Below are 113,465 nucleotides of genomic sequence, written 5' to 3' on the forward strand. Positions count from 1 at the left end.
GTCCCAAAGCGATTCATGATCCACCGCGAACTGCACGGCTTGCTGCAAATGGTCTTGCATGGATTAGGTCCTGTCGGTTCAACGAAGCCCGTGAGGCAGAGACTCAGCGTGCGTGCAGCCGCACGCGTGCCCACGTCACGGTGAAAAGGCTGAGCACGGCCGCGAGCATCAGATAGAGGCCGGGTGCGAGGTTATTGCCGGTCGCCGCGATCAGCGCGGCGACGGCGAGCGGTGTAAAGCCGCCGAACACGGTGGTGCCGATGTTGTAGCCGAACGCCATGCCGGTCGTGCGCGTGCGGGTCGGGAACAGCTCGGACATCAAGGCCGGAATCGGTGCGAAGTAGGTGGCCTTCAGTATCGCGACCCACGTGACCGCGGCCAGCAACGAGCCGAGCGACGGATGCGCGTTCATCAGCATGAAGGCCGGATAGACGGTCGCGAAGAACAGCACGCCGGCGCAGAGCATGATGCGCACGCGGCCCACCTTGTCGGACAGATGCCCGACGATCGGTGTGAGCACCATCATGATCAGACCGGCCGCGAGCGTCGCGATGAAGCCCGACGACGGCGCCAGCCCGAGCTGCCGCGCCGCATAGGTCGGCATGTAGAGCAGCATGTAGTTGGCCGTGGTGGTCAGCACGAGTGCGCCGATCGACACGAGCACCCGTTCCTTTTGCATCGCGAGCAGTTCGCGCACCGGCGCGGCGGATTTTTCCGCGCGCTCGAACTCGGGCGTTTCGTCGATGCGGCGGCGAATGTACAGCCCGACCGGACCGATCAGCAGGCCGAACAGGAACGGAATGCGCCAGCCCCAGCTTTCGAGTTGCGCGGTGCTCAGCGTGCTCGTCAACACCGCGCCGAACAGCGAAGCCAGCAGCGTGCTTGCGCCTTGGCTCGAGAACTGCCAGCTCGCCATGAAGCCCTTGCGCTGCGGCGCATGTTCGATCAGAAACGCGGTCGAACTGCCGAACTCGCCGCCCGCCGAGAATCCCTGCAACAGCCGCGACGCGAATACGCCGATCGGCGCGAGCACGCCGATCGCCGCATACGACGGCATCAGCGCGATCATGCCGGTGCCGAGCGTCATCAATGCAATCGACAGCGTCAGCGATGCCTTGCGGCCTTTGCGGTCGCTGAACGAGCCGAGCGCGAGCGCGCCGATCGGCCGCGCGAGATACGACAGCGCGAAGGTGCCGAGCGTGAGCAGCAGCGACACGGTGCGGTCGTGCACCGGAAAAAAAGTACGCGACAGCACGGCCGCGAAGTAGCCGTATACGACCAGATCGTAGAACTCCAGCGCGTTGCCGATCGAGGTCGCGAGGATCAGCCGCGATACGCTCGAGCGCGAGGTGTGCCGCGCGAGCGCGTCGGCGGTGGTGGCGGAGTCCATGCTCATGTCGAAGTCCTCTGGCGGCATTTGGCGGCGCGCCGGCAGTGTCGCGTTAGCGGCGCGGGCGCGGGATCGAAGCGTGTGACCCGATGTTGGGGTGGACGATATTTATAGACAATTACAATATTTGGCAGATATCGTTGCCGAAACGGCAAAGCGCGGGCTTGCGTCGAATTGCTGACGGGCGCGATCGAGAATCCGGCGTTGCTCGACTGATTTCGCGCCGCAAAAGAAAAAGCGCCCCGTAGGGCGCTTCCCATCGATTCAGCCAGGCAGGGAACACAGATGTTCCCCACCGCGAACCGTCTGCTTAGAACTTGTGACGCATACCGACGCGGAACGCAAGCTGGTTGTCGGCGCCGACGCCCGACGTGTTGAAGTAGCTCGTGCTCGAACCGATCTGTGCCTGCAGGTCGCCACTTGCGGCGTTGTGACCCGACGCGATCTGATAGATGCCCAGCACGTACACGTCCGTGCGCTTCGACAGCGCGTAGTCGCCGCTCAGATTCACCTGGTTCCAGTGACCGACGTTCGCGCCGCTCAGGTGCATGTACGTGTAGCCCGCGCCTGCCGTGATAGCCGGCGTGACCGCGTACTTCGCGCCTGCTTCGTAGGCTGCGAACGTGGTCGAGCCGCCCGAGATCGGCGCGAGGCGCGTGTTCGTGTACAGGGCCCACAGCGTCGCCGGGCCGAAAGCGTAGCGGCCGCCAACGCCGAATGAGCGCAGATCCTGGATCTGGCCGGTGCCGAGCGACGGGAAGCTCACGTTAGCCAGCGAAGTCGAGAAGGCCGGCGATGCCTGGCCCGGGTAACGGATGTCCGTGTACGCTGCGCCGATACCGAACGGGCCGTTCGCGTAGTTCGCGCCGAAGCTGTATGCGCGCGACGAACCCGCAACCGGTGCAGCCGACGTGCCCGTAGCCGGCGTGCCGGCAAAGCCGCCTGCCGTGTTCGAGAAGCCGTACATCGCGCCGAAGGTCAGGCCCGAGAAGTTCGCGCTGCTGAACTTGACCGAGTTGTTGATACGGCTCGACGTGAGCTGGTCGACGTCGTTGATGTGGTAAGCGTAGTTACCCGCGACGGTCAGACCGCCGGTCGAGTAGTTCGAGCCGAGGTAGTCGGTCGAGAACGAGTACTGGCGGCCGAACGTCAGCGAACCGATGTTGTTCTGCGACACACCGACATAGGCCTGGCGGCCGAACATCGCGCCGCCCTGGCCGGCGGTGCCGTTACCGCTGTTGAAGCCGTTTTCCAACACGAACAGCGCCTTCAGGCCGTTGCCGAGGTCTTCCGTGCCGCGCAGGCCCCAACGGCTGCCTTGTGCGACGCCGTCGTCGTACTTGGTCAGGCTGCTATTGCCGGTGGACGTTTTCGAGTTGTTCACGTAGCTGATACCCGCGTCGATCACGCCGTACAGCGTGACGCTGCTTTGTGCGTGAGCGGCGGAGGCGAAGACGGCAAACGTAGCGGCGGTCAGGATCTTCTTGTTCAAAATACTTCTCCGAGTTAGCGAATTTTGGCGATCGCGACGCGCTGCTCTGCGGCAACGTCGCGCGATGGCCGGCAATTTAAGGGAACGCTGAGTAAGGTATGTGACAGTGAAAAATTTTTTCCACGCTGTCGTGTCGGCGCGACAGTTTGCGTGTGCACCGGGGGCGGGTGTAGCGGGGGCGGGGCGGGTCGATCGACCCTGGAGCGAGGCGGGGCGTGTGGCAGCGAATCGCCCGCCGGGCGGCGGGCGATCGGTTACTTCAACTGTTGCGTGAAAATTCAGTTACATCGTCGGCTGCGGCGGCATCGGCGGTCGCAGCGGCGTTGGCGTCAGTTGTCAGTTGCTCAGCAACGAGCCGCTGCGGAACGGCGTTGCGCCGGCGATGCGCGCGAACTCGAGGCCGGCCGTCGCGAAACGCGCCAGATGCCGCGCGTAAAGCACGCCGGCCACGGTGTTTTTGATCGTGACGACGCGGTCCGTCAACGGATCGACGATGTCGGCGATTTCCTGGCCCACGTCCACCCACGTGCCGACCGGGCAGCGATACACGAGCACGCCGCTGATCGGCGCGACGAGCGGCTCGGCGCCCGCGAGCGGCGTGGCCGCGAATTCGAGCGGCGGCAGCGGCGCCGGCTCGCCGTCGACCACGCCGCGCAAGGTCAGATACTCGATGATCGCCTGCGCGTCCTTTTCCGCGTACTCGTGCGACACGTCGCGCTGGCCGCGCAGTTCGATCGTGACCGAGATGCCGCCGTTCGGGATCGGGAAGCGCTCGCCGAAACGGCCGCGCAAATCCGACCAGCAGAAGCTGTGGATCTCGTCGAACGGATTGCCGACCGAGTTCAGCGCGAGCAGCGACGCCTTCGCATCGATGTAGCGCGCGAGCGGCTCCACCTCGGGCCACAGGTCCGGATTCGTATACAGGTGCATCGCGGCTTCCCAGTCGCAATGCAGATCGAGCACCACGTCGGCGTCGTACGAGAGTTTTTGCAGCGCGAGGCGTTGCGAGCCGAGTTCGGTGGTCGGCTGCTGCGCGTCGAGCGCTTCGCGCATCGCCGTGCGGATGGCGGCGCGGTTCTCATCGATGTCGCCGGTCAGACGCGACTCGATGATCGGCAGCACGAGTTCCGCGAGGTCGTAGAAGTTGCGGTTGAAGTTCTGCGCGCTGCCGGTTTCGAAGCGCCCGAGCATCTGGCCGAGCAGATGCTGGTTCAGGCCGATCGGATTCGGCACCGGCACGACCACGACTTCGCCGCGCAGCTTGCCCGCGCCTTCGAGCGCGGCCAGCTTGCGGCGCAGCGACCACGACACCAGCATGCCGGGCAGTTCGTCCGCGTGCAGCGACGACTGAATATAGATTTTCTGGCCGCCGCCGGGACCGTAGTGGAAACTCGTCAGTTCACGGGCGGTGCCAAGCGACGGGGCAATCAGCGGATGGGTCTGGGTTTGCATGGTTTTGGCTTCGCGGCCCGCTTGGAGCGGCCGCGCTAGGTAATTGATTGCAAGGGGGAAAATGCGCGCTGGCTGCGCGCGAGGTCCGCGTGCGCGGACCGCGGCCACCTGTCTCCCAGCGACCGCGTGTTGCACGATCTTAGCCGATATGCCGCACCATGTGGCTTCATGTGGATAGATGTGGAGCCGCAAAACAAAACGGGCTCCGCGTCGCGGAGCCCGTTTCGGACAAGCTGCCGGCGCGCCGTGCGGCGCGCGTGGGCGATTTAGCTGCCGTACACGTCGAAGTCGAAGTACTTCTTCTCGATCTTCTTGTAGGTGCCGTCCTTGATCATGTCGGCGATCGCCTTGTCGACCTTCGCCTTCAGATCGGTGTCTTCCTTGCGCATGCCGATGCCGGCGCCGTTGCCGAGGATCTTCGGATCGTCGAGGTTCTGGCCGACGAACGCGAAGCCTGCACCGCGCGGCGTCTTCAGGAAGCCCTGCTCAGCCTGCACCGCATCTTGCAGCGCTGCGTCGAGACGGCCCGAGATCAGGTCGGCGTAGACCTGGTCCTGGTTCTGATACGGCACGACTTTCGCGCCCTTCGGCTCCCAGTAGGTCTTCGCGTAGGTTTCCTGGATCGTGCCCTGTTCGACGCCAACCGACTTGCCCTTCAGTGATTCAGCGGTCGGCAGGATGCCCGAACCCTGTTTCGCAACGAGGCGCGTCGGCGTGTTGAACAGCTTCGACGAGAAGGCGACCTGTTCGGCGCGTTGCGGCGTCATCGACATCGACGACAGCACGCCGTCGAACTTCTTCGCCTTCAGTGCCGGGATCATGCCGTCGAAGTCGTTTTCCACCCACACGCACTTCGCACCGACGCGCTTGCAAATTTCGTTGCCGAGGTCGATATCGAAGCCAACGAGCTTGCCGTCCGCGCCTTTCGACTCGAACGGGGGATAGCTGGCATCAACGCCAAAACGGATCGTCGACCAATCTTTAGCGTGTGCGCCAATGGAGACGGTGGCGATCAAAGCAACCGTCAAAGCCGCTAGCAGTTTCTTCACTATTTTTACTCCTCGGTGTAGTTCAATTTCGCCCTCGGCGGTTGTGCCGCCTTGGGACGCCCGGCGCGACTCGCAAACGGGCTTCCGGTCAGGATGCAAGCCGGGGTGGCCTGCAACGCGCGCCAAGCTTATCAGTTCAAAAATATTGGGAAGCTAGTAAAACACCGGATGGCGCAGAAGGAGGCCCTCTAGAGCGACGCTTTCGCCCCAAGCCGATGTGACCGGATCGTACACCGTTGGTGGGGTTTGCGGAACGCGGGTCCAATACGCGAGCGGTAATACGGTGGGCCGGTGAGCGTATTCGACTGGTTTTTACGACGGTTTTCTCGCGAGTTCACCGACAAGCAGTTTGAAACGCGGGTTTGAAACGTGGACGGATCGTTAAAGCTCGCAGCTGAATTTGCCGTTATTTAACAGCGGTCTCGAGACCATTGGCTTACACGTTATTACCAGCGTCGATATTTTTGCGCGGCTCGTTTCGAGCCTGTGCAAAAACCAAGGCTTTTGGCGCTATCATCGATGCTCCCTGCGTAGGACGCCGACCGCCCGCGCAGGCGCGGATCGCACCGAAGGAAATCGTCGGACAGCCGTCAAGATTCAAATGCCGCGCGTTTGCGCAAGATCAAAAGGCCTTTCTGCACAACGGTGTTATTCATGCGCACGATGTCGTTCACGGCGAATCAAACAGGCTGTTGTAAACAGACTTTTAAGCGACAAATCGCGAGCGTCGGTGCGCCGGTTCGCGCGGCATTATTGCAGCGCCGTTTTTTTGTTGGCTTTTTGTCGGGAATTACATCGGGATTTACATCGATTGGCGTATCGGGATTTTGGTGCGACGTTTTGCCCCGCACGTTGCGCGTTCTGACCGGCGCACTGCTGTGCGCGGGTTTCGCCGCGGCCACGCCCGCCGCGGCCGCCGACAAACTGCTGCACGTACTCGCATGGCCCGGCTACGCGGACCCGGATGTCGTGAAGGCGTTCGAAGCGCGCTACGGCGTGAAGGTCGAGGTCACGCTCGTCGATTCCGACGAAGCACTGTGGGCGCAGATGCACAGCAAGGGCGCGCCGCCGTTCGACGTACTCGCCGCCAACACCGCCGAAATCCGCCGCTATACGCAGGCTAATCTGCTTGCGCCGCTCGATCTCGCGAGTCTGCCCAATACGAAGAAGCAGTTGCCGCGTTTCCAGGCGCTCGGCTCGATCGGCGGCCTGACGTCGGCGGGCAAGGTGTACGCGATTCCGTTCACCTATTCGTCGATGGGCCTCATCTACGATCGCAAGCAGATTCCGGTGGCGCCGCATTCGATGCTCGAACTGTGGAACCCGCGCTATCGTGGCAAGGTGCTCGACTTCAATAGCGCGCAGCACAATTTCTCGTTTACCGCGCTCGCGCTCGGGTATCCGCATCCGTTTCAGCTCGACCCCGCGCAGATGCGCAGGATCGCGCACAAGCTCGTCGATCTGCGCCGCAATCTGCTGACCTACTACACGCTGCCCGAGGAGGCGACCGCTTTCTTCATCCAGCACAAGGTCGCGCTGATGTTCGGCAACTACGGCACGCAGCAGGTGCAGTTGCTGCGGCGCGCGGGCGCCGACGTCGGCTATGTGATTCCGGACGAAGGCGCGCTCGCGTGGCTCGACTGCTGGTCGATGACGCGCGCGGCGAGCGACCAGCCGCTCGCGCTCGCGTGGATCAACTACATGCTCGAGCCGAGCGTGAGCGCGTTGCTGACACAGCGCCAGGGCCTCGCGAATACGCTGACCGAGCCGGCCGAAGGCAACCCCAACGCGCACATCGTCTGGATCAGTCCGGTCGAGGATATCGACCGCCGTGAGCAGTTGTGGACGCGCATCGTGTCGGGCGACCGTTCGGAGCGCTTCTGATGCTGCATCGCGGCCTGACCTTCAAGCTATCCGTGCTGCTCGCGTGCATCGGCGTGCTGGCGTCGGGCGCGACCGGCTATTACGCGTATCGCGCGAATCGCACGATGCTGGTCAACGAAGCCGAGCACAGCCTGCAGACTTCGACGGAGCTGCTCGGCCAGCGCATTGCCGTATCGATCGACGACGTCGCGGCGGACGCGCTGGTGCTCGCGACGATGCCGTCGTCGGTGAGCGTCGCGCAGACCGACGACGGCATCGGCCCGAACCTCGGCCGCGAGCGGCTCGCGCAGGTGTATTCGAGCTTCATGCTGCACCACGCGGAGTATCTGCAGGTGCGGCTGATCACGCGGCAGCATCACGGGCTCGAGCTGATCCGATTCGATCGCGACAGCGACGGTCTCGTGCGCGTACAGGGCGACGATCTGCAGGAGAAAGCTCAGTTTCCCTACGTATTCGAAACGCTCGCGTTTTCGCCGGGCCGCATCTACACATCGCCGATTTCGGTCAATCACGAATACGGCACGCATGCGGCGCAAGGCAGGCCGACGCTGCGTCTCGGCACGCCGATCGCGGATGCGCGCGGCACGGTGGTCGGCGTCGTCGTCATCGACATCGATCTGGCCGGCATGCTGCGGCGTTTGCAGAGCGATCTGCCGAGCGACTATCAGGTCTATCTGGCGAACGAGTGGGGCGACTTCCTGGTTCATCCCGACGCGTCGAAGACCTTCGGTTTCGACCGCGGCCGGCGCGTGCTGATGCAGGACAGCTTTCCGGTCACGAGGCAGCTGTTCGAGCAACGGCAGAGCGAAGTGCTCGTCAACGGTCTCGCGAGGCCCGATGAGGCGGAAGGGCACGTGCTCGCGTTCGTGCGGCGGCCGTTCGGCGGTTCGGAGGGCAATCGCTTCATCGTGCTCGGTCTCGCGAAGCCGCTCGAGGACGTGCTGAGCGGCGCCAATCAGCTCGGCACGCGGATCATCCGCATGGTGCTGGTCTTCAGCGCTTTGTCGCTACTGCTGGCAATTCTGTTCGCGCGGGCGCTGACCAAGCCGCTTCATCTGCTCGCGTATGCGGCGACGCATCTGTTCGCCGAGCACGCGATGCACACGTTGCCGCTCAAACGCACCGACGAAATCGGCGTGCTCGCGCGCTGCTTCGAGCGTTTGCGTCGTGAAATCCGCGCGCAGATGGATGCGCTGCACAGCAAGCAGAGCGAGCTCGTGCATCTGGCCTCGCACGACGTGCTGACCGGCTTGCCGAACCGCATGCTATTCATGCAGAAGCTCGAGAACGCGATCGAGGAGGCAAGGTTCCGCCGCGAAGGCCTCGCGGTGCTGTTCGTCGACCTCGACCGCTTCAAGCAGATCAACGATCAGTTCGGTCACTCCGTTGGCGACAAGGTGCTGGTCGCGGTCGCGCGCCGTCTGAAGGACGTGCTGTATGCCGGGGACGTGGTCGCCAGGCTCGGCGGCGACGAATTCATCGTGCTGATCGAAGGGCGGCGCGCGGCCGAGGTCACGCCCGAAATCGCCGAGCGCATCATGGATGCGCTGAACAAAACGCTGAGCGTCGACGGCAATAGCATGACGGTCGGCGCGAGCATCGGCATCAGCGAGTTCCCGCACGACAGCGGCAATGCCGAGGAACTGCTGCTGAACGCCGATGCCGCGATGTATGCGGCGAAATCGGGTGGCCGTTGCGGGTATCTGCGCTATCAGGATCTGCTTGCCATGCGGCTCCACGAACAGGCCGAGCAGGCCCGGCTCGCCCAGGCGCACGCCGCGCGCGATGCGACCGAGGGGCGCGAGGCGGAGCCCACCGCGTGATGCGGTGTTATCCGCGCCGCTGAGCGTTTTCTATTGCCACGCCGCGATTGCGCCGCGTGCGCCTTTTTGCTGCAACCTGCCAGCCCACTCAGACGATCCGCACCCCGCCGCGATAAGTCGCGCGCGGCACCGGCAGCCTGTCGAGCATCGTCACGCGCACGAGATCCGCACGCAAGCCCGGCTCGATCGCGCCGCGGTCCGTGAGACCTGCGGTGCGCGCCGGTTCGGCCGAGACCGTTGCCATCGCGCGCGGCAGCGACCAGCCCGCTTTTTCGACGAGATCGAACACCGCGGTCAGCAAGCTCGACGGCACGTAATCCGACGACAGAATATCGAGCAGATCGGCGCGCGCGAGTTCGAGCGCCGACACGTTGCCCGAATGCGAGCCGCCCCTCACGATGTTCGGTGCGCCCATGATGGTCGCGATGCCGTGCTCGCGCGCGGCCTGCGCGGCGATGCGCGTGGTTGGGAATTCAGCCAGCACGATGCCCTCGGCCTTCGCCTGTTCGACGTGCTCGATCAACGTGTCGTCGTGGCTCGCGACCGGAATGCCGAGGCGCCGGCACCGCGCGACGATCTCGCGGCGATGCTCGTCCGCGTAACGCTCCTGTTCGACCGCGAGTTCGGCGAGCGTGCTCGCGACACGCTCGTCGCTCATCTTGCCGTTGCGCTCCTGGAAGCGGCGCCATTGCTCGCGGTCGTGCCATTGGCGCTGCCCCGGCGTATGGTCCATCACCGACGCGAGCCGCAACAGCGGATGCGCGCACAGCGAATCGAATACCTCGAGCACGTCGGCGGTCGCGATCTCGCAGCGCAGATGCAGAAAGTGTTCGGCGCGCAGCAATCGACGCGTGGACAGCCGCAGCAGCGACTCGGCGCATTGCGTTTGCACGTGGCGGTTACGCAGCCCAACGCTGGAGCGCGAGCCGATCGCGAGCGCGTCGAATACCGTCGTGATGCCGGCGGCGGCCACCTGCGCGTCGTGGATTACGAAGGCCGCGTCGGTATTCCATTCGACGCCGGGACGCGGCACGAGGTGCTTCTCGAGATTATCCGTATGCAGTTCGATCAGACCGGGCAGCAGATAATCGCCGTCCCAGTCCTCGGCGTTGCGCGCCGAACCCGCACCGCGTTCGACGTCGCGAATCACGCCGTCTTCCACGCGCACGGTGCCAATGAATTCTTCGTCTCGCGTCACGATGCGAGCGTTGCTGATCAACATCGACTTGCTCCGTAGTCAGTCGGGACTGGTGTCAATTTAGTGGCGCAGCGGCGGCCGCAGTTCCAGGCGGCGCGTCGCGACCTTGTTGCGAGTCTCTTCGTCGTGAAAGATACCAACGATCGCCGCGCCGCGCTCGCGCGCCTCGACGATCAGATCGGCCACAACGTCGCGATTTTCGGCATCGAGAGAAGCGGTCGGTTCGTCGAGCAGCAACAGCGGATGTTCGGCGATCAAACCTCGCGCGATGTTCACGCGCTGCTGCTCGCCGCCCGAAAACGTCGCGGGCGCGAGCGACCACAGACGTTCCGGCACGTTGAGCCGCGCGAGCAATTCAGCGGCGCGCGCATTTGCCTCGGGTTCCGCGATGCCGTGCAGCACCAGCGGCTCGGCGACGAGCGCAAGCGTCGGCACGCGCGGAATCACGCGCAAAAACTGGCTCACATAGCCGACTACGCTTCGGCGCAGACGCAGCACGTCACGCGGTTCGGCGCCCGTGATCGTGACGGGCCGGCCCTGATCGCTGGTGTCGCGAATCGCGATCGAGCCGGTGCTCGCCAGATAGTTGCCGTACAGACAGCGCAGCAGCGTGCTTTTGCCCGCGCCCGACGGTCCGACCAGCACCACGCACTCACCGCGCTCGACTTCGAGCGATACGTTCGCGAGCGCGTCGATCCGCGCACCGCCCTGGCCGTGCAGCGTGAAAGTCTTGCCGATGCCGGTGGCGCGCAGCATCAGCGCCGCGTTGTCGGCGAAAGCGCGCTCGCCGTGACGTGCAGCGCTGCCCGCATCAGTTACTACTGCAGTGGATTGCATTGTGAGCCTCAAACCGGCAGAACCGAGGAAACCAGCGTTTGCGTATAAGGGTGCTGCGGATCGTCGAGCACCTGGTCGGTCAGACCCGCTTCGACGACTTCGCCCGCCTGCATCACCATCAGCCGATGCGCGAGCAGACGCGCGACGCCGATGTCGTGCGTGACGATCAGCACCGACAGATGCAGCGTCGAGGTCAGCGTGCGCAACAGATCGAGCAGACGCGCCTGCACGGACACGTCGAGACCGGCGGTCGGTTCGTCCATGAACACCAGACGCGGACCGGTGACGAGATTGCGCGCAATCTGTAGACGTTGCTGCATGCCGCCCGAAAACGCGGCGGGAAATTCGTCGATGCGCATTGGATCGAGTTCGACGCGCTCCATCCATTGCGTGGCCGTGCGGCGAATCTCGCCGTAGTGGCGCGCGCCGACCGCCATCAATGGCTCGCCGATATTGGCGCCGGCCGATACGCCGCTGCGCAGGCCGTCGCGCGGATTCTGCTGCACGAAGCCCCATTCGGTGCGCATCAGCAGACGGCGGCGCGGCTCCGACAGCGCGCGGAGATCGAGTGAATCGCCGTGCGACGCGGTGTAGTGCAGCGAGCCGCTATCGGCCTCGGTCTTCAGCGCCAGCGTGCTGAGCAGCGTGGTCTTGCCCGAGCCCGATTCGCCGACGATGCACAGCACCTCGCCCGGATACAGATCGAAGCTCACGTTGCGGCAACCGTTGCGGCCGCCATATTGTTTGGTCAGCGCGCGGGCGCTCAGAAGCGGCGTCATGCGGATTCTCCTTCGCGCGTGGCGTGGGGCAGCGCTGCTTGCGGTTCGATCTCGCCGTCGCCGCGCCGCTCGTGACAGTAGTCGCTATCCGAACAAACGAACATGCGCGTGCCGGCGTCGTCGACGATCATCTCGTCGAGAAAGCTTTCCTTCGATCCGCACAACGCGCACGCGTGCTGCCACTTCTGCACTTCGAACGGATGATCGTCGAAGTCGAGGCTGCGCACCGGCGTATAGGGTGGAATCGCGTGGATGCGGCGCTCGCGGCCCGCGCCGAACAGTTGCAGCGCGGCGTTCATATGCATCTTCGGATTGTCGAATTTCGGGATCGGCGACGGCGATGTCAGATAGCGATGATTGACGATCACCGGATAGTCGTACGTGGTCGCGATGCTGGCGTGATGCACGATGTCCTCGTACAGCTTCACGCTGATCAGCCCGTAATCGGCGAGCGCATGCAGCTTCTTGCATTCGGCGACGCGCGGTTCGAGCCGGAACAGCGGCTCGGGCATCGGCACCTGATAGACGAGGATCTGCTGCTCGGTCAGCGGCGTTTCGGGAATCCGGTGCCGCGTCTGGATGATCGTCGCCTCGCTCGTGTGCCGGGTGGTCGCCACGCCGGTGGTGCGCGCGAAGAAGCGGCGGATATTGACGGCATTGGTGGTTTCGTCGGAGCCCTGATCGATGACCTTCAGCGTGTCCGTCTTGCCGATGATCGCGGCCGTCACCTGGATGCCGCCGGTACCCCAGCCGTACGGCAAGGGCATTTCGCGCGATGCGAACGGCACCTGGTAGCCCGGCACGGCGACTGCCTTCAGCAGCGCGCGGCGCAGCATGCGCTTGGTCTGCTCGTCGAGATACGCGAAGTTGTAGCCGTGTGCGGCGCTGTCGTATGAGGTGTTTGCAACGGCGGTGTCGGGCGCGTTCATGCTGCTAGCTCCTTGTCGGTAGTGTTGCCTGCTTCATCGTTGCTGTGGTGCTGCGCGCGCAAGCGCCGCACCAGTTCCAGCTCCGCCTGGAAGTCGACGTAATGCGGCAGCTTCAGATGCTGCACGAAGCCCGACGCCTCGACGTTATCGCTGTGCGACAACATGAATTCGATGTCCTGCGTCGGCGACGCGAGCGTCTCGCCGAGTTCTTCGGCACGCAATGCGCGATCGACCAGCGCCATCGCCATCGCCTTGCGCTCCGAGTGGCCGAACGCGAGACCGTAGCCCTGCGTGAAGGTGGGCGGCACCGCGCTGCTGCCCGCGAACTGGTTGATCATCTGGCATTCGGTGACATCGATATCGCCGATGTCGACCGCTTCGCCGAGTTCGTCGAGGTCCATTTCGACCGCGATCGTGCCGAAGCGGATCTCGCCCGCGAACGGATGCGAGTGCGCGTAGCCGCGTTGCGTCGCATAGCCCATTGCGAGCAGAAAGCCTTCGTCGCCACGCGCGAGGTTCTGCAGACGCGTCGCGCGGCTCGCCGGAAACGCCAGCGGTTCGCGCGACAGATCGCCGGGTTCCGCGCCATTCGGTGTTGGACGCTCCTGTTCGATCAGCCCTTCCTTGTCGAGCAGCGACACGACGCGCGGCATCGCTTCCTGCGCGGTCGGTTCTTGCGAAACCGGCGCATTGGCTTGCGTCACGTACTGCCGCGTGTCGTCGCCATCGGCGAGCAACGCGAAATCGAGCAGACGCTGCGTGTAGTCGTAGGTCGCGCCGAGCAGCTGGCCGCCGGGCACGTCCTTGAAGGTTGCCGAGATGCGCCGCTCGACCTGCATCGTTTCGGTATCGATGGCGCGCGTATAGCCGAAGCGCGGCAACGTGGTGCGATACGCGCGCAGCAGGAAGATCGCCTCGACCAGATCGCCGGCCGCCTGCTTGATTGCGAGCGCGGCAAGCTCCTCGTCGTAGACCGAGCCTTCGGTCATCACACGCGCGACCGCGAGCCGCAACTGCTCCCGAATCTGCGCGACGCTCAGTTCGGCGATCTGCTTATCGCCGCGGCGCGCTTTGTCGAGCAGGCGCCACGACGCTTCGATCGCGCGCTCTCCACCTTTGACGGCAACGTACATCAGTTCACCTTCGCTTCAGTTGTGCGCGGCAGGCCGATCACGCGCGGGCCGCAAACCAGATAACAGTCGATGCCGCATGGAAACAGCGGCGCGAGCATCGCGCGTTCTTGCCAGAACCGCGCGGGAAGACCGACCGGCGAAATCGTTTGAGTGTCCAGAATGCCGGGGCCGCTCAGCGTGACCGGTGCGCCGCCCGTCAGCGCGTCGACGCGGATCAGCAGCGTGGCCGATTGCTCGGGCGACTCGGCGCTGCCGGGCGCGAAGTTTTCGAGCGACGGCAATGCGTCGGCATCGTGCACATAGACGAATGCGGCGTCGCCGGGCGCATCGACGAGCGGCGCGCCGGTATGAAAACGCACCGCCGACGCGAGCGCGGTATCAGGCTGCGCGAGCCAGACCGGTGTCGCGTAGTCGCAGAGCGTCAGCAGCGCAGCGAAGGCGGCGGGTTCGACCGGCGTGTTGCGCAACTCGGGCAGCACATCACGAATCACGCCGATCGTGCCGGGGCGCGACAACGCGTCGAGCAGCGTGCGAAACACGGCCTGGGTGTCGTGGACCGGGTCCGCGAAACCCGGTGTCAGCGTGGACAACGCAATCGGTGAACGTTCCATCAGTCGCCTCGCACCATCGTGAAGAATTCGACGCGCGTCGCCGCGGCGTCCTGCTGCTGTTGCTCGCGCCGCGCCTTCTGTTGCGCGGCGAACGGCGCGATCAATTGACGATGCAGGCTGTCGTGATGCTCGGGCATCTGTAGCAAGGCATCGGCGAGCGCCGCAAGTTCGGCGCGACGGCGGTCGCGTCCCAGATGACAGGCGACGCCGACGGTGGCCTCGGCGTCGCCGCTGGCATGCAGACGCAGCGTGGCGCGCGTGACCGTCGCTTCGCCGAGATTGAAAGGATCGCCGCTGCCGCCGATGCGCCCCCGCACCATCGCGAGGCCGATTTCAGGAGGGCGGAGCCAGTCATAGGCAGGGGTAGGTTGACCGTGCAACGCGCGCTGCAGCGCGGCTTCGAGGTCGGCGCGCGGCGTGCGGGCCAGCACGGCCATCCAGGCGCGCCGCGCCGCCGAAGACACGGCGGGCAACGGCGCAGAAGGCGGAACGGAACTCGGGCTCATCGGATTTCCTGTCGATCCATCGAGTGGACATTGGAGCATCTATTCATCTAAACGTCTAGACGTTTACAGGCATAGTTGTCTGGACTGTGGTGCGCGGCGGACGTTTCATATTTCCATCACGGCTTGGGCACTACAATGCACGTCATGGCGATCATTTGAACCGAAGGGAATGACAGCACCATGACATCGAACGACAGCGCGGCGCCAGCCACGATGCTCGAACGCGGCGCGGGCGTGGCCGTCTGGAGACAGATCGAACAGATTCTCGCCGCCGAGATTGCGGCGAGCGGATTCGGGGAAGAAGGGCGGCTGCCGAGCGAGGGTGAGTTGGCGAAGCGTTTCGACGTCAACCGTCACACGGTGCGTCGCGCGATGCTCGGCCTCGCAGCGCTCGGCCTCGTCAGTGTCGAGCAGGGGCGCGGCACATTCGTGCAGCCCGGCGCGATCGACTATTCGATCGGCCGTCGTACGCGTTTCACCGAAAACCTGCGTCAACAACATCACTCGCCCGGCGGCACGATGCTGTCGGGCGCGCGTGTGAAAGCCGAGCCGAGCGTCGCGAAGGCACTGGGTCTGCGCGCGGGCGCGGCAGTCTATCGGATCGAATCGCTGAACGAGTCAGACGGCGTGCCGCTTACGTTCGCGCGCAGCTGGTTTCCGGCCGCGCGTTTTCCGGAGCTGCCGGAGGTCGTGGAACGCCTCGGCGGTACGACGAAGGCGCTGGCCGAATTCGGCGTGGACGATTATCTGCGCAAGTGGAGCCGCATCGGCAGCGTACTGCCCGAGCCTGAGGTCGCGCGGCGGCTCAACATCAACCGTCAGCAGCCGGTGCTATGGGTCGAGAACGTCGACGTCGATCTGCAAGGCACGCCGGTCAAATACGGCTTCACGCATTTCGCGGCCGACCGCGTGCAACTGCTCGTGGAGCATGACCTGTGAGCGGCCCGGCATGGAGTGACGACGCGCGCTTTGCGCTGTACTACGCGCCGTCGTGTGAATCGGCGTGGTGGCGGGCCGGCTCGACATGGCTCGGCCGCGATGCGCGAAGCGGCGAGCGCTGCGCGCAGCCGCAGCCGCCTGGCCTGACGCGCCCGCTTGCCGCGTTGACCGACTCGCCGCGCCGCTATGGCTGGCATGGCACGCTGATCGCCCCGTTCCGGCGCGGCGCCGGCGTCACGCAGCACGACGTACTTGCGGCCGCGCGCGCGTGGGCGCTCGCGCAGCAGCCGTTCGCGTTGCCGGTGGAAGCGGCCACGCTGGGAGACTTCGTCGCATTGCGACCGGCCGATGCCGATGGCGAGACGCGCATTTGCGAGCTCGCGTCGAACGCGCTGGAGTCGCTAGACGGGCTGCGCGCGCGACCGTCTGCGGCCGATCTCGAGCGCCGGCTCGCCGCGCCGCTCAGCGAACGGCAACGTGCGTTGCTGCTGCAATGGGGCTATCCGTACGTGTTCGAAGAGTTCCGTTTTCATATGACGCTGTCCAGTTCGCTCGCCGATGCCGACGAGCGCGCGACGCTGCTCGCATGGTGGCGTGAGCGCACGCCCGCGCTCGGGCCGCTGGCTGTCGATCAGGCCGCGCTGTTCGTCGAGCCGGCGCCAGGCGAGCCGTTCGTGCTGTGGCAGCCACTGCCGTTTAGCGACGGCGCGCAACACGGCGATCGCAGCGACGAGCAGCAAGACGAGGTAAGCAGCCAATGAATGGGCGTTTGATCTATGTGATGGGGCCGTCTGGCGCAGGCAAGGATTCGTTGCTGCAGTTCGCGCGCACACGGCTCGCCGGCGAGCCGGTCGTGTTCGCGCATCGTTACATCACGCGGCCGAGCGGCCATGGCGAAGTGCATGTCGCACTGAGCGTCGAGGAGTTCGCCGCGCGCTCGGTGCTGGGCCTGTTCGCGCTCGAATGGTCGAGCCATTCGCTGCACTATGGCATCGGCATCGAACTCGATGCGTGGCTGGCGCGCGGCTGCACGGTGGTCGTCAACGGCTCGCGGCAGTACCTGCAGCATGCGCTCGCGCGCTATCCACGCGCGGAAGTGGTGCACGTGAGCGCCGCGCCGCATATTCTCGAAGCGCGGCTCGGCGCGCGGGCGCGCGAATCGTCGGAGCAGGTCGCGGCACGGCTCGCGCGGCGCGCGCCGTTTGCGTTGCCGGCCGGCGTGCGCTGCACGACGATCGATAACTCCGGCACGCTCGAAGAAGCGGGGCACGCGTTGATCACGGTGCTCAAGGAGCAGGTGAGCGTGTAACGCAGCCACGCGGCCTTTACTGCACGTCTCCCATCCGCTCCCGCGTGACCTGCCGCAAACATGCGACGAACTGCTGAACGGCCGGCGTCGGCAGCAGATCGCGTCGTGAGATGATGCTCAGATCGTAGTTCGGCAGCGCGTCTTCGATCTGCGCGACGCGAATGCCGAGCGGCGCGACCCGCTGCGCGAGCGGCCGCGTGAAGCAGCTGATCACGTCGGTCTGCGATACGAGGCGGAGCGTCACCGCAAACGACGACGGCGCGCGCAGCAGCCGCTTCGGCAGCGGCAGACCATGCGTGCTGAACATCGCCATCATCACGCTGTGCGGGAAGTGATCGGCGCCGACCGTGACGATCCACTCGGCGTCGAGCAGCTCGGACAGACGCGTTACGTTCGCGAGCGGATGCCCGGCGCGCATCGTGACGACGAACTGCGTCGAGTACAGCGGCACCTGCACCAGATCGTTATCCAATGCCAGAACGTGATGGATCGCCGCGAGATCGAGTGTGCCGTTGCGCAGACGCGCGAGCGCATCGGGCACCGTCACTTCCTCCAGATGCAGACTCACGAGCGGCATCTTCTCGCGAAAGCTCGATACCGCGTGCGGCAGCACCGTCAGCGCGAGCGATGGCATCGTGCCGACGCTGACCTTGCCGGCCAGCTCGCCCTTCACCTGCTCGACGGCCTCGACGGTGCGGCGCATGTCGCCTAGCAACTGCTCGGCTCGCGGCAACAGCGCGAGCCCGCACGCGGTCAGCTCGATGCCGCGCACGCTGCGCACCATCAGTTCCGCATTGAGCGCGCTTTCCAGCTCGCGAATCGTATGCGTGACGGCCGGCTGCGTGACGCCGAGCTCACGCGCGGCGGCGCGCAGACTGCGGTGATGCGCGGCGGCGACGAAAGCCTGCAACTGCTGCGGTTTCATCAGGGCAATCCCGTATATAAGAGCTGTTAATCAGGGTGAAAAAAATAGCATCTTATTCGAACAAAACGACATGGATATAGTGCGAGGCTACTCACTGGAGCCATGCAAACTATGAACGAGACCCCGCGTTTGACCGAAGTGTCCGATCTGGAACCTGCCGCCGCGAGCCTGCGCGAGATTCGCCATCACATTCACCACCATCCCGAGCTCGCATACGAGGAAGTGCGAACCGCGGCGCTCGTCGCGGAAAAACTCGAACAGTGGGGCTGGCAGGTCACGCGTGGGGTCGGCAAGACCGGCGTGGTCGGCACGCTGAAAGTGGGCGACGGTAAGAGCAGCATCGGCATTCGCGCGGACATGGACGCGCTGCCGATCCTCGAACAGACCGGCTTACCGTACGCGAGCGGCACCCACGGCAAGATGCACGCGTGCGGCCATGATGGTCACACGACGATCCTGCTCGGCGCCGCGCAACGTCTCGCGGCCACGCGCAATTTCTCGGGCACCGTGCATCTGTATTTCCAGCCGGCCGAAGAAAGCGGCATCGACAGCGGCGCGCTGAAGATGATCAACGACGGCCTGTTCGAGCGCTTCCCGTGCGACGCCGTGTTCGGCCTGCACAACCATCCGGGCGCGGAGCCCGGCATGCTGCTGTTTCGCAAGGGGCCGTTCATGTCGGCGGGGGACAAGGCGACCATCACGGTCGAAGGCGTCGGCGGCCATGCGGCGCGTCCGCATCTGACCGTCGATCCGGTCGTGGTCGCCGCGAGCATCGTGATGGCGCTGCAGACGATCGTCGCGCGCAATGTCGATCCGTCGCAGCCGGCGGTGGTGACGGTGGGCTCGATGCATGCGGGCACCGCGAACAACGTGATTTCGAGCAGTGCGCGGCTCGAACTGAGCGTGCGCTCGTTCAGCCCGGAAGTGCGTGAGTTGCTGAAGCAGCGCATCACGGAGCTGGCCGAGTCGCAGGCCGCGAGCTATGGCGGCAAGGCGCACGTCGAGTACATCGAAGGTTATCCGGTCGTCATCAACACGGACGCCGAAACGGATTTCGCGGTGCAGGTCGCGCGCGAGCTGGTCGGCGACGACAAGGTGGTCGAGCAGACCGACATCCTGATGGGCAGCGAGGACTTCGCATTCATGCTGCAGAAGCGGCCGGGCACGTTTCTGCGCATTGGCAACGGCGTCGGCGAGGACGGCTGCATGGTGCACAACCCGCACTACGACTTCAACGACCGCAGCCTGCCGATCGGCGCGGCGTTCTGGGCACGGCTGGTGGAGCGCTATCTCGCGCAGTGAGCGATAAGAGTAAATGCCGCCGCGCGCAGCAAACGCGCGCGCTCGGCGGCTGATCCCCGCACGGCCAGAACCGCGACGCCGCTCGGCCAGGTAGCCGAATGCGTCAGCCGCGCCGCGCGACCATCTCCGAGACCGTCTGCGCGGCTTGCTGTAGCGGTTCCAGAAACGCCTTCACCATCTGTTTGGCGGAATTGCGCTGCGCGTTGCCGCTGATGTTCATCGCCGCAATCACGCGGCCCTGGCGATTGCGAATCGGCGCGGACAGCGAGATCAAACCGCCTTCGAGCTCCTGATCGACGATCGCCCACCCCTGGCGACGCACCTGCTCGATCACCTTCTTCAACTCTTCCTTGTCGGTGATGGTGCGCGGCGTGTGCGCGTAGAGCGGCGACGAGTTCAGCGTCGCGTCGAGCGTTTCCTCGTCGAGCGAGGCGAGCAGCACGCGGCCCATCGACGTGCAGTACGCAGGCAGGCGGCTGCCGATCGACAGGTTGATCGTCATGATCTTGTGAGTCGGCACGCGCAGCACGTAGACGATCTCGGTGCGATCGAGCACGGCCGCCGAGCAGCTTTCGTGCACCTGTGCCGACAGGCTCTCCATCACCGGTTCGGCGAGATTCCAGAACGGCATCGAGGTCAGATACGCGAAGCCGAGGTCGAGAATCTTCGGCGTCAGACGGAACAGGCGTCCCTCGGCTTCCACGTAGCCCAGCGTTTGCAGCGTCAGCAGAATCCGGCGTGCGCCGGCGCGCGTGAGGCCGGTCGCCGCGGCGACGTCGGTGAGCGTCTGTTCGGGGCGCGTCGCGTCGAACGCGCGGATAACCGCGAGGCCCCGCGCGAAAGACTGCACGTACGAGTCGCCCGGTTTCTCCGGAGCCGGTTCGACGTTGGCGGGCGCGACGGAAGACGGCGGCAGGGCTTTGCTCATGGACCTTGATCGTGGTTGCAAAAGAGTGCGCGCGCAGGACGCGCGACGCCCGTTCGTTTCGATGCGGCGCCGCGCTTAGTTTGCGGCGCAAAGGCGAGACGATAGCTTAAGCCTTCTATTTCGCCAAATAACGCCGATTCGTGCAAAAAACCCAGGGTTTGCGTGGATGCGATTCGCGTCTCAAAATTTGTATGATGACCACATAACATGACCAGTTAGCGGCACCCGATTCCATCGATCCAATCGATCCACCATGTTCGACAAGATTCCCTCGCGCGCTTTGAGCGACACCGTCGCGCAGCAACTGCTGAAGCAGATCGACAAGGGCACCTTCGCGCGCGGCGCCAAGCTGCCGACCGAGGCCGTGCTCGCGCAACAGTTCGGCGTGAGCCGCACCGTGATTCGCGAGGCGCTGTCGCGGCTAAAGAACGAGGGGGTGGTCGAGCCGCGCCAGGGCAGTGGGGTGTTCGTCGCTGGGCACGGCACGATCCGCCCGCTGCGGATCGACTACGCGGAAGCCGTCGAGCCGGGCTCGGTCGTGCAGATTCTCGCGCTGCGCCGCGCGATCGAGGCCGAGGTCGCGTCGGAAGCCGCAATGCGTCGTAGCGATGCCGACATGGCCGCGATCGACGCCGCGCTCGCTCAGATTGAGCGCGCGGTCGCCAATGGCGAAGACGGCGTCGCCGAAGACGTCGCGTTTCATCGCGCGATCGCGGCTGCGACGGGCAATCCGTATTTCCTGAAGACGTTGACGTTCCTCAACCAGTATCTCGAAGCGGGCACGGTCGTCACGCGCCGCAACGAGGCGCTGCGCGAGGACTTCTCGCGGCAGGTGCGCGAGGAGCACGCGGCGATCGCCGCGGCGATTCGCGCCGGCGATCCGATGGCGGCGCGCAATGCCGCGCAGACGCATCTGTACAACGCGGCGCGGCGGCTTGCCGAGGCGGGCATCGCCTGACGCGCAGAAGGCGCGCGGTGATTCCTCCGCGCGCGAACGCACCAACGCAGCACCAATCCATAGAGGTCACGCATGTCGAGAAATGTCGGTGTCATCGGTCTAGGGGCCATGGGGCTCGGCGTCGCGCGCTCGCTGTTGCGAGCGGGCTTCAAGGTCCACGCGTGCGACTTGCGGCGCGACGTGCTGCAGGCGTTCGTCGCTGAAGGCGGTGTCGGCTGTGCGACGCCCGCGGAGCTCGGCGCGCAGTGCGAGGTCGTGATCACGCTGGTCGTCAATGCTGCGCAAACCGAGGCCGTGCTGTTCGGTGAGCACGGCGCGCTCGCGGCGATGAAGCCGGGCGGCGTCGTGATCGCGAGTGCCACGGTGGCGCCGGAGTTCGCAAGCGATCTCGCCAGGCGCGTCGAGGCGGCCGGTCTGCAGATGCTCGATGCGCCGGTATCGGGCGGCGCGGCGCGCGCGGCCTCGGGCGAGATGACGATGATGACGTCCGGTCCGGCAGCCGCCTACGCCGCATGCGAAGACGTGCTCGCCGCGATCGCCGGCAACGTGTATCGGCTCGGCGTCGCGCATGGCGCGGGCTCGAAGGTGAAGATCATCAACCAATTGCTGGCCGGCGTGCATATCGCGGTGGCCGCCGAGGCAATGGCGCTCGGCCTGCGCGAAGGCGTCGACCCTGACGCGCTGTACGACGTGATCACGCACAGTGCGGGCAATTCGTGGATGTTCGAGAACCGCGTGCCGCATATTCTCGCGGGCGATTACACGCCGCTGTCTGCGGTCGATATTTTCGTGAAGGACCTGGGTCTCGTGCTCGATACCGCGCGTCGCACGAAGTTTCCGCTGCCGCTGTCGGCGGCCGCGCATCAGATGTTCATGATGGCGTCGACGGCGGGCCACGGCGGGGAGGACGACTCGGCTGTCGTGAAGATATTCCCCGGCATCGAATTGCCGGCGAAGCAATAACGAGAGGGCGTGCTCATGACGGCTCAAACGAAACCCGCACTGCTCGGCTGCATCGCCGACGATTTCACCGGCGCCACCGATCTCGCCAACATGCTGGTGCGCGGCGGCATGCGCACGGTGCAGACGATCGGCGTGCCCACCTCCAACGAAGCGCCGGGCGCCGATGCGCTCGACGCCGACGCACTCGTCGTCGCGCTGAAGTCGCGCACGATCCCCGCCGCCGACGCGGTCGCGCAATCGCTGGCCGCGCTCGCCTGGCTGCGCGCGCAAGGCTGCCGGCAATTCTTCTTCAAGTACTGCTCGACCTTCGATTCGACCGATGCGGGCAACATCGGCCCGGTAACCGATGCGTTGCTGAACGCGCTGTCCGCCGAGTTCGCTGAGCGCGCGTCGTTCACGATCGCGTGTCCCGCGTTTCCCGAGAACGGCCGCACGATTTTCCGCGGCCATTTGTTCGTCGGCGATGCGTTGCTCGACGAGTCGGGCATGGAGAATCATCCGCTGACGCCGATGCGCGACGCGAACCTCGTGCGCGTGTTACAGCGGCAAACGCAGTCGAAGGTCGGGCTCGTGCGTTACGACCAGGTCGCGCAAGGCGACGCGGCCGTGCGCGCCGCATTCGAAGCGCTGCGCGCCGACGGCGTGCGCATCGCGATTGCCGATGCGGTGTCCGACGCCGATCTGCACACGCTCGGCGCGGCCTGCGCGGACCTCGCGCTGATCACCGGCGGCTCCGGTGTCGCGCTCGGCTTGCCGGCCAACTTCCGGCGCGCGGGTCTGCTCGGCGAGCAAACCCATGCCGCGCAATTGCCGCGCGTGGAAGGTTTGTCGGCGGTGCTCGCGGGCAGTGCGTCGAAGGCGACCAACGCGCAGGTCGCCGCCTGGTGCGCGACGCGGCCCGCGTTCCGCATCGATCCGCTCGCGGCGGCGCGCGGCGAGGACGTCGTCGCCGAAGCGCTCGAGTTTGCGCAACAGCGCTTCGTGCACGCGGAGCCGGTGCTGATCTACGCGACTGCATCGCCCGACGAAGTGCAGGCCGTGCAGCGCGAACTCGGCGTCAACGAGGCCGGGCATCTGGTCGAGAAGACGTTGGCATCGATTGCGCGCGGCCTGCGCGAGCTAGGCGTGCGCAAGTTCGTCGTCGCGGGCGGGGAGACCTCGGGCGCGGTCGTGCAGGCGCTCGACGTGCATATGCTGCGCATCGGCGCGCAGATCGATCCGGGCGTGCCGGCCACGGCAACGACCGAAGCGGAACCGCTCGCACTCGCCCTGAAATCCGGCAATTTCGGCACCACGGACTTTTTCGACAAGGCGCTGCGCCATCTCGACGGAGCCGCGCAATGAGCGGCGCACCGGCACTTCACAGCTCCGCCGAAGCGCGCGTGCGCGAGGAAATCTGCGCAGTCGGCGCGAGTCTGTATCAGCGCGGCTATACGGTCGGCAGCGCCGGCAACATCAGCGCGCGGCTCGACGATGGCTGGCTGATCACACCGACCGACGCCTGTCTCGGTCGCCTCGATCCGGCCGATATCGCGAAGGTCGACGCAAACGGTCACGCGATGTCGGGCGGCAAGCCGTCGAAAACGCTCGCGCTGCATCGCGGTATCTACGCGCGCAACGGCGAGGCGCGCGGCATCGTCCATACCCATTCGACGCATCTGGTCGCATTGACGCTCGCGGGCGTATGGAGCGAAGCCGACGTGTTGCCGCCGATCACGCCGTACTACGTGATGAAAGTGGGCCACGTACCGCTGATTCGCTATCAACGTCCCGGCGATCCGCAAGTGGCAGCGCAGATCGCACAGCTGGCCGATCGCGTGCGCGCGGTGCTGCTCGAACGTCTGGGGCCGGTGGTGTGGGAGCGCTCCGTCGCGCACGCATCGTATGCGCTCGAAGAACTCGAGGAGACCGCGCGCCTGTGGCTGATGACGAATCCGCGGCCCGCGCCGCTCGACGCCGCCGCGATCGAAGAACTCCGTGCCGCGTTCGGCGCGCGCTGGTAGCAGCGCGCATTACTGATCAACGCAACGCATCGTATCGCACCGTCTTAAAGGAGCTGTCGCCATGCCTCGCTTCGCCGCCAATCTGTCGATGATGTACAACGAGCACGCGTTCCTCGACCGCTTCGCCGCCGCCTCGCGCGACGGTTTCAACGCGGTCGAATTCCTGTTTCCCTACGAGTTCCGCGCCGGCGAGCTGAAGTCGCGGCTCGACGCGCACGGTTTGACTCAGGCGCTGTTCAATGCGCCACCGGGCGACTGGAGCGTCGGCGAGCGCGGTCTTGCGTCGCTGCCGGGGCGCGAGGATGAATTCCGCCGCAGCATCGATACGGCACTCGAGTACGCGCGCGTGCTTGGCAATCGCAAGCTGCATGTGATGGCTGGGTTGATCGCCGGCGATCGAGCGGGCGAAACGCAGCGCAAAACGCAACGCGACGTGTATCTGAACAACCTCGTCTATTCCGCACGAGTCGCACAGGCCGAACAGATCACGGTCGTCATCGAACCGATCAATACGCGCGACATGCCCGGCTATTTCCTCAATCGACAGGACGACGCGCAAGCGATCTGCGCCGAAGTCGGCGCGCCGAATCTGAAGGTGCAGTTCGATTGCTATCACTGCCAGATCGTCGAGGGCGATCTCGCGATGAAGCTCAAGCGCGATATGGCCGGCATTGGTCACATCCAGGTTGCGGGCGTACCCGAGCGGCATGAGCCGGACATCGGTGAGCTGAACTATCCGTACCTGTTCGATCTGATCGATGCGCTCGGCTACGACGGCTACATCGGCTGCGAATACCGGCCGCGCGCGGGTACCTCGGCAGGACTTGGATGGCTGAAGCCTTATCTCGATGCGCCGCGCTGACTCTTTCCGACAACCATTGACGGACACGTAACCATGAAAGTACTGATCACCGGCGGCGCCGGTTTTCTCGGCCAGCGTCTCGCGCGCGAACTGCTCGCACGCGGCGTGCTGAAGGATGCGCACGGCGCACCGCAAACGATCACCGGGCTGGTGCTGCTCGACGTCGTGCGCGCCCACGATTTCGGCGATGCGCGCGTGCGCACCGAAGTCGGCGATATCGCGGAACGCAGCGTGCTCGAACGCGTGATCGACGATCAAACCTCGGCGATCTTTCATCTCGCTGCGATCGTCAGCGGCCAGGCCGAGGCGGACTTCGATCTCGGCATGCGCATCAATCTCGATGCGTCGAGGCTGCTGCTCGAAGTCTGCCGACAGCGCGGGCATCAACCGCGCGTCGTGTTCACCAGTTCGGTCGCGGTTTACGGTGGCGATCTGCCCGCGGTCGTACAGGACGACACCGCGCTGAATCCGCAGTCGTCGTATGGCGCGCAGAAGGCGATCGCGGAACTGCTGCTCAACGATTATTCGCGGCGCGGTTTCGTCGATGGCCGCGTGCTGCGGCTGCCGACCATCAGCGTGCGGCCGGGGCGGCCAAATGCGGCGGCCTCGTCGTTTGCGAGCGGCATCATCCGCGAGCCGCTCAATGGCGAGGAGGCCGTGTGTCCGGTCGCCGGCTCGACGCGGCTGTGGCTGCTGTCGCCGCGCAAGGCAATCGACAGCCTGATCGCCGGTCTCGAACTCGATGGCGCCGCGCTCGGCAAGCAGCGCGCGGTGAATCTGCCGGGCCTGTCGGTCAGCGTCGACGAAATGATCGCGGCACTGCGCGAGGTCGCGGGCGAGAAGGTCGCGGGCCGCATCGTGCGGCAGCCGGACGAGCGCATCGAGAAGATCGTCGGCAGCTGGCCCGGTGCGTGGGATACGTCGCGCGCCGAGCGGCTCGGGCTTGCCGCCGAGCGCGATTTCGCGGACGTGATCCGCGGTTACATCGCCGATGAAGGCATCGAAGTTCGCTGAAGATCACCCCTCCGCGTATTCCCTGGTGTCGCCTGGCACGGCCTTCGGCCGTGCTTGACACGCTTTGACGCCCACGCCTATTATCGAGCCTGTTTTGTTCGATATATGACCTTGTGTTCGTATATAGAACATAAGGGCGGGCAAGGAAGGCGCAACAGCTATAACGGTCGTCACTCCCAAGCCCATCGTTCACGATCCTGCGCTAAGCTGCCTTGACGTATCGGCCGCCACGCCGCTGCCGTTTTGCAGCTTCCCGCGCGCGGCCATTGCCCCCCGGCCGATGCCTCGGCGCATCGAACCGGCGTCACCGGTGCAAGGCCAGCCGCGACGCGGCGCAGCGCACGCAGCATCTCAACTGGAGACATCTCATGACCGAAGCATTCCTGTGCGATGCGATTCGCACCCCCATTGGCCGCTATGCGGGTTCGCTGTCGTCGGTGCGTGCCGACGACCTGGGCGCAGTGCCGCTCAAGGCGCTGATGGAGCGTAACAAGAACGTCGACTGGAGCGCGATCGACGACGTGATCTACGGCTGCGCGAACCAGGCCGGTGAAGACAACCGCAACGTCGCGCGCATGTCGCTGCTGCTCGCGGGCCTGCCGAAGGACGTGCCGGGCTCGACGGTCAACCGGCTGTGCGGCTCGGGCATGGATGCGGTCGGCATCGCCGCGCGCGCGATCAAGTCGGGCGAAGCCGCGCTGATGATCGCCGGCGGCGTCGAAAGCATGAGCCGTGCGCCGTTCGTGATGCCCAAGGCGACCAGCGCGTTCACGCGTCAGAACGAGGTCTACGACACGACAATCGGCTGGCGTTTCGTAAACCCGCTGATGAAGAAGCTGTACGGCGTCGACTCGATGCCGGAAACCGGCGAAAACGTCGCGACCGACTACAACATCAGCCGCGCCGATCAGGACGCGTTCGCGCTGCGTAGCCAGCAGAAGGCCGCGCGCGCGCAACGCGACGGCACGCTTGCGCAGGAAATCGTCGGCGTGACGATCGCGCAGAAGAAGGGCGATCCGATCACGGTCACGCAGGACGAGCATCCGCGCGAAACGAGCCTCGAAGCGCTCGCGAAGCTGAAGGGCGTCGTGCGTCCGGACGGCACGGTGACGGCCGGCAACGCGTCGGGCGTGAACGACGGCGCGGCCGCGTTGCTGCTCGCCAACGAAGAAACTGCGAAGCGCTTCGGCCTGACGCCGCGCGCCCGCGTGCTCGGCGTGGCGACGGCAGGCGTCGAGCCGCGCGTGATGGGTATCGGCCCGGCACCGGCCACGCAGAAACTGCTCGCGCGTCTGGGCATGACGATCGACCAGTTCGACGTGATCGAGCTGAACGAAGCGTTCGCCTCGCAAGGTATCGCCGTGCTGCGCGCGCTCGGCGTCGCCGACGACGATCCCCGCGTGAACCCGAACGGCGGCGCGATCGCGCTCGGCCACCCGCTCGGCATGAGCGGCGCGCGTCTGGTGACGACCGCGACGTATCAACTGCAACGCACGCAGGGCCGCTTCGCGCTGTGCACGATGTGTATCGGCGTCGGCCAGGGCATCGCGATCGCGATCGAGCGCGTGTGACGTGTAAGCGGGTTTAGCGCGAGGTTCGGTTCTCGCGCTGCGCGGGTCTCCGCGCAAGCTGGATAGTAAAAGGCAGAAGGGCCGGCGTGTCATCGAGACACGCCGGCCCTTTGTTTTGCTTGCGCCGTGTTGCGTCGGGCGAAACCGTTATGACGCCGCTTCGACGGTCAGATGCATGACCTCATGCACCGGCGCGAGCCGCGCGCGGATCGTATCGGCCGTAACGCCGCCATGCGTGCGCACGCTGACGATCGCCGCTCGCGCTTCCGGACCGATCTGCCAGACGTGCAGGTCGGCGATCTCGGCGTCGCCGTGCGAATTGAGGATTTCGCGGATTTCGCCGGCAACGTGCTCATCGGTTTTGTCCAGCAGCACGCCGGCCGTGTCGCGCATCAGCGTCCATGCCCAGCGCGCGATGACGATCGATCCGACGATTCCCATCAGCGGGTCCAGCCAGACCCACCCGAGATAGCGGCCGGCCAGCAGGGCCACGATCGCCAGCACCGAGGTTAGCGCATCGGCGAGCACGTGAACGTAGGCGGAACGCAGGTTGTTGTCGGACCCGTGCGCGTGGCCGTGATGGTGGTGATGATGGTCGTGATCGTGAGACCCATGGTGCGCATGGCCGCCCGATAGCAGCAACGCGCTGACGATGTTCACGACCAGTCCGATCGCCGCAATCACCGCGGCCTGTCCGAACGCGACGCCGGTGGGATGAACGAGCCGGACCGCCGATTCGATACCGATGCCAAGCGACACCAGCGCGAGAATCAACGCCGAAGCGAAGCCGGCAAGCTCGCCCACTTTTCCGGTCCCGAAACTGAAAGCGCGGTTGGCCGAGTTGCGTCTCGCGAACGCGTACGCGAGCGCCGCGATGCCGAGTGCGCCGGCGTGCGTCGCCATGTGGAAGCCATCGGCGAGCAGCGCCATCGAGCCGGTCATGTAACCGGCGGCGATCTCGCCGATCATCATGACAACGGTAAGCGCGACGACGGAGCGGGTCCGGCGTGCGTTTTCGTCGTGCGAGCTGCCGAGAAACGAGTGCTCGTGCTTGCGGATCAGATTGTCAGTCATACGAAACCTACTTCGAATATCGGCGGATCGCTCCAACCAATGCATCCACTCCCTTCTTGCGCTGGTTGGCCGTCAGGTCCGGATGTGCGACATGCTCGCGCGCGTGCGCCTCGACGATTTCGTCGAGCAGGCCGTTCATTGCGCCGCGGGTTGCGGCCACCAGATGCAGGACCTTTTCGCAATCGGCGTCCGACTCCAGCGAACGCTCGATAGCCTGAACCTGGCCCGCGATGCGGCGAACGCGCTTCAATAAGCCATCCTTGTGTGTGCTCAGATGTGACATAGCTATACCCCCTAGGGGTATGGATGATAGCACGGTACTGAGATCGCGTTTTCGGTGGGTGACGGCGGCCATGCCGGTGCAACATCGGCAAATCGTTCGCGCCATACTGTCTGTGGACGCGGAGTTCATAACGCCGGGCACGAATGCTGCGTAGCACGAGGCGATCTCGCGCGACGCGCATTACCGACCGTCGAGCCATCTTGATACCTTTAACGAGGAGAACGCGGATGAAAACAGCGACGAAAGCTGCAGCACTGATCATCGCGGCGGCCGCGGCCTCGCTGGCATGCGCGCAGGACGACATGGCGAGCGCCGCCCAGGCGGTGCTCAGCGCGGCGCAGCCGGTGCATATGACGGCGGAGATCGTGGGCATCGATGCGGGCAACCGCTCGCTGACGCTGAAGGGATCGGGCGGCAACGTCGCGATCGTGCTCGTGAGTCAGCAGGTCGCTGGCTTCGATCAACTGAAGATCGGCGATCGCGTCGACGTGCTCTACAAGAATGCGCTGCTCACGAAGGCGGAAAAGGTCAGCGGCGCGGGCAAGGGGATTCGCGAGCGGGCCGACAAGCAGAGCTATGCGCCGGCGTCGGGCGGTTACGAATCGGCGCGACAGACCGAGGTGCTCGCGACCGTACTGAAGATCGATCACAAACAGCGCCTCGTGACGCTGCGCGGCGCCTATCAGACACAGACGTTTCGGGCGGCGCCCGACGTCGACCTGAGCGACGTGAAGGTCGGCGATACCTTGCATGCGGTGTTCGTGTCGGCCGCCGCGGTGCAGGTGATGCCAGTGGGCCGGTGAGCGGCTGAGATCGCGGCCGGTTCCAGCGGCAGAGAATGTTTCGCAAACTATGTCGAGATATGTCGCGGCTCCCGCCGAATGCCCGCAAAGCCTTGCCTGGCGGCCCGGCGTACGGTGAAACAGCGCGACATATCTTCCCTGATGATTTCCATGGGGTGTCCTTCTATAGTCCGTTCGTCGCCACACGGCAGTGACGCAAGTGGCCCGAATCCAGCAAGGACATATCGTGAAAATTCGTTCATTCGCAGGTTCCGACAAGGTCTGCGCCAGCATGGCTCGAGGCGCGCTGCGCAAGGCGGTGTTGGGTGCGGCCGCCGCCGTGTTAGCGCTCGGCAGCGCATCGGCGTTCGCCTGGTCGGGTCATGGCACCGCGTACACGTCGCGCGGCGTCTATAACGGCGCGCACTACGGCTCCTGCGGCGGCGGTAGCTGTTCGCATGCGGGCAGCGTGGCTGGCCCCTATGGCGGCTTCGCGAGCAACACAGGCACGGTCACGCGCACGGCGCCCGGCCAGTTCTCGAACTCGGGTACCGCGACGGGCCGCTACGGCAACACCGTGCAGCACTCGGGCGACACCAGTTGCGCGGGCGGTACCTGCTCGCATACCGGCACGATGACAGGCCCCGACGGCAAAACGGCGACGACGTCCGGCGACGTGACGCGCACCGCGCCCGGCCAGTATTCGTCGTCGGGCTCGATCACCGGGTCGAACGGTAATACGGTCAATCATTCGGCGTCGACCAGTTGCGCGGGTTCGACCTGCGCGCGCTCGGGCACGGTGACGGGTCCGGACAACAACAGCGTCTATCACTCGGGCACCGCGACGCGGGTCGCGCCCGGCGTCGTGACGACCTCGACGAGCGTGACCGGCACGCAGGGCCACACGGTGACGTCGAGCGGTACGGTGGTCACAGACGGAGTGGTGGTCGCGGGCGGGACCACGACGACGACCGGTACGACCGTGGTCGTCGCGCCGAAGCCGGTGGTGGTCGCGCCGCCGCCTCCGCCGCCGCCGGTGGTCATTCCGCCGCCGGTCGTGTACGTGCCACCGAAGCCCGTCGTGGTGACGCCGCCGCCGGCCTATGTTCCGCCGCCTCCGGTGGTGTACGTGCCGCCGCCCGCCGTCTACGTGGCGCCGCGTCCCGTGTATGTCGCGCCGCGGGCTGCCGTCTGGGTGCCGGGCCATTGGGTCGGACGCGTGTGGGTGCCGGCGCATTGGGTCTGACGATGGGCGCGGCGATGCGAATCAGAACCTGCGTCGAATCGTGGCGCTCAAATCGCGCCGCGCGGTGCGACGCGATGTGCGAAATGGCAGATTCGCGATCAGCACCTGTGGAGGAGGCGGCGCGCCATTCGCGAGCGGAACGGTCCGCGTGGCGCGCGCTCCGCAAAACGGCCGCACTCGCGACGATCGTCGTGGTGACCTTGCTGGAGATCCGCGCAGTCATCGACGCCAGCAACCCCAACGATGACCCTCGCTTGATTCCCACTACCAGCGCGACTAGAGACTGTTCCGCGCGCTACGCCGCGATGCTCGATCTGGCCGAACTCGCGCGGCGTGACGGCAAATCGTCCGAGGTGGTCGTGCGTGGATTGAGCGAAAAGAACGGCGCGATGAGCGAGTGCCTGCCCGCAGGTCGGGTCAGGCCTGCATCGCAATTACGTTGAATGCGGCCGCGTCAGATCGCATTCCAGAAAAATCGCGCCGGAGATCGGATTGAACACGTACAGCCTCGATCTGCTCGGGGAACCGCGCAGTATGCAGATGGATCATGCGATGGGTCGGGTTATTGAACGTGCAGCGGAAACCGGATCTCGAACGTGGTCCCCACGCCCTCGCGCGACGCAAACTCGATCTGCCCATCGAGCACTCGGCATAGCTCGCGGACGATCGCGAGCCCGAGCCCCGTGCCGGGGGTTTCCTCGCCGGCCGCGCGCTCGAACTCGTCGAACACGCGCTCCGCGTCGGCGGGCGCAATGCCGACACCGGTGTCTGACACGCGAATCGTCCAGTGTTCGGCGCCATGCATCGCGAACCGGAATTCGACTTGCCCCGTCTTCGTGTACTTGATCGCATTGTTCAATAGATTGACCGCGATCTGCTTCAGCTTCAGCCGGTTCGACGTGACAACCGGCAGCGCCGGATCGAACGCGCTGTGCAACGCCAGTCCCTTCGCGTCGATCGACGGCTGCGTGGATGCGACGAGTTCGTCGAAGAGTTCACGCAAATCGACGTCTTCGAGCACGAGTGTCGCCGAGTCGCCGAGCACGACCGAGTACTCCACCATCTGGTCGACCAGCTGCTTCATGTCGGCGGCCTGACGGTTCGCGAGTGTCAGCGCGGCTTCGGCTTGTGACGGCGCTCGCTCGATCAGTTGCAGCGCCACCGAGAACGCGTTGAGGAAATTGCGCAGATCGTGCACGACGCTGCGCGTGATGTGCATGCGCGAATCATACAGATCGCCGACCAGCCGTTGCTTGCGCGTCAATTCGAAATTCGCGCGTTCGAGCCGGCTTGTGTATTCATCGATCTTGCGATCGCGCTCGCCGACCACTTCCTTGATCGACGCATACGTGACCACGCTGAACGCTTCGGCGATCAGACGCCGCGCGCGGCTCTCGTGACGGCGCGTGCACGTCCGGTCGCGTTCGACGAATTCTTCGAGCGCTTCGACGAGCACCTGCTCAAAGAGGTCCAGTTCGCGCACCAGCTCTTCGATCCGGTAGCCCTGCTGCCAACGGACATTGCCGTGTTTCTTCGCGTCGCGCTCGATCGATGGTTCGGCGCGTTCGAGATCTTCGGCATCGAGCGCCCCGCACAACTGGTCGAGGATTTCCGGCAGATGGTCGGCCAGCTGTTGATAGGTGAGCTTGTCCGCTTCGACGAGATCGACGTCGTTGGCGACGGCGTGCATCCATTGCCGCGTCAGACGGCCGCGTTCCGCACGGATGAAGTTGGCCAAATTGCGCAGCGGGCTCACGCGTCGGTCGGTCATGATGGATACCGGAGTGGAGTTTTCTACAACATACAAACACGCGAACGGCTCCGAACGCCTCGATTTGGCGCGGGCACCGCAGGCCTGTTCTCGCCGGCAATCGGCCAGGCATCCGATGCGCGCCGGCAACCCGCGTCATTATCCGCGCAATTGCCGCCTGTGGAACACCTCTTGCGAGACTCTGCTCAGACAAAGAAGCAAGTTTCGTCAGCAAACCATGATGTATTCGATATTGCTGGTGGACGACGAACCGGAAATTCTAGCCGCATGGCGGCTGATACTGGAAAGCGAAGGGTATGAGGTGAGTTGCGCGAGCAACGGCGCCGAAGCGCTCGCTTGTGTCGTCGCTCACGTTCCCGACCTGATTGTTACGGACTGGATGATGCCGATCATGGACGGCGCGGAGTTGTGCCGCCGTTTGAAATCGATGCCGCTATCGGTCGACGTGCCGATTCTGGTCCACACCGCCGTGCCGCCCCCGGACAGCGATGCGCAGTACTGCAGCGCATGTTTGCTGAAGCCGATCGGCGCGGATCTGTTTCTGACCACGATCGCGCAACTCTGCGCGCCACGGTGCTGATACGGCACGATCACCGTCGTGTGATCGAGTCAACTGCGTGTTGAGTCGGCCTTCAGGAAATCGACGAACGCGCGCAGCGGCGCGGGCACATGGCGATGGCCGGGATAGTACAGAAAAGGCCCTGAAAACCGCTGCCACCACGGTTCGAGAATCGCTTCGAGCGCGCCGCTGTCAAGCTGCGGGCGCAGCATGTCTTCGAACAGGTGAATGACGCCGAGACCCGCGACTGCGCCGCTGACCGCGAGGTCGATCGCGGCGCCCGGCCGCACCAGCAGCGGTCCGGTCGGATTCAATTGCAGCAGTTCGCCATCGCGCTCGAAGTACCAGGTCGGCATCGCGCCGCTCGCGAACTGGCCGCGCAGGCAGGCATGCGCGAGCAGTTCGCTGGGATGCTCCGGACGGCCGTGCGCGTCGAGATACGCGGGCGACGCGGCGGTCGCGAAGCGCTGCACGCGTGCGCCGATCGGCACGGCGATCATGTCCTGTTCGAGGCGTTCGTCGTAGCGAATACCCGCATCGCAACCGATCGACAGCACATCGACGAAACCATCCTCGACCACCACTTCGACGCGAATATCCGGGTACTGCTTCAGAAAGCGCGCGAGCACGTCGGGCAGCACGATGCGCGCGACGCTCGACGGCACGTTGAGCTTCAGCGTGCCGGTCGGCTTGTCGCGAAAGCCGTTCAGCACGTCGAGCGCCGCTTCCATTTCGCCGAACAGCGGCGTCAGCTTCTCGATCAGACGCAGCCCGGCCTCGGTCGGCGCGACACTGCGCGTGGTGCGGTTCAACAGGCGCAGCCCGAGTTTCGTTTCCAGGCGCCGCACCGCGACGCTCAGACTCGACGCCGACACACCGCTCACACGCGCCGCGTCGCGAAAGCCGCCGGCGCGGGAGACCGAAACGAAGGCGGCCAGATCATTCAGTTCCATGACGATTGATTGTGCAGAATTTTGAACAACCCGTACACGTTAGACCGGTTTATTGAACAACGCAATTCCGGCGATACTGCCGCTCATCACTTCACAAGGAGATCGTGATGCCGAACTTCAGCTCCATCGACACTTTCGTGCTCGCCGGCCGCGCAGTGCGGCGCATGGGCTATGGCGCGATGCAGCTGGCCGGCCCCGGCGTGTTCGGGCCGCCGAAAGACCGCGCCGCGGCGCTCGCGGTGCTGCGCGAGGCGGTCGCGTCGGGCGTCGACCACATCGATACCAGCGATTTTTACGGGCCGCACGTGACCAATCAGGTGATCCGCGAGGCGCTGCACCCGTATCCGCGCGATCTGACGATCGTCACGAAGGTCGGCGCGGTGCGCGACAGCGCCGGTGGCTGGCTGCCGGCGCAGGAGCCCGCCGATCTCGAGCGCGCGGTGCACGACAATCTGCGCAACCTCGGGCTCGACGCACTCGACGTGGTCAACCTGCGCGTGATGGGCAACGTGCACGCGCCGAGCGAGGGCTCGATCGAAAAGCAGGTCACGGCGCTCGCCGAGCTGCAGCAGCGCGGGCTCGTGCGTCATGTCGGCCTGAGCAACGTGACGGCCGCGCAGATTGCCGAAGCGCAGCGCATCACGAAGGTCGTGTGCGTGCAGAACCACTATAACCTCGTGCATCGCGACGACGATGCGTTGATCGATGCGCTCGCGGAGCAGGGCATTGCCTACGTGCCGTTTTTTCCGCTGGGCGGCTTCACGCCGATTCAATCGTCGGAGCTGTCGGAGCTTGCGCGCACGCTCGAGGCCACACCGATGCAGGTCGCGCTCGCCTGGCTGTTGCATCGGGCGCCTAACATTCTGCTGATTCCTGGCACGTCTTCGGTGGCCCATCTGCGCGAAAACCTGCAGTCGGCGCAGTTGAAGCTCAGCGACGAGGTGCTCGATCAACTGGATGCGATCGGCGCTGAAAAGGGCTGATCACACCGACGCCGCAATAAAGTCCCGCAACCATTGATGCGCGGGATCGCGATGCACGCGCTCGTGCCATAGCATCGCCATCGCGTAGCCCGGCACCTCGACCGGCGGCTCGACCATCCGCAATGTGTCCGAGCCGCGCACGAGACGCGCGGGCAGCATCCCCACGAGATCCGTGCTCGCGAGCACCGACTGCATGAACAGAAAGTGCGGCACCGACAGCACGACCTTGCGCGCCAGCCCCGCCTTTGCGAGCGTCTCGTCGGTGACGCCGAAAAAGCCGCCGCCATCGGGCGACACGATCACGTGTTCGAGCTTGCAGAACTGCGCGAGGGTGGGCCGGCGCTTGAGCTTCGGATGACCCGCGCGGCCGACCAGCACGTAGCGCTCGGCAAACAGAACGCGACGGCGCAAGCCTTCGGGCGCGCCTTCGCTCGTATGAAAGCCGAGATCGATATCGCCCTGTTCGGCCTGCCGAGCGAGCCGCGGCGGCACCGCCTCGACGATCGCCAGGCGCGTGCCGGGCGCAACCGCGCGCAAGCCCGCGAGCATCGGCAGGATGATCGTCGACTCCGCGTAGTCCGTTGCGGCGATGCGCCAGGTTTGTGTCGCCGCGGCCGGATCGAACGGGCTGGTTGGCGCAACGGCGCGCTGTAGTGCGTCGAGCGCTTCGCGCAATGGCTCGCGCAGTTCTTGCGCTTTCGCGGTGGGCCGCATGCCACGCGGTCCCGGCAGTAACAGCGGATCGCCGAATACGTCGCGCAGTTTTGCCAGATGCACGCTGACCGACGGCTGCGAGAAGTTCAGCCGTTCGGCGGCGCGGGTCACGTTGTGCTCCTCGAGCAGCACATCGAGCGTGACGAGCAGGTTCAGGTCGAGTCTTCTGAGATTAACCACGGCAATACCTGACATATTGGGAATTCATTTCCAATATACCGCGGCGATGCCTATCGTGACTGTTTTCAGCCACCAAGGTCCCATCATGAACGTTCTTATCATCTATGCGCATCCCGAACCGAAATCGTTGAACGGTTCGCTGAAGGACTTCGCTGTCCGCCATCTGGAACGCGCCGGCCATACGGTGCAGGTGTCCGATCTGTACGCGATGAACTGGAAAGCGTCGCTCGATGCACACGACACCAGCGAGCGTCATAGCGCCGAGCGCTTCTTCGCGTCGCTCGAATCGAAGCATGCGTTCGAAAACGGCTTGCAGAGCGAGGACATCGCGCGCGAGCAGGACAAGCTGAAGTGGGCCGATGCGGTGATCCTGCAGTTTCCCCTCTGGTGGTTCTCGATGCCGGCGATCATGAAGGGCTGGGTGGAGCGCGTCTATGCGTACGGACTCGCGTATGGCGTCGGCGAGCATTCCGATGCGCGCTGGGGCGAGCGCTACGGCGAGGGCCGTTTCGCGGGCAAGCGCGCGATGCTGGTCGTCACGACGGGCGGCTGGGAGTCGCACTACAGCGCGCGCGGCATCAACGGTCCGATCGACGACGTGCTGTTCCCGATCCAGCACGGCGTGCTGTACTACCCTGGCTTCGACGTTTTGCCGCCGTTCGTCGTCTACCGCACGAGCCGCGTCGACGACGCGAAGTATGCTGAAGTCAGCGAGGCGCTCGGGCGACGGCTCGACACGCTGTGGACAACCACGCCGATCGCGTTCCGGCCGCAGAATGGAGGTGCGTATGAGATTCCAGCGCTCACATTGCGGGACGATCTGGCGCCGGGGCAGATTGGATTTGCCGTGCACGTCGAAGAAGCGGGCGTAGAGGCCGCAACGCAAGCGGCCGAAGCAGCTGAAGCCTGACTGGATCGTATGTTTCACTGAAATATGGTTGTAAGTCGCCATTGCTAGAGTCGTCGACGGACGTAGGCCGAGGCATGCCGGGACGGTTTTATTCCGGATGCCTGATAAAGGTAAGCAGCCGGAAGCTAGCGGAAACAAGCGGAAGGGCGACCCACCATGAATCCAGTTCGTACGTTCTGGCTCATCTTGATACTGATCGCATCGCCCGCGTGGGCGTTCCAGTCGCGCGTCGTCACGATCCCGAGCGCGGCGATGCATCGTACGTTCGACGCGACCGTCGTGCTGCCCGATCAGTACGCGCGCGGCAACCAGGCCGCGCGCTTTCCGGTCGTCTATGTGTTGCACGGCTCAGGCGGCGATTACACGGACTGGACCGCGAATTCGCATATCGGCAAGCTCGCCGATCGCTATCAGATGATCCTCGTGATGCCGGACGGTGGCCGCGATAGCTGGTACATCGATAGTCCCGTCGATCCGCGCAGCCGCTATGAAACCTACGTGGGCACCGAAGTGGTGGGCTATATCGACGGCCATTTCCGCACGATCGCGACGAGACAGGCGCGCGCGATCACGGGCTTGAGCATGGGCGGATTCGGCGCGCTACGCATTGCGCTCGACATGCCCGACGCGTTCGGCGCGGCCGGCAGCATCAGCGGCGCGGTGGACCCGCGCAGCAGCGAGGACGAGCCCGGCATCGAGCGGGTGTTCGGCGACCCGTCCCAACATGCGGACTTCTGGGATAGCCAGGCGATCGTCGCTAACGCGGAGGACTTCGGCCGCGACCATATCGCGCTGACGATCGATTGCGGCGTGAACGACTCGCTCGTGCAATCGAACCGTCTGCTGCATGAGCGGCTCGTCGAACTCGGCGTACCGCACGATTATGCCGAACGGCCCGGCGGCCATACATGGAAGTACTGGTCGAACGCGGTCAAATATCAGGTGCTGTTCTTTGCCGGCACATTCAGGCAGGCGGCGCGCGAAATGCGTGACGCGCGCGCCGCGGCCTGAGGGGCGGACACCGCTGTCCGCGTCAATCGATGCCGTGAAACACTGCGTCGTCCGGGCCGAGGTAGACGGGCGGGCGCCACGTGGCATCGCGCATCGAATGCTGGACCTGTTTGTCGACGCCGAGCAGTACCGCGAAAATCGCCATCCGCACCGGAATGCCGTTGTCGGTCTGCCGGAAAATCGCGAGCCGCGAATCGTGATTGAGGTCGGTGCTCAGATCGTTCGCGCCGGGGCGGCTGTCGCGCGGCAGCGGGTGCATGATCAGCGTGTCGGCGCCGCACATGCTATCGACGAGCGCCTGGTTGATCTGAAAGTCGGGCGTGTAGCCTTCGAACGATTCGTCGGTGAAGCGCTCCTTCTGGATGCGCGTCGCATATACGACGTCGGCGCCGCGCAGACCGGTGCGCAGGTCGTGCGTCTGTTCGATCACGTGACCGTTGCGCGAAATCTGCTCGATGATATAGCCCGGCATTTCGAGCATCGGCGGCGAAATCAGCGTGAACTTGATGCCGCGATAGAGCGCCAGCAGCTTCACGAGCGAATGCACGGTACGTCCGTACTTGAGATCGCCGACCAGAGCGATATGCGCGCCGTCGACGATCTTGCCCAGGCGCGAGAACTCACGCTGGATCGTGTACAGATCGAGCAGCGCCTGGCTCGGATGCTCGCCGGGACCGTCTCCCCCGTTGATCACCGGCACGTTGGTCGCGCGCGCGAATTCGGCCACCGAGCCTTGCTCCGGGTGGCGGATCACCAGCGCGTCGACATAGCCGCTCATCACGCGGCTCGTGTCGTAGATCGATTCGCCCTTGGCCATCGACGAAAACGTGAAGCCGGTCGTGTCGCACACCGAGCCGCCGAGCCGGCAGAACGCCGCGCCGAAGCTCACGCGGGTGCGCGTGCTCGCCTCGAAGAACAGATTGCCGAGCACCGCGCCTTCGAGCACGCGCGAGATTTTGCGGCGCCGGGCGATCGGCTGCATGATGTCGGCGACGCGAAAGAGCGCCTCGACCGAGTCGCGCGAAAACTGATCGACCGACAGCAACTGCGGCTTGCCCTCGAACAGCATCTGGCTTGCAAGCGATTGCGAGTCTACGCTTTGCGTATATCCTTCGCCCGGCTCCGTGTTCGCGACGATCTCCGACACGAAACGCTCGACGATTTCCGGCATCGCCCGCGATTCCTGCGAGTCGTCCGGCAGCAGCCATGTATCCAGCGCCCGGCGCGACACGCCGATGCGGTTAGCGAACGTATCGCGCGTCATGTTGAGACGACGCATCGCGTCGCGTAGGAAGGCTTGTTGCGGAACGCTCATGAGGGCACCTATCGCAAGTGTAGGGTCGGCGGGAGTAAGACAGCAAAATGCGTTGATGTACGCGGTGCGTATATTAGTTTCCGGCGCGTAGATGTCAAGCGTTTTCCCGCGCGAGTTGCTTCGTGAGGCGCCGAACGCCCCGCGGCGCGGGTTTCGCGGTTACACTGCGGTGCATGCACTCCGGCCCTATGTTCCCGCTCCGTTCGTCGACCTTCGCCCGCGCCGCTCTGGCGAGCGCAGCGGTCGCACGCGCGAACGGTGTTTCGCGTAACGTCGGCGCCAAAGCCAAAAAACAGCCGCTCATCTGACCGGAGCGCGCAGTTCCGTCGTCAGATGTGCGACGGAACGACCGGTCGACCGCCCGCCTGCGGCCTTCTCCTGTGTTCTCCCTTGCACCGCTGACCCGGATTCGATACGGTCGTCATCGAGGTAGAAAACATGTCTGATTTCTCGGGTATCTGGATTCCGCTGATCACGCCGTTCGCCGACGACGCCGTCGATCACGCCGCGTTGCGCGCGCTGGTGAGCCGCTATGCCGACGCCGGCGTGGCCGGGCTCGTCGCGCTCGGCACGACCGGCGAGCCCGCCACGCTCGACGCCGCCGAACAGGACGCCGTGCTCGCGACGATTCTCGACGCCGCGCAGGCCCTCGCCAACGCCGCGAACGCCACCGACGCGCAGCGGCGCCCGCTGCCGGTGCTGGTCGGCGTCTCGGGCAATCACACCGCGAGCATGCGCGCACGGATCGAGCAGCTGAATCCGTTGCCGATTGCCGGCGTGCTGATCGCCGCGCCGTATTACACGCGGCCCGCACAGGACGGCATCGTCGCGCACTTCAGCGCGCTAGCCGACGCGAGCGCGCATCCGGTCGTGCTTTACGACATACCGCAGCGCACCGGGGTGCGGCTGGAACTCGACACGCTGCTCACGCTCGCCGCGCATCCGCGAATCCAGGCGATCAAGGATTGCGCCGGTTCGCTCGACACGACGCTCGCGCTGATTCGCGACGGCCGTCTGCAGGTGCTCGCCGGCAACGACATCGAGGTCTTCTCGACGCTGTGCGCGGGTGGCAGTGGGGCGATCGCGGCGTCCGCGCATTGGCGGCCCGAGCGTTTCGTCGCGCTGTACCAGGCGTTGACGGAGGGCCGGCTCGACGAAGGACGGCGCATTTTTCACGCGCTCGTGCCGCAGATCCAGCTCGCTTTCGCGGAACCGAATCCCGCGCCGGTGAAGGCGCTGCTCGCGGCGGTGGGGTGGGTGCGCAACGAATTGCGATTGCCGATGACGCGCGCAAGCGAGGCGTTGACCGAACGGCTCGCGGCGTTGGGAGAGACGCCGCTTAGATAGACACTCCGCTCGCGGCGATCATTCTGCTGCGGAGCATGGCGCCGAAGTCTTCGGCGCTGACCGGCTTGCCGAGCAGATAGCCCTGCATTTCGTCGCACATCATCGAGCGCAGCTTGTCGAGTTGCGATTGGGTCTCGACGCCCTCGGCGACCACGTCCATTTCGAGCGAGTGCGCGAGCGCGATGATCGCCGACACGATCGCGCTGCCCGCCGCGCCGTTCGCGTCGAGACCGTGGGTGAAGAAGCGGTCGATCTTCAGCTGCTTCACCTGAAAGCGCTGCAGATACGCGAGGCTCGAATAGCCGGTGCCGAAGTCGTCGATCGAGATGTCGAAGCCGCTCGCCTGAAACGCGCGGATCACGTCGACAGTGCGCGCGGCGTCCTGCATCGCGACGCTCTCGGTGATCTCGAACATGATCTGCTCGCACGCGACGCCCTCGGTCCTGACGATCTCGAGGATTGTCTCGACGAGGTCCGGCTGCAGCAATTGACGCGGCGACAGATTGATCGCCACCTTCATCGCCGGCAGGCCCTGTTCGATCCAGCCGCGAATGCGCCGGCAGGTTTCGCGCACGACCCAGTAACCAATCTGCACGATCTGCCCGGAGCGCTCGGCGACCGGGATGAATTCGGCCGGCGTCAGTGTGCCCAGCTCTGGATCGTGAAGGCGGATCAGCGCCTCGGCGCCCGCGAGCGCGTCGCCGCCGCGCTGAAACTTGGGTTGGAACACCAGCGAAAAACGCTCATTCGCGAACGCGTCGTGCAGCACTTGCTGGATCTGCAGCGTGCGCGTGGCGGCCTCGTTCATGCTGCGCTCGAAGAAGCGGTAGGTGCCGCGGCCGGCGCGCTTCGCTTCGTACATTGCGGCGTCCGCGTGCTGGAGCAGCGTCTCGACGCTGTCGCCATCGCGCGGATAGAGCGCGATGCCGATGCTCGGCATTACCTGCAGCGGTTGTTCGTCGCTCCACGTGCCTTGGCGCATCCGCTCGAGCACGCCGTCGGCGAGCGCGGCGGCGTCGTCGCCGCTCGTGAGATGTTCCGCGAGCACGACGAACTCGTCGCCGCCGAGCCGCGCGACGGTGTCGCTCGAACGCACGCATTGCTGCAGGCGTTGCGCGAAGGCGGACAGCACCGCGTCGCCGGCCGAGTGACCGAGCGAATCGTTGATCGTCTTGAAGCCGTCGAGATCCATGAACAGCACCGCGAACGACGTGCGCTGTCGGCGCGCGCCGCTAATCGCGCGTTCGATCCGCTCGGTCAGCGTCGCGCGGTTCGGCAGGCCCGTCAGTGCGTCGAGCGTCGCGAGCCGCACGATCTGGCCGTTCAGCTTCGACACCGCGCCGAGCAAAAAAGTGGTGCGCACGTCGAAGCGCGACAGCATCAGCGTGACGATCAGCACCGCGAACGTGAGCAGGATCACCGCGGTGGCCAGCCATTGCGCGTCCATGTCGCTGGCCGCGCCGCAAATCGCACCGGGCGCGAAATCCGCGGCTGCCATGGCCGTGTAGTGCATGCCACTGATCGCGACGCCCATCACCAGCGCCGCGGCCAGCCGCTTGCGCGCGATATGACGCTCGTGTTCGTTGCTGAGCGCGCGCGCCATCCACAGCGCGGCGCTCGATGCACCGATCGCGATCGCGACCGAGGCCGCGAACCACACAGGCTGGTAGTGGATCGCGGGCGCCATGCGCAGCGCCGCCATCCCGGTGTAGTGCATGCCGGCGATACCGATTCCCATCACCGCGCCGCCCGCCAGCAGCCGGGCCGGCGTCAGGCGCTGCTGGGTCGTCAGGAAGAGCGCCAGATAGGAAGCGCCGATCGCGAGGGCCAGCGAATAGGCGGTCAACCCGAGGTCATAGCCGAGCGGGATCGGCAGCGAGAACGCGAGCATCGCGACGAAGTGCATCGACCAGATGCCGACGCCGAGCGCGAGCGCGCCGCCGAGCCGCCATGCCTGCCGCCGGCGCGCCGAGGCGAGCAGGAAGATGCGGCCCGTCAGATCGAGCGCGGTGTACGACGCGAGCGTCGCGACCGCGAACGAAATCGCCACGAGCCACAGGTTGTAAGAACTATGCATGTTGGGTCCGCCGCGCGAGGAATGCGGCTTGACATCTTATCGGCACTTTTCCAATTTTGTTTAACTAATTTGCGCCTGGCTAACAGGGGCCAAAACGGGCTCGCGGCAGAGGGCGGATACCGCGCTGGACGGCGTGCCGAAGTGCGGACCGCGCTATGCGGCGGAGCGCGGATCGGACGACGGATCGGCGTCCTGACGGCTCAGTGCGAAACCCTCGTCGAGCCAGCCGGTGACACCGCCTGTCATCAGCTTGACGGGCCGCCCGAGCTGGGCGAGCCGCAGTGCGCCGCGCGCCGCGCCGTTGCAGTGCGGGCCCGCGCAGTAGGTGACGAACAGCGTGTCCGGCGCATAAGCCGCGAGCTTCGACGCGACGATCTTGCCGTGCGGCAAATTCAGCGCGCCTGGTACGTGGCCCTGCGCGAACAGCGCGGGACTGCGCACGTCGAGCAGCACGAAGCCGGGCGCGCCGCTCGCGAGCGCGGCGTGGACGTCGGCGCAATCGGTTTCGAAGCGCAGCGACGCGTGGAAGTGCGCGATCGCGTCGGCGCTGTCGGCGGCGGGGATCGCGGTGACGGCGTTCGCGGCGGTGGTGAGGTTGTCGTGAGTCATGGCAAGGAACGAGAAGTTGATCGGGTGTCTGGTAGCCGGGTCGATTATGACGAGCGGCTTGTCACCCGGTAAGTGGCGTGATCGTCAAACTTCGGTAACATCGCGCCATGCACAATCATCTCGTCGTCGCTCTGGCCTATGACCGGCTCTGCACCTTCGAATTCGGCTGCGTGACCGAACTGTTCGCACTCGAGCGTCCCGAGCTCGGCGTGCCGTGGTATCGCTTCGCGGTCTGCGCGGGCGAGCCCGGTCCGATCCGCGCGGCGGGCGGCATCACGCTGGCCGCGCCGTACACGCTGCGGCTGCTGGCGAGCGCCGACACGATCGTGATTCCGGGTTGGCGCGATGCCGACGAAGTGCCGCCGGCCGCGCTGCTGCGCAGGCTTCGCGCGGCCTACGAGCGCGGCGCGCGGCTGTGCTCGATCTGCTCGGGCGTGTTCGTGCTCGCGGCGGCCGGCGTGCTCGACGGCAAGACCGTGACGACCCATTGGCGCTACGCGGACAAGTTGCAGCAGCGCTACCCGCAACTGCGCGTGCAGCCTGACGCGCTGTATGTCGATGAAGGGCAGGTGATCACGTCGGCGGGATCGGCGGCCGGGCTGGACATGCTGCTGCATCTGGTGCGACGCGATCATGGCAGCGCGGTCGCGAATCGGGTCGCGCAACGGCTCGTGGTGCCGCCGCATCGCGAAGGTGGCCAGGCGCAGTTCGTGCCGCGCCCGATGCCGCACGACGAAAGCGGACGTATCGCGAAGCTGATGGACTGGGTGCGCAGCCATGCCGCCGAGCCGCATACGCTGCACTCGCTGGCCGGGCGCGCGGCAATGAGCCCGCGCACGCTGCAACGGCAGTTCCGCGACGCGACCGGCATGGCGCCTTATGAATGGCTCGTCAGGGAGCGTGTCGCACTTGCCCGTGAGTTGCTCGAAGCGGCGACGCCGTTGCCCATGGCACGCGTCGCCGAGCTGGCGGGGTTCGGGTCGGAGGAGTCGTTGCGGCGGCATTTTCGCCGGATCGCGTTGACGAGTCCGGGGGCGTATCGGCGCAGGTTTGGCGGGGAGGGATGAGTGGGGCTGGATGATGCGATGAAGGTTCTCGTCGCGATGAACACCTGATCAGACGAGCGAGCGCCGATGGCTTGCTATCGCATAGCAGGTCCCGCTCATCACGAAGGCGAGTATCGCGATGGAGGTCGCTGGAAAAGCCCAGTCCAGCAGACGATAAGCACGATCGGCACCGTAGGTTGATTTAAGCCATGTCCACAACGGATGCGACGCGTTGATGACGCTGGACATGTATTCGAACCACCAGAACGCATTCGCCAGCAACAGCAGCGCGGTCGCATCGAACGCCAGCAACGATGCATAGAAGTCGAAGTTCGAGCCTGTCGAGCGTACCCACTGTCGATACCCGTAGGCAAGGAGTCCACTGACGGCCACCGCGGCGACAAGCAACGACAGCCCGAAGGCAAGGTCGAGCCGTTCGTCGACCGTATCGGCGCCGTAAGCGTCAAGCCGGAACTGCCACACCGGATTCGCGATGTCGAGAATCGACTCTCCGAACCATGTCCACCACATGGCGCTGGCGCCCGCGAAAGCCATTAGCGCCAGTATTCCTGATAGAACGAGGGCAGTTTTTTTCATTGAACCGTCAACACACCATAAGCGGACAGCAACGTTCCTTGGACCGGGTTGCGCGGTGTGCTGCCAAAGATCGCCCGGATATGATGCCAATCGCTCAGGGACTCGATGGCAATACAGCCTTGGCTAATGCCAATCCCTTTGGGATGCAACCGGAACGCACCGCGCTGGATTCCGTCGCAGATGGTGATGTCATCGATCTTTCCGTCGAGCGCATACAGCGCATACCATTCGTTGATTCCGTTGCCGCGCAAGTGGTTGCCGAGCCAGTCCCTGATCGCGCCGAGTCGTCCCCCGGACTGCCGGTCAAAGATGTAATACCTGCCGGGAGGGATCGCTTGTTCACGTATTCACCCATTCCCGAAAACGCGGGAACCGAGAGTGCGCCAATCTTGAAATTGGTCAGGGGCTTGTCGTTCAGTTCAAAAGTACATTGCAGCACGTTCCCTTCCTGAATATTAGTTAGTTATCCGCGTCATCGAATTCGAAACACCGCATGAGCATGGAAGTACACCTTGAGCGGGAATCGGTTTGCGCATCGTATTACACTGCTGGCTCAAGCGATACGGTCTTACAAAAATTTGACAAACGTCCGGCTGAGTTCTTTCTGGTTGCGACACAGAGAAGCTGCACCCGGGTTGGCTCGCATTGAATTCGCGGCACGCGCCGAGGTCACGGCAGCAGGCATGGAGCTCACGTCGAGCTTGCTCATTCACGGAACCCGCTATGTCCGACATCGCAAAGATCATCGCCAGTTTCAACGCCGGGCGCGACCCCGAGCGGCTCGCGATGAAATACAAAGCCATGCGCGGCTCGCCGTTCGTGTTTCTGCGCGGCACCTGTCATCTTTTCTATCAGCGTCTGCCGCGCACGAACGTGCTCGACGACGCGCCGCACGTGTGGATCTGCGGCGACATGCACTTCGAAAATTTCGGCAGCTACAAGGGCGACAATCGCCTCGTCTACTTCGACAACAACGACTTCGACGAAGCCTGTCTCGCCCCGGCTCCGTACGAGCTCGTGCGTCTGTTGACGAGCGTGCTGGTCGGCGCGGCCGACCTGAAGCTGAGCCGCGCTGAAGCGCTCGCGCTATGCCACACCGCGCTCGATGCCTATGGCGCCGCTCTCGCGTACGGCAAGTCGCGCTGGATCGAAGCGGAGACCGCGACCGGCATGGTCCGCGATCTGTTCGTCGCGCTCGCGAGCCGCACGCGCGCCGCGCATCTGGACCGGCGCACCGTGCTCAAGGGCAAGACGCGCATGCTGAAGGTCGACGGCAAGAAAGCGCTGCCGGTCAGCGATGAAAGACGCGCGGCGGTCGTGCAGTTCATGCAGCAGTTCGCCGCGACGGAGCCGAATCCCGATTTCTACCGCACGCTCGATGTCGCGCGACGCATCGCGGGCACGGGCAGCCTCGGTGTCGATCGCTATGTGATTCTGGTCGAGGGCAAGGGTTCGCCCGATGGCAACTATCTGATCGATCTGAAGCAGGCGCTGTCATCGTCGGTCAGTGCGCACGTGACGGCAACGCAGCCGCAGTGGCAGACCGAAGCGCAGCGTGTCGTCGAAGTGCAGCGGCGCAATCAGGCGGTTTCGCAGGCCTTTTTGCACGCGGTCGAATTCAACCAGCGCTCCTACGTGCTGCGGAGTTTGCAGCCGTCGGAAGATCGCGTCGCGCTTGCCGACTGGGACGGCAAGCTGCCGCGGCTCGCAGCGGTGATCAACAGCATGGCCGAGTTGAGCGCGTGGGCGCATCTGCGCAGCGGAGGGCGGCAGAAGTCGGCGATCGCGGACGATCTGATTGCTTTTGGCAGTCGGCGCGATTGGCAACTGCCGCTGATCGATCTGGCGACGCAGTGTGAGGCGCAGGTCGCGGCGGATTGGAAGGCTTATTGCGAAGCTTATGACCGCGGGAGTTTCGAGGCGGGCGGCGCGGGCGAGTAAACGATCTTCGTATTGCCGCCCGGCCAGAGCGTCAGCGCCGCGGACGGCGTCGCGGTGATCGGCGGCGCTCGATGACGACCGGCGAGGTTGCGCGAGTCAGGCCCGCTCGCGATTGACGAAGCGGGAAGCGCAGCAGGATCACGTGTGCGCGAGCCGTACGGTCCGCGCGTCGAAAGTCGCGTTGTCTCATACGTGGCCCAGCACCTTCCACCAAAGCGGCCCAACCACCAGCCAGGCGACCATGTAAAACAGGCTCATCAGAAAGCCCGCCTTCCACCATTCGCCCTGGGTCACGTAGCCCGCGCCGAACATGACCGGCCCGGAGCCGATGCCATATTGCGTCAGGCAACCGTTCACATTGCTCAGGATGCCGAGCGAGACCGCGGCGACGAAGGGCGGGACGCCGGCGGCGACCATCAGCGCCATCGAAAGTGGAAACAGCGCGCTGATATGCGCGGTGGCGCTGGCGAAAAAGTAGTGAATGTAAACATAGATCGCCGCCACCAGCATATAGACGGCCAGCATCGGAAAGCCCGCGAGATGCGCGCCGAATTCCTTGCCGAACCAGGCCACCATGCCGTACTCGTTGAGCTTGGAGGCCAGCATGATGAGCAGGCCGATCCAGATCATCGTGTCCCAGGCGGACTTCTCGTTCAGCGCATCCTGCCAGGTCAGCACGCCGCTGATGAACAGCAACGAAACGCCGATCGCCGCCGCGAGCGTCGCGCCGATGCCGATATCGTCGCCGAACACCCACAGCACCAGCAAGCCGACGAAGATGCACGCCATGATGATTTCTTTGACCGAGATGGAGCCCATCGTTGCGAGCTCTCGTTGCGCGAGATCGGTCGCATCGGGGGTGCGTCTGACGTGCGGCGGGGCGATCCACAGCATCGCGATCGGAATTACGGCGAGGCACAAAAGACCGGGGATCGACGCCGCCAGCGCCCAGTCGAGCCAGCTGATCGAGACGCCCTGGTCCGCGGCCAGCTTGACCACCAGCGGATTGCCCGCCATCGCCGTGATGAACATACCCGCCGTGATGATGTTCGCGTGAAAGGCGCAGAGAATCAGATAGCGTCCCACCTTCGCGCGAGATTCCGGATCGTCGGCGTGACTGCCCAGCACTTCGGAAATCGCCCGCGTGATCGGCAGCATCACGCCGCCCGCGCGCGCGGTGATGCTCGGCATCGCCGGGGAGATCACGAGTTCGGTCAACACGAGCCCGTAGCCGAGTCCCGTCGTGCGCTTTCCCAGCGATCGCATGAACAGAAGCGCGATGCGGCGGCCAAGGCCGGTCTTGATCACGCCGCGTGAAATGAAAAACGCCAGCATCACGAGCCAGACGAGGTCGGTGCCGGTGGATCGGGTGACGTCGGCGAACGTCAGGACGCCGACCAGCACACCGATGGTCGAGCCGATGATGGCAACCACCGACATCGGCAGCGGGGCGGTCATAATCCCCGCAATGGTCGCGACGAACACGGCGAACATATGCCACGCCTTCGGCTGCAGGCCGGCGGGCGCGGGCAAAAACCACAGCACGAGGCCGATCGCGATCGGTACCAGATATTTCCAGATGCCCGCCGGCAGTCCGACCGACGGCTTTGGCGTGGCGGGCGGGGAGCTGGTGGGCTGTGAAACCTTGGCAGGTGTGGGAGCCATGATGGACCTCGTGCCGGCGTTGCTGGGTATTTTCGAAGTGCGCGGGAAAGCGTCACCGCTCGTGAAGCACGCTTTCCGTCGCCTCCTTGACGATGCGCGCGCTGCCCAGCAAGGCCTCGCGCTCGATAGGGTCAAGTTCAGGATAGGCGATCAGGCGCGCGCCCGCGCCATTGACGACCATCGGCAGCGACACGCACACGTCCGGTACGCCTTCCACTTCGGGCTCGACGATGCCAACCGTCAGGATCAGATCGGTGTCGTGGACGATGGCCTCGCAGATCCTTCCTATCGCGCTGGCGATGCCGTAATGGGTGGCGCCTTTGCCTTCCTTGATGAGCTTGGCCGCCTCGTGAACGGAGCGCAGGATCAGATCCCTGCTGGCGGGGCCCAGCTCCTTGCCGTTCCTCGTCAGGAAGGTTTCGAGAGGCATGCCGCAGACCGTCGCGGCGGACCACTGGATCACCGCCGATTCGCCGTGCTCGCCCAGCACATAGGCGTGAATCGCGGAGGCCACCACGCCGAACCGTTCGGACAGCAGGGAGCGCAGCCGCCCGGTGTCGAGCGAGGTGCCGGTGCTGATGACGCGCTCGCGCTCGCAACGCAGTTGGTCGTAAACGGCGCCGGTCAGCACGTCGCACGGGTTGGTCGCGATCAGATAGATGGCTTCGGGCGCGAGCGGCGCGATGCGCCCGACGATTTCAGTCGCGATGTCCGCATTGGTTTTCGCAAGGTGCAGGCGAGTCTCGCCGGGTTTGACGCCGGCGCCGGCGGTGATCACGACGATGTCGGCGTCGCGCGCATCTTCGTAGTCGCCTGCGCGGAACCGGCTGTGCCCCCAGAATGCCGCGGCGTGCGCGAGATCCAGAGCCTGTCCTTCAGCGCGCACCCGCGCGACGTCGATGATCACGACTTTCGCGCTCGGAATGGCTAACGCCACGAACAGGGCTGCCGATCCCCCGACCAGCCCCGCGCCGACGATAACGATCTTGGCCTGCCGCATCGCGAACCTCGCTAAGTTCGGGCTTCACCCCCCGAAGCATAGTCGCACGCGCGCGTTTGTCATCAATCAGACCTTGGTCCTACATGGCAGCGGCGCGTTTTTTCAGGCGGTCCGCTCGACCCATTGACTGCGCCAATCCGGTGCCTCGAACGGATCTGCAAAATACTGCGTCTCGTGGACGACCTTGCCTTCGCGGAACTCCATCACGCTGACCGTGTATGCGATGCGCCCCTGATAGTTGATCGTGTACTCGGTGATCCACAGATTGCCCTCGCCTTGAATTCGCCTGATCGCGAAACCCGATGGCTTGCCGGGATGATGGCCGCGCAGGGCCTGCAAATTGATTCGTCCGTGAATTCGCTCGCCCGATTGGGGGTAGTCGCAGATCGCATCGTCAGCGTAGATAGTGTGCTCGGCGTCGAGATCGCCGTCCGCCGACGCTCGCCAGTGTGTGTTCAAGGCTTCACGTATCGCTTGTTCGTTCATGGCGTCTCTCCAGAGCCGGGCGTTGCAGTCGACCCGCCGCGCGTGGCCGTCGCGTTGAATATTCGTCGTCAGCGCATAGTCTGCGCCATAAAATCCTTGGCCCAACACTTGCTGCAAGTCGTGCCTCATACGTGCACAAAGATCCCGTCATCCGGACTGCCTGCCTGCACGGGAGGGCCGGGACATCCGCTTGCTGTCTCCTTTGTTGCGAAGTCTCTGAAGCGAAGGCGAGCGCTCGGTGAGCCGCGGCGACATCTGTTGCTCGGCGCGTCGCGCGCCCGCGAACTGCTGCCTGAATTCAACCGGTGTCATGTCCTTTGCCGCTTTGAACTGCCGGTTGAAATTCGCCACGTTGGCGAACCCGGAGCGCGTCGCGATGACGGAAATCGGCGCTTGCGTGTCCGTCAACATCCGGCACGCATGGCCGATTCGCACGCGCGTCACGTAGCGCCCGACGCTCTCGCCAAGATGCTGCGTGAAATGCCGCGTCAACGAGCGCTCGGACAGCCCCGACGCCTTGGCAAGCGCGGAAAGCCGCAGCGGATGCGCGAACTGTGTCTCGATCAATGCGAGCGCGCGATTGAGCTGATCGGATTCGTGGCCAGTGGCGGCGCCGGTCTGCACATCGAATGCGCTTGGGGATGCGAGCGGCGTGGCGGGAAGCGTCGACAGCAGATCCAGCACGTCGAGCACCGCCTGCAAGCGTTCGCGCGGTTTGTCGGACAGCAGGCGGTCGAGGTGTTCGCGCATGCGCGTGCCGGCACCGTCTTCGAACGCGAGACCGCAGGCCGCTCTGCGCAACAGGTCGCAGAGTCCGTTGTATTCGGGGCAGACATCGGCGAGTCGCCGCAGCCACGCGCCGTCAAACCAGACGACGATCGCGACCTGCGGGTGCGCCGCGTCGATCGAGCGGTTCGAGGCCCACGTGTGCGGCAGATTCGGCGGCACCAGCACCAGATCGTCCGCGCCGTAGGTCGCGACGGAGTCTCCGATGTACCGCTTGCCCTGACTGTTCATCGTCAGCGTCAGTTCGTACTCGGGATGGTGGTGCCATTCGAAAGGAATGCGGGGCAGCCGACGGTGATAAACCCTGACCGAACAGTCCCGGCCAAAATCCACATGCTCAAAAGCGGCTTTCATGTCCGAAATCGTCAAGTCTTTGACCGGATAGTATCACGCACCCGGCGCTCGTTCGCGTACGCTTCAAGCATCGGAAACCCCATGGAGACGATGCAATGGCCTTGCATATCAACGACCTGCCGGCAGCCATCCGTCAAGCGAAGCGCGAGCTGCGCGCAATGCTGCCGAACTACCGTGACGTGTTCGCCGACGTCGAAGCGGCGATGACGAAAGAGGCGGAGCGAATCGCCACACTGCGTGATCGCGGCGAGCCGGTGATTCCGGAAATTCAGTTCGCCGACATCGTCGCGAACCGAGTCACCGACGCACAGATCTCGCTCGTCAAAACGCGCGGCGCCTGTGTGATCCGCAAGGTGTTCGACCGGTCGCTCGTCGAGCAATGGGATCAGGACATCGCCGACTACGTCGAGCGCAACGACCTCGATGCAAAGCTGCTGAATCGCGCGGAAGACAAATACTTCGGTCAGCTCGCGTCGAGCAGGCCGCAAATCTATGGCGTGTACTGGTCGAAACCGCAGGTGCTCGCGCGCCAGTCGAGGGAACTCACGCGGGCCCGTGTGTTCCTGAACCGGCTGTGGCGCACCGAGAGTGAAGGGCGCGTGCATTTCGATCCGAACCATGTGCCGGTGTATGCGGACCGCCTGCGTCGTCGGCCGCCCGGATCGGAATCGCTCGGATTGTCGGCGCATTGCGACGGTGGTTCGGTGGAGCGCTGGATCGAGCCGAATTTCCGCAAGGTCTATCGCCACGTGTTCTCGGGCCACTGGCGCGACTACGATCCGTTCGATGCCGCGTGGCGAACCGAAGTCGAGGAGATCGCTTCGCCGGCCGTCTGCTCGATGTTCCGCACGTTTCAGGGCTGGACCGCGCTGACGCCGCAAGGCCCCGGCGACGGCACGCTGCAATTGGTGCCCATGGCGAACTCGATGATCTATGTCCTGTTGCGCGCGCTGCAGGACGATGTCGCCGAAGACGACTTGTGCGGAGCGATGCCGGGTCGCGCACTGTCGATCAAGTCCGCGTATCACGCGCCGCTGTTTCATGCGCTGTCGTCGATTCCGCTGATGCAGGCGGGCGACACCGTGTTCTGGCATAGCGACGTCATTCACGCGGTCGAAGACGCGCATCGCGGCAATGGCTATAGCAACGTGATGTATATCGCTTCGCTGCCGGCCTGCGCGAAGAACGATGCGTACCTGAAACGACAACTGCCGAGCTTTCTCGAAGGCAGGAGCCCGCCGGATTTTCCGGCCGATCATTTCGAAGTCGATTTTGTCGGCCGCGCGACGGCAGACGATCTTACCGAACTTGGCCGCTCGCAAATGGGCTTTGATTTGTGAGCGAAAGGGCATGGCCGGTTCTGGATCGGGAGCGGAACTTGCTGCCATTTCAGCATGGCAACGATGCAAGGAGGACCGGCCATGGCCACCTCACCGAACAAGGACGAAAATCCGCTCCGGCCAGATCAGTCCGACGTCGTGCAGACGGATCTGCCCGACATCGGTCCATCGCAGGACCCGGACGAGCCGCCGCTCGATCCCGATATCGACCCCGATCGCGAGGACGACAAGCCGTAGACGAGCGCATTCGCTCGATCAATAAAACCGATGCGAAATGCGGGCCTTTCTGATAATCGCGCCATTTTCCCTCACGGCAGAATTGCCGCGCGAGTGCGGCTTCGCGGCGACTAACGCGCATAGCGAAATCAACGGAGACGGAGGTTTGCCGGAACGAAGCGTTCCGTGCCAACCTCGCTTACGGGACGTCTCCTCGCACTCCACGACATGCACGCCAGCGACGTGAGCCCGAGTTGCTTTCTGATGCACCCGGCCAGCAATCAGAAACAATAGAAACGGTGAGGCAATTCAATGTCGACCAATTTTCCCACCTCTGCATTGCGCAAGACGATGGAAAGAGCTGGAAGAAAATGGAACCCGGCGCAGGCTTCGCCATGATCGAGCGCTCGACTTGAATCAGTCGTCATCCGGTGACCTCAAGATACGTCGCGCGCGCAGCGACGTCACCGAGCGAAACGGAGCCGGTTTTCATGCGGGTCGGATGGTGGCAATGGTTCAGAAAACAGCAGCGTAGCAGGGGCGCGCGCATGCAATAAAAGACCCGCGCGAAGCGGGTCCGGTTCAGTGCTCTTCAGGCACGCGAGCGATAGCGCTGTCAGACCCGGCATAACCTCATGATCGCGAGATAAGTCACCGCAGCGACGATCAACCAGACAGTCAGCATTACAGGGACATAGACATCGTCGGCTTCATGCAGGCCGAGGCCGTTGGCGATACTCAACCATCTGAGCGCCTCACTCTCTGGCATCGGCCCATTCCGGCCAATCAAGCGAGCGGATAAAAGGAACAGGCCGATAAAGAGCTCCACCTTGAACAGCCTACGGAGTGCCGTCATTCTCATTCGCAATTTGGCAATGAGGCTTTCTTGCCACGATAGCACCTCCATAGTCTCATGATCACCACATAGGCGAGCGCTGCCACGATCAGGTCAATAGGCACCCAGACCCAAATATACAAATCTTCGGGGTCACGGATGCCGAGCCAGCGCGAAGCACGCCACCACATCACCGATGGCTTTTCGGCATCGGCCACGGGTAGGTATGTACATAGCGCAAGGCGAGATAAAAGAGGCCGCAAAACAGCACGACCTTGAACACCCTACGGACAAGTGTTGCCATGCGTGATGACCTCAATTGTTCCATAGGCGCGAAGCCCCGAATTGCCGCCAGGAATCGTCATGGTGTGCAGCAGTGAGTTACGAATTTTCAGGAAATCGGCGCGATTCGACTGTGCCAGCCCCGCCCGCGCGCGCCTCGTCGGCGGCGCGGGCGTTTTCGTTACGCTGTTACCTCGTGCCGTTGCCCCATGTGGTCTAGCATTCGGTCAGGGACCGCCGAGCCGTCTGGAAACAACAAAAACATCGACGCCACTCATTGAGCATTCTTGCGCCGACGCCTCGCTCGATGTAATGACCTCGATTCGCGGGCCGTTCTTTTCGATAAAAGTAATATCGTAAATCTGTCGGTATAGATCCTTGCCCACTTTCTCTGAGGCGAGCCGCACAGCCTTGGTTTTCGATTCGTCGATTTTTGTCGGGTCGGTAATGCCTGCGTTTTTCAGATGGACGAGCGCCATGTTAGTAGGCCAGCTGGCGCACGACGGCGAGGCAAGACATATTCCCGGAAGCGAAAGCGACAAAACCAATAAATATCGCTTCACTGGACGACCTCCAGGAGCGTATCGCCACTGTTCCAGATCCGTTGACGGATTAAGAGCGGAAAAATGATACAGCCTTCCGAGGCGTTGCCCGGGTTCTTTAAGCTGTCACCATGAATCATGAAACCACTACGCCCAAAGGTCTGTGTCCCAATCGCCGGTTCGAGTCTCAGTGTGTAACGCCCAGCATGAGCATGATTGAATGGCTCAGTGATCCGATACTCTCCTCGGGGAATCGGGCCAGTGCTCGATTTTGCCTGCATAATGGGGTTATTTTTCCCCGCGCCCTTTCCTGAATAGCCGCTGGCATTTCCACCTGCAATGGGTGCGTCATTATGCCAAAGCTGCCCCGACTTCTGGCTATAAGTCCAGACCATATTTATTTCCTTATTTCGTGATTGGGTCGGCAACTACAGCAAAAAACGAAAGGAAGCGCAATTTTTGAGATATATTTCGTGATCCTATATGGGCGTCCGCGCGCGCCTCGTCGGCGGCGCGGGCGTTTTTCGTGTGAGGTTTTCCGCTACTGCGTGACGTTGCGCGCACCGATTGAGGTACGGACCGTCGCCGGAATACGCGTCGAACCTGCCGATGCCATTGATGGTGAGCGGTGAGAGCGGTGCGTTGTTCACTAGAAACTTGCCGGTGTAGGCCATGTATCACTTGTTCTCCCTTGATTGGTTGATGAACGCCGCATAACTGCGACCTCTCTTGAGCGAAATACGCGTGACGCGAAGCGACTTTTCACCCGGGAAAGAGCGTCGAGCGCAATGCGCAAGACGACAGATCGAATTCGCTCGTCGCAATCGTCTTCCATGCCTGAGTGGATAAGCCGATTGTCGGCGATCTGGGATGCAGCCCGCATCACCCTCGCGCGGATCCGAGAAACCCTCTCCAGACAAACCCGGATTGCTGCTCCGATTTCGCCACTGTTATCGTTCACTCGACAGTGTGGAAGCGCTTCCACTTAAGCGTTCACAGTAAGTTCGAACGAGAGCGCATCGAGTTCCACCACACCCGGTTCAATGACCTCAGCGCAGGAGAGAATCCGTGGTAAACAACGCATCCGCAGTCGTCGACGCCGAACAACCCCCCACTCACGGCGACCCACATTCCGATCCATTCACACCGCCCGCCGATTCGTCGCTATGGCGCCAGGACTTCCTGCTCGGCGCGGCCACCGCGTCGTATCAGATCGAAGGCGCGATCAACGAAGACGGCCGCCTGCCGTCGATCTGGGACACGTTCTCGGCCACACCGGGCAAGGTGCTGGCTGGCGATACCGGCGCCGTCGCATGCGATCACTATCATCGCTGGGAACAGGACGTCGATCTGCTCGCGGGCCTCGGCCTCGAGGCGTACCGGCTGTCGACCGCATGGCCGCGCGTGATGGATGAAAACGGCGCGCCGAACCAGAAGGGCCTCGACTTCTACAAGCGCCTGCTCGGACGGCTCAAAGAGAAGAACATCACGACTTTCGTCACGCTGTATCACTGGGATTTGCCTCAGCATCTCGAGGATCGCGGCGGCTGGCTCAATCGCGAAACCGCGTACCGTTTCGTCGATTACGCGGATCTGATGAGCCGCGAACTGCACGGCTTCGTCGATGCGTGGGCGACGCTCAACGAGCCGTGGTGTTCGGCGTACCTCGGCTACGGCAACGGCCATCACGCGCCGGGGCTCTCGAACGTGCGTTTCGCCGCGCAGGCCATGCATCATCTGCTGCTCGCGCACGGTCTCGCGATTCCGGTGCTGCGCGCGAACGATCCGCGCTCGCACAAGGGCATCGTCGCGAACGTCGGGCGCGGCACGCCGAATAGCAATAGCGCCGCCGACCGTCGCGCGGCCGAGCTGTTCGAAGTTCAGCACAACGCGTGGATTCTCGATCCGCTGTTCAAGGGCGAGTATCCGCAAGACCTGGTCGAGCTGTGGCCGGGCAGCGAGCCGCTGGTGCTAGAAGGCGACATGCAGACGATCAATACGCCGCTCGACTTCCTCGGCATCAACTATTATTTCCGCACCAACGTCGCGAGTGACGGCGGGCATGGATTCAAAGACGTGCCGCTCGAAGGTGTCGAGCGTACGCAGATGGGATGGGAGGTTTACCCTGACGGTCTTCGCGATCTGTTGATCGGCTTCAAAGACACCTATGTCAATCTGCCGCCGATCTACATCACCGAGAACGGCATGGCATCGGACGACAAGGTCATCGACGGCCGCGTCGAGGACACGCAGCGCATCTCGTTCCTGAAGCGCCATCTCGCCGCGGTCGATCAGGCGATCAAGGCGGGCGTCGACGTGCGCGGCTATTTCCTGTGGTCGCTGATGGACAACTTCGAGTGGGCTTTCGGCTATGAGCGGCGCTTCGGCATCGTGCACGTCGACTACCAGACGCAGAAGCGCACGATAAAGCGCAGCGCGGAGCTGGTGTCGAAATTCCTCGAAGATCGCAAGGCGCAGGCGCAATAAACACAATCAAAACGACGCAGCAACGATGTAAAACCGGGTGGAGCTGGATGGTATTTCGACTTGACACACGGGCGCGGAGCCTGGAGGAGACGGAATGAACAGCAACAGAATGGTCTTGCGAGGCGTAGTTGCGGCACTGGCGCTGTATGGCGTCGTCGCGCACGCGGAGCCGCTCAAGGCTAACGTGATTCACTGGTGGACCTCGGGCGGCGAATCGGCGGCGATTCGTCAGTTTGCCGTCGCGTACGACAAGGCCGGCGGCCAATGGGTCGACAACGCGGTCGCCGGCGGGGACCAGGCGCGCGCCACCGCGATCAACCGCATCGTCGGCGGTGATCCACCCACCGCCGCACAGTTCAATACGTCGAAGCAGTTCCACGATCTGATCGATCAGGGACTCCTGAATAACGTCGACGACGTCGCCGCGAAAGAAAACTGGAGCGGCATTTTTCCGCAATCGATTCTCGACAGTATCCGCGTAAAGGGCCATTTCTACGCGGCGCCTGTCGACATCCATATGCCGGCGTGGTTCTTCTACTCGAAGCCGGTGTTCCAGAAAGCGGGCATCGCTAGCGAGCCCAAAAGCTACGACGAATTCATCGCCGATCTCGGCAAGCTGAAGAGCGCGGGCGTGATTCCGCTCGCGTTCGGCGGCCAGCCGTGGCAGGAGAAGATCACGTTCGACGCGGTGCTCGCCGATGTGGGCGGCCCCGACCTGTATATGAAGGTCTATCGCGATCACGATCAGAACGCGGTGAACTCCGAGGCGTTCAAGAAGGTGCTCGTGTCGTTCAAGAAGCTGCACGATTTCGTCGATCCGGGCTCCCCTGGCCGCAACTGGAACGACGCGACCGCGCTCGTGACTTCGGGCAAGGCCGGCGTTCAGATCATGGGCGACTGGGCGAAGGGCGAGTTCGTCGCGGCGAATCAAACGGCGGGCAAGGACTTCGGCTGCTTCCCGGGCTTCGGTCCGCGTTCGCCGTATCTGGTTGCGGGCGATGTGTTCGTGTTCCCGAAGACTGATAGCGCGTCGGCGATCAAGGCGCAGAACCTGCTCGCGACGGTGATGACCTCGCCGTCAGCGCAGGTCGCGTTCAGCGCGAAGAAGGGCTCGATTCCGATTCGCTCTGACATCGACGAAAGCAGCCTCGACGTCTGCGCCAAGGAGGGCATCGCGATCATGAAGGACAAGTCGCGCCAGTTGCCGAATCCGGAAATGCTGCTGTCGCCGGACACGCAGGGTGCGCTCACTGACGTCGTGACGAACTTCTGGAACAAGAACCAGTCCGTCGACGACGCGCAGAAAGCGTTCGCCAGCGCGCTGAAGGGCTAGGTCTCGCCATGCACGCGCTCAAGCTGCCAGCCGAGGGTTCGAACCCACAGGGCAAGTCGCAACCCAGGCCGCGAAACAAACCGCTGAACCGGCGGTTTTCGATCGCGGTCTGGCTGGCCTTGCTGCCGATGCTCCTGACCGTCGTGTTCACGTATCTGGGCACGATGGTCTGGACCGCGCGTGTGTCGCTCAGCAATTCGCGCACGTTTCCGTCGAATGACTTCGCGGGTCTCACGCAGTACGTGCGGCTGTTCCACAACGACCGCTGGCTGATGTCGCTGCAGAACATCGTGATCTATGGCGCGTGCTTCATCATCGCGTGCATGGTGATCGGTCTGCTGCTGGCAATCTTCATCGATCAGCGCGTGGTCGCGGAAGGCGCGTTGCGCACGGTGTTTCTGTATCCGTACGCGATGTCGTTCGTCGCGACCGGGCTCGTGTGGCAGTGGATTCTGAATCCCTCGCTCGGTGCGCAGCAGGTGCTACGCAATCTCGGCTTCGCGCATGCTCGCTTCGACTGGATCGTCGATCAGGACTGGGTCATCTACACGATCGTGATCGCGACCGTGTGGCAGGCTTCTGGGCTCGTGATGGCGCTGTTACTCGCGGGCCTGCGCGGCATCGACGAAGAGTTGTGGAAAGCCGCGCGCATCGACGGCATTCCACGCTGGCGCGTGTACGCGAGCATCGTGGTGCCGATGCTCGGACCGTCGATCTCGACCGCGTTCGTGCTGCTGTTCGTGATGGTCGTGAAGCTGTACGACGCGGTCGTCGCGATGACGCAGGGGGGGCCCGGAACCGCGAGCGAAGTGCCGGCCAAATTCATCATGGACTATCTGTTCGGACGCGCGAACATCGGCCTTGCATCGGCTGCGTCGATCGTGCTGCTCGCGACGGTGCTCGCGGTTCTCACGCCGTTCTTCTATGCACGCAGCCGTGCGGCGCTGCGCGGGGAGAGAGGATGAACACGCTCGATTCCACGCTCAAAGGCGGCATGCCGCAGCGCGCGCGCACGCGGCCTCGCCGCTCGGTGTTCTCGCCGGCGCGCCTCGGCATCTACGCGTTCCTGTTCACCGCCGCGGTGTTCTTTCTGCTGCCGCTCTACGTGATGCTGGTCACGTCGGTCAAGCCGATGAGCGAGATCCGCCTCGGCAATCTGCTTGGGTTCCCGATGCATTTCACGCTCGACGCGTGGAGTGCCGCGTGGCAGTCGGCCTGTACCGGGCTCGATTGCAACGGCATTCGCGTCGGCTTCTGGAACTCGGTGCGGATCGTCGCGCCGAGCACGGTACTGTCGATCATGGTCGGCGCGGTGAACGGCTACGCGCTGTCGTTCTGGCGGCCGCGCGGTGCGGGCCTGCTGTTCGGCGTGCTGCTGGTCGGCGCGTTCATTCCGGTGCAAGTGATGATCTACCCGCTCGTGCGCGTGCTCGCGAGCGTGCATCTGTTCAGCTCGCTGCCGGGCATTGTGCTGATTCACACGATGTTCGGCATGCCGGTGATGACGCTGCTGTTCCGCAATTACTACGCGTCGATTCCGCAGGAGCTGTTCAAGGCCGCGCGCATCGACGGCGGCAGTTTCTGGCGCATCTTCTTTCAGCTGATGCTGCCGATGTCGACGCCGATCATCGTCGTCGCGCTGATCATGCAGGTCACGAACATCTGGAACGACTACATTCTGGGCCTCGTGTTCGCCGGCACGAAGAATCTGCCGATGACGGTGCAACTGAACAACATCATCAACACGACGACCGGTGAGCGGCTCTACAACGTCAATATGGCGGCGACCATTCTGACGTCGATGGTTCCGCTCGCGGTTTATTTCATCTCGGGCCGCTGGTTCGTGCGCGGCATTGCGTCGGGCGCCGTCAAGGGGTAAGGCATGACAGACATGGCTAATACGATCGATGCGGCCGCCGTGCCGGGTGCAAGCGCGGGCGCCGCCTCCGACGCCGCGGCGCTCACGCATCCCGCCAATGTGGCGGTCCGCAATCTGACGATTCGGCTCGGCGCGAACACGGTGATCGAGAACCTCGATCTCGACGTGCTCGCCGGCGAGTTCGTCGTGCTGCTGGGGCCGTCGGGCTGCGGCAAGTCCACGCTGCTGCATAGCATCGCGGGATTGATCGACGTCAGCGACGGCAGCATCGAGATTGCCGGCGAGGACATGACGTGGGCCGATCCGAAGGATCGCCGCATCGCGCTGGTGTTCCAGTCCTACGCGCTCTATCCGACCATGAGCGTCGAGCGCAACCTGTCGTTCGCGCTGCGCATCAACGGCACACCGAAGGCGGAAATTGCAAGGCGTGTCGCGCGCGCGTCGGAGATGCTGCAACTGGGGCCGCTGCTCAAGCGCAAGCCGTCGCAGTTGTCGGGCGGACAGCGGCAGCGCGTCGCGATCGGCCGCGCGATCGTGCGCGAAGCCGATGTGTTCCTGTTCGACGAACCGCTGTCGAACCTCGACGCGAAGCTGCGCACCGAGCTGCGCCGTGAGCTGAAGCAACTGCACCACAGCCTCGGCGCGACGATGATCTACGTGACGCACGACCAGGTCGAGGCGATGACGCTCGCCACCCGTATGGCCGTGATGCGCGGCGGTGTGATCCAGCAGTTCGGCACCCCGGCCGAAGTCTATGCGCGGCCGAACAACCTGTTCGTCGCGACCTTCCTCGGCTCGCCGGCGATGAATCTGCTGAAGGGCACGTTGGAGACGCGCGACGGCGCGCTCCACTTCTGCTCCGGGAATGCCCGAATCGACGTGTCGGCATACGAGTTCATACAGGCGCCGGCGCACGGTGTGCCGTGCGTGCTCGGCGTGCGCGCCGAAGACGTGCATATCACGGCAGGCGCCAGCGAGCGCGCAAAAGTTTCGCTGATCGAGCCGATGGGCAACCACCGCGTGATCTGGCTCGACTATCATGGCGAACAGATCGCGTCGATCGATCAGACAAAAGCGCCGATTGCGGAGGATGACTCCGTGGCGTTCTCGTTCGACGCCGCGCATGTCTCGCTATTCGACGAAGCGAGCGGCGCGCGCTTATAGAACGCCGCGCAGCGTCACGCGCGAAGCGGCTCGTCGAGACAGGCTTGATGGAGAACCGCGTGGCAACACTCAAGGACGTCGCGCAACTGGCCGGCGTGGGCATGTCGACCGCCTCACGAGCGATTTCCGGCAAGGGACCGATTTCCGCCGATGCCGCGGCGCGCGTGAAGGCGGCGATCGAGGCGCTGAACTTCCGCCCGTCGTCGATCGGCCGGGCAATGGCGACGCAGCAGCTCGGCATCATCGGCATCTTCGTGCCGACCTTCTTTGGTCCCTACTACGGCACGATCCTGAAGCAGACCGACACCGAGCTGCGCGCGGTCGGCCGGCATGTCGTGGTCGCGACCGGTTGCGGCGAGGTGTCGCCGCGCGAGCAGGCGATCGAGGCGGTGCGCTTTCTGATCGGCCGCGATTGCGACGGTGTGGTCGTGATCAGCCACGATCTGCACGACGAAGACCTGATCATGCTGCATGGCATGCATCCGAAGATGGTGTTCCTGAATCGCGCGTTCGAGCAGTTGCCGGAAGCGTCGTTCAGCGCGGATCATCGGCGCGGCGGCGAACTGGCGGCGCGCACGCTGCTCGACCATGGGCATCGCGACATCGCGGTGATTTCCGGGCCCGCTACCGCGTCGGACAACGTGATGCGGATCGACGGCTTTTTCGCCGAACTCGCGCGAGCCGGCATTGCGCGCGACGACGTCCCGCTGATCGAATCAGACTTTTCGCCGGAAGGCGGCTATGCGGCCGCCCAGAAGCTGCTCGAGATGCAGCGGCGCGTGACCGGCCTGTTCTGCGCGAACGACACGATGGCTGTCGCCGTGCTCGCGCGTTTTCACCAGGCGGGCATTTCGGTGCCCAACGACATTTCCGTGATCAGCTACGACGACGACTACTCGGCCGCATACGCGGCGCCGGGACTCACGTCAGTGCATATTCCAACCGGAGAACTGACGCAAAACGCGGTGCGCTGGCTGATCAACCAGTGTTACGGCACCACGTGGGAGATCTTCCGCGAGTTTCCGGTCAGCGTGACGATGCGCGAATCGGTTGGGCCAGCGCCGATGCAGAAGAAAAATACGCGTGGCTCGACGCGGTAGAAGGATTTACCTAATCGTGGCGGTGCGATGTCTGGCGCGCCCATGCGCGCCGTCTCGGCTGTGTTATGCCGGCGCCGGGCCGAACTGGCGAACGAAATGGGGACGCGGCTACCAGCCATACGCGGCGGGGCTTTCCTCACAGTCGAACGGATATTTCTTCGAGTTTTTTCACGAGCGCCATCACGCGCTTATTCGCGCTTTCACTTACGGATGTGGCAATCTTTTTAAGGTCGCCGTAATCCTTCGCAATACTGCTTTGCGGTTTTCCCTCATTAAACTTGCGTCAAATTTCTCTAAACTCCTTGTAACAAGTTGTTACGGGGTGAGTGTGATGTTGGCTATTTTTCTGATCGCCTGTCCGATCGGCATCGCTGCGCTGTTTGGTTTCGCGCGCCATGTGGATCCGCAGACGGGACGTTTCAAACGATAGATTTTCGTCGCGCGTTCTTTCCGCCGCTGCCTCGTGGAGATTTTTGATTTGCGATTAACGTTCGCTAGTTTGTCGTTAATTCGAAAGGAGCAACCGTTTGCGTCCCTTCGGTTTGCTTTCCCGTCTTTGTTTCCGTCAATAGCCCGCTTTACCTTTCAGTAAGTCTTGCCTTGGCGTGCCGGTTCGCGGCACGATGCGCGATTACCTCCGTTTTGGGTCGGCATCGCGTATGCAAGATTCTCTGCAGAAAATGGCGGCACGTGCCAGCGTGCTGAAGGGCGTTCTTCCTTTGAGCCGGATTGCGGCGGCGCGTGATGCGCTGGCCGGTGTGCAGCTTGCGTCGATGGATATACCGCAGGTGCTCGGCTATGCGCGCATTGCCGGCATGCCGGCCGTCACCGGGCTCTATACGGTCTTCCTGCCGCTGGTCGCGTTCGCGTTTTTCGGCGCGTCGCGGCATCTGGTCGTCGCCGCCGATTCGGCCACCGCGACGATCTTCGCGAGCCGTCTGGAGACGATGGCGCCCGCGTCGAGTGCCGAATACGCGGCGCTCGCGGCGATGGTCGCGCTGCTGACGGCCGGGCTGCTGCTCGTCGCGCGCATCTTCAAGCTCGGTTTTCTCGCCGACTTCCTGTCGCGCACGGTGCTGGTCGGCTTTCTTGCCGGCGTCGGCGTGCAGGTCGGCATCGCGATGCTCGGCGACATGCTCGGCGTGCCCGGACATGCGACGCGCAGCGTGGATCAACTGTTGCTCGTCGTGAGCAAGGCCACGCAGATCAATCGGCCGACGCTGGCGATTTCGCTCTTCGTGGTGGCCGCGATTCTCGTCTGCAAGCGCTTTTGGCCGCGCCTGCCGGTGCCATTGATCGCGGTCGTCGGAGGCATTGCCGCGAGCGACGTGTTCGGATTCGCCGCGCACGGCATCCCGATCCTCGGACCGGTGGAGGGCGGATTGCCGCCGCTGCGGATTCCGTCGGTGACGTGGCAGCAGATGCTCGATCTCGTGCCGGTCGCGGCGTCGTGCTTCGTGATGATCGTCGCGCAAAGCGCCGCCGCAAGCCGCGTGTTCGCCGAGCGCTATCACGAGCCGGTCGATACCAACGCGGACCTGCTCGGCATCGCGGCCGCCAACGCGGCGGCGGCGTTTTCCGGCGCGTTCGTCGTCAACGGCAGCCCGACGCAGACCGCGATGGCCGATCGCGCCGGCACGCGCAGCCAGTTCGCACAGCTCGTGTTCGCGACGGTCGTGGTGGCCGTGCTGCTGTTTTTCAGCCGCTATCTGCAGTATCTGCCGCACTGCATTCTCGCGAGCATCGTGTTTACGATCGCGGTCGGCCTGATTAACGTGCAGTCGCTCTTTTCGATTCGTCGCGAAAGTCCCGGCGAATTCGCGCTAGCGTTGTTCACGGCGGCGGCGGTCGTGCTGATCGGCGTCGAGCACGGCATCCTGGTCGCGGTCGCGCTGTCGTTGCTGCGTCACGTGCGACACAGCTACCGCCCGCACACGATGATGCTCGCGCCCAACGGCGACGGCATGTGGGTGCCGGTGCCGGCGGTGCCCGGCATCGAGACTGCGCCGGGGTTGATCGTCTATCGCTTCGGCGCCGATCTGTTCTACGCGAACGATCATTTCTTCGTCGACGATACGCGCCGCCTGATCGAGCACGCACCGAACGCCGTGCGCTGGTTCGTCGTCGATGCGAGCGCGATTACGGATGTCGATTATTCGGCGGCGCGCTCGGTGGGCGAGTTGTGCTCGGCGCTCAAGCGCGATGGGATCGAGGTGGTCTTTGCGCGGGTGAATCGTTATTTGCGCTCGGACATGGATCGGCATGGCATCACGCCGATCGTCGAGGAGCGCTGTATTTTCGGCACGCTGCATGAGGCGCTGAGCATGGCGGGAGTGGAGAAGCCGCATGAGCAGGTGAAGGGGGCGCCATAACGGGGAGGGGTGTCGTGCGGGATCGGGGCGAACCAAAAAATGACGGCAAACGTTGTCTGCGCCTCATTTTTCGTTTCTTGTGTCGATTAAGCTGATGTTCCGCTGCGACTAGCAGATATCGATTACAAAAGCATGAACAGCTTCGATTCGACCATCGAAACTTATCTGTCCAGCATACACTTCGGTCATTTCGCGACCCAATCGATACAAGCCATCGCCGACCTGTACACCTTTAAAGGCCTGGTATTGATTGCCGTGCTGTGGTGGATCTGGTTTCAACAAGACGCACACGCCGAACGGCGGCGCGAAATAGTGCTCGCGACGCTTCTCAGCGGTGTCGTGGCGCTCTTCGTCGGACGGCTGCTGGCGCACTGGTTGCCATTTAGAGTGCGTCCCATCTATAGCACCGAACTTCATCTGCAGTTCGCAAGCGGCGCGACCAAGGCTGCGCAGTTGTCGGATTGGAGTTCGTTCCCGAGCGATCACGCCATGCTATGGATGGCCATCGCCACCGGCATTTTCCTCGTGTGGCGGGGCATCGGCGTGCTGGCGCTTCTCTATACCGCGGTGTTCATTTGCCTTCCGCGCGCCTATCTCGGCTTTCACTATCCGACCGACTTGCTGGCGGGTGCCGCGGTGGGGATCGCGATCACGGTGATCCTGACGCGCGATGCGATCCGCACGCGCTTCGCGACCCCGATGCTGCGATGGATCGAACGCCACCCGGGGCCCGCGGCGATGTTGGCCTTCATTCTGTGCCTCCAACTCGTCACGCAATTCGAAGAACTGCGTGCTCTGGCGTGCGGAGTGTTCAGACATCTATGACCCGCCTGGCACCTTCCTTTCCGTGAGCTGAGATTAGCGAGGACCCTCTATTGCCATCTCATGCAATATTCTGTCTAATGAAATCAGAATAAAACGTCCGATTTATTCGGCTCGCTGACACAGTCGACGGGGGTTCACTTCATGTACTCTCTGCTGCCGCTCAAGGCCCAGGTGCGTCGTCACGCGCGAACGCTCGCCGGGTATTTTCCAGCTCCATTTACGCGCGACGAATCAAGCGGTGTCGACATCCTCGGTGTGATGACGCCCAGGCTCCTGAACGGGAGCACACTGCTGAACCTCAACTACGGCGAAGTGGATCGCTTCACCGACAAAACCCGCGCGACGGGCACCGTATTCGTCGCGATAGGCGACGACTTCGTGCGCGTCGCCACCTCGGTCAAAAGGCAAACCGGCGAGCGGGCCGTGGGCACGGTCCTCGACCGCTCGCATCCCGGCTATCGGATGCTGCGCAGCGGGCAGCCCTACACCGGTTACGCGACGCTATTCGGCAAGCAATACATGACACGGTACGAGCCGATCCGGGACAGTTCCGGCGACGTGATCGGCGCGCTGTATGTCGGGCTCGATGTCAGCGAGGTGTGGAACCTGTCGATTGGAGGCAGGCTCGCGCTGCTGACTCTGGCCGCGAATACCGTGCTCCTGCTGGGCTATGGTCGGCTGCTGCAGGCTGTGATCCTCCCGGATCAAGCGAGCCCCACAGGGGCGTCGCCCCCTTTCCTACCAGCCGGGGTGATCGGCTTCGGGCTGCTCTGCGCGCTGCTGGTCAGCGCGCTGGTCTTCGTGACGACCCGGCGCGGTCTCGGCATGCAACTGCTCGAAGCGAAGGCCGCCGCGGAAAAACTGGCGGCTGGCGACTTGACCGCGCAAGTGCATGTCAGCCGGCGCGACGAACTCGGCCAGTTGATGCAGGCGATGAACGGCATCAGTGTCGGCTTGGCCTCGGTGGTCGGCAACGTGCGACGCGCGTCCGATATGATCGCGCTGGGCGCGCGCGAGATTGCGGCCGGCAACGCGGAACTGTCGTCCCGCACCGAGGCACAGGCCGGCTCGCTCGAGGAAACCGCTTCGACGATGGAACAACTGACTGCAACGGTGCGCGCCAATGCCGAACGCGCTTCGCACGCCAACCAACACATCGCGTCGGCCTCCGACCTCGCGGTCAAAGGCGGTACCGTGGTGGGCCATGTGGTAACCACCATGTCGTTGATCCGCGGCAGTTCACACAAGATCGTCGACATCATCAGCATGATCGACTCGATCGCCTTTCAGACCAACATTCTGGCTTTGAACGCGGCCGTCGAGGCGGCGCGCGCCGGCGATCAGGGACGCGGCTTTGCGGTCGTCGCCGCCGAGGTGCGCAGCCTGGCCCAACGCAGCGCGACGGCCGCCAGGGAAATCAAGGCGCTGATCACCGACTCGGTCGGCAACGTCAATGCGGGCGGCGAACTGGTCGACCAGGCTGGCCGGGACATGACCGAAATCGTCACGGCCGTCGACAGTGTGGTCACCTTGATGGGCGAGATTACGCACGCGAGCAACGAGCAAAGTACCGGTATCGGCGAAATGAATCGCGCGATCGGACACATGGACGAGATGACCCAGCAAAACGTTGCTCTGGTCGAGCAGGTGGCAGCCGCGGCGGCCAGCATGCAAGAACAGGCGTCCACGCTGGAAGATGCGGTGCAGGTTTTTCGGCTGGTAGGTGACGGGCCGAACTGAGATTCGCGGTCATTGCCGCACTCAGCGGGGCATCCAATTGAACGGCGCTGCGCGACGCGTATGCAGACGTTTCCTGCACTTTCCTGCACTAGAATGGGTTATTGCCGACGTCGTGGTCGTATCTGGTCAGCAACGACGTGCCGGCTTCTCGTTGGAGGAATGCCATGCCGACTTACCGGTACAGGTGCGAGAAGTGCGGTGAGATGTTCGAACATGCTGAACATCTTGCTGAACATGAAAATGCTCATCCCGCTTGCCCGAAGTGCGGAAGCGAGAAGGTCCAGCACATACCCACGCCATTCGTGCCGAAAACGTCCCGAAAAAGCTGAACTCTGTCCTCGCGGTTCTCGCGGACATTCGAACGTCGGTTCTGCCCCTGCCGACGGATCTGCGCTTGCCCACTCTCGCCGTCGCCCGTGCGATGGCGTTTTCTGTAGGTTCTTACCGCTCAAGCCGTCCGGCCGCCGTGGCTGCCCCCAAGGTGCAAGTCGGGAGCGAGCGACTATTCAAACCCGGCGAACCGCTGAAATAGCCCACGGATTGCCGAGAGCCGAAAAAAGTTCTGCACGAAAGACCAACGGACGAAAAGAAATCACTTTCGCACGGCCGACGTTCTGCACGGATCTGGGCCGACGTATGCTGCAATCCAGATGACTCGACATTGATACTCGCCATGGACCCGCGAGATGCGTTTGATATATCGCTGAGCGAAGTCGACTCGGCGTTCGAGGCCTTAGAACTTGCCCCGTTCCATCTCGGGCGAGGATTCGCTCGCGTACACCGAGGCGTGCGAGCGGTATCGCATGACGTTCTCAGATGGAAGTCAATTTACGCGTTGCTGGTTGCCGATGGAGCGCGAACCATGATGCCAAACCTTGGTAACGGACGGCGCCTGCTCGTCCTCCGCAGAGGACATGAGCCGGTCGCCGAATCCATCTTCGTTACCGCCCGGGTGCGAGGCTTCGCGTCCACGCTTGAGACGTGCGCTGATGCGGTACGAGGTCAAAGCGCGAGCACTGCGCAATTGGCGGTCCTTGACGGCGACTGCCATCTTGCATCCAAGTTAAAAGCCATCGAGTTGATCAACAAGCACTGCCCGTAATGTCGCGTCGCGGTTCTGTCCAGTACGCTGTCTCCTTTCGCGGGGTGGCCGGGTGTCGATGCGGTCATCGACCGTTGCGCACCGCCAAAGCAGATGATCGAGTGTTTCTGCAAACTGATTGATTCCCAGCTCGACGAAAGCGCTATTCTTGCGCCCCCCCCCCGATATTGGCCTATGGTCGGCATGACTCATAGCGCGATTTCGGCAGTGCGGAAGTGACGCCTGCTGCCCAGCGCGGTGGCCACCGCATCGGCGAATTTTCATGAGCGCGACGGCTCTCGCTTCGGCGCGGGGCGGCGTCGCCGACGGTCTCGGGGTCAAAATGCTGGGCCTGCCGAATGTATTCCTGCTGCCAGCGCTGTTCGCTTGTATTGCCGTGATCGGACTCGCATTGACGGCACGCGGCGAAAGCCGACGGTAGGCGTAACAATGGTTCACGCTCAGCACGTTGAGCGTATTCTATGAAGCCTCGTGACGAATTCATCGGCAGGTAACGAGGGTCTCATGGATACGACAGAGCGGATCATCAAGTGGCGCGACCTACGGCATGTAGACACCGTCGTCAGCGAACCGCGCAATCCGCTGCCCGCGGTGTGCGACGTATCGGTGACGAACGTGTGCAACGCCGCATGCGACTTCTGCGGGTTCTCTCGCGAGAAGAATCTGGCGGGGCCGCGTCGCTATCTCGATCCTGACGAGTTCGCGCGCGCACTGCCGATCCTGCGCAGACGCCGGATTCGTTACATGACGCTGCAAGGCGGCGAGCCGCTCGTTCATCCCCAGATCGCATCGCTGGTGGCGTCGGCCACCAAGGCCGGCATTCAGTGCGGCGTGATCACGAACGGCTGGTTTCTTCCGCGCCATATCAAGCAACTGGCGGAGGCCGGCCTCAAGCGTCTGCTGATTTCCATCGATAGCGCGGACATGCGCGAGCATGAGCACAATCGCGGCCTGCGCGGTCTCGAGGCCCGCATCCGCGAGGGCATCACTCAGGCGCATAGCTTCGGCATCGAGGTGTGCGCATCGATTACGGTGAGCCGTCTGGTCCGTTACGAATCGCTTCCGGAGACGCTCAACCGGCTCGGCTTCGATGCGGTCGTTTTTTCCTATCCACGGCGCGAGGCGTTTGGGTCGTCATCGCTCGTGTACGACGAAGACTCGAAACTCGTCGACCTGAACACCGACGAGTTACTCGACGCGTTGAACGCAATCGCGCGCCTGAAGAAGCACTTCCGCGTGATGGACCCGAGCGCTGCGCTGGACGAGGTCGCGCGGTTCGTGCGCGGTGAACGGCAACTGGTTCCATGTATCGGTGGCAGCAAGTACTTTTATATCGACTGGAACCTCGATGTCTGGCGTTGCGAGGCGTGGTCCGAGCCGATGGGCTCCGTGTTCGACCTCGACCGCCTGCCCGATCAACGGGAACCCTGCAACGCATGCATGATGGGATGCTATCGGCATGCCAGCATTCTGATGCACGGTGCGATCGCCGTGACTGACTCGGTGTACGCGCTGGGCCGGGGTCAGCTTCGGACCGCTGTCAGTTTGTTGTTCCAGCGCAGCGTCGCGTATTCGCTGTGGGCGCTTTCAGTTGAAGAATTACCGCGAGCGTCGCTTATGTCGTTCGCGAGACGGATGGGCGGGCGCCGTTCCACGCCGCAAACTGGATAAGTTCGATTCACGCGATGCGACCGACGCGCGACACGCGATTTGCGAAGACCATCGGCAGCGAGAAAACCGTCAATGGTCCGATTCGATTGCCTAAGATCAAGTTACGCGCTCCGCGAGGAAGGCACCGCGGGTCGCGAACGTCTTTATCGTCGCGCAGCCCTTTTCCCGCGCGACTTTTCCACAAGGAGGTCACGATGAAATCAGACGACAAGGGCGACGTGCGCGCTTTCGTGCAAACGGCCGAGCAGGGTGGCGAGCATGTCTGGGTAATCACGCTGGTCGACTTCGCGGCCCGTGAGGTCAGACGCTCGCTCGTTTCGGACGAGACATATGCGACCGCCGCCGCTGCCAGAGATGCGGGGCAGGCCCATCTAAAGGGCTTGGAGCAGGACCGCTAGGCCCACTCACCGCCGCCTTGTTTTCGCCCATGGAAGTACTAACGTTTGACTATAAGTAAACCGGCGGTAAAGGGGCGCAAGAGGGCAAAGCTCATGGCCAGTACGCAAGGAAGCACCGGATCGCCGTTTGCGGCGTCCGTCGAAGCGGGCAGCTATCGCGTCGCGCGACCGCAAAACGCAAGCGATGTGATCGATCTGCTGCAAAAGCGCGATATTCAGATCGTCGATCTGAAATTCACCGATTTGCCGGGCCTCTGGCAGCATTTCTCGATCACGCTTCCCGAAGTTCACGACGACCTGTTCAGCGCCGGCATCGGTTTCGACGGTTCATCGATTCGCGGCTTTCAGGAGATCCACGAGTCCGACATGCTGCTGCGGCCCGACCCGGCAACGGCCTTTGTCGACCCGGCTTGCGGTACGCCGACGCTGTCGATCATTTGCGACGTAGTCGATCCAGTGCTGCGACAGCCCTATTCGCGCGATCCGCGCTACGTGGCGAAAAAGGCGGAGAACTACCTGCGGCAGACGGGCATCGCGACGACGTGCTATTTCGGGCCGGAGCTCGAATTCTTCATTTTCGACTCGATCCGCTTCGGCCAGGATCAGCACTGCGGCTACTACTACGTCGAGTCGGCCGAGGGCGACTGGACCACCGGTCGCGACGAGGGCGCATACGGCGGCGGCAACCTTGGCTACAAGCAGCACTATAAGGAAGGCTATTTTCCGGTGCCTCCTCATGACACGCTGCAGGAGCTCCGCTCGGAAATCGCGCTGACGCTTCAGCAGGCCGGCGTGCAGATCGAAGTGCATCATCATGAAGTTGCGACCGCCGGACAAAACGAGATCGACATGCGCTTTGCGACGCTGACTCGCATGGCCGACAACGTGATGATCTACAAGTACATCTGCAAGAACGTCGCGCGTCGGCACGGCAAGGTTGCAACCTTCATGCCGAAGCCGCTGTTCGCCGACAACGCGAGCGGCATGCATTGTCACCAGAGCCTGTGGAATGACGAACAGAACCTCTTTTACGACGCGGGCGGCTGGGCGCTGACTTCCGACATGTGCCGCTGGTACATCGGCGGATTGCTTCAGCACGCGCCCGCGCTGATGGCCTTTTGCGCGCCGACGACGAATTCCTACAAGCGCCTCGTGCCGGGATATGAGGCGCCCGTCAATCTGGCGATGTCGCAGCGCAACCGCTCGGCCGCGGCGCGCATTCCGATGTATTCGGATTCGCCGAACGCGCGGCGCGTCGAGTTTCGCTGTCCGGACCCGTCGGCCAATGCGTATCTTGCTTTCGCGGCGATGCTGATGGCCGGCCTCGACGGCATCGAAAACAAGACCGATCCCGGCGAGCCGCTCGATCGCAACATCTATGATCTGCCGCCCGAAGAAGCGCGCAATATCCGGCAGGTGCCGGGCTCGCTCGAAGCGGCGTTGGCGGCGCTCGAAACGGACAACACGTTTCTGCGCAAAGGCGATGTGTTTACCGACGACGTGATTCAGACCTGGATCGACTACAAGCGCAGCCGCGAGATCGACACGATCAAATTGCGCCCACATCCATGGGAGTTTTACCTTTACTTCGATATCTAGAAGATCAAGTCTCGAACCTCAAAGCAGGATCGGCGCGCAAATCAGAAGAAATACCGCGATATAAATGACGCCAAAAATCAGTCCGAGTCTCCAGAAATCACCCGCAGGCAGATACCCGCTGCCGAAGTACACGGGACTCGGCCCCGTTCCGTACGGCGTCAGGATGCCCATGATCCCCAAAGTCAGCGACAGCATCAGCGCGAACGCTTCCATCGGCATGCCGGGAATAGTCGAGCCCACCGCCAGCATGACCGGCAGCATCGCCGTCGCGTGGGCGGTGACGCTCGCGAACATGTAATGCGTGAAGAAAAAGATCAGCACGAGGACGATCGCCGCCTCCGTCGGGGGAAAGCCTGCCATGTGGGTCGATATCGTCCCGGCGAACCATTTGACGAAGCCAGTCCTGCTGAGCCCGTCGGCGAGGGCGACGAGCGTCGCGAACCACACGAGGGTATTCCACGCCTGCTTGTTGCCGAGCATGTCATCCCAGCTCACCACCTGGGTGACCAGCATCAGCGCGATCACCATCAGCGCGGCGGTCGTGGGATTGACGTAGTCGTCCGCAAAGACCCATAGCGCGAGGGCAATTAGTACCAGCACGGCGAGCATGATTTCCCGTCTGGTGAGCGGCCCCATCTCCTTCAGTTGCTGGGCAGCCCAGGCCGGCACTTCGGCGCTTTGCTTCACATGCGGCGGATACAGCACGTAGGTCAGCAGCGGGATGGCCAGCAGCAGCAAGATGCCCGCGGGCGCGAAGGCCAGAAACCACTGTGCCCATTCGAGATCGACGTCGACCGTTTTCTTGACGAGTTCCGCGGCGAGCAGATTGGGTGCGAGCGCGGTGAGGAACATCGAGCTCGTTACGCAGGTCGTGGCGATAGCGGTCCACATGATGTAGGAACCGATGCGCCGCGCTGACGGATCGTTCGGCTTCGAGTCGTAAAGCGGCGGCAAACTGCGAATCACCGGAAAGATCGTCCCGCCGCTGCGCGCCGTATTCGAAGGGGTAAATGGCGCGATCACGGCGTCCGCCACCATCACCGCATAGCCGAGCGTGAGTGTCCGTCGACCCAGTGCCCGCACCAGCATCAATGCAATGCGCTTGCCGAGCCCGGTCTTCTCGTATCCGAGTGCGAACATGAAGGCGCCGAAGATCAGCCACACGGTGCCATTCGAGAAACCGGAAAGCGCCCAGCTGAGCCCCGCGTTCGCGACATTGAAACCAGGCTTGGCGAGTTGTGCGGGACTGAAGAACACCCACTCGCTGAATACCGCGACCAGCGTCACCGCGATAAGACCGATTGCGGCGCCCGGAATAGGCTCCAGCATCAGCCCGACGATCACACCCGCGAAAATCCCGAAGTAATACCACGCGTGCTGCGCGAGACCGGGGGGCGCGGGAATCAGTCCGATCACGATCGCCACGATCAGAGGAGCGACGGCCTTCCAGAAAGTTTTCATGCCATGCCCCATTCTCATAACCGTCCTTGTGCTAAGGTTTATATGATCTTTTTTGCGCGTTCGCCAGTGAAGTGTTCACGGCATGCAAGGAGAGTGCGAGGCCATGGTTCGCGTGAGTATCGAAGGGCGCGAGATTCAGGCGCCGGACAATTGCTCGATTCTGCAGGCCATGGGGCATGCGGGGCAGACTCTCGTCGAGGGTGTCGGCTGCATGTCCCAAGGCGTGTGCGGCTCGTGCCGTGTAATGGTGCGACGCAGCGGCGAGCAGGAAGTCAAAACCGCGCTCGCCTGCGAGACCCTCGTCGAAGAGGGCATGCAGGTCGCCTTCCTCGATTACTTCACCGAATCGGAACGTCACCTGTATCGAATGGAAGAGATCGGCGACAGCTGGCAGGCGCTCAGCAAGATCGCCGAGATCTTCCCCGAAGCGGCGCATTGCCGTCATTGCAGCGGCTGTGACCGCGCCTGTCCGAAGGGGCTGGACGTGCAGCGAGGCGTGAACCTGGCGGTCGAGGGCAATCTGCCCGCATCGAGCCAGGTGTTCGACGAATGCGTGATGTGCAACCTGTGCACACTCGCATGCCCCGAGCATATCCGGCCCAACCATCTGGGTGTGTTCGTGCGCCGGATGATCGCGTCGCTTTCGCTGCGTCCGGCCAATCTGATGCGACGGCTGCAGCAGATCGAGAGCGGCGAGATGAAGATCGACTTCGATGCGCCTGGCGCGCAACCGCCGCGCTGACCGGAGCGAATCATCATGTCCGCCGGCATACCCTACGAAAACGCGCGGCAGCGCTACCGCCCCGGGATGGCGGCCACGCTTCGCGCCGACGACGTCCCGGTCGATGAACTGCTGAAGGCTTATCACCCCGATCATGGGCCGCATGCGCGCGTCACGCTCAGTGTCGGGATCAATCGCGGCGAGCCGTGTCAGCCCGATCTCGCGCGCCATCTACAGGCTAACGCGCTGATCGATGATGTCGATATCGCCGGCGCGCAGCTAATGACGACCGATGTGCTGGTGATCGGCGGCGGCGGTGGCGGCTGCGCCGCGGCGCTCACGGCGGCGAAGCAGGGCGCGCGGGTGATCCTCGCCACCAAGCTGCGTCTCGGCGACAGCAATACGGTGATGGCCGAAGGCGGAATCCAGGCGGCCATCGGCGAAGACGACAGCCCGCAACTGCACTTCGAGGACACGCTTCGCGCCGGACACTTCTGCGGCGAGCCCGAACTCGTGGCCCAGATGGTGATGGACGGCCCCGATGTGATTCGCTGGCTGATCCAGCTCGGCATGATGTTCGATCTGGAAGAGGACCAGCCGATCGGCGGCAATCTGATGCGCAAGAAACCCGGGGGCGCGTCGGCGGCGCGCATTCTGTCGTATCGGGACTATACCGGCCTCGAAATGATGCGCGTGCTGCGCGAGGCGGTGGACCTCGACCCGGGTATCGAGTTGTGGAACCGCTGCCCTCTGGTCGAGCTGCTGTCCGACGAGCGCGGCGGCTGCGCCGGCGCGGTGATCTACAACCTCGAATGGCGTACCTTCGTGCTGGTGCGTGCGCGTGCCGTGATCCTCGCCACTGGCGGCGCGGGGCGACTCCACCTGAATTCGTTTCCAACCTCGAACCACTACGGCGCCACCGCCGATGGCCTCGTGCTCGCCTATCGGATCGGCGCGCGCCTGCGCGAGCTCGACTCATTCCAGTACCATCCGACCGGCATCGCCTACCCGCACCATCTGGCGGGCGGCCTGATTTCCGAGGCGGCGCGCTCCGCCGGCGCGAGACTGCTGAACGGCGAAGGCGAACGTTTCGTCGATGAACTCAAGCCGCGCGACGTGGTCGCGTCGGCGATTCTGCGCGAGTGCGCACAAGGTCGCGGGATCGAGCGCGACGGCCAGGTCGGCGTGTTCCTCGATACGCCGACACTCGAAATCGAGCATCCGGGCATTCTGGCCAAACGCCTCGTCACGCTTCGCCATCTCGCAGACAAGTGCGGCATCGATGCGGCGCAGGAGCCTTTCCTCGTTTATCCCACGCTCCACTACCAGAACGGCGGCGTCGCCATCGACAAAGACGGCGCCACCAACGTCCCCGGCCTTTTCTGTGTCGGCGAGGTGACGGGCGGCATCCACGGCCGCAACCGCTTGATGGGCAATGCGTTGCTCGACATTTTGAGCATGGGCCGCCGTGCCGGCGCGAAGGCCGCGCAATCCAAAGAGTGGGTCATGGCGAGCCGTGCGGGAATCGGTCACGTGCACGCTTGGCAGAGAGAGCTGACGCTGGCGGGACTGCCGCTTCACGTGAAGGCGCCGCAGCTCTTTCCCACCTATGCTCATTTCGATCTGCGAGTCGATGCGGGATTGCGCGCGAGCGCGCGGGGTCGCGTGATCGGCGGCATCCGGTGACGCGAACCACGGAGCACGCGATGCAAACGCTGAATCAGTGCTTGATGAGGGACGATTTCCGTGTCGGCGCCGACCTCGATGCATGGTTCGCGCGCGGCGGCGGCGAGGGACTCGCCAAAGCGCTCGACGACCCGGAGGCGATCATCGCCGAGCTCGCCCAGGCCGACTTGCGTGGCATGGGCGGCGCTGGCTTCCCCGCGCATCGAAAGTGGGCGCCGGTTGCGGCCGCCCCTGACGGCGACAAGTACGTCGTTTGCAATGGCAACGAAGACGAACCGGGCACCTTCAAGGATCGCTTTCTGCTCGAACACACACCGCATCAGGTGATCGAGGGCGCGCTGATCGCCGCGGTGGCGACGCGGGCCAACCATGTCGTCTTGTACGTGAATCCGCATCAGACAAGCTCTCTCGCCGCGACTCGCGAGGCGGTCGAGCAGTGGTCGGGACACCCGCAATTCGCCGCTGTCGAGCGTTGGATCGGTGCGCCGCTGTCGCTCGGTGTCGTGCCCAGCTCGGGCTTGTACATCGGCGGAGAGGAGACGGCGGTGATCGCCAGCGTCGAAGGCGGCTTTCCGTTTCCGCGGCGCAAACCGCCTTTCCCGGCCGAGCAGGGTGTGCACGGCGCCCCGACCATCGTCAACAACGTCGAGACGCTCGCCCACGTGCCCGGGATTCTGCGCCACGGCGCGCAGTGGTATCGCGAGCTCGGAGTGGGGAATGCGGCCGGAACCAAGCTCTATTCTCTTTCCGGTGACGTGCTGCGTCCCGGTCTGTACGAGCTGCCGATGGGCACGAGCCTCGAAACGCTGGTGTTCCAGCACGGCGGCGGCATGCTGCAGGGCAAGGAGTTCAAGGCGGTCTTCACGGGCGGCCCATCGAACACGCTATTGACGAAGCGCGATCTCGACGTGGCGCTGGATTTCGACTCGGTGCGTCAACGCCGTTCGCGTCTGGGGACGGGCGCGATGATCGTGGTGTCGGAAGGCACCAGCATCGTGCGCAAGGTCGCGGACTACGTGAACTTCTTCGCTCAGGGTTCGTGCGGGCAGTGCCCGCCTTGCAAGGGCGGAACGTTTCAGATGATGCGGCTTCTGAACCGGCTCGACACGGGCCGCGGCGTGCGTGCCGATCTGGATGCACTGGAGAACCTGTGCCGCGTTCTTCCCGGCAGCGGGCGTTGCGGTTTGATCGACGGCGCGGTGACGGTGGTGGAGAGTTCCATCGATCAGTTCCGCGCGGAATATGAAGCGCTGTTGATGGCGTAGGGCAGCGCGGCCGGTATGGCGGCTAGAAGGGCCAATACAACGGCGCAATGAACACGACCACCGCCATCGACCACAGCACGATCAGCAGGCCGATCTTCCAGTAGTCGCCGAACTCATACGCGCCCGGGCCATACGTGACGAGGTTGACCGGCGTGCTCATCGGCGTCATGTGCGCAGCGCCTGCACCGAGCGCCACCGCGACCAGGAACGGCGTCGCCGACACGCCGAGTTCCTGCGCGGTGGCTACCGCGATCGGCACCGTCACGAGCGCCGCCGAGTTGTTCGAGATCACCTGGGTCAGCACCGCGGCCACGAAGAAGAGTCCCGCCAGCACCGCGCGCGGACCGCCCGAGCCGACCGCCTGGATCACGAAATCGCCGATCTGATACGCGAGCCCGGTATTCGACATCGCGGTGGCGAGAGGAATCAGCGCACCGACCAGCACGCAGGTATTCCAGTCGATCGTGTACAGCTGGTTCAGTGTGATCACGCGCGTCAATACCATCGCGGTCACGCAAATCAGCGTCGCCACCGCGGGCGGTACCGCGTTCGTCGCGAGCAGGATGACCAGCACCGCGAGGATCGCGAGCGCCTCGCGCGCGCCGCGACCCAGCGCGATGGTCTGGCGCCGTACCATCTGCGGAGAATCGACCATCAGTATCTGCGGGTCGGAGAAGTGCTTGTCGAGCGCTTCCCATGTTCCCCTGAACAGCAGATGGTCGCCCGCGAGCAGCGTGGTCGACGGCTCGGGCACGTTATTGCCGCCGCGCTGTATCGCGAGCACGATCAGATCGCCTTCGTGCGTCGCCATGCCCGGAAACACGGTTTGTCCGATCAGCCCCGAACGCGGCGGTATCACGACTTCGGCGAGACCCGACGAGCGATTGAACAGCGCATTCGTGACCGCCTGCGCTTCGGAGAGCGGCTCGCGAATCGCGAGATGCAAGTCGTTCGCGAGCCGCGCGACGCCTTGCGCGTCGCCGCGCACCAGCAGATGGTGGCCCTCGCTCGCTTCCTTCTGCGCGAGTTCGGCGCCTTCATCGTCGGTCAGGCCGAGCACGCTGATACCGGGGTATTGCGACAGATCGATGCTGTCGAGCGTCTTGCCGATCAACGGCGAGCCCGCGCGCACGCGCAGCCGGAACACGCCGTCCGCGAGCCGGTATTGCTCGACCAGCGTGTGCGCGTGCTGGCTGAAATCGGCCGGCAGCGAATTCGAGCTGCGCCTGGGCAACAACACCGGGCCGAGTATCAGAATGATCGCAAGGGTGCCGGCGAACAACGGCAGACCCACGATCGACCATTCGAAGAAGCGGATCGGCGCGCCACCGAGCGTATCGGCCGCGCTCGATGCGATCACGTTGACCGGACTGCCGAGCAACGTGAGCTTCGCGCCGGTCAGGCACGCGATCGACACGGGCATCATCAGTTGCGACGGCGCGAGCTGGGTCTGCACGCAGATGATGACCGCGATCGGCAGCATCGCGACGACGGCGCCGTTCATGCCGATCAGCGCAGTGGATACCGCGGACAGGATCAGCAGCGACGCGATCAGTCGCTTGCGGCTGCTGCCCGAATGGCGAATCAGCCACTGTCCCGCCCATGTGCCGACACCGGTCGTTTCGAGGCCAATGCCGATGCCGAGCAGCGCTGCGATGAACACGATCAGCGGATAGCCGAAGCCGCTCAACGCCTCGCGCATCGTCAGAACGCCGGTCAGATATAGCGCGATCAGCGACATCACCGCAACGACGGCGGCCGGCACCTTGTTCCAGATGAACAGCGCCATCGTCATGGCGAGGACCAGCGAGGTCACGGTCATCGGGTTCATCTGCTTTCCCGTCGTATGGTGCCGCGCTGCGCGAGCGCGGCACCCCACCTGCCGGCCGTTTGCGGGAGCCGATACCGGTCCCCCTCAGTACCCGAGCGCGGCGCCGTCGCCGCGTGGATCGGCGCCGCCTTCGTAGAAGCCCTGTTGCCGATCCAAAGCGATCGCGTGCGCATGCCCCATGTTGTCGTTCCAGTCGGTGACCATCTGCACCGGCTGGCCGCGGCGCTTCAATTCGCGCACGACTTCGTCGGAGATGCGCCCCTCGAGCGACATGTTGCGCGACTTGGTGCCCCACGTGCGTCCCATCAGCCAGCGCGGCGCCTCGATCGCCTGCTGCACGTCGTAGCCGAAGTCGACGATGCGGGTCACGAGCGCGGCCTGGGTTTGCGGCTGACCTTCGCCGCCCATCGAGCCGAAGGCGAGGCAAGGCCTGCCGTCGCGGGTCATCAGTGCCGGAATCAGCGTGTGGAAAGTGCGCTTGCCCGGTTGCAGGCAATTCGGGTGATGCTCGTCGAGCGAGAAGAACGCGCCGCGGTTCTGCATGATGATGCCGGTGTCCCCGCCGAGCACGCCGCTGCCGAAGTCGTGATAGATGGACTGGATCAGCGACACCACCATGCCGTCGTTGTCGGCCGCGCAGAAGTAGCAGGTGTCGCCGTCCGGCGCGCGGCGGTCGTGCGGATACTGATAGGCGATGCCGGGCGGGACCGTCGAGATGTCGAGCGCGCGTTCGGGGTCGAGCAGCTTGCGGCGTTCGTCGCAGTACGCCTTCGTGATCAGCTGGTCGACCGGAATCGTCACGAAGCGCGGGTCCGTCAACCACTCTTCGCGATCCGCGAACGCGATCTTCACCGCTTCGGCGAGGTGGTGATAGTAGTCCGCGGTGCCTTCGCCCCATGCAGTCACGTCGTAGCCTTCGATCAGGTTCAGGATCTGCAAGGGCGTAAAGCCCTGCGTGTTCGGCGGTAGCTCGTAGACCGTATGATCGCGATACGTGGTGCTGATCGGCGTGACCCATTCCGCGCGGTACGCGGCGAAGTCGACCGGTTGCAGCGGTGAGCCGGCGGCCACGACGCCGGCGCAGATCCGCGCCGCGAGATCGCCTTCGTAGAAGCCGGCGCGCGGGCCCTGATCGGCGAGTTGCTGCAACGATCGCGACAGCGCGGTTTGCACGAGCTTCTCGCCGTCGGCCGGCACGCGGCCGCCCGGCATGAAGATCGCGGCCGTGTCCGGATAACGCGTAAGGATCGGCACGTCCTGCGCGGTCCAGTCCGCGAGCGAGCGGGAGACCGGCACGCCGTCGCGTGCATAGCCGATCGCCGCCGCAAACAGTTCCGCCCAGGCGAGGCGCCCGAAGCGCTCGTGGGCGAGACGCCAGCCGTCGATCGCGCCCGGCACGGTCAGCACCGCCTGCGGGCCGCGCGCCGCGATTTCGTTGTCGGTGGCGATGCCGCGATAGTGGGCGAGCGTCGCGCCTTGCGCCGCAGGTCCGCTCGCATTGATCGCGTGAATCTGTTCGCTGTTGCCGTCGGCGATCAGCCAGAAGCCGTCGCCGCCGAGCCCGGCCATGTGCGGATAGGCGACGCACAGCACCGCGTTCGCGGCGATCGCGGCATCGACCGCGGTTCCACCGCGTTGCAGCATCTCGACACCGGCCTGACTGGCCAGATAGTGCGGCGTCGCGACCATGCCATGCGGCGCGCGCGTGGGCGGGCGACCGGTGCGAGGCCCATTGGGATGACTCATGGTGAAAAGCTCCCTGAGAACGAGCCGCCACAGCGGTCCCGGCGCGTGGCGATTGCCGGGAGCGTTCGACGGCAAAGTACCTGCTGCGAAGGAACGGGCGCGCCGCGTCGATCAGGAAGCCCGATCGTCGAACTCGACGCCCGCGTCTCTCACCTTGTCGTTCGAGTGATCCATGAACCGCGTGATGATCGGCAACGCTCCTCCGGCGATCACGCAGAGCAGCCCCAGCCCCAACAGCAGCATGTTGCCGGTGACCGAGCCCCTGCTGGTGAGCGGAAAACCCGCGAACATCAGAAGCAGCGCCAGGGTTTCCGCAACGAGCTTGTCCATGCGAGTCACCTCACGCGAATATCACGAGGAGGATCGTGCCGATGCCGGTCAGGATGGCGACGACGACCGTCCACGGAAGGGCCAGCTTCATCACCGCGCCCTCCTGTCCCTTGATGCCGCTGATGCTGGTGCCCAGCACGATATTGGCCGGGCCGATCGCGTTGCCATACGCGCTGCCCGCTGCCTGCGCGGCGATGATCGCTTCGGTCGGCAGCGAATGCAGTTGCGCGACGTCGCTCTGCAGGCCGCCGAACAGTACGTTGGACGCGGTGCTGCTCGACGTCATGAACGCGCCCAATGCGCCGATCACGCTCGCGATGCCCGCATAGACGAGCGGCGGCGACACATCGGCGATGCCGTGCGCGAGCACCTGGGTCTGGCCGCTATGGTCGAGCACCCGGCTCGTGACGAGAAAAGCGATGACCGGCAGCGATGCGGGCACGCCGTCGACGATCAGCGAGCGACCCAGATTCTCGCCGCCATGGCGCGATTGCCATGCACCGTAGAAGCCGTTCACGCGGTACACGATCCACACGACGATCGCGGAGATCAGCAACATCGTCCCCGGGTGGGTGAACGGCGAGAACGGCGCATAACGCGCGACGGCCGCGTTTCGCACGCCAAATCCCGTGCTCACTTCGGGAAACGGCAGGCCGATGCGGAATTGCCGCAGCGCATCGTTCAATGGGCCAATCAGCAGAATGCCCAAGGTAACGACCGTCAGCACGACATACGGCAGAAATGCCATGCCGAGACTCATCACCGGCTCTTCGGTTTCGTTCTGCATGCCGACGGCGGCGGGGTCCATCGCGGGACGATCCGGGACCTCGGCTGCGGGAACCGGCTCCCTGAATCGACGCCAGCGCGACAGCGGATACAGGGCGACCATCGCAACGGTTGCGGCGAGGAACGTCGAGAGTTCAGGGCTCAGGTACGCGAAGATCAACTGGCCGAAGCCGAGGATCGTGCCGAGGATCAGGACCAGCGGCCATCCATGACGCACCGCTGCCCAGCGCCCGTATAGCCACACGATCAGCAGGCCACCGAAGTACGTCGGAATAAGCAGCAGCACACACGATTCGAAAGCGGCGCGTCCCACGTCCTGAATGTCGGCTACCTGCAACGTCGCGAGCCAGCCGACGCCGAGGGTGCCGAAGAAGCGCGCCCATGCGTGCGCGATGATCGAGATGGCGGCGGCATGGACCGGTCTTACACCGATCGCGAGTAAAAGCGGGGCGACGACTGCAATCGGCGCGCCGAAACCGGCGATGCCTTGAAGAAAAGATGAAAACACCCAGCCGAGACCGAGAATGACGAATAAATCATTTCGACTGAAACGGGAAATGCCGTGTCGAAGCGCATCGTAGCCGCCGGCCTGTTTGGTGATCTGATAAAGCAGAAGCGCCGGCCACATTACATAGAGAATGAATATGGCGTCCCATACGCCTTTGCCGCTGGCGACGGCCAAAGTCGTGATCGGAGTGCGGAATGCGAATACGGCGATCAGGCCGGCGACGAACATCGCGCCAGGTCCCGCCTCGGGCGCCCGCCAACGCAGCGGCACGAGAAATACAAGCAAGGCAATGATGGAAAGTGTTGCCAGAATCCAGTGAATCAGATCGACCGGAAGAGTTATTTCATTCATCACGCTCCCTCTCGCAGTTGATACGCCTCGAATGCTGTGAGGGGGCACTATTCTGTATGGCCCGAACTAATAATAGTTCGTTTTCTTAATGCCGCAAGTCGACGGCAAAAGCACCAATTTATTGCGCTGCGGAAATTATTATTGGGTAATCGCGGCGGAATTCCATCTGCGACGACGATGCGCCGGATTTGAATAAACGATAACTAACGTTTTTAAATCGTCGTGGCGGAGGCGATCGTTTCGCGGTTCAATCGTCGACGAAATAATGACCGATGAAAAAACAGCCAGCCGCGAGCGCAGCGCCCAGCGCCGCGACCGTATAGGCAAGCCTGACACCGTGCCACAAGCTATCGAACCATTGATGCAACTGCGCCATCAGCACTGCCGCATTGCCGCCGATTTGCTGCAGCTCGATCTGATAGCGCGGATGGACCATGCTGTACATCGCGACCGCACTATCGGGCGGCGGCACGCTGAGGTAGATGAGCGCCGCGACGATCAGGCTGACGACCAGGATCGCCGCGCCGAAGAGATAGAGCCGCTTTTGCAGCGGCGAGCGTCGGGTGGAGGAAGGTGCGTCGTGTTCGTTGCCGTTCATCGTTGCGTGGGTGGATGCGCTAGCAGCCGTCGTTGATGGAGCCGAGCCGCCAGTATCGCAGAGCGCGGCCTCGCGGCGGCCGCGGGCGCCCAGGCCACGCTAGTTCTTCGACGTCAACAGCTTGATACCGGCAATCCCGAACATCACGGCGAGCGAGCCATCGAGCCAGCGCCGGATCGCCGTATAAACGCGCCGCGCGGATGCCGTCGAAAACAGCATCGCGTAGCTGCTGAACACCGTTGCGCCGATCACCATGCAGCCCAGTACGACAGGCATCACGTGCGCGGCGCCGTGTACCGGCGACATCGCGAGCGACACGATCGACAGCCACACGAGCACCGCTTTCGGGTTCGTCAGATGCAGCAAAAGGCCACGCAGATAGAGCCGCCCGAGCGGTTCGTCGACGCGCGCCGCACTCGCGGCCGGCTTGCCGGCGCTCAACGCCGAGCGCGCGGACTTGTAGCCGAGCCACAACAGATACAGCCCGCCCGCGATCCGGATCGCCACGAGGCATTCCGAGTAGGTGGCGAGCACCGCCGACAGCCCGAGCGACGCGAGCAGGGCCCACGAGAACGAGCCCGACACCACTCCAAGCGCGAACACCAGCGCCGCGCGCCGGCCCGCGCTCATCGCGAGCGACATGATCGCGAGATTGCTCGGCCCTGGGCTCGCGGTGCCGACGAAATAGGCGCTGTAGGCGATCAGGACATCGGCGGTGAGCACAGGGCTGGCGATCATGGAGGGCAAAGGTAAGGGCGGGGCGCGTGTTGGGCCATGCAATGCAACGCGCCACACGGCCGGTTGAATGAAGCAACCATTCTGAGGGCCGTCGCGCGCAGCTCACAGATACAGTTGCGCGTAAGTAGGGCAGCACACTCGATTCGAAGCCGCATTGAACTCGGCGTGCCAGGCGCTCAACCGTCCGCTGCGCTCGCAATACACTCCGCCAACGCATCGGCGACCACCGGCCGGCTATGCCGCGGCCGCAGCACGAGCCCGATCTCACGCTCGAAGGTCGCATCGCCGAGTTCGAGTGCCACTACGCTCGCCGGCCATTTGCCGAGTCCGGCCGTATTCGGAATCAGCGCGACACCCATGCCGCGCGCGACCAGTTGCACGATCGCCTGCAATTCGTCGAGCTCGACCGCATCGCGCACGCTGAGGCGCGCGCGCCGCAGAAAACGATCGACGAGCCGGCCGCCGAACGATGCGCGGTCATAGCGGATGAACGGCTCGCTGCGCAGCAGTTCGCGCCACGAGCGGCCGCCGCGCGCAAGCTTTTTCGGCGCGAGCAGCACGAACGGTTCGGCGACCAGCGTGCGCCATTCGAGCTCCGACGGCAGCGCGAACGGCGGCTTGATGATGACGGCCAGATCGAGCTCGCCCGCGTCGACCTGGCCGAGCAGCCCCAGCGACACGCCCGGCACCACGCGAATCCGCCAGCCGGGACGGTCGTCGCGAAAGCGCGCGAGCGCGTCGGCCAGCAGCGATACCTGCGCGGACGCGATCGCGCCGACCCGCAGCATGCCGCTTTCGGCAGCACCCCCGCTGCGCTCGGAGAGCCGCGCGTATAGCGTCATCATTTCCTCGGCGAGCGGGAGCGTTTCGCGGCCCGCCTCGTTGAGCGTCGCCGAGCGGCCGGTGCGGTCGAACAGCGGGAAGCCGAGTTCCTGCTCGAGCCGCTGCATCTGCGCGCTGACCGCCGATTGCGTGAGCCCGATGCGCGCGCCCGCGCCCGAAAACGTGCCGTACTGGCTGACGGCGATGAAGGTTTTCAACTCGCTGAGCATGATCGATCAATCGATTTTGGTGATGGTCAGCTCAAATATATATCGTTTCTCAGCATTTTTATTCATGGTTAAACTTTGCTGCATCTGAGCCGATTGCCGGTCGTGCGAGTCGTGCCAGTCGTAAGCCATCCTCACACCCACCCAGCGAGACTTCCTATCATGAGCGTTGCCGAAACCGCTTTGCCGCCGTTCCATCTGGCGTTTCCTGTTCATAGCCTCGCCGCCGCGCGCGAGTTTTACGGCGAATTGCTCGGCTGCCCGGAAGGGCGCAGTTCGGACGCGTGGGTCGATTTCAATTTCTACGGTCATCAGATCGTTGCGCATCTGGCGCCGGACGAAGTCGGTCACCGTCATACCAGCGCGGTCGACGGCGACGCGGTGCCGGTGCGCCACTTCGGCGCGGTGCTGTCGATGGAGCAATGGCAGGCCGCCGCGGACAAACTGCAGAAGGCCGGCATCGAATTCATCATCGAGCCGCATGTGCGCTTCAAGGGCGAGGTCGGCGAGCAGGCGACGATGTTCTTCCTCGATCCGTCGGGCAATGCGCTCGAATTCAAGGCGTTCGCCGATATGTCGTCACTGTTCGCCAAATAAGCGTCGGGGCGTTGACGCCAGCGCACGGATAGCTGCAAATGACAAGGCCGGTCGACCATTCAGCTTGACCGGCCTTTTTCTGTGTTGCGAATAAAACTGAAAGCATGTTTCACAATATTTCGAACGAAAACCGTGCTGCGAATCAGCAAACGTTCCAATAACTGCGCGTAAATTTATTCAACAAACGTTTGCGGGTCGCCTAATTCGCTGCAAGTCCGGCGAGAGCCTTTCGCCTTCAAAAATGGCGTATTTGCTTTCAACAAGCTTCCTGACAATTTCGCCATTCTCGCGCCATGCAGGCGTTGGTGCTACCGATCTAGCATAAGCGGAGATTCAATCCCTCCCTCCACCCGCGTTTTCTCTGGCCCGTTTCAATGTGGATCGTCAACGTAGCACTTAAGCGGCCATACACGTTCATCGTGATGGCGATTCTGATCGTGCTGGCGACGCCCTTCGTGCTGTTCACCACGCCCGTCGACGTGCTGCCGGAAATCAACATTCCGGTGGTCAGTATCATCTGGACGTACACCGGGCTGTCGGCCGAGGACATGGCTACCCGCATCACGTCGGTCAACGAGCGCAGTCTGACCACGACGGTCAACGACATCGAACATATCGAATCGCAGTCGCTGCCCGGCATCGCAATCCTGAAGGTGTTTCTGCAGCCGAACGCGAATATCCAGACGGCCATCGCGCAGACGGTCGCCGTCGAGCAGGCGCAATTGAAGCAGATGCCGCCGGGCGCCACCGCGCCGCTCGTCATCAGCTACTCGGCTTCGAGTATTCCGGTGATCCAGCTAGGTCTGTCGAGTCCGAAGCTCTCCGAGCAGGACTTGAACGACACCGCGCTGAACTTCTTGCGTCCGCAACTCGTGACTATTCCGGGCGCAGCCGTGCCGTACCCGTACGGCGGCAAATCGCGGCTGATCTCGGTCGACCTCGATACGCGCGCGATGCTGGCCAAGGGCCTGACGCCAGCCGATGTGGTCAACGCGTTCAACGCGCAAAACCTGATTCTGCCCACCGGCACGGCCAAGATCGGGCCGAAGGAATACACGATCGACATGAACGGTTCGCCACCGACGTTGGAAGGTCTCAACGACATTCCAGTACGCACCGTCAACGGCGCGACGACCTACCTGCGTGAAGTCGCGCATGTCCGCGACGGCTACTCGCCGCAGACCAACATCGTGCGGCAGAACGGCCATCGTGGCGTGCTGATGTCGGTGCTGAAGAACGGCAATGCGTCGACGCTGTCGATCGTCGATACGTTGAAAGGCCTGTTGCCGGCCGCGCGCGCCGCGCTGCCGCCGGATCTGCAGATCACCGCGCTGTTCGACCAGTCGGTGTTCGTGAAGGCGGCGGTGCAGGGCGTGGTGCGCGAGGCGCTGGTCGCGGCCGCGCTGACCGCCGCGATGATCCTGCTGTTCCTCGGCAACTGGCGCAGCACCTGCATCATCGCGATCTCGATTCCGCTGTCCATCCTGTCGTCGCTGATCGTGCTGCACGCGCTCGGGCAGACCATCAACATCATGACGCTGGGCGGGCTCGCGCTCGCGGTCGGTATCCTGGTGGACGACGCGACCGTGACGATCGAGAACATCGAGCGGCACCTGCACATGGGCACCAATCTGCACGACGCGATTCTCGACGGCGCCGGCGAAATCGCGGTGCCCGCGCTGGTGTCGACGCTGTGTATCTGCATCGTGTTCGTGCCGATGTTCTTCCTGACCGGCGTGGCGCGCTATCTGTTCGTGCCGCTCGCGGAAGCGGTGGTATTCGCGATGCTCGCGTCGTACATCCTGTCGCGTACGCTCGTGCCGACGCTCGCGATGCTGCTGATGGGCCACGCGCACAAGCCAAAGACGGGCACGAAGCCGAATCTGTTCATGCGTCTGTATCACCGCTTCGACGCCGGCTTCGAGCGCATGCGCGCGGCCTACATCATGATCCTGAGCAGCCTGCTCGTGCGGCGCAAGATGTTCGGCACGCTGTTTCTCGGTTTCTGCGTGCTGTCGATGGGCCTGTTCTTTGCGCTCGGCGAAGACTTCTTCCCGAGCGTCGACGCGGGCGACATCCGTCTGCACATGCGCGCGCCGACCGGCACGCGGATCGAGGAAACCGCGCGGCTCGCCGACGAGGTCGAGAAGGTGATCCGCGAAGTCGTGCCGGAGAAGGAGTTGGGCACGATTCTCGACAACCTCGGCCTGCCGTATAGCGGCATCAATCTGTCGTATAGCAATGCGGGCACGATGGGCACGCTCGACGGCGAGATCCAGATCGCGTTGAACGAAGGCCACAAGCCGTCGCAGATCTACATGGACAAGCTGCGCACGATCCTGCCGCAGCGATTCCCGGGCGTCGAGTTCTTCTTTCAGCCGGCCGACATCGTCACGCAGATCCTGAACTTCGGCCTGCCCGCCGCGGTGGACGTGCAGATTGCCGGCGCGAATCAGCAGGGCAACCTCGACGTCGCGCGCAAGCTGCTGAAGCAGGTACGCCTGATTCCGGGCACCGTCGATACGCATATCCAGCAGAAGCTCGACGAACCGGTGATCGGTCTGCACATGGACCGCACCCGTCTGCAACAACTGAACCTGACCGCGAACGACGTCGCGCAGAACGTGCTGGTTTCGCTATCGGGCAGTTCGCAGACGTCGCCGGGCTTCTGGGTCAACAACAACAACGGCGTCGAATATAGGGTTCAGGTGCAGACACCGCAGTACCAGGTGTCGTCGATCGACGAACTGTTGCGCACCCCGGTGTCGGCCACGATGAACGGGCCGACGCAACTGCTCGGCAACCTCGTGCAGGTGTCGCCGAAGAGCCAGTTCGCCGAGGTCTCCCACTACAACATCCGTCCGGTGATCGATCTGTATGTGAGCGTTGAAAAGCGCGATCTCGGCAGCGTGGCGAATCAGGTCGACAGGATCGTCAACGAGGTGAGCGGTACGCTGCCGCGCGGCAGCACGATCACCGTGCGCGGCCAGGTACAGACGATGCGCAGTTCGTTCTTCGGGCTCGGCATCGGCGTCGCGATGGCGATCGTGCTCGTGTATCTGCTGATCGTCGTGAACTTCCAGTCGTGGGTCGATCCGCTGATCATCGTCAGCGCGTTGCCGGCGGCGCTCGCGGGCATCGTGTGGATGCTGTTCCTGACCGGCACCCATCTGAGCGTGCCGGCGCTGACCGGCGCGATCATGACGATGGGCGTCGCGACGGCGAACAGCATTCTAATGGTCGCGTTCGCGCGCCAGCGTCTGTCGGCCGGCGCGCCGCCGCTCACGGCCGCGCTCGAAGCCGGCGCGAGCCGGATCCGTCCGGTGCTGATGACCGCGTTCGCGATGATCATCGGCATGGTTCCGATGGCGCTCGGTCTCGGCGAAGGCGCCGAGCAGAATGCGCCGCTCGGCCGCGCGGTGATTGGCGGCTTGCTGTTCGCGACCGTATCGACGCTGTTTTTCGTGCCGCTCGTGTTCGCGGGAATTCATTCGTGGCTCGCGCGCCGTCATCACAACGGCGGCGGCGATGGCGGCGATGGCGGTGGCGGTGGAAAGGGCGGTAATCGCGGTGGAACCGGCGGTGATGGCGGTCGAAGTAGCGGCCATAGCGGCAGCCCGGAACACAGCAGTGCGGCGACGCCCGCGTAAAAGTTAAACGATGGTTGACTGAGATGACCGAAAAAACTCATGCCTCGCTAGCGATCCCCACGCGGGAAACCGAACAGGGAGAGCACTTGCTGCCGCCGCGCCATCGCGAATGGAGACACGCGAAGATCGCGATCCTGATCGTGTTCGTGCTGCTCGCGATCGGCACGCTGCGCACCGTGATCGCGAACGTGATGCAAAACCGCGAAGTCACGGCGACCGCGCAGCAGAACGCCACGCAATACGTGAACGTCGTCACGCCGAAGCAGACCGACGGCGGCGGCGGCACGCTGCTGCCGGGCACGTTGCGCGGCTATGTCGAATCGCCGATCTATGCGCGTGCGACCGGCTATCTGCTGCACTGGTACGCCGACATCGGCGCCCGCGTGAAGCAGGGGCAACTGCTCGCCGAGCTCGATACGCCGGAAATCGACCAGGAACTCGCGCAGGCTCTGGCTCAGCGTCAGCAGATCAATTCGAGCCTCGCGCTCGCGAAGAGCTCGCTGGAGCGCTGGCAGCAGTTGCGCCAGCGCGATGCGGTGTCGCAACAGGAACTGGACGAACGGCAAAGCACCTACACGCAGGACCTCGCGAATCTCGCGGCGGCCGACGCGAACGTCAAGCGTCTGCAGCAGCTCGAATCGTTCAAGCGGATCGTCGCGCCGTTTGCCGGCGTGGTCACGCAGCGCAACGTCGACGTCGGCGATCTGATCGACGCGGGCAGCGGCACGAGCCGGGCCCTGTTCGCGCTCGCGCAGTCGGACCCGTTGCGCGTCTATGTGCAGTTGCCGCAGGCCTACGCGCAGAACGTCGCGGTCGGGCAGAAAGTCGTGGTCACGCAGGCCGAGCTGCCGGGCCAGCAGTTCCACGGCACGATCACGCATATGTCCGGCGCGATCGACGTGGCCACCCGTTCGTTGCAGATCGAAGTGACGCTGCCGAATCCCGACGCCAGGCTGCGACCCGGCGCCTATGTGCAGGTCGAGGTGCCGGCCGCCGCGCACGAGCGCCTGACGGTACCGGGCAACGCACTGCTGTTTCGAGCGGAGGGTCCGCGCCTCGCGGTCGTCGATGCGAAGGGCAACGTCAGCCTGCACAAGGTCGTGATCGCGGTGGACCTCGGGCAGCAGCTCGAAATCGAAAGCGGTATTTCGCCGACCGATCGCATCATCATCAACCCGAGCGACTCGATCGCCGATGGCGATCACGTGCAGGTGCAGCCGCTGCGGAAGAACGGCAAGGAGGCGTCGTGATGTTCGCGGCTTCCCGCCGGGCGCGCACACGCGGCATTGTGGTCACCGCGCTCAGCGCTTGCGCCGGCGCGGCCTTGCTCGCCGCCTGCACGGTAGGTCCCGACTATCAGCGGCCGCAGGCCGAGGTGCCGCCCGAATGGCACACCGATTCGTTCTGGCGCGTCGCCGCGCCGTCGCATGCGCCGATTGCGCCGGACTGGTGGACAGGCTTTGCCGACCCGACGCTCGCGACGCTCGAAACCCGGGCGCTCGCGCAGAACCAGACGCTCGCCGCGGCGAGCGCGCACTACGAGCAGGCCAAGGCGACACTCGCGAACACCAGCGCGCAGCGCGTGCCGGAAGTCGATTTCTCGGCGCAGGCCTCGCGCTTTCGCATTTCGCACGACCGGCCGCTGACCAACTACGCGACGCCGACTCAATCGACGGTACAGAACAACATCCAGCTCGGACCGACGCTCAGCTACGACACCGATCTGTTCGGACGCATCCGTCGTGAGGTCGAGGGCGCCCAGGCGTCGGCCGAACAGTCTGCGGACGATCTCGCGAACGCGCGGCTCGTGTTGACGACGGATCTCGCCACCGACTACTTCTCGCTGCGTGAGCTCGACAGCGAAATCGACGTGCTGAACCAGTCGGTGAAGCTGCAGCAGAAGGCGCTCGACTACGTGAACACCGAGCACGACCTCGGTTCGGTGTCGGGCCTCGACGTGCTGCAGCAGAAATCGCAGCTCGATGCGACGCGCGTGCAGGCGCAGCTTCTGCTGAATCAGCGCGCGCAATTCGAGCATGCGATTGCCGCGCTGGTCGGCGTGCCCGCCCCGCAGTTCGCGATCGAGCCGAAGGTGCTCGATATCAAGCCACCGACGGTGCCGCTCGGCGTGCCGAGCGACGTGCTGCAGCGGCGGCCCGACGTCGCCTCGGCGGAACGCGCGATGGCGGCCGCCAACGCGCAGATCGGCGTGGCCAAGGCCGCGTTCTTTCCAAGCCTGATGCTGACGCCGGGCATCGGCTGGGAGAGCACCGAGTTCGCCAATCTGCTGAGCGCGCCGACGCTGATGTGGACGCTCGGCGCGGCGGTCGGCCAGGTGATCTTCGACGGCGGGCGGCGCGCGGCCAACGTCAAGTTCGCGAGCGAGGGCTACAAGGCGACCGAGGCGAATTATCGGCAGACGGTGCTGAGCGCGTTCCAGCAGGTGCAGGACGGCATCACCGGACTGTCGGTGCTCGACGGCGCGGCGAAGCAGTCACGTGAGGCGGTCGAGGATGCGCAGCGGCTGCTGTCGCTCGCGAACGATCGCTATTCCGGGGGCCTCGTCGCGTATCTGAACGTGATCGACGCGCAGGAGTCGCTGCTGACGAGCGAGCGCACGGATGTGCAGATTCATGGGCAGCAGCTGACGCTGTCGGTGGCGCTGGTGAAGGCGCTCGGCGGCGGTTGGGATGGCGGCGCGCAAGGTAGTGCGATGGCCGCGAATGAGGCACATGCAAGCAACGCTGCGGCGATGCCGCAGCAGGCGCCTGCCGGCGGCGCGCAGCAGAAAGACATGCCGGCTGCTGCGCGCTGAATCGTCCCGGCCGAGCTTCGATGCCGACGCAGTGGGATAGGCGCGAAGAATCGAGGGCGTTCGTATAATTCAAGGTTGGCGCCACAATGTGGCATGGGGCAGGGGACGCGGATGAAATTGCTGATCGTTGAAGACGAGCACAAGGTAGTCGACTACCTGCGCTCCGGTTTGACAGAGCAGGGCTGGGTCGTCGACGTCGCGCTCGACGGCGAGGAAGGGACGCATCTGGCCACCGAATTCGATTACGACGTGATCGTCCTCGACGTGATGCTGCCCAAGCGCGACGGCTTCAGCGTGCTGAAGGCGCTGCGCATGCGCAAGTCGACGCCGGTCATCATGCTGACCGCGCGCGATCACGTGAACGACCGCGTGCGCGGCTTGCGCGAAGGCGCGGACGACTACCTGACCAAACCGTTCTCGTTCCTCGAACTCGTCGAGCGTCTGCATGCGCTCGCGCGCCGCACGCGATCGCAGGAGTCCACGCTGATTTCGGTCGGCGATCTGTTCGTCGATCTGATCGGCCGCCGTGCGACGCGCGATGGCGTGCGCCTCGACCTGACCGCGAAAGAGTTTCAACTGCTCAGCGTGCTCGCGCGCCGCCAGGGCGACATTCTGTCGAAGACCGCGATCACCGAACTCGTATGGGACGTCAATTTCGACAGCCACACGAACGTCGTCGAAACCGCGATCAAACGGCTGCGCGCGAAACTCGACGGTCCATTTCCGTCGAAGCTGCTGCACACGGTGCGTGGCATGGGCTACGTACTCGAAGTGCGCGAAGAGGCCGAGTCATCATGAACCGCTCGATTGCCCGCCGCCTTGCGTTGATGTTCGCGCTGGTGGCACTGTTCGTGTTTACGCTCGTCGGCAGCGGGCTCTTTCTGGTGCTGCGCTCGCAGCTCGAACATCATCTGCGCGAGTCGCTCGACGATCGCACGCAAATCGCGCGCATCATCGTCTCTCACGCGGTAACGCCCGAAAAATGGCGCATGGCCCGCGAAAAACTCACCGACATGACGCCGCATGACAGCAGCACCATGTACTCCGTGACGAGCGCGGAGCCGAACTTCCACTTCGGCACGCCGGTGCACGGGACCGTCACGAAGAGCTGGCCCGGCGGCTACGCGCGCATCGCGCCTGAGGGCGGCGGCCCCGACATGCTGACCTCGACCGTGATCTTGCCCGCCAATGGCGCGCGGCCTGAAGTGCAGTTGCAGGTCGCGGCGAGCTATTCGCCGAACCTGCGCACGATGCGCGTGTTCGGCTCGGCACTCGCGGCGCTGTCCGCGCTCGGCAGTCTCGCGGTGCTGCTGCTCAGCTACTCGGTCACGCGCATCGGCCTCCAACCGCTCACGCGTCTGACGCGCGACGCATCCGCGGTCAGCCCGAACAACCGCTCGCAGCGGCTCAATACGGCGTCATTGCCGCTCGAACTGAACGATCTCGCCAACTCGTTCAACGGCGCCCTCGAACGGCTCGACGGCGCCTACGGCCGCCTCGAATCGTTCAACGCGGACGTCGCGCATGAATTGCGCACGCCGGTCACGATCCTGATCGGCCAGACCGAAGTCGCGCTGACGCGCAACCGCTCGGTCGACGATCTGCGTCACACGCTGCAATCGAACCTCGAAGAATTCGAGCGGATGCGCGCGATCATCAACGACATGCTGTTCCTCGCGCGTGCCGACCAGGGCGAACGCGCGACGGGGTTGATCGAGGTGTCGCTCGCGGCGGAAGTCGCGCATACGCTGGAGTTTCTGGAGATTCCGCTCGAAGAGGCGCGCGTGCATGCGAAGTTGCGAGGCGATGCGTTCGCGCGCGTGAACCGTTCGCTGTTCGGCCGCGCGTGCGCGAACCTGCTGATGAACGCGATCCAGCACTGCGAGCCGGGCGCGACGATCAGCGTGACGATCGCGCGCGGCGAAGGTGCGATGCGTGACCAGGTGCGTGTCGTGGTCGCGAATCCGGGCGAGCCGATCGCGCCGGACGTCCTCGAACATCTGTTCGACCGTTTCTATCGCGCGGAAGTGTCGCGTACCAATAGCCGCGAAAACCACGGGCTCGGACTCGCGATCGTGAAGGCGATCGCCGAAATGCATCGTGGCACCGTATCCGCGCACAGCGCGAACGGCATCAACACGTTCTCGTTTTCGGTGGCGGCGCCGGTGATATCCGCGTCGGGCGATATACCGGCCGCGCGTGCGAACGCGAGCGCGAATGCCAATGCGAGCGCGAACGCGGCCGGAGTCGCCGCCGATACCGCCTATTCGTCGCTCGCGAAAGGCAAGTCGGCCTGAACCGGCAGGCGCGGCTTCAGCGCCTGTTCACTGGCCGAGCTCAGCGTGCTGATGCGCACGCCCAATAGCCGCAGCTTGCGGTTCAACTGCACGCGTCGCAAACACTCGGTCGCCGCGCGGCGGATTTCGGTCGCGTCGGCGGTCGGTTCGTCGAGCGTCAGGTCGCGCGTGACGGTGCGGAAATCGTCGTAACGCAGCTTGATACCGATCGTGCGGCCCACGTAGCCCTTGCGCACGAGATCGTCGGCGACACGCACGCACAGCCCCGTAAACGCGCTCGATAACGCTGGCCGGTCATGGCGCGGATGCAGATCGCGTTCGAACGTGGTCTCGCGGCTGATCGACTTCGGCTCCGATTCGACCACCACCGGCCGCTCGTCTTGACCCTGCGCGACTTCCATCAGCCACGCGGAATAGCTGCGCCCGAAATTGTCCTGCAACAACCCGGCGTCGGCGGCGGCCAGATCGCCGACCGTCGCGAGGCCGAGCGCGGTCAGCTTCTCCGCCGCCTTCGGGCCGATGCCGTTGACCTTGCGCACCGGCAGCGGCCACACGCGCAGCGGTATGTCGGCTGGCGTGAGGATCGTCAGGCCGTCGGGCTTGTCGAGCTCGGAGCCGATCTTCGCGAGCAGCTTGTTGGGCGCGACGCAGATCGAACACGTGAGACCGGTGGCCTGATGAACGGCCTCCTTGATGCGCCGCCCGATATCGGCCGATTCGCCCGGCAGGTCGGTCAGGTCGATATAGATCTCGTCGATGCCGCGATCCTCGATGCGGTCCGTGAACGTCCTGACGGCTGCCTTGAAGAGGCGCGAGTAGTGGCGGTACGAATCGAAGTCGGTCGGCAGCAGGATCGCGTCGGGCGCGAGCGCGGCGGCCTTCATCATGCCCATCGCCGAAAACACGCCGAGCGCGCGTGCCTCGTACGTCGACGTGGTGACGACGCCGCGGCCCGCGTAATCGCGCAGCTTCGCGAAGCGCTTGCTGCCGTCTTCGAGCAGCTGCGGCGCGCTGTTGCGGCCGCCGCCGATCACCACCGCGCGGCCGCGCAGCTCCGGATAGCGCAGCAGTTCGACGGACGCGTAAAACGCGTCCATATCGAGGTGCGCGATGCGGCGGGATGGCGAATTCATGGGAATTGAAGCGGGCGATGGTAATGAACGAAAGCGGTGAGGGCGCGCGTCGCGACGCCGCCGGCCCGTAATGGTACCTTGCCGCGCGCGCCGCCGGTCAGGGCCTGCGTGGCCGGCCGCATGGGCGTCGTTCAGCGCAATGTTGAAAAAGCGGCTTCAGTAACTATCCTTCACACTAATCCGCAGGTTACGTAGCGGGTCCCTGCGGGGCCGCAACCGCGCCGGCGGATTTCGCCGCGACCGTTCACCACCGGGCTCGACAGATGATCAAGCGCATGTCGCTGATTTCGGCGTATATCGCACTCGGCTGCGCCGCAACGGTGCTGCCGGTTCTGATCAGCATTTATATCGCGAACGAAGACGTCGCGCGCCGCGAGCAGCGAGATTTGCACCTGTACGCGGAAAAGGCCGTGATGCGCACGGAACTCGTCACGTATCAGGGCTTTGCCGCGATCGCGGACCTGCAGGCCGAGCACGCCGAGCCGTGCTCGCCGGAATACCTGGCGAGGGCCGCCCACGTGATTTTCAACTACCGCTACGTGCGGGACGCGGGCGCGTATGGCGACGGGCGCTATCTTTGCTCGCCGCTATTCGGCGACGTTCGCAGCCAGGATGTTGCGCTGCCGCCGCCGCGCTGGCGCAGCAACGACGGCTACCTGGTCTGGTTCCAGCAAAAGAATCCGCTCAGCGACATGCGCGAGGATATCCAGATCGGGCGCAACGGCGAGTACGTGTCGATCGATCCGCAGTCATATGTCGATGTCATGGACCCAGCGGGAAGGCCGATCGCCACGATCAATACGGAGATGAATTCGATCGTTGCACTGTCGACCGGCGCGGACCCCGACGAGATGCTCCATGCATGGAAGCGGGCGGGGCGCGTCGATAGCGATGAATGGAACTACGCGGTGGCGCGCTCGGAGACGCGCGCCCTCGGCGTCGTCGTCAAAGGCCGGCGCACCAGCCTGCTCAGAGACTGGCCGGGCCTGCTGGCGACGTGGCTGTCGATAGGCGTCGCGATGGGCGCCGCGTTCGGCTGGTTCGCGTTCAAACGGATCTCGCGGCAGGTGTCGTTCCAGGCCTCGCTCGAATGGGCGATCTCGCACAAGACCATCAACGTCGTTTATCAACCGATCGTGAATCTCGCGACCAACGAGTGTGTCGGCGTCGAAGCGCTGGCCAGATGGAATCTGAATGGACGCGAGATCTCGCCGCATATCTTCATTGCGTTGGCCGAGCAGCATGGCCTGATCCAGTCGTTGACCGACCTCGTGTTCGATGAGGCGCTGCAAGATCTGACGGAGCTATTGCGTTCGCGGCCGTCGTTCTACGTGTCGGTCAACGTCAGCGGCGAGGATCTGCGCACGCCACGCTTTCTGAACCTGATTACCGCGAGGCTCGCCGGAACCGGCCTGGGTCCCGCGCAGATCAGGATCGAAGCGACCGAGCGCAGTTTCCTGAACGCCGATGTGACCCGGCAGACGATCGCGGCCTTCAGAAGCGCCGGTCACCCGGTCTATATCGACGATTTCGGCACCGGCTATTCGAGCCTCGCTTATTTGCAAACCTTCATGATCGATGTGCTGAAGATCGACAAGTCGTTCGTCGACACGATCGCTCAGGAGGCAGCGTCGAGCATCGTTGCGCCGCATATCATCGAAATGGCGCACGAATTAGGGGTGGAAATCGTCGCGGAGGGGATCGAGCGCAACGAGCAGGTCGAGTATCTGGTGCGCCGGGGCGTTCAGTATGGGCAGGGCTGGCTGTTCGCGAAGGCGATGCGGCGCGAGGAGCTGGTCGCGTGGCTCGAGGCGCGCCGCGTGACGCATGCGCCGGCGCAGCCCGCGGTCCAGTAGTTCGGCGCCCGGCCGGGCCGGGCGCGATGCGCTTACTGCTTGATGCCTTCGGCCTGGATATGCAGCGTGGTCTTCATGTTGAAGCCATACGCCTTGCCGAAGTCGATGCCGAAATCGTCGCGATTGAACGTCGCGACCGATTCGGTGCCGCACACTTCGCGCTTCAGCATCGGGTGCTGGATGCACTTGAACGATTCGATCTTCAGGTTGACCGGCTTGGTGACGCCGTGCAGCGTCAGCGTGCCGATCACTTCGACCGGCTTGTCGCCGTCGAAGCGGATCTGCGTGCCCTTGTAGGTCGCAGTCGGGAACTTCGCGGTGTCGAAGAACTTGTCGCCGACCAACTCCTCGTTGAGCTTGTCGTTGCCGATGCCGACCGAGCTCAGGTCGATCGTTGCCTCGACCGTGCCGGTCTTCGCCGCGCGATCGAGCACGACGGTGCCGTTGGCTTTCTGGAACTTGCCGCGCCAGATCGAAAGGCCGCCGAAGTGGTCGGTCTCGAAGCTCGGCGATGTGTGCGTCGGATCGAGCAGGTAGGTTTCGGTCGCGGCCATCGCGTTGAACGAGCATGCTGCGGCGAGCGCGCCGGCGGCGAGCAGGAGGGATTTCTTCAAGTTGGACTCCAGGGGTCTAAAGGTAATGCGGTGCTGCTGTGTTGAACGTTATTTCGTTGCCGCGACCAGATGAAATTTGATGACGACTTCGTCGGCGACCACCGACGTGTCTTTCCATTCGCCGGTGCCGACGTCGAACTGCGTGCGCTTGATCGGCAACGAGCCGTCGAAGGTTTGCGTTGCGCCCTGGCTCGCGATCACGACCGGCACCACGACCGTTTGCGATTTGCCCTTGATCGTCAGCTTGCCGGTCACCTTGTACTGGTTGCCGCCGGCCGGCGCGATCGAGCTCGACACGAAGGTCGCGCTCGGGAACGCGCCGCTGTCGAACCATTCCTTGCCTTGCGCCTGTTTGTTGTAGTCGTCCGCGCCGAGGTCGTAGCTCGCGGTGTCGATCGACACGTTCGCGCTGCCCGCGGCCGGCTTCGCCGGATCGAAGTTCAGCTGCGCGGAGAACTTCCTGAACTTGCCGTCGACGGGCACGTTCATCTGTTTGGTCGTCGCGATGACGCTGCTTTTCGCGAGGTCGACGTCGGCGTGCGCGAGGTTCGCGCCGATGAGCGCAAGCGCCGCGAAAGAAGTGAGCGCCGCGCGATGAGCGGAGAGATAAAAGGGTGTCTTCATGATGGTACGCATCCTATCCGAGCTTCGCGGCCTGATTGCACACCGCGAGGAATTTGATTGCCAACCAGTCGTAACCAATCGACAGGAGTTATGCCTTTCTTCAAGCTGTCATGTCGTTATGCATGGGTCTTCAGAAACGGCACCATGCGCGCGAGCAAGCCGTCACGATCGACGAACTGATGTTTGAGCGCCGCGAGCACATGCATTAGCACGAGTGCGAGCAGCGTATAGTTGAGCAGCACGTGCAGCGTGCGCAGCGTGGCCTTCAGCGCCTGATCGGGACCGATGATGGTCGGCAGCGGCACGATGCCCAGATACACGACCTGAATCCCGGCCGCCGAACTGTAGAAGTAGCCGGATAGCGGAATCGCGAGCATCAGCAGATACAGCAGGCCGTGCACCAGATGCGCGGCGGCCTTCTGCCATGCGGGCGTCGCGGCACCGAGCGCGGGCGCGCGGTGCGTCGCTCGCCACAGCACGCGCAGCAGCGCGAGCGCGAACACGGTCACGCCGATCCATTTGTGCCACGAGAAGTATTTGAGCTTCGTCGGCGTGAAGCCGGGGATATCCGTCATGATCCAGCCGATGTAGAAGCCGCAGATCATCAGCGCGGCGATCAGCCAGTGCAGCGCGATTGCGGCGCCGTGATAGCGCGTGGGAGCGGAAGCCTGTGTTTGCATCGTTTTCTATCCGTTGCTCGCAATAAGCCGCGTGGGAATGCGGATAGTAGGGAGGTCAATAGAAACTGAATAGGGGGTGCGCGGGAACAGATTGTTTCTTCGTTGACGTTAATTGTGTTGAAAGACATGCGCGTGACAAGGCACACCGACTGCCGTGGACCGGTCGCTGCGGCAACCGCTGTGGTAACTTGTGGCCCCGAACAACAAGGTTGCGCGTGCTTTGCGCAGCCACCGACATAACCCATTATCCGGTCTTTAAGCTGTGAATTCCGTTTTTCTCTCCTGGGGCATTGCCGCGGCCGCCACCGCCGGCGTGATCACACGGCCGTTCAAATGGCCCGAAGCCGTGTGGGCCGTCGCGGGCGCGGTGCTGCTCGTGGTGCTCGGCCTGTTGCCCTTGCATCTCGCGATCGAAGCGATCGGCAAGGGCACCGACGTCTATCTGTTCCTGATCGGCATGATGCTGCTATCCGAAGTCGGCCGCCGCGAAGGGCTGTTCGACTGGGTCGCGGTGCTGGCGGTCAATCATGCGAACAGTTCGCCGCGCAAGCTGTTCGTCCTCGTGTATCTGTTCGGCGTGGTGATCACCGCGTTTCTTTCCAACGATGCCACCGCCGTCGTACTGACGCCCGCCGTGTTCGCGGCGGCGAAGAAAGCGAAGACGCCGCCGCTGCCGCTGCTGTTCGTCTGCGCGTTCGTCGCCAATGCGGCGAGCTTCGTGCTGCCGATATCGAATCCGGCCAACATCGTGCTGTACGGCAATCACACGCCGCCGCTGGGACCGTGGATGCTGCGCTTCGCGCTGCCGTCGGTGCTGTCGATCGGCGCGACCTTCGTGATGCTGCGCTGGACGCAACGCGACGCGCTGGCTGGCGTCTGCGAGGCGAATCTCGAGGCGGTCGAGCTGTCGGCGAGCGGCCGGGTCGCGCTCGCGGGCATCGCGGTGACGGCCGGCGCGCTGCTGACGGTCTCCGCGTACGACATCCAGCTCGGTCTGCCGACCGCGATCCTCGGCACGCTGACCGCGCTCGTGGTGCTGATCAAGGAGCGCAAGTCACCTCTGCCGATGATTCGCGAGATTTCGTGGAACGTGCTGCCGCTCGTCGCCGGGCTGTTTGTGCTGGTCGAGATGCTCGATCACACCGGCGTGATCAGCACGTTCGCGGGTGCGCTGCGGCGCGCGACCGAACACAACGAAATGGAAGCGGCCGCGTGGGCCGGCACCAGCATCGCGGCGCTCAGCAATCTGATCAACAACCTGCCGTCCGGACTGATCGCGAGTTCGACCGTGATGCAGGCGCAAAGCCCCGAGCGCGTGATCGACGCGTTCCTGATCGGCGTCGACCTCGGGCCGAACCTGTCGATCAGCGGCTCGCTCGCGACGATCCTGTGGCTCAACGCGATTCGTCGGGAAGGCGAAGACGTCGGCTTCATGAAGTTCCTGAGGGTCGGCGTGCTGGTGATGGTGCCCGCGCTCGTGCTGGCGCTCGGGGCACGGATTCTAACGGGCTGAACGGACGCCCGACCGGTGGTCCATCCGCGGGCCTGCGCGGGAGCCGATGCGGCTCGCGCCGGCGAGCTGATCCAGTTGGGCGCCGACCGAGCGCAGCCTTGCTTCGAGGTGGGCAACGCGCTGGCGTTGCGCGGGCACCATCGACGACCGGTTCAATGCATGCAGCCGGCCATGCCAGTACGACAGAGGAAAACGGTCGCGCGCTGAAAGTGCGTTGAAAACGACTTCGAGGTGGGCAATTTCCCTGTCGATATCTTGGTAACTCATCACAAAGGTCCAGGAAAGAAGTGGGATAGGGGCGCGCGAAGCTAAAAGGGACAGCAAGCTCCGTTCCATCCCGCCTATATGTAGTCGAAATCAGCCGTGAAGACGCAAAGCGGTCCATCGGGCGCGCGCCTGGCGCGCTGCGCGATGGTAAGAAGCGGCAAACTCCATGCAAGCTTTACGCGCGGCGTCCCCACGCGCCGCGGCGGCGCTCTGCCTTTCAATCGGACAACGGGAATTCACCAGGCGTGCCCGCCAGGCGCGTGTCCTATGCTGAGTCAACGGCGTGACGCGGCCGTGGGCGATCGAGACCGCCCCGCGCGAGAGCCCCGAAACGCGCTTTCAATGCGGCGCGTTCACCAGCGGTTGCGCATAGCTGACCGTCGGCGCGGGCACCATCGCATAGTTGGGCGCGGGCGGCACGACCACGGCGGCGGCGGGGGTGTTCGCCGGCAGTTCGGGCGGCGCCGCAACGATGGTCGCGGCCGCGATAGGAACGGCGACAGGCGGTGCCGATACGTACACGGGATTGACCGGCACCGGGTAGTAGACCGGCCGCGGCGGCGGCGCGTAGACCACGGCGGCGGGCAGATACACGACGACTCTCGCGTAGGCAGCGGAAGAACAGGCGAGACCGATGGCGGTGAAAGTCGAAGCGCAGGCGAGACGAATACTCATTTGTGACTCCTGATGCGTGAAAGCCGACGGACGGCAGACGGAACGATACGCAGCAGGCCCGCGAAACGAAACCGCAAACTCATTTCATTCGATGTCACGCTGCACCGGCGCGAGGCGCCGTGACATGATTCGACATGATTCATGAATTGCGATTGCGTGGCGTCTGACCAAGAATTCGGCCTGTCATCGAAACGGATCGCGGCACCCAGGCAGGCGACGGTCGATGTTCCAACCGAAGGAGTCAGTCATGAAGAAGTTGCTCGCCACCCTGTTGCTGTGCTGCGCGTCCACCGTCACGTTCGCTCAGGCCGCCGCGCCGCAAGGTATCACTCAGCAGCGCATGGAGCGCATGGAGCAGCAGTTGCAGACGCGCTTTTCGACCGCTAACACCACGCACGACGGCAAGCTGACCCGCGACCAGGCGGCAGCCGGCATGCCGATGCTCGCGCGTCATTTCGACGAGATCGATACGCAGAAGGCCGGCTACATCACGCTGCCGCAGATCGAGGCGTTCATGCAGGAGCGCGCGGCCGCGCACTGAGCAGCTCGGATATCGAGGAGCTTTCGAATGGAACGCCCCGCCAGGATCATCGTGCTCGACGACGAAGCCGAGTTGCGCAACATGCTGCTTCGCTTCCTGCGTGGCCACGGTTTCGACGTGCGCGCGGCCGAGGACGGCAAGCGTCTGAACCGCTACCTGGAGCGCGAGCCGTTCGATCTGCTGATACTCGATCTGATGATCGGCGAAGAGAACGGCCTCGAGATCTGCGCGAAGCTGCGCGCGCAAGGGCAGACCTTGCCGATCCTGATGCTGACCGCGAAGGGCGATCCGCTCGATCGCGTGACCGGCCTCGAAACCGGCGCCGACGACTACCTCGCCAAACCGTTCCTGCCGCGCGAACTGGTGGCGCGAGTCAACGCGCTGCTGCGTCGCCAGAAGATGGCCGCCGGCGACGTCACGGTGACCTCGCAGCGCGTGCGTTTCGGCGACTTCACGCTCGACGTCGGCAAGCAGGAGCTGTCGCGCGCGGGCGAGCCGCTCGAGATTCATTCCGCGCAGATGCTGCTGCTGGTCGCGCTCGCGTCGTCGCCGAATCGCGCGGTGAGCCGCGACAACCTGCTCGCGCGTGCGCGAGGGCGCGACCATGACGCGCTGGATCGCAGCATCGACGTGCAGGTGCTGCGGCTGAGGCAGATCGTCGAGGACGATCCGTCGAAGCCGCGTTTCATTCGTACCGTCTGGGGCGTCGGCTACATGCTCGTCGCCGATGTCGAATCATGATGCGCTCGCTGTCACGCAGGCTGCTGCCGCGCACGCTGCTCGCGCGCAACATCGCGCTGTTGATCGCGCTCGTGATGCTGAGCCAGATCTGCTCGATCGTCGTGCTGCTGCATTTCGTGCAGCGGCCACGCGTCGAGCGCGCGGCGGCCGTGTTCGCGACCTACGTGACGACGCTCGACAACCTGCTCGCGGCGACTCCGCCTGCCTCGCGCGCGGCGCTGACCGCACGACTCGACGCGCGCGAGCAGTTGCCGCCCGAAGCGACCGACACACCGCCGCACGATCTGTTGCGCGCGTATAGCACCTATCAACGCGGCGTGTTCATCGACAGCCTGCAGAAGTACCTGCCCGCGGATATGCCCGCGCGCTGGCAAACCGAGGGCGCACAGCGCTTGTGGATTCGCATGCACGGGTCGCTTGCCGGCGCCGGCAACGCGGCGGGTTTGGCGAACGCGCCATACTGGATTGCGCTGCCGGTTCCCGAGGACGCGCAAGGCAGCGGCCTCGAAGCGGCGATCTTCCTGTCGCTGGGGCTCGGCGTGCTCGCCGCGCTCGCCGGCTACGCGATCCAGCTGCATCTGAACGAACCGTTGCACGAGCTCACGCAAGCGGCGCGCCGCGTCAGCGCCGGCGACCTGCCCGCGCCGCTGCCGACCGACGGCCCCGCCGAAATCGCCGCCGTGGGCAGCGCTTTCAATCAAATGACGCGCGCGTTACGGGACGCCGAAGCGACGCGCGCGCTGATGCTCGCGGGCATCTCGCACGACATCCGCACGCCGTTGACGAAGCTGCGCCTGTCGATGGCGATGGCGATGCCGCAGGGGGCCGACAGCAGCTTCGTGATCGCCGCCGAATCGTATCTGGACCAGATCGAGACGATCCTGCAGCAGTTCATGGATTACGCGGGCAGCGGCGAGCGCGAGGAAGCGCAGCCCGGCGATCTGAATGCGCTGATCGAACGGCTCGCGGGCGACTTCGCTGGGCTCGGGCACGAGTTCGAACTGTCGCTGGGCAGTTTGCCGGCCGTTCCCTATCGGCCGATCAGCATGATGCGGCTGCTGATGAACCTGATGCAGAACGCGATCGTCTACGGCGGCAGCGGGCTTGCGGTGCGCACGTGGGCGACGCAGGACACGGTGACGGTGGCGGTCGCCGATCGCGGCAAAGGTTTGACGGCTGAGGAGTTGGAAAAGCTGAAGGCGCCGTTCCAGCGCGGCCGCAATGCGCGTACGCACAGCGGCGGCACGGGGCTGGGTCTGTCGATCGTCGAGCGGATCGCGCGGCTGCACGGCGGCAGCCTGCAGTTTCATCCGCGCGACGGCGGCGGCCTCGAAGTATGGGTCGTATTGCCGCTCAAGGCGCCATAAGCGCAAGACGGGGTGAGGGCGCGGCGCTCTTGCCGCTCACTCGCGATCCAGCCACGCGTCGAGCCCGACGCGAAACGCGACGCCCGCGATCACCGGCACCGTCAGCATCAGGATGATGCCGAAGTTCGGGATCTCGTCGCCGTACATGATCGGGTTGTACAGCACGACGCCCGACACGATTGCGAACATCAGCACGCCAATGGCGACCATCAGCAGATTGCGCACCGACAGGGACAGCGTCTTGCGCTTCGGCTTGTCGTTCGTGTCCTGAGCGCCGGGTGCTTCGTCGTGTTGGGCAGGCATGATGGTTCTCGTGGCAAAAAATGCGGCATCGGAAGCGGCCGCGGTGGCTACCGCGCCCGGCATCATACCCGCGCGCGCACGGCTGACGCAGTTGGGCGGCGCTGTTGCGGGTACTCATCCTTACCAACAATATATGCCATTCCAGGCCGCGACTTCACGCGTCGGCCTTCGGCCCCGCCGCAGGCGCCGAATCTGCGCCAGCCGCCGATGCGAGCGCACAGCCGCTCAGGCCGAGCTCGTCGAGAATCGCGCTCATCAAGCCCGTGCGGCGCCATTGCAGCCACCTGATATAGCACGTCTGCGACGGCGGAAAGGTGCCGGGCAGCCGATGCCATTTCTCGTTGCGCGTGACGACCCACAGGATCGCGTCGAGGATCTCGCGCGGAGGACGCGCGGGCCGTCCCAAACGTTTCTTCGGGTCCTGCTGGAACAGATGACTGATGCGCGCCCACGCGTCATCGGAAAGAGGAAGATCTAGCATGCCGCCAACGCCTAACTGACCGGTTTGTGGCGATCTTACGGTTTGGGCGGTTCATTCTAATTCCGGATTTACGCGTGGTTTGGCCCGCTCAACCGCCGATTGCTTCGCCTCCGATGATGCTAGCGTCGCCTTTGGCGGCCTACACCCGCAACCCGCGACTCTTCAGCCGGTAAACCAGCTGCGGCCGCGTAATCCGCATCGACGCGGTGCGCGGCCTGCTCACGCGCATGGGCTACAACTCGGGCGCGCGCGACGCCGAACTCTGATCGCGTTGAGGAAGCCGAAGCAGCATTCACCGATATCACCCGGGCGTTCGATGCGCGCATGCAGAAGCAGGGCGTGCCGCTCGTGGCGGAGCCCGCAGCCCGCAGAACAGCAAACCCAGGAGACACATCATGGCTGATTCCGTATTCATCGCGTTTCAGGCTAACGACGACTCGCGTCCGTTCATCGAAGCGATCGAAGCGGACAAACGTGCCGATCATCCAGAAGTGGATCGACAAAAGGTTCTGCCGCGGCTACCGGCTGCTGACGCTCGTCGCGATGATGATGGACTACATGCTGCCGAAGCGGCAGTGCGTGGGAGGGTTTTCGCGGCTTCGTCCACGACGCCGCGAAGGCGCTTTTCGGCGGCGATTTTCGTGGCCACAAGGCTTATCTGTGTGGACCGCCGGTGATGATCGAAGCGTCGATCCGCGCGCTGATGCAGGGGCAGCTGTTCGAACGCGACATTTACACGGAGAAATTCCTCAGCAATGCGGACGGCGCCGAAGCGCTCGCGAAAAGCCCGTTATTCAGGTCGATCTGAAGCATCATGAACACACGTGCGCCACGGCGGCAGAGGTTCGGGGTTTGGACTAGGACGCCGCTTCAGTGTGATCGAGCCATTGCGCGAGCTCGTGTCGCAACTGCGCGATATCGAGCGGCTTGCCGAGGAGCCGCGCACCTGGAATCGCCGCTCCGATCTCCGCGCTGCGACCGTAGCCCGACACCAGCAGCACGCGGATTGCGGGCTGCACTTGCCGCACCGCGCGCGCGAGTTCGTCGCCGGACATACCGGGCAGCTTGAGGTCGGTCAACAGCACGTCGTAGCGTTGGGTGCTCGCGAGCGGCAGCGCTGCTTCCGCGCTGGCGACCGCGGTGCACGCGAGACCTAGCGCGCCGAGCAGTTCGCCGAGCGCCTCGCGCGATTCGGTGTCGTCCTCGACGAACAGCACGCGTGCGGCTTCCTGGGCCGCGCGCGGCTGGGTCGCCTTTTGCGGTTTTCTCTTCGGCTCTTTTTTCAACCCTTTCGGCGGCGCCTGCGTCGCGCCATACATGTTGGCGCTTTCGTACGCCGCGGGCGGCACGCATGCGGCGATACGCGTCTCTCGCATGTCGGCCGCGCGGTCCGCACGCGCCGCGCCCGCGCGTAGAACGTTACGCACCAGACGGGCGAGATCGTCGCGCCGGTACGGCTTGGACAGCAGCGTGATACCCGCGTCGAGCTTGCCGTGGTGGACGATTTCGTCGCGCGTATAGCCCGATGTGAACAGCGTGGGCAGCGGTGGCGTGCGCGCGGCCGCGCGTTGCGCGAGCTCGACGCTCTTCAGCTTGCCGGGCATCACGACGTCGGTAAACAGCAGGTCGATCGGCACGTCGCTGTCGATGAACTCGAGCGCCGCGTCGCCGTTCGACGCGGTCAGCACCTTGTAGCCGAGCTGCGCGAGCATTTCGACCGCGGTCAGCCGCACGTCGGCATCGTCCTCGACGACAAGTATGGTTTCGCCGCCGCCGACCGACGCTGCGGTGCCGTCGACGGTCTCCGGCGTCTCCGCTTCGCAGCAGCGCGGAAAGAACAGCGACACCGTCGTGCCGTGTCCCACTTCGCTTTCGATCGACACATGTCCGCCGCTTTGCCGCGCGAAGCCGAACACCATGGACAGGCCAAGGCCGGTGCCGTGGCCGTCGGGCTTGGTCGTGAAGAACGGTTCGAACACGTGTTGCAGCACTTCGGGCGGCATCCCCGAACCGGTGTCGGCAACCGAGAACTCCACGTATTCGCCGGGCGACAGCTCCGGTTTGCCGCGGCAGAACGCGGCGTCGAGCGTGCGGTTGGTCGCGCGCACGGTGAGCGCGCCGTCGGCGCGCATCGCGTCGCGCGCATTGATCGCGAGATTGAGCAGCGCGTTTTCGAGCTGATTGCGGTCGACCTGCACGTTCCACAGATCGTCGCTGAGCACCGTGTCGATCCGCACCGTTTCGCCGAGCGCGCGGTGCAGCATTTCGCTCATGCCGGTCAGCAGGCGGCGCGGATTCAGCACGGTCGGCGACAGCGGCTGACGCCGCGCGAACGCGAGCAGATGCGCGGCGAGCTTCGCGCCGCGTTTGACGGCATCGGTCGCGGCGGATAGACGCCGCTGCGTGACGGGGTTGTCATCGGCGTCGGCGGCGAGCATCTGCAGATTGCCGTTGATCACCTGCAGCACGTTGTTGAAGTCGTGTGCGACGCCGCCCGTCAGGCTGCCGATCGCTTCCATCTTCTGCGCCTGGCGCAGCTGCTCCTCGGCGAGCGCGCGCGCGGCGATCGAATCGGCGACGCGCTGCTCGAGTGTTTCGGTTAGCTGAAGAAGCTGCTGTTCGGCGATCTTGCGTTCGTGAATGTCGATCAGCACGCCTGGAAAGCGCGTCGGTTCGCCGTGTTCGTCGAACTGGCAGCGGCCGTTCGCCTGCACCCACATATAGCCGCCATCAGGCCGCCGGATCCGGTACTCGGCGCGAAACGGCTCGCCGCTGCGGATCGCTTCGGCGGTCAGTCGATCGTTGAGCTGCTGGTCGTCGGGATGGATTATCTGCGTGGCGGCATCGCGCGCGACGCCTTTCGAAGCTGTATCGCGCCCAAACGAAAAGGTGCGCGCGAAGCGTTCGTCGCCCGTGACCTCGCCCGTGCGCACGTCGAGCACCCAGGTGCCGAGCACCGCGCCGGTGTTCAGTGCAAGTTGCAGGCGTTCGTTGGTCTCGTGCAGTTCGGTTTCGGCTTGCTGGCGCAGCCGTTCGGTGAGCACCCGCCCGGTGGTTTCGACGACCATCGACAGCACGCCGGCCGGCGCGCCGCTGTCGCCCGCAACCGGGCTGTAGTACAGATCCATCCACACGTCTTCCGGCTTGCCGTCGCGCAGCAGCACGAGCGCCTTGTCGCGATACGACAGCGTGCCGCCGGCGAGGCAGGTGACCATGACGTGACGATTGAAGTCGGCCACTTCGGGCCAGCCGTCTTCGACCGGACGACCGAGCAGATACGGATGCCGGCCGCCCGCGAAGATCGCATAGGCATCGTTGTAGATCATGTAGCCGGGCTCGTCCCACAGCAGCACGAGCGGCATCGGCGACGCGAGCATCGTCAGGACCGTCGAGGTCAGACTGCGCTGCCAGTTTTCGATCGCGCCGAGGCTGGTCGCGCGCCAGTCGAATTCGCTGATGCGTCGCGCCATCTCGCCGCGCCAGCCGGCGCAGCCGTAGTCTTGTGCCGGAAAAGGCATGCAGCGCTCCACCTGAATTCACGTCGAAAATGGTCGGCTCGGGACCGAAGCTTCGCAGGCTTCGCGCAGCCACGCGAGCTGCAATTATTGTATGGCACATCGCCATACCGTTGACGCTTCGCGGACGCTATTCGGGGTTTTGCCGGGTAAGCAGCCCTGTCCGAAAACGTACCGATTCGGCACGTCGTTCGATGCACGGGCAACATTTACCGCGACGCGCGTTTGCAGCGCAGCGAAAGCGGAAGAAGCGCCCGCATTTCCGGCATGGATCGATACGCGACGTACGCGCTATGCGAGGGAATGCGAATGAACGTGAGGCGTCAGTTGGACAACGACAGATACTGCGACGTCAACGGCACCGGCGGGAACGGCTGCAAGCCGGTCTGCCTGTTGAAGCTGTAGCGCACGTACACGGCCGCGAGCCACTCGCGATACTGATAAGCGTTGCCGAGCGACGCGGTTGCCCCGACCGCGAGCTGCGGCGCGAGCTGATATTCGCCGACGCCGCTGATCGAATACGACACGCCGGTCTTGCTCTGGCCCGGGTAGACGGCGCTCAGACCGTTGCCGAGGGATTGCGCGGCGGCGGCCGCGTCGCCCTGGCGCGACGAGCCGTCGTTCAGCGGGAAGTAGTTCGACGCATCCTCGCGGTAATGCTGCACGCCGATCGAGCCTTTCACGTCGTACGTGAACAGGCCTGCGCGGCCCGACCATTCGACCGGCAGATTCAGGATCACGTACTGCTGCGGACTGAAGTAGCCGCCCTGGCCATACGTGAAGAACGACAGATTGCGGTTGTAGCCCATGATCGTCGTGTTCACGCCGACCGTCAGCGTCTGGTCGGCGTCTTTCAGCAGACGCGTGTAGACGCCTCCGCCGCCCTTGACCGCGTTGTTGCTCGGCACGTTGGTGCCCATGTAGTGCTGATACGCCGCGTTCACGTACAGGCCGCTGGTGCCGTCGTCCCACGTGAGGCTGGCGCGCACGCCGTTCGACGTGACGCCGCCCCATTCGAGGCCGGCGCCCGCATCGCGCGCGCCCGCGTACGACAGCAGGCTGTCGGTCACCGCGCGCCGCGCGACCGCGATCGAGTACGACACCTTGTCGGTGATGCCGCCGTTGTACTGCGCGCCGCCGACGATGTTGGTCTCGCGGAAGCCGATCGGCGTCACGCCGATATCGCCGCTGATGCTGCGACTGTCATAGCCGACCGACAGGCCCACGCCGCTCGCGGTCTGGCTGCCGTAGTTGTTGGTGCCGTTCACCGCCGCCGATTCCGACGACGCGGTCGAAAGCCCCGCGCCGAAGCGCGCAAGCGTCGACGTGCTGTTCGACGCGGTGCCGGCGTCGAGCGTGACCGGGGTCGCGGTCACGACCACGTGACCGTTGCCCGCCTTGATGCGCCCCTCTACCGGCGCCTCGATGTCGGTCAGCGCCGACAGGCCGTCCTCGCCGGCGCGATTGCGGAAGATCAGGCCGCCCGACACGGTGCTCGACTGCTCGCGATTGATCTGCGCGAGCTCCTCGGCGACGCCGAGCGTCTGCGCGTTCGCGACGTTCGGCTGCGGGTTGTTGCGCGCGTTGCTGCCGGGCGGATAGTACGGCTGCGCGTAGCCGGCCGGCGGTTGCGGAATGTACGGCTGCTGCGCGTAGTAGCCTTGGTTCGGGTAAGGCTGCTGCGGTTGATAGTGCTGCTGCTGCGGGTACGGCTGATATGGCTGATACGGCTGCGCATAGCCCTGCTGCTGCGGATAGGGCGGCGGTTGCTGCGCATAGACCGGCGCCGGTTGGCTCGTTTTCGCGGTGCTCTTCTTCGTGTTCTTCTTCGCGCTGGTGCGTGTCGATCCGTACGGCAGCGGCGTCGTCGACGCGGCGTTGGCCTGCGCTTCACGCGCGGCCGGCGACATCGGCCATGGTGTGGCCGCATAGCCGTCTGGCGCGCCGTAGGGCTGCTGCGGATACGCCTGCTGCTGCGCATAAGGCTGCGGCTGCGGATAACCCGCGTTGTACTGCTGCTGCGGCATCGGCATCGGCTGCATGGGCGCCGGGCCTTGCCCCGGATAAGGCTGCAACGGCGCGCCGGACTGGCTCGAGCCGTAGGATTCCTGGCCGTAGCCGCCGACCTCGGCGGCGGAGCGGGGCGCTCCGTACGGTGCGGCGACGGGCGCGGGCTGCGCGGCAGGCGCGTTATAAGGCGTCGCGGCGGGCGCCGTATAAGGCGCGACATACGGCGCGGGCGGAGGGGGCGGCGGATAGTTCGGCACGGTCTGCGTCGGCGAGGAAGGCTGCGTGTTCAGGAACGGGAGCGCGGGACGCGCGGCATTATCGGCGTCGCTCGAAGTCGCGATCGCCGTCTTGCCTTCGAATGGATTGGTGCCCGGCAGCGGCGTCGCGCCGATCTGGCTCATCGCCGCTTCCCAGCCGCGCGGCACGTTGCTGCCTGCGTTGCGCGGCGCATTCGCCACCAGCGGCGTATTGGCCGCGACCAGCGAGCGTTGCAGATAGGTCGACGCGAGCGACAGATTCCCTTGGGCGCGATACATGCGGCCCACGGTCGCGAGCACGCCCGGATCGTTGGGTGCGAGGGCGAGCGCCTGGTTCGCGAGCGTTTCCGCGTAGCTGAACTGCTTCGAGCCGGCCGCGGCCGAGATCGCCGCCTGCAGCAGGCTCAGGTCGTCGGGGCGACGCTGCAGCGCGACGCGGAAGCTCGTGAGCGCGTTGCGGTCGTCGCCCGCGCTCGCGTACATGCGGCCGAGCGCGGCCTGCAGGTCGGGGTTGTCGGGCATCGCGGCGAGCCACGGTGCGATCACCTCGTAGGCGCTCGCAAGATCGCCGCGCAGGCGTACTGCGTCAGCCTGTCGGATCACGATGCCGAGATTCAGGTTGTTGAAGTCGGTGCGCTGCTGCGGCGTCAGTTGCATGCTCTGCAACTGGCGCATCACATTGCCGAGCTCGGCCTGCTGGCCTGCCGCGGACAGAATGCCTGCGTATTGCAGCAGCAGATCGGTGTTGCCGGGCGCCGCGCTCATCGCTGCGCGCACGAGACTCAGAGCGCGAGTCGGATCGCCGGCCTGCTGGTACGCGCTGGCGATCACGCCGATCAGCTCGGGATTGTTGCCGGCCACCGGCTCGGCGGCGCGCAAGGTCGCGATGGCTTGCTGCGTCTGGCCGTTCTTCGCCATGCGCGTCGCGAGATCGGCCTGCTGATGTACCCACAGCCGATGCTGCAGCGTCGTCATCGCGTCGGTGCGCTGCGCGGGCGCAATGCGGTCGAGCTGCGCGAGACCGGTCGACCAGTCCTGCGTTTCCGCCGACAGCAACGCGCTCGCGTACAGCGCATCGGTCATGTCAGGATGGGTGGCGAGCAGGCCGTCCATCATGCTGCGCGCATTCGCAACCGCGCCCTGGCGCACGTAAATGCGCGCGAGGTCGAGCCGCAGCCACGGATCGTCGGGCTTGTTCAGCAGCGCGTCCTCGAACAGGCTGCGCGCGGTGCCGAGATCGCCGCGCGCTTCGGCCGCGCGTGCCTGCGCCGCCTGCGCTTCGCCGCGCAAACGGTCGATGCCGCCGACCTTCGCTTGCTGCTCCGCGTTCAGCTGATTGGCGAACTGCAGCGCCTCGTCGGCGCGGCCCTGCGCGGCGAGGGCGCCGACGAGGCCGCGAATCGCGTCGGGGTTGTCGGCCTGGCGGCGCAGCGCCATCCGGTACGCCTGCTCGGCGCCGGCCGGGTCGCCGGTCTGAAGCAGCATTTCGCCGAGCTGCACCTGGGCGGTCACGTCCGAAGGATTCAGCGCGATCGCGCGCTCGAACAGCGCCTTCGCCTTCGCGAACTCGCCATTGCTGCGCGCGCCGATCGCTTCGCTCGTGTAGGTCCAATAGGTCGCGCTGTCGAGCGCGGTTTTCCAGCGCGCCGGATTGGGGCCGCGCGAGGCGCGCTCGAGGTAGTTGCGCGCATCCGCGAATTGCTCCTGCTTCAGCGCGGCGATGCCCATGCCGCCTAGCGCGTCGATGTCGTTAGGACTGGTCGCGAGCACCGACGAGAATCTGGCGCGCGCGGTCACGATGTCGTCGCGGTCGAGCGCGGCGAAGCCCTCGGCGATTACGCGGCCGCGCGCGTCGGCGGCGGCGTTTTGCTGCGCGCGGGCGCGCGCCGCGGCGTCCTGCTGCACCATCGATTCGTAGCGTGCCTTCACGGCGGCATCTTCACCGGCGGTCTGGAAGAACGACTCGTACAGCGCGGCGTCGGAGGGTCGCGCGTCGAGCCATAGCAGCGCCTGGCGCCAGCTCTTTTT

106 protein-coding genes and 3 pseudogenes (2 of these 109 cut by a window edge) are annotated in these 113,465 nt (G+C 64.3%); 56 read left to right on the forward strand and 53 right to left on the reverse strand.

Annotation, left to right across the window (positions count from 1 at the left end):
• The 5 genes from BC1002_RS17320 to BC1002_RS17340 all read right to left on the reverse strand — a co-directional run.
• A protein-coding gene (locus BC1002_RS17320) for a serine hydrolase domain-containing protein (protein WP_013091292.1) crosses the window boundary here: on the reverse strand, positions 1–60 show its beginning. 993 nt of this gene lie to the left of the window's left edge; 60 of the gene's 1,053 nt are visible here — the first part of the coding sequence; the start codon lies at positions 58–60; its stop codon lies off the left edge, out of view.
• A 43-nt stretch (positions 61–103) separates the two neighbouring features.
• On the reverse strand, positions 104–1,396 hold the full coding sequence (locus BC1002_RS17325) for an MFS transporter (protein ID WP_013091293.1): 1,293 nt from the start codon (positions 1,394–1,396) through the stop codon (positions 104–106).
• 304 nt (positions 1,397–1,700) lie between these two features.
• Positions 1,701–2,882 (reverse strand): porin, encoded by a 1,182-nt coding sequence (locus BC1002_RS17330; RefSeq protein WP_013091294.1) that lies wholly within the window; start codon positions 2,880–2,882, stop codon positions 1,701–1,703.
• Positions 2,883–3,218: 336 nt separating this feature from the next.
• On the reverse strand, positions 3,219–4,334 hold the full coding sequence (locus BC1002_RS17335; protein WP_013091295.1) for a succinylglutamate desuccinylase/aspartoacylase family protein: 1,116 nt from the start codon (positions 4,332–4,334) through the stop codon (positions 3,219–3,221).
• A gap of 266 nt (positions 4,335–4,600) precedes the next feature.
• A complete protein-coding gene (locus BC1002_RS17340; protein ID WP_013091296.1) occupies positions 4,601–5,383 on the reverse strand; it encodes an ABC transporter substrate-binding protein in 783 nt (260 codons plus the stop codon).
• Between the two features lie 840 nt (positions 5,384–6,223).
• On the opposite strand from BC1002_RS17340, the gene BC1002_RS17345 reads away from it, so the two are divergent.
• Together BC1002_RS17345 and BC1002_RS17350 are read left to right on the forward strand one after the other, a co-directional pair.
• Entirely contained in the window at positions 6,224–7,267 is a 1,044-nt protein-coding gene (locus BC1002_RS17345; protein WP_041734916.1) for an extracellular solute-binding protein, read from the forward strand.
• Entirely contained in the window at positions 7,267–9,090 is a 1,824-nt protein-coding gene (locus BC1002_RS17350; protein WP_013091298.1) for a GGDEF domain-containing protein, read from the forward strand. The genes BC1002_RS17345 and BC1002_RS17350 overlap by 1 nt, the downstream gene beginning before the upstream one ends.
• Positions 9,091–9,178: 88 nt before the next feature.
• Here the strand turns inward: BC1002_RS17350 and BC1002_RS17355 are convergent, their stop codons facing one another.
• Genes BC1002_RS17355 through phnG form a run of 7 tightly spaced genes read right to left on the reverse strand, consistent with a single transcriptional unit; the run spans position 9,179 to position 15,083 of the window.
• Positions 9,179–10,312: an alpha-D-ribose 1-methylphosphonate 5-triphosphate diphosphatase gene (locus tag BC1002_RS17355; RefSeq protein WP_013091299.1), complete on the reverse strand. Its 1,134-nt coding sequence runs from the start codon at positions 10,310–10,312 to the stop codon at positions 9,179–9,181.
• Between the two features lie 36 nt (positions 10,313–10,348).
• Positions 10,349–11,125 carry a phosphonate C-P lyase system protein PhnL gene (phnL, locus tag BC1002_RS17360; protein WP_013091300.1) on the reverse strand — a complete coding sequence of 259 codons (777 nt, stop codon included), beginning with the start codon at positions 11,123–11,125 and terminating at the stop codon, positions 10,349–10,351.
• A gap of 8 nt (positions 11,126–11,133) precedes the next feature.
• Positions 11,134–11,904: a phosphonate C-P lyase system protein PhnK gene (gene phnK / locus BC1002_RS17365; RefSeq protein WP_013091301.1), complete on the reverse strand. Its 771-nt coding sequence runs from the start codon at positions 11,902–11,904 to the stop codon at positions 11,134–11,136.
• On the reverse strand, positions 11,901–12,833 hold the full coding sequence (locus BC1002_RS17370) for an alpha-D-ribose 1-methylphosphonate 5-phosphate C-P-lyase PhnJ (RefSeq protein WP_013091302.1): 933 nt from the start codon (positions 12,831–12,833) through the stop codon (positions 11,901–11,903). Before BC1002_RS17370 ends, phnK begins: the two co-directional genes overlap by 4 nt.
• Positions 12,830–13,966 carry a carbon-phosphorus lyase complex subunit gene (locus BC1002_RS17375; RefSeq protein ID WP_013091303.1) on the reverse strand — a complete coding sequence of 379 codons (1,137 nt, stop codon included), beginning with the start codon at positions 13,964–13,966 and terminating at the stop codon, positions 12,830–12,832. Before BC1002_RS17375 ends, BC1002_RS17370 begins: the two co-directional genes overlap by 4 nt.
• On the reverse strand, positions 13,966–14,577 hold the full coding sequence (phnH, locus tag BC1002_RS17380; protein ID WP_013091304.1) for a phosphonate C-P lyase system protein PhnH: 612 nt from the start codon (positions 14,575–14,577) through the stop codon (positions 13,966–13,968). The genes BC1002_RS17375 and phnH overlap by 1 nt, the downstream gene beginning before the upstream one ends.
• Complete coding sequence (gene phnG, locus BC1002_RS17385) at positions 14,577–15,083, reverse strand: phosphonate C-P lyase system protein PhnG (RefSeq protein ID WP_013091305.1); 507 nt, start codon at positions 15,081–15,083, stop codon at positions 14,577–14,579. Before phnG ends, phnH begins: the two co-directional genes overlap by 1 nt.
• Before the next feature lie 180 nt (positions 15,084–15,263).
• On the opposite strand from phnG, the gene phnF reads away from it, so the two are divergent.
• The 3 genes from phnF to phnN are packed head-to-tail and all read left to right on the forward strand — an operon-like array spanning position 15,264 to position 17,331.
• A complete protein-coding gene (phnF, locus tag BC1002_RS17390) occupies positions 15,264–16,022 on the forward strand; it encodes a phosphonate metabolism transcriptional regulator PhnF (RefSeq protein ID WP_013091306.1) in 759 nt (252 codons plus the stop codon).
• Complete coding sequence (locus BC1002_RS17395; protein WP_013091307.1) at positions 16,019–16,783, forward strand: DUF1045 domain-containing protein; 765 nt, start codon at positions 16,019–16,021, stop codon at positions 16,781–16,783. Before phnF ends, BC1002_RS17395 begins: the two co-directional genes overlap by 4 nt.
• Entirely contained in the window at positions 16,780–17,331 is a 552-nt protein-coding gene (gene phnN, locus BC1002_RS17400; protein ID WP_013091308.1) for a phosphonate metabolism protein/1,5-bisphosphokinase (PRPP-forming) PhnN, read from the forward strand. Before BC1002_RS17395 ends, phnN begins: the two co-directional genes overlap by 4 nt.
• A 16-nt stretch (positions 17,332–17,347) precedes the next feature.
• Here the strand turns inward: phnN and BC1002_RS17405 are convergent, their stop codons facing one another.
• Positions 17,348–18,256, reverse strand: a complete 909-nt coding sequence (locus BC1002_RS17405) for a LysR family transcriptional regulator (RefSeq protein WP_013091309.1) — start codon at positions 18,254–18,256, stop codon at positions 17,348–17,350.
• Positions 18,257–18,367: 111 nt separating this feature from the next.
• Between BC1002_RS17405 and BC1002_RS17410 the strand changes: the two genes are divergently transcribed.
• A complete protein-coding gene (locus BC1002_RS17410; protein WP_013091310.1) occupies positions 18,368–19,558 on the forward strand; it encodes a M20 aminoacylase family protein in 1,191 nt (396 codons plus the stop codon).
• A gap of 103 nt (positions 19,559–19,661) precedes the next feature.
• On the opposite strand, the gene BC1002_RS17415 is transcribed toward BC1002_RS17410, so the two are convergent.
• Positions 19,662–20,486 (reverse strand): IclR family transcriptional regulator, encoded by an 825-nt coding sequence (locus BC1002_RS17415; protein ID WP_013091311.1) that lies wholly within the window; start codon positions 20,484–20,486, stop codon positions 19,662–19,664.
• Positions 20,487–20,739: 253 nt separating this feature from the next.
• Here BC1002_RS17415 and BC1002_RS17420 point away from each other — a divergent pair, with 253 nt between their 5' ends.
• The 7 genes from BC1002_RS17420 to pcaF all read left to right on the forward strand — a co-directional run bounded on the left by BC1002_RS17420 (position 20,740) and on the right by pcaF (position 27,857).
• Positions 20,740–21,444: a FadR/GntR family transcriptional regulator gene (locus BC1002_RS17420; protein ID WP_013091312.1), complete on the forward strand. Its 705-nt coding sequence runs from the start codon at positions 20,740–20,742 to the stop codon at positions 21,442–21,444.
• A 72-nt stretch (positions 21,445–21,516) separates the two neighbouring features.
• Positions 21,517–22,407 carry an L-threonate dehydrogenase gene (gene ltnD / locus BC1002_RS17425; protein ID WP_013091313.1) on the forward strand — a complete coding sequence of 297 codons (891 nt, stop codon included), beginning with the start codon at positions 21,517–21,519 and terminating at the stop codon, positions 22,405–22,407.
• A gap of 15 nt (positions 22,408–22,422) precedes the next feature.
• A complete protein-coding gene (gene otnK, locus BC1002_RS17430) occupies positions 22,423–23,751 on the forward strand; it encodes a 3-oxo-tetronate kinase (protein ID WP_013091314.1) in 1,329 nt (442 codons plus the stop codon).
• Complete coding sequence (otnC, locus tag BC1002_RS17435; RefSeq protein ID WP_013091315.1) at positions 23,748–24,410, forward strand: 3-oxo-tetronate 4-phosphate decarboxylase; 663 nt, start codon at positions 23,748–23,750, stop codon at positions 24,408–24,410. Before otnK ends, otnC begins: the two co-directional genes overlap by 4 nt.
• Before the next feature lie 61 nt (positions 24,411–24,471).
• On the forward strand, positions 24,472–25,272 hold the full coding sequence (otnI, locus tag BC1002_RS17440; RefSeq protein ID WP_013091316.1) for a 2-oxo-tetronate isomerase: 801 nt from the start codon (positions 24,472–24,474) through the stop codon (positions 25,270–25,272).
• Positions 25,273–25,305: 33 nt separating this feature from the next.
• Positions 25,306–26,286 (forward strand): D-erythronate dehydrogenase, encoded by a 981-nt coding sequence (gene denD / locus BC1002_RS17445; protein WP_013091317.1) that lies wholly within the window; start codon positions 25,306–25,308, stop codon positions 26,284–26,286.
• 368 nt (positions 26,287–26,654) lie between these two features.
• A complete protein-coding gene (gene pcaF / locus BC1002_RS17450; RefSeq protein ID WP_013091318.1) occupies positions 26,655–27,857 on the forward strand; it encodes a 3-oxoadipyl-CoA thiolase in 1,203 nt (400 codons plus the stop codon).
• Positions 27,858–28,004: 147 nt separating this feature from the next.
• Here the strand turns inward: pcaF and dmeF are convergent, their stop codons facing one another.
• Together dmeF and BC1002_RS17460 are read right to left on the reverse strand one after the other, a co-directional pair.
• Positions 28,005–28,931, reverse strand: coding sequence for a CDF family Co(II)/Ni(II) efflux transporter DmeF (gene dmeF, locus BC1002_RS17455; protein WP_013091319.1), 927 nt, complete (start codon positions 28,929–28,931; stop codon positions 28,005–28,007).
• Positions 28,932–28,938: 7 nt separating this feature from the next.
• On the reverse strand, positions 28,939–29,214 hold the full coding sequence (locus tag BC1002_RS17460; protein ID WP_013091320.1) for a metal/formaldehyde-sensitive transcriptional repressor: 276 nt from the start codon (positions 29,212–29,214) through the stop codon (positions 28,939–28,941).
• A gap of 227 nt (positions 29,215–29,441) precedes the next feature.
• Between BC1002_RS17460 and BC1002_RS17465 the strand changes: the two genes are divergently transcribed.
• The 3 genes from BC1002_RS17465 to BC1002_RS17475 all read left to right on the forward strand — a co-directional run bounded on the left by BC1002_RS17465 (position 29,442) and on the right by BC1002_RS17475 (position 31,685).
• Entirely contained in the window at positions 29,442–30,017 is a 576-nt protein-coding gene (locus BC1002_RS17465; RefSeq protein ID WP_013091321.1) for a hypothetical protein, read from the forward strand.
• Between the two features lie 271 nt (positions 30,018–30,288).
• Complete coding sequence (locus BC1002_RS17470; RefSeq protein WP_013091322.1) at positions 30,289–31,242, forward strand: hypothetical protein; 954 nt, start codon at positions 30,289–30,291, stop codon at positions 31,240–31,242.
• Positions 31,233–31,685: a hypothetical protein gene (locus BC1002_RS17475; protein WP_238537983.1), complete on the forward strand. Its 453-nt coding sequence runs from the start codon at positions 31,233–31,235 to the stop codon at positions 31,683–31,685. Before BC1002_RS17470 ends, BC1002_RS17475 begins: the two co-directional genes overlap by 10 nt.
• 119 nt (positions 31,686–31,804) lie before the next feature.
• On the opposite strand, the gene BC1002_RS17480 is transcribed toward BC1002_RS17475, so the two are convergent.
• Positions 31,805–33,013 carry a sensor histidine kinase gene (locus BC1002_RS17480; RefSeq protein ID WP_013091323.1) on the reverse strand — a complete coding sequence of 403 codons (1,209 nt, stop codon included), beginning with the start codon at positions 33,011–33,013 and terminating at the stop codon, positions 31,805–31,807.
• Between BC1002_RS17480 and BC1002_RS17485 the strand changes: the two genes are divergently transcribed.
• Entirely contained in the window at positions 33,012–33,593 is a 582-nt protein-coding gene (locus BC1002_RS17485) for a response regulator (RefSeq protein WP_238537984.1), read from the forward strand. The genes BC1002_RS17480 and BC1002_RS17485 overlap by 2 nt on opposite strands.
• A gap of 29 nt (positions 33,594–33,622) precedes the next feature.
• On the opposite strand, the gene BC1002_RS17490 is transcribed toward BC1002_RS17485, so the two are convergent.
• Positions 33,623–34,525, reverse strand: coding sequence for a LysR family transcriptional regulator (locus tag BC1002_RS17490; protein ID WP_013091325.1), 903 nt, complete (start codon positions 34,523–34,525; stop codon positions 33,623–33,625).
• 107 nt (positions 34,526–34,632) lie between these two features.
• On the opposite strand from BC1002_RS17490, the gene BC1002_RS17495 reads away from it, so the two are divergent.
• On the forward strand, positions 34,633–35,508 hold the full coding sequence (locus tag BC1002_RS17495) for an aldo/keto reductase family oxidoreductase (protein WP_013091326.1): 876 nt from the start codon (positions 34,633–34,635) through the stop codon (positions 35,506–35,508).
• On the opposite strand, the gene BC1002_RS17500 is transcribed toward BC1002_RS17495, so the two are convergent.
• Entirely contained in the window at positions 35,509–36,417 is a 909-nt protein-coding gene (locus tag BC1002_RS17500) for a LysR family transcriptional regulator (RefSeq protein ID WP_013091327.1), read from the reverse strand.
• Between the two features lie 70 nt (positions 36,418–36,487).
• On the opposite strand from BC1002_RS17500, the gene BC1002_RS17505 reads away from it, so the two are divergent.
• A complete protein-coding gene (locus BC1002_RS17505; protein WP_013091328.1) occupies positions 36,488–37,312 on the forward strand; it encodes an NAD(P)H-dependent oxidoreductase in 825 nt (274 codons plus the stop codon).
• A gap of 156 nt (positions 37,313–37,468) precedes the next feature.
• Complete coding sequence (locus tag BC1002_RS17510) at positions 37,469–38,323, forward strand: alpha/beta hydrolase (protein ID WP_013091329.1); 855 nt, start codon at positions 37,469–37,471, stop codon at positions 38,321–38,323.
• Between the two features lie 22 nt (positions 38,324–38,345).
• Here the strand turns inward: BC1002_RS17510 and BC1002_RS17515 are convergent, their stop codons facing one another.
• Positions 38,346–39,638: an aspartate carbamoyltransferase gene (locus tag BC1002_RS17515; RefSeq protein ID WP_013091330.1), complete on the reverse strand. Its 1,293-nt coding sequence runs from the start codon at positions 39,636–39,638 to the stop codon at positions 38,346–38,348.
• Between the two features lie 438 nt (positions 39,639–40,076).
• Here BC1002_RS17515 and dapA point away from each other — a divergent pair, with 438 nt between their 5' ends.
• The gene (gene dapA / locus BC1002_RS17520; RefSeq protein WP_013091331.1) at positions 40,077–40,985 is read left to right on the forward strand and encodes a 4-hydroxy-tetrahydrodipicolinate synthase; all 909 of its coding nucleotides are present in this window, start codon (positions 40,077–40,079) and stop codon (positions 40,983–40,985) included.
• Here dapA and BC1002_RS17525 read toward each other — a convergent pair.
• On the reverse strand, positions 40,978–43,062 hold the full coding sequence (locus BC1002_RS17525) for a putative bifunctional diguanylate cyclase/phosphodiesterase (RefSeq protein ID WP_013091332.1): 2,085 nt from the start codon (positions 43,060–43,062) through the stop codon (positions 40,978–40,980). The genes dapA and BC1002_RS17525 overlap by 8 nt on opposite strands.
• A 153-nt stretch (positions 43,063–43,215) precedes the next feature.
• Positions 43,216–43,671: a rhodanese-like domain-containing protein gene (locus BC1002_RS17530; protein ID WP_013091333.1), complete on the reverse strand. Its 456-nt coding sequence runs from the start codon at positions 43,669–43,671 to the stop codon at positions 43,216–43,218.
• A 107-nt stretch (positions 43,672–43,778) separates the two neighbouring features.
• On the opposite strand from BC1002_RS17530, the gene ftrA reads away from it, so the two are divergent.
• Positions 43,779–44,738, forward strand: coding sequence for a transcriptional regulator FtrA (gene ftrA / locus BC1002_RS17535; protein ID WP_013091334.1), 960 nt, complete (start codon positions 43,779–43,781; stop codon positions 44,736–44,738).
• Between the two features lie 48 nt (positions 44,739–44,786).
• Here ftrA and BC1002_RS17540 read toward each other — a convergent pair whose 3' ends face one another.
• Positions 44,787–45,272 (reverse strand): hypothetical protein, encoded by a 486-nt coding sequence (locus BC1002_RS17540; RefSeq protein WP_013091335.1) that lies wholly within the window; start codon positions 45,270–45,272, stop codon positions 44,787–44,789.
• A 38-nt stretch (positions 45,273–45,310) separates the two neighbouring features.
• Positions 45,311–45,661 (reverse strand): tlde1 domain-containing protein, encoded by a 351-nt coding sequence (locus tag BC1002_RS17545; protein WP_337999507.1) that lies wholly within the window; start codon positions 45,659–45,661, stop codon positions 45,311–45,313.
• A gap of 376 nt (positions 45,662–46,037) precedes the next feature.
• On the opposite strand from BC1002_RS17545, the gene BC1002_RS17550 reads away from it, so the two are divergent.
• Positions 46,038–47,255 (forward strand): DUF2252 domain-containing protein, encoded by a 1,218-nt coding sequence (locus BC1002_RS17550; RefSeq protein ID WP_013091336.1) that lies wholly within the window; start codon positions 46,038–46,040, stop codon positions 47,253–47,255.
• 186 nt (positions 47,256–47,441) lie between these two features.
• On the opposite strand, the gene BC1002_RS17555 is transcribed toward BC1002_RS17550, so the two are convergent.
• The 4 genes from BC1002_RS17555 to BC1002_RS17570 all read right to left on the reverse strand — a co-directional run bounded on the left by BC1002_RS17555 (position 47,442) and on the right by BC1002_RS17570 (position 51,546).
• Positions 47,442–48,920, reverse strand: coding sequence for a DASS family sodium-coupled anion symporter (locus BC1002_RS17555; RefSeq protein WP_013091337.1), 1,479 nt, complete (start codon positions 48,918–48,920; stop codon positions 47,442–47,444).
• A 52-nt stretch (positions 48,921–48,972) separates the two neighbouring features.
• Positions 48,973–49,920 (reverse strand): lactate/malate family dehydrogenase, encoded by a 948-nt coding sequence (locus BC1002_RS17560; protein WP_013091338.1) that lies wholly within the window; start codon positions 49,918–49,920, stop codon positions 48,973–48,975.
• Positions 49,921–50,022: 102 nt separating this feature from the next.
• On the reverse strand, positions 50,023–50,406 hold the full coding sequence (locus BC1002_RS17565) for a nuclear transport factor 2 family protein (RefSeq protein WP_041735281.1): 384 nt from the start codon (positions 50,404–50,406) through the stop codon (positions 50,023–50,025).
• Between the two features lie 147 nt (positions 50,407–50,553).
• A complete protein-coding gene (locus BC1002_RS17570; RefSeq protein WP_013091340.1) occupies positions 50,554–51,546 on the reverse strand; it encodes a helix-turn-helix domain-containing protein in 993 nt (330 codons plus the stop codon).
• 95 nt (positions 51,547–51,641) lie between these two features.
• On the opposite strand from BC1002_RS17570, the gene BC1002_RS17575 reads away from it, so the two are divergent.
• Positions 51,642–52,886: a DUF1479 domain-containing protein gene (locus tag BC1002_RS17575; RefSeq protein ID WP_013091341.1), complete on the forward strand. Its 1,245-nt coding sequence runs from the start codon at positions 51,642–51,644 to the stop codon at positions 52,884–52,886.
• An 81-nt stretch (positions 52,887–52,967) separates the two neighbouring features.
• Positions 52,968–53,123, forward strand: coding sequence for a hypothetical protein (locus tag BC1002_RS38470; protein WP_013091342.1), 156 nt, complete (start codon positions 52,968–52,970; stop codon positions 53,121–53,123).
• Between the two features lie 595 nt (positions 53,124–53,718).
• On the opposite strand, the gene BC1002_RS17580 is transcribed toward BC1002_RS38470, so the two are convergent.
• The 6 genes and pseudogenes from BC1002_RS17580 to BC1002_RS38915 form a co-directional block, all read right to left on the reverse strand.
• Positions 53,719–53,958 (reverse strand): hypothetical protein, encoded by a 240-nt coding sequence (locus BC1002_RS17580; RefSeq protein WP_041734924.1) that lies wholly within the window; start codon positions 53,956–53,958, stop codon positions 53,719–53,721.
• 2 nt (positions 53,959–53,960) lie between these two features.
• On the reverse strand, positions 53,961–54,155 hold the full coding sequence (locus BC1002_RS17585; RefSeq protein ID WP_420798775.1) for a hypothetical protein: 195 nt from the start codon (positions 54,153–54,155) through the stop codon (positions 53,961–53,963).
• A gap of 66 nt (positions 54,156–54,221) precedes the next feature.
• Positions 54,222–54,347 (reverse strand): annotated as a pseudogene (locus BC1002_RS38910) (DUF2778 domain-containing protein); the annotation flags it as partial.
• Between the two features lie 99 nt (positions 54,348–54,446).
• On the reverse strand, positions 54,447–54,698 hold the full coding sequence (locus BC1002_RS17590) for a hypothetical protein (protein ID WP_238537985.1): 252 nt from the start codon (positions 54,696–54,698) through the stop codon (positions 54,447–54,449).
• An 80-nt stretch (positions 54,699–54,778) separates the two neighbouring features.
• The gene (locus tag BC1002_RS36370; protein ID WP_013091345.1) at positions 54,779–55,156 is read right to left on the reverse strand and encodes a tlde1 domain-containing protein; all 378 of its coding nucleotides are present in this window, start codon (positions 55,154–55,156) and stop codon (positions 54,779–54,781) included.
• A 168-nt stretch (positions 55,157–55,324) separates the two neighbouring features.
• Positions 55,325–55,435 (reverse strand): annotated as a pseudogene (locus BC1002_RS38915) (DUF2778 domain-containing protein); the annotation flags it as partial.
• Between the two features lie 394 nt (positions 55,436–55,829).
• Here BC1002_RS38915 and BC1002_RS17600 point away from each other — a divergent pair.
• The 10 genes from BC1002_RS17600 to BC1002_RS36375 all read left to right on the forward strand — a co-directional run bounded on the left by BC1002_RS17600 (position 55,830) and on the right by BC1002_RS36375 (position 67,990).
• Entirely contained in the window at positions 55,830–57,248 is a 1,419-nt protein-coding gene (locus BC1002_RS17600; RefSeq protein WP_013091347.1) for a GH1 family beta-glucosidase, read from the forward strand.
• A gap of 94 nt (positions 57,249–57,342) precedes the next feature.
• Positions 57,343–58,581, forward strand: coding sequence for an ABC transporter substrate-binding protein (locus BC1002_RS17605; protein ID WP_013091348.1), 1,239 nt, complete (start codon positions 57,343–57,345; stop codon positions 58,579–58,581).
• An 8-nt stretch (positions 58,582–58,589) separates the two neighbouring features.
• Positions 58,590–59,546, forward strand: a complete 957-nt coding sequence (locus BC1002_RS17610; protein ID WP_013091349.1) for a carbohydrate ABC transporter permease — start codon at positions 58,590–58,592, stop codon at positions 59,544–59,546.
• On the forward strand, positions 59,543–60,460 hold the full coding sequence (locus BC1002_RS17615) for a carbohydrate ABC transporter permease (protein ID WP_013091350.1): 918 nt from the start codon (positions 59,543–59,545) through the stop codon (positions 60,458–60,460). Before BC1002_RS17610 ends, BC1002_RS17615 begins: the two co-directional genes overlap by 4 nt.
• A gap of 3 nt (positions 60,461–60,463) precedes the next feature.
• On the forward strand, positions 60,464–61,624 hold the full coding sequence (locus BC1002_RS17620) for an ABC transporter ATP-binding protein (protein ID WP_013091351.1): 1,161 nt from the start codon (positions 60,464–60,466) through the stop codon (positions 61,622–61,624).
• Between the two features lie 47 nt (positions 61,625–61,671).
• Positions 61,672–62,724 carry a LacI family DNA-binding transcriptional regulator gene (locus BC1002_RS17625; protein WP_013091352.1) on the forward strand — a complete coding sequence of 351 codons (1,053 nt, stop codon included), beginning with the start codon at positions 61,672–61,674 and terminating at the stop codon, positions 62,722–62,724.
• 659 nt (positions 62,725–63,383) lie between these two features.
• Positions 63,384–65,096, forward strand: a complete 1,713-nt coding sequence (locus BC1002_RS17630) for a SulP family inorganic anion transporter (protein WP_041734925.1) — start codon at positions 63,384–63,386, stop codon at positions 65,094–65,096.
• 132 nt (positions 65,097–65,228) lie between these two features.
• Positions 65,229–65,921 (forward strand): phosphatase PAP2 family protein, encoded by a 693-nt coding sequence (locus BC1002_RS17635; RefSeq protein WP_013091354.1) that lies wholly within the window; start codon positions 65,229–65,231, stop codon positions 65,919–65,921.
• A gap of 141 nt (positions 65,922–66,062) precedes the next feature.
• Positions 66,063–67,661 (forward strand): methyl-accepting chemotaxis protein, encoded by a 1,599-nt coding sequence (locus tag BC1002_RS17640; protein WP_013091355.1) that lies wholly within the window; start codon positions 66,063–66,065, stop codon positions 67,659–67,661.
• A 164-nt stretch (positions 67,662–67,825) separates the two neighbouring features.
• Positions 67,826–67,990, forward strand: coding sequence for an FmdB family zinc ribbon protein (locus BC1002_RS36375; RefSeq protein WP_018433560.1), 165 nt, complete (start codon positions 67,826–67,828; stop codon positions 67,988–67,990).
• Between the two features lie 494 nt (positions 67,991–68,484).
• Here BC1002_RS36375 and BC1002_RS37745 read toward each other — a convergent pair whose 3' ends face one another.
• Positions 68,485–68,712 carry a hypothetical protein gene (locus BC1002_RS37745; protein WP_013091356.1) on the reverse strand — a complete coding sequence of 76 codons (228 nt, stop codon included), beginning with the start codon at positions 68,710–68,712 and terminating at the stop codon, positions 68,485–68,487.
• 313 nt (positions 68,713–69,025) lie between these two features.
• Between BC1002_RS37745 and BC1002_RS37475 the strand changes: the two genes are divergently transcribed.
• From BC1002_RS37475 to glnA, 4 genes are all read left to right on the forward strand, one after another.
• Positions 69,026–69,184, forward strand: coding sequence for a hypothetical protein (locus tag BC1002_RS37475; RefSeq protein WP_193373051.1), 159 nt, complete (start codon positions 69,026–69,028; stop codon positions 69,182–69,184).
• A gap of 83 nt (positions 69,185–69,267) precedes the next feature.
• Positions 69,268–70,434, forward strand: a complete 1,167-nt coding sequence (locus tag BC1002_RS17655) for a radical SAM protein (protein ID WP_013091357.1) — start codon at positions 69,268–69,270, stop codon at positions 70,432–70,434.
• 194 nt (positions 70,435–70,628) lie between these two features.
• Complete coding sequence (locus BC1002_RS17660) at positions 70,629–70,832, forward strand: hypothetical protein (protein WP_013091358.1); 204 nt, start codon at positions 70,629–70,631, stop codon at positions 70,830–70,832.
• A 93-nt stretch (positions 70,833–70,925) separates the two neighbouring features.
• Positions 70,926–72,431 carry a type I glutamate--ammonia ligase gene (gene glnA / locus BC1002_RS17665; protein ID WP_013091359.1) on the forward strand — a complete coding sequence of 502 codons (1,506 nt, stop codon included), beginning with the start codon at positions 70,926–70,928 and terminating at the stop codon, positions 72,429–72,431.
• A gap of 18 nt (positions 72,432–72,449) precedes the next feature.
• Here glnA and BC1002_RS17670 read toward each other — a convergent pair whose 3' ends face one another.
• Complete coding sequence (locus BC1002_RS17670) at positions 72,450–73,892, reverse strand: anion permease (protein ID WP_041735285.1); 1,443 nt, start codon at positions 73,890–73,892, stop codon at positions 72,450–72,452.
• A 103-nt stretch (positions 73,893–73,995) separates the two neighbouring features.
• On the opposite strand from BC1002_RS17670, the gene BC1002_RS17675 reads away from it, so the two are divergent.
• From BC1002_RS17675 to BC1002_RS17685, 3 genes are read left to right on the forward strand one after another with little or no spacing between them, the layout of a single operon-like run.
• Positions 73,996–74,634 (forward strand): 4Fe-4S dicluster domain-containing protein, encoded by a 639-nt coding sequence (locus BC1002_RS17675; protein ID WP_013091361.1) that lies wholly within the window; start codon positions 73,996–73,998, stop codon positions 74,632–74,634.
• Between the two features lie 15 nt (positions 74,635–74,649).
• Positions 74,650–76,299 (forward strand): FAD-binding protein, encoded by a 1,650-nt coding sequence (locus BC1002_RS17680; RefSeq protein ID WP_013091362.1) that lies wholly within the window; start codon positions 74,650–74,652, stop codon positions 76,297–76,299.
• Between the two features lie 20 nt (positions 76,300–76,319).
• Positions 76,320–77,564, forward strand: a complete 1,245-nt coding sequence (locus tag BC1002_RS17685) for a complex I 51 kDa subunit family protein (RefSeq protein WP_013091363.1) — start codon at positions 76,320–76,322, stop codon at positions 77,562–77,564.
• Between the two features lie 22 nt (positions 77,565–77,586).
• Here BC1002_RS17685 and BC1002_RS17690 read toward each other — a convergent pair whose 3' ends face one another.
• From BC1002_RS17690 to BC1002_RS17720, 7 genes are all read right to left on the reverse strand, one after another.
• Positions 77,587–79,395 (reverse strand): SLC13 family permease, encoded by a 1,809-nt coding sequence (locus BC1002_RS17690; protein WP_013091364.1) that lies wholly within the window; start codon positions 79,393–79,395, stop codon positions 77,587–77,589.
• Positions 79,396–79,479: 84 nt separating this feature from the next.
• Positions 79,480–81,141 carry a gamma-glutamyltransferase gene (gene ggt, locus BC1002_RS17695; protein WP_013091365.1) on the reverse strand — a complete coding sequence of 554 codons (1,662 nt, stop codon included), beginning with the start codon at positions 81,139–81,141 and terminating at the stop codon, positions 79,480–79,482.
• Between the two features lie 111 nt (positions 81,142–81,252).
• Complete coding sequence (locus BC1002_RS17700; RefSeq protein WP_013091366.1) at positions 81,253–81,471, reverse strand: hypothetical protein; 219 nt, start codon at positions 81,469–81,471, stop codon at positions 81,253–81,255.
• Between the two features lie 10 nt (positions 81,472–81,481).
• Positions 81,482–83,116 carry an L-lactate permease gene (locus BC1002_RS17705; RefSeq protein ID WP_013091367.1) on the reverse strand — a complete coding sequence of 545 codons (1,635 nt, stop codon included), beginning with the start codon at positions 83,114–83,116 and terminating at the stop codon, positions 81,482–81,484.
• 247 nt (positions 83,117–83,363) lie between these two features.
• The gene (locus tag BC1002_RS17710) at positions 83,364–83,714 is read right to left on the reverse strand and encodes a hypothetical protein (protein ID WP_013091368.1); all 351 of its coding nucleotides are present in this window, start codon (positions 83,712–83,714) and stop codon (positions 83,364–83,366) included.
• Positions 83,715–83,813: 99 nt separating this feature from the next.
• A complete protein-coding gene (locus BC1002_RS17715) occupies positions 83,814–84,452 on the reverse strand; it encodes a LysE family translocator (RefSeq protein WP_013091369.1) in 639 nt (212 codons plus the stop codon).
• A gap of 176 nt (positions 84,453–84,628) precedes the next feature.
• A complete protein-coding gene (locus BC1002_RS17720) occupies positions 84,629–85,504 on the reverse strand; it encodes a LysR family transcriptional regulator (RefSeq protein ID WP_013091370.1) in 876 nt (291 codons plus the stop codon).
• Between the two features lie 159 nt (positions 85,505–85,663).
• Here BC1002_RS17720 and BC1002_RS17725 point away from each other — a divergent pair, with 159 nt between their 5' ends.
• From BC1002_RS17725 to BC1002_RS17750, 6 genes are all read left to right on the forward strand, one after another.
• Entirely contained in the window at positions 85,664–86,098 is a 435-nt protein-coding gene (locus BC1002_RS17725) for a VOC family protein (RefSeq protein ID WP_008918388.1), read from the forward strand.
• 374 nt (positions 86,099–86,472) lie between these two features.
• On the forward strand, positions 86,473–89,748 hold the full coding sequence (locus BC1002_RS17730) for an efflux RND transporter permease subunit (RefSeq protein WP_013091371.1): 3,276 nt from the start codon (positions 86,473–86,475) through the stop codon (positions 89,746–89,748).
• Between the two features lie 23 nt (positions 89,749–89,771).
• Positions 89,772–90,998 (forward strand): efflux RND transporter periplasmic adaptor subunit, encoded by a 1,227-nt coding sequence (locus BC1002_RS17735; RefSeq protein WP_013091372.1) that lies wholly within the window; start codon positions 89,772–89,774, stop codon positions 90,996–90,998.
• Positions 90,998–92,563 carry an efflux transporter outer membrane subunit gene (locus BC1002_RS17740; protein WP_013091373.1) on the forward strand — a complete coding sequence of 522 codons (1,566 nt, stop codon included), beginning with the start codon at positions 90,998–91,000 and terminating at the stop codon, positions 92,561–92,563. Before BC1002_RS17735 ends, BC1002_RS17740 begins: the two co-directional genes overlap by 1 nt.
• Positions 92,564–92,674: 111 nt before the next feature.
• Positions 92,675–93,361, forward strand: a complete 687-nt coding sequence (locus BC1002_RS17745) for a heavy metal response regulator transcription factor (protein WP_013091374.1) — start codon at positions 92,675–92,677, stop codon at positions 93,359–93,361.
• Complete coding sequence (locus tag BC1002_RS17750) at positions 93,358–94,860, forward strand: heavy metal sensor histidine kinase (RefSeq protein WP_013091375.1); 1,503 nt, start codon at positions 93,358–93,360, stop codon at positions 94,858–94,860. Before BC1002_RS17745 ends, BC1002_RS17750 begins: the two co-directional genes overlap by 4 nt.
• Here the strand turns inward: BC1002_RS17750 and dinB are convergent.
• Positions 94,827–95,993, reverse strand: a complete 1,167-nt coding sequence (gene dinB, locus BC1002_RS17755; protein ID WP_013091376.1) for a DNA polymerase IV — start codon at positions 95,991–95,993, stop codon at positions 94,827–94,829. The genes BC1002_RS17750 and dinB overlap by 34 nt on opposite strands.
• A 275-nt stretch (positions 95,994–96,268) precedes the next feature.
• Here dinB and BC1002_RS17760 point away from each other — a divergent pair, with 275 nt between their 5' ends.
• Positions 96,269–97,849 carry an EAL domain-containing protein gene (locus BC1002_RS17760; protein WP_238537986.1) on the forward strand — a complete coding sequence of 527 codons (1,581 nt, stop codon included), beginning with the start codon at positions 96,269–96,271 and terminating at the stop codon, positions 97,847–97,849.
• 32 nt (positions 97,850–97,881) lie between these two features.
• Here BC1002_RS17760 and BC1002_RS17765 read toward each other — a convergent pair whose 3' ends face one another.
• The 3 genes from BC1002_RS17765 to BC1002_RS17775 form a co-directional block, all read right to left on the reverse strand.
• Positions 97,882–98,463, reverse strand: a complete 582-nt coding sequence (locus BC1002_RS17765; protein ID WP_013091378.1) for a YceI family protein — start codon at positions 98,461–98,463, stop codon at positions 97,882–97,884.
• Positions 98,464–98,511: 48 nt separating this feature from the next.
• The gene (locus tag BC1002_RS17770; RefSeq protein WP_013091379.1) at positions 98,512–99,087 is read right to left on the reverse strand and encodes a YceI family protein; all 576 of its coding nucleotides are present in this window, start codon (positions 99,085–99,087) and stop codon (positions 98,512–98,514) included.
• Positions 99,088–99,203: 116 nt separating this feature from the next.
• The gene (locus tag BC1002_RS17775; protein WP_013091380.1) at positions 99,204–99,767 is read right to left on the reverse strand and encodes a cytochrome b; all 564 of its coding nucleotides are present in this window, start codon (positions 99,765–99,767) and stop codon (positions 99,204–99,206) included.
• A 262-nt stretch (positions 99,768–100,029) separates the two neighbouring features.
• On the opposite strand from BC1002_RS17775, the gene BC1002_RS17780 reads away from it, so the two are divergent.
• The gene (locus BC1002_RS17780) at positions 100,030–101,280 is read left to right on the forward strand and encodes an arsenic transporter (protein ID WP_013091381.1); all 1,251 of its coding nucleotides are present in this window, start codon (positions 100,030–100,032) and stop codon (positions 101,278–101,280) included.
• On the opposite strand, the gene BC1002_RS17785 is transcribed toward BC1002_RS17780, so the two are convergent.
• Both BC1002_RS17785 and BC1002_RS17790 read right to left on the reverse strand, forming a co-directional pair.
• Positions 101,269–101,547, reverse strand: coding sequence for a hypothetical protein (locus tag BC1002_RS17785; RefSeq protein WP_013091382.1), 279 nt, complete (start codon positions 101,545–101,547; stop codon positions 101,269–101,271). The genes BC1002_RS17780 and BC1002_RS17785 overlap by 12 nt on opposite strands.
• 339 nt (positions 101,548–101,886) lie before the next feature.
• The gene (locus BC1002_RS17790; RefSeq protein ID WP_013091383.1) at positions 101,887–102,222 is read right to left on the reverse strand and encodes a hypothetical protein; all 336 of its coding nucleotides are present in this window, start codon (positions 102,220–102,222) and stop codon (positions 101,887–101,889) included.
• 247 nt (positions 102,223–102,469) lie between these two features.
• Between BC1002_RS17790 and BC1002_RS17795 the strand changes: the two genes are divergently transcribed.
• The 3 genes from BC1002_RS17795 to BC1002_RS17805 are packed head-to-tail and all read left to right on the forward strand — an operon-like array spanning position 102,470 to position 104,871.
• Entirely contained in the window at positions 102,470–102,763 is a 294-nt protein-coding gene (locus tag BC1002_RS17795) for an EF-hand domain-containing protein (RefSeq protein ID WP_013091384.1), read from the forward strand.
• 27 nt (positions 102,764–102,790) lie between these two features.
• Positions 102,791–103,504: a response regulator gene (locus BC1002_RS17800; protein WP_013091385.1), complete on the forward strand. Its 714-nt coding sequence runs from the start codon at positions 102,791–102,793 to the stop codon at positions 103,502–103,504.
• Complete coding sequence (locus BC1002_RS17805) at positions 103,501–104,871, forward strand: ATP-binding protein (RefSeq protein ID WP_013091386.1); 1,371 nt, start codon at positions 103,501–103,503, stop codon at positions 104,869–104,871. The genes BC1002_RS17800 and BC1002_RS17805 overlap by 4 nt, the downstream gene beginning before the upstream one ends.
• 36 nt (positions 104,872–104,907) lie before the next feature.
• Here BC1002_RS17805 and BC1002_RS17810 read toward each other — a convergent pair whose 3' ends face one another.
• Both BC1002_RS17810 and BC1002_RS17815 read right to left on the reverse strand, forming a co-directional pair.
• Entirely contained in the window at positions 104,908–105,174 is a 267-nt protein-coding gene (locus tag BC1002_RS17810) for a hypothetical protein (protein ID WP_013091387.1), read from the reverse strand.
• Between the two features lie 154 nt (positions 105,175–105,328).
• On the reverse strand, positions 105,329–105,655 hold the full coding sequence (locus tag BC1002_RS17815; protein ID WP_013091388.1) for a transposase: 327 nt from the start codon (positions 105,653–105,655) through the stop codon (positions 105,329–105,331).
• Between the two features lie 197 nt (positions 105,656–105,852).
• Here BC1002_RS17815 and BC1002_RS39385 point away from each other — a divergent pair, with 197 nt between their 5' ends.
• The 3 genes and pseudogenes from BC1002_RS39385 to BC1002_RS36385 form a co-directional block, all read left to right on the forward strand.
• Positions 105,853–105,921: a XylR N-terminal domain-containing protein gene (locus tag BC1002_RS39385; protein WP_274380064.1), complete on the forward strand. Its 69-nt coding sequence runs from the start codon at positions 105,853–105,855 to the stop codon at positions 105,919–105,921.
• 129 nt (positions 105,922–106,050) lie between these two features.
• Positions 106,051–106,332, forward strand: a complete 282-nt coding sequence (locus tag BC1002_RS38925; protein ID WP_238538029.1) for an MmoB/DmpM family protein — start codon at positions 106,051–106,053, stop codon at positions 106,330–106,332.
• Positions 106,227–106,463: pseudogene (locus BC1002_RS36385) on the forward strand (phenol hydroxylase); the annotation flags it as partial. The gene BC1002_RS38925 and the pseudogene BC1002_RS36385, both read left to right, overlap by 106 nt.
• A gap of 49 nt (positions 106,464–106,512) precedes the next feature.
• Here the strand turns inward: BC1002_RS36385 and BC1002_RS17820 are convergent.
• Positions 106,513–109,173 carry a response regulator gene (locus BC1002_RS17820; protein WP_013091389.1) on the reverse strand — a complete coding sequence of 887 codons (2,661 nt, stop codon included), beginning with the start codon at positions 109,171–109,173 and terminating at the stop codon, positions 106,513–106,515.
• A 320-nt stretch (positions 109,174–109,493) separates the two neighbouring features.
• Positions 109,494–113,465: the 3' portion of a cellulose synthase subunit BcsC-related outer membrane protein gene (locus BC1002_RS17825; protein WP_013091390.1), read on the reverse strand. Its footprint extends 681 nt past the window's final position; only the last 3,972 of its 4,653 coding nucleotides appear in the window; its start codon lies beyond the right edge, outside the window; the stop codon is at positions 109,494–109,496.

Origin of the sequence: Paraburkholderia atlantica (assembly GCF_000092885.1) — a bacterium.
Lineage (GTDB): Bacteria > Pseudomonadota > Gammaproteobacteria > Burkholderiales > Burkholderiaceae > Paraburkholderia > Paraburkholderia atlantica.

Bases quoted from the DNA above. Each gene is read 5' to 3' on its own strand.
- BC1002_RS17325 (WP_013091293.1), bottom strand. From the start codon at position 1,396: ATGAGCATGGACTCCGCCACCACCGCCGACGCGCTCGCGCGGCACACC.
- BC1002_RS17335 (WP_013091295.1), bottom strand. From the start codon at position 4,334: ATGCAAACCCAGACCCATCCGCTGATTGCCCCGTCGCTTGGCACCGCC.
- BC1002_RS17350 (WP_013091298.1), top strand. From the start codon at position 7,267: ATGCTGCATCGCGGCCTGACCTTCAAGCTATCCGTGCTGCTCGCGTGC.
- BC1002_RS17355 (WP_013091299.1), bottom strand. From the start codon at position 10,312: ATGTTGATCAGCAACGCTCGCATCGTGACGCGAGACGAAGAATTCATT.
- phnL (WP_013091300.1), bottom strand. From the start codon at position 11,125: ATGCAATCCACTGCAGTAGTAACTGATGCGGGCAGCGCTGCACGTCAC.
- phnK (WP_013091301.1), bottom strand. From the start codon at position 11,904: ATGACGCCGCTTCTGAGCGCCCGCGCGCTGACCAAACAATATGGCGGC.
- BC1002_RS17370 (WP_013091302.1), bottom strand. From the start codon at position 12,833: ATGAACGCGCCCGACACCGCCGTTGCAAACACCTCATACGACAGCGCC.
- BC1002_RS17375 (WP_013091303.1), bottom strand. From the start codon at position 13,966: ATGTACGTTGCCGTCAAAGGTGGAGAGCGCGCGATCGAAGCGTCGTGG.
- phnH (WP_013091304.1), bottom strand. From the start codon at position 14,577: ATGGAACGTTCACCGATTGCGTTGTCCACGCTGACACCGGGTTTCGCG.
- phnG (WP_013091305.1), bottom strand. From the start codon at position 15,083: ATGAGCCCGAGTTCCGTTCCGCCTTCTGCGCCGTTGCCCGCCGTGTCT.
- phnF (WP_013091306.1), top strand. From the start codon at position 15,264: ATGACATCGAACGACAGCGCGGCGCCAGCCACGATGCTCGAACGCGGC.
- phnN (WP_013091308.1), top strand. From the start codon at position 16,780: ATGAATGGGCGTTTGATCTATGTGATGGGGCCGTCTGGCGCAGGCAAG.
- BC1002_RS17405 (WP_013091309.1), bottom strand. From the start codon at position 18,256: ATGAAACCGCAGCAGTTGCAGGCTTTCGTCGCCGCCGCGCATCACCGC.
- BC1002_RS17410 (WP_013091310.1), top strand. From the start codon at position 18,368: ATGAACGAGACCCCGCGTTTGACCGAAGTGTCCGATCTGGAACCTGCC.
- BC1002_RS17415 (WP_013091311.1), bottom strand. From the start codon at position 20,486: ATGAGCAAAGCCCTGCCGCCGTCTTCCGTCGCGCCCGCCAACGTCGAA.
- BC1002_RS17420 (WP_013091312.1), top strand. From the start codon at position 20,740: ATGTTCGACAAGATTCCCTCGCGCGCTTTGAGCGACACCGTCGCGCAG.
- ltnD (WP_013091313.1), top strand. From the start codon at position 21,517: ATGTCGAGAAATGTCGGTGTCATCGGTCTAGGGGCCATGGGGCTCGGC.
- otnK (WP_013091314.1), top strand. From the start codon at position 22,423: ATGACGGCTCAAACGAAACCCGCACTGCTCGGCTGCATCGCCGACGAT.
- otnC (WP_013091315.1), top strand. From the start codon at position 23,748: ATGAGCGGCGCACCGGCACTTCACAGCTCCGCCGAAGCGCGCGTGCGC.
- otnI (WP_013091316.1), top strand. From the start codon at position 24,472: ATGCCTCGCTTCGCCGCCAATCTGTCGATGATGTACAACGAGCACGCG.
- denD (WP_013091317.1), top strand. From the start codon at position 25,306: ATGAAAGTACTGATCACCGGCGGCGCCGGTTTTCTCGGCCAGCGTCTC.
- pcaF (WP_013091318.1), top strand. From the start codon at position 26,655: ATGACCGAAGCATTCCTGTGCGATGCGATTCGCACCCCCATTGGCCGC.
- dmeF (WP_013091319.1), bottom strand. From the start codon at position 28,931: ATGACTGACAATCTGATCCGCAAGCACGAGCACTCGTTTCTCGGCAGC.
- BC1002_RS17460 (WP_013091320.1), bottom strand. From the start codon at position 29,214: ATGTCACATCTGAGCACACACAAGGATGGCTTATTGAAGCGCGTTCGC.
- BC1002_RS17465 (WP_013091321.1), top strand. From the start codon at position 29,442: ATGAAAACAGCGACGAAAGCTGCAGCACTGATCATCGCGGCGGCCGCG.
- BC1002_RS17470 (WP_013091322.1), top strand. From the start codon at position 30,289: ATGGCTCGAGGCGCGCTGCGCAAGGCGGTGTTGGGTGCGGCCGCCGCC.
- BC1002_RS17485 (WP_238537984.1), top strand. From the start codon at position 33,012: ATGATGGATACCGGAGTGGAGTTTTCTACAACATACAAACACGCGAAC.
- BC1002_RS17480 (WP_013091323.1), bottom strand. From the start codon at position 33,013: ATGACCGACCGACGCGTGAGCCCGCTGCGCAATTTGGCCAACTTCATC.
- BC1002_RS17490 (WP_013091325.1), bottom strand. From the start codon at position 34,525: ATGGAACTGAATGATCTGGCCGCCTTCGTTTCGGTCTCCCGCGCCGGC.
- BC1002_RS17495 (WP_013091326.1), top strand. From the start codon at position 34,633: ATGCCGAACTTCAGCTCCATCGACACTTTCGTGCTCGCCGGCCGCGCA.
- BC1002_RS17500 (WP_013091327.1), bottom strand. From the start codon at position 36,417: ATGTCAGGTATTGCCGTGGTTAATCTCAGAAGACTCGACCTGAACCTG.
- BC1002_RS17505 (WP_013091328.1), top strand. From the start codon at position 36,488: ATGAACGTTCTTATCATCTATGCGCATCCCGAACCGAAATCGTTGAAC.
- BC1002_RS17510 (WP_013091329.1), top strand. From the start codon at position 37,469: ATGAATCCAGTTCGTACGTTCTGGCTCATCTTGATACTGATCGCATCG.
- BC1002_RS17515 (WP_013091330.1), bottom strand. From the start codon at position 39,638: ATGAGCGTTCCGCAACAAGCCTTCCTACGCGACGCGATGCGTCGTCTC.
- dapA (WP_013091331.1), top strand. From the start codon at position 40,077: ATGTCTGATTTCTCGGGTATCTGGATTCCGCTGATCACGCCGTTCGCC.
- BC1002_RS17525 (WP_013091332.1), bottom strand. From the start codon at position 43,062: ATGCATAGTTCTTACAACCTGTGGCTCGTGGCGATTTCGTTCGCGGTC.
- BC1002_RS17530 (WP_013091333.1), bottom strand. From the start codon at position 43,671: ATGACTCACGACAACCTCACCACCGCCGCGAACGCCGTCACCGCGATC.
- ftrA (WP_013091334.1), top strand. From the start codon at position 43,779: ATGCACAATCATCTCGTCGTCGCTCTGGCCTATGACCGGCTCTGCACC.
- BC1002_RS17540 (WP_013091335.1), bottom strand. From the start codon at position 45,272: ATGGCTTTCGCGGGCGCCAGCGCCATGTGGTGGACATGGTTCGGAGAG.
- BC1002_RS17550 (WP_013091336.1), top strand. From the start codon at position 46,038: ATGTCCGACATCGCAAAGATCATCGCCAGTTTCAACGCCGGGCGCGAC.
- BC1002_RS17555 (WP_013091337.1), bottom strand. From the start codon at position 48,920: ATGGCTCCCACACCTGCCAAGGTTTCACAGCCCACCAGCTCCCCGCCC.
- BC1002_RS17560 (WP_013091338.1), bottom strand. From the start codon at position 49,920: ATGCGGCAGGCCAAGATCGTTATCGTCGGCGCGGGGCTGGTCGGGGGA.
- BC1002_RS17565 (WP_041735281.1), bottom strand. From the start codon at position 50,406: ATGAACGAACAAGCGATACGTGAAGCCTTGAACACACACTGGCGAGCG.
- BC1002_RS17570 (WP_013091340.1), bottom strand. From the start codon at position 51,546: ATGAAAGCCGCTTTTGAGCATGTGGATTTTGGCCGGGACTGTTCGGTC.
- BC1002_RS17575 (WP_013091341.1), top strand. From the start codon at position 51,642: ATGGCCTTGCATATCAACGACCTGCCGGCAGCCATCCGTCAAGCGAAG.
- BC1002_RS38470 (WP_013091342.1), top strand. From the start codon at position 52,968: ATGGCCACCTCACCGAACAAGGACGAAAATCCGCTCCGGCCAGATCAG.
- BC1002_RS17580 (WP_041734924.1), bottom strand. From the start codon at position 53,958: ATGACGGCACTCCGTAGGCTGTTCAAGGTGGAGCTCTTTATCGGCCTG.
- BC1002_RS17590 (WP_238537985.1), bottom strand. From the start codon at position 54,698: ATGGCGCTCGTCCATCTGAAAAACGCAGGCATTACCGACCCGACAAAA.
- BC1002_RS36370 (WP_013091345.1), bottom strand. From the start codon at position 55,156: ATGGTCTGGACTTATAGCCAGAAGTCGGGGCAGCTTTGGCATAATGAC.
- BC1002_RS17605 (WP_013091348.1), top strand. From the start codon at position 57,343: ATGAACAGCAACAGAATGGTCTTGCGAGGCGTAGTTGCGGCACTGGCG.
- BC1002_RS17610 (WP_013091349.1), top strand. From the start codon at position 58,590: ATGCACGCGCTCAAGCTGCCAGCCGAGGGTTCGAACCCACAGGGCAAG.
- BC1002_RS17615 (WP_013091350.1), top strand. From the start codon at position 59,543: ATGAACACGCTCGATTCCACGCTCAAAGGCGGCATGCCGCAGCGCGCG.
- BC1002_RS17620 (WP_013091351.1), top strand. From the start codon at position 60,464: ATGACAGACATGGCTAATACGATCGATGCGGCCGCCGTGCCGGGTGCA.
- BC1002_RS17625 (WP_013091352.1), top strand. From the start codon at position 61,672: ATGGAGAACCGCGTGGCAACACTCAAGGACGTCGCGCAACTGGCCGGC.
- BC1002_RS17630 (WP_041734925.1), top strand. From the start codon at position 63,384: ATGCAAGATTCTCTGCAGAAAATGGCGGCACGTGCCAGCGTGCTGAAG.
- BC1002_RS17635 (WP_013091354.1), top strand. From the start codon at position 65,229: ATGAACAGCTTCGATTCGACCATCGAAACTTATCTGTCCAGCATACAC.
- BC1002_RS17640 (WP_013091355.1), top strand. From the start codon at position 66,063: ATGTACTCTCTGCTGCCGCTCAAGGCCCAGGTGCGTCGTCACGCGCGA.
- BC1002_RS36375 (WP_018433560.1), top strand. From the start codon at position 67,826: ATGCCGACTTACCGGTACAGGTGCGAGAAGTGCGGTGAGATGTTCGAA.
- BC1002_RS37745 (WP_013091356.1), bottom strand. From the start codon at position 68,712: ATGGCAGTCGCCGTCAAGGACCGCCAATTGCGCAGTGCTCGCGCTTTG.
- BC1002_RS37475 (WP_193373051.1), top strand. From the start codon at position 69,026: ATGAGCGCGACGGCTCTCGCTTCGGCGCGGGGCGGCGTCGCCGACGGT.
- BC1002_RS17655 (WP_013091357.1), top strand. From the start codon at position 69,268: ATGGATACGACAGAGCGGATCATCAAGTGGCGCGACCTACGGCATGTA.
- BC1002_RS17660 (WP_013091358.1), top strand. From the start codon at position 70,629: ATGAAATCAGACGACAAGGGCGACGTGCGCGCTTTCGTGCAAACGGCC.
- glnA (WP_013091359.1), top strand. From the start codon at position 70,926: ATGGCCAGTACGCAAGGAAGCACCGGATCGCCGTTTGCGGCGTCCGTC.
- BC1002_RS17670 (WP_041735285.1), bottom strand. From the start codon at position 73,892: ATGAAAACTTTCTGGAAGGCCGTCGCTCCTCTGATCGTGGCGATCGTG.
- BC1002_RS17675 (WP_013091361.1), top strand. From the start codon at position 73,996: ATGGTTCGCGTGAGTATCGAAGGGCGCGAGATTCAGGCGCCGGACAAT.
- BC1002_RS17680 (WP_013091362.1), top strand. From the start codon at position 74,650: ATGTCCGCCGGCATACCCTACGAAAACGCGCGGCAGCGCTACCGCCCC.
- BC1002_RS17685 (WP_013091363.1), top strand. From the start codon at position 76,320: ATGCAAACGCTGAATCAGTGCTTGATGAGGGACGATTTCCGTGTCGGC.
- BC1002_RS17690 (WP_013091364.1), bottom strand. From the start codon at position 79,395: ATGAACCCGATGACCGTGACCTCGCTGGTCCTCGCCATGACGATGGCG.
- ggt (WP_013091365.1), bottom strand. From the start codon at position 81,141: ATGAGTCATCCCAATGGGCCTCGCACCGGTCGCCCGCCCACGCGCGCG.
- BC1002_RS17700 (WP_013091366.1), bottom strand. From the start codon at position 81,471: ATGGACAAGCTCGTTGCGGAAACCCTGGCGCTGCTTCTGATGTTCGCG.
- BC1002_RS17705 (WP_013091367.1), bottom strand. From the start codon at position 83,116: ATGAATGAAATAACTCTTCCGGTCGATCTGATTCACTGGATTCTGGCA.
- BC1002_RS17710 (WP_013091368.1), bottom strand. From the start codon at position 83,714: ATGAACGGCAACGAACACGACGCACCTTCCTCCACCCGACGCTCGCCG.
- BC1002_RS17715 (WP_013091369.1), bottom strand. From the start codon at position 84,452: ATGATCGCCAGCCCTGTGCTCACCGCCGATGTCCTGATCGCCTACAGC.
- BC1002_RS17720 (WP_013091370.1), bottom strand. From the start codon at position 85,504: ATGCTCAGCGAGTTGAAAACCTTCATCGCCGTCAGCCAGTACGGCACG.
- BC1002_RS17725 (WP_008918388.1), top strand. From the start codon at position 85,664: ATGAGCGTTGCCGAAACCGCTTTGCCGCCGTTCCATCTGGCGTTTCCT.
- BC1002_RS17730 (WP_013091371.1), top strand. From the start codon at position 86,473: ATGTGGATCGTCAACGTAGCACTTAAGCGGCCATACACGTTCATCGTG.
- BC1002_RS17735 (WP_013091372.1), top strand. From the start codon at position 89,772: ATGACCGAAAAAACTCATGCCTCGCTAGCGATCCCCACGCGGGAAACC.
- BC1002_RS17740 (WP_013091373.1), top strand. From the start codon at position 90,998: ATGTTCGCGGCTTCCCGCCGGGCGCGCACACGCGGCATTGTGGTCACC.
- BC1002_RS17745 (WP_013091374.1), top strand. From the start codon at position 92,675: ATGAAATTGCTGATCGTTGAAGACGAGCACAAGGTAGTCGACTACCTG.
- BC1002_RS17750 (WP_013091375.1), top strand. From the start codon at position 93,358: ATGAACCGCTCGATTGCCCGCCGCCTTGCGTTGATGTTCGCGCTGGTG.
- dinB (WP_013091376.1), bottom strand. From the start codon at position 95,993: ATGAATTCGCCATCCCGCCGCATCGCGCACCTCGATATGGACGCGTTT.
- BC1002_RS17760 (WP_238537986.1), top strand. From the start codon at position 96,269: ATGTCGCTGATTTCGGCGTATATCGCACTCGGCTGCGCCGCAACGGTG.
- BC1002_RS17770 (WP_013091379.1), bottom strand. From the start codon at position 99,087: ATGAAGACACCCTTTTATCTCTCCGCTCATCGCGCGGCGCTCACTTCT.
- BC1002_RS17775 (WP_013091380.1), bottom strand. From the start codon at position 99,767: ATGCAAACACAGGCTTCCGCTCCCACGCGCTATCACGGCGCCGCAATC.
- BC1002_RS17785 (WP_013091382.1), bottom strand. From the start codon at position 101,547: ATGAGTTACCAAGATATCGACAGGGAAATTGCCCACCTCGAAGTCGTT.
- BC1002_RS17790 (WP_013091383.1), bottom strand. From the start codon at position 102,222: ATGAGTATTCGTCTCGCCTGCGCTTCGACTTTCACCGCCATCGGTCTC.
- BC1002_RS17795 (WP_013091384.1), top strand. From the start codon at position 102,470: ATGAAGAAGTTGCTCGCCACCCTGTTGCTGTGCTGCGCGTCCACCGTC.
- BC1002_RS17800 (WP_013091385.1), top strand. From the start codon at position 102,791: ATGGAACGCCCCGCCAGGATCATCGTGCTCGACGACGAAGCCGAGTTG.
- BC1002_RS17805 (WP_013091386.1), top strand. From the start codon at position 103,501: ATGATGCGCTCGCTGTCACGCAGGCTGCTGCCGCGCACGCTGCTCGCG.
- BC1002_RS17810 (WP_013091387.1), bottom strand. From the start codon at position 105,174: ATGCCTGCCCAACACGACGAAGCACCCGGCGCTCAGGACACGAACGAC.
- BC1002_RS17815 (WP_013091388.1), bottom strand. From the start codon at position 105,655: ATGCTAGATCTTCCTCTTTCCGATGACGCGTGGGCGCGCATCAGTCAT.
- BC1002_RS38925 (WP_238538029.1), top strand. From the start codon at position 106,051: ATGGCTGATTCCGTATTCATCGCGTTTCAGGCTAACGACGACTCGCGT.
- BC1002_RS17820 (WP_013091389.1), bottom strand. From the start codon at position 109,173: ATGCCTTTTCCGGCACAAGACTACGGCTGCGCCGGCTGGCGCGGCGAG.